Source organism: Serratia sp. HNCC26DJ244 (assembly GCF_057180565.1).
On record NZ_JBXUGO010000006.1, the window covers coordinates 1 to 115,343 of the forward strand.

97 protein-coding genes, 1 tRNA gene, 1 rRNA gene, 5 pseudogenes and 1 riboswitch (1 of these 105 running past the window's edge) are annotated in these 115,343 nt (G+C 48.4%); of the genes and pseudogenes, 63 read left to right on the forward strand and 41 right to left on the reverse strand.

What is annotated here, in order from left to right:
- Window positions 1-10 precede the first annotated feature (10 nt).
- The 8 genes from AC2A06_RS06720 (at window position 11) to AC2A06_RS06755 (ending at window position 11,588) form a co-directional block, all read left to right on the forward strand.
- Window positions 11-86, forward strand: a tRNA-Thr gene (locus AC2A06_RS06720).
- Between the two features lie 46 nt (window positions 87-132).
- Window positions 133-248: ribosomal RNA gene (gene rrf / locus AC2A06_RS06725) — 5S ribosomal RNA — on the forward strand.
- A gap of 211 nt (window positions 249-459) precedes the next feature.
- A complete protein-coding gene (metA, locus tag AC2A06_RS06730) occupies window positions 460-1,389 on the forward strand; it encodes a homoserine O-acetyltransferase MetA (RefSeq protein ID WP_023490328.1) in 930 nt (309 codons plus the stop codon).
- A gap of 404 nt (window positions 1,390-1,793) precedes the next feature.
- The gene (gene aceB, locus AC2A06_RS06735; RefSeq protein WP_484379791.1) at window positions 1,794-3,392 is read left to right on the forward strand and encodes a malate synthase A; all 1,599 of its coding nucleotides are present in this window, start codon (window positions 1,794-1,796) and stop codon (window positions 3,390-3,392) included.
- Window positions 3,393-3,589: 197 nt separating this feature from the next.
- Window positions 3,590-4,897, forward strand: a complete 1,308-nt coding sequence (gene aceA, locus AC2A06_RS06740) for an isocitrate lyase (RefSeq protein ID WP_484379792.1) — start codon at window positions 3,590-3,592, stop codon at window positions 4,895-4,897.
- Between the two features lie 128 nt (window positions 4,898-5,025).
- A complete protein-coding gene (gene aceK, locus AC2A06_RS06745) occupies window positions 5,026-6,795 on the forward strand; it encodes a bifunctional isocitrate dehydrogenase kinase/phosphatase (RefSeq protein ID WP_484379793.1) in 1,770 nt (589 codons plus the stop codon).
- A gap of 358 nt (window positions 6,796-7,153) precedes the next feature.
- Window positions 7,154-10,837, forward strand: a complete 3,684-nt coding sequence (metH, locus tag AC2A06_RS06750; protein WP_484379794.1) for a methionine synthase — start codon at window positions 7,154-7,156, stop codon at window positions 10,835-10,837.
- A 154-nt stretch (window positions 10,838-10,991) separates the two neighbouring features.
- Window positions 10,992-11,588, forward strand: coding sequence for a glycerol-3-phosphate responsive antiterminator (locus AC2A06_RS06755; protein ID WP_473196626.1), 597 nt, complete (start codon window positions 10,992-10,994; stop codon window positions 11,586-11,588).
- Between the two features lie 93 nt (window positions 11,589-11,681).
- Here the strand turns inward: AC2A06_RS06755 and AC2A06_RS06760 are convergent, their stop codons facing one another.
- Window positions 11,682-13,130, reverse strand: coding sequence for an FGGY-family carbohydrate kinase (locus tag AC2A06_RS06760; RefSeq protein ID WP_484379795.1), 1,449 nt, complete (start codon window positions 13,128-13,130; stop codon window positions 11,682-11,684).
- 54 nt (window positions 13,131-13,184) lie between these two features.
- The gene (locus tag AC2A06_RS06765; RefSeq protein ID WP_484379796.1) at window positions 13,185-13,787 is read right to left on the reverse strand and encodes an MFS transporter; all 603 of its coding nucleotides are present in this window, start codon (window positions 13,785-13,787) and stop codon (window positions 13,185-13,187) included.
- Between the two features lie 588 nt (window positions 13,788-14,375).
- On the opposite strand from AC2A06_RS06765, the gene AC2A06_RS06770 reads away from it, so the two are divergent.
- Genes AC2A06_RS06770 through AC2A06_RS06790 form a run of 5 tightly spaced genes read left to right on the forward strand, consistent with a single transcriptional unit; the run spans window position 14,376 to window position 19,822 of the window.
- Entirely contained in the window at window positions 14,376-15,161 is a 786-nt protein-coding gene (locus AC2A06_RS06770; protein ID WP_023492864.1) for an SDR family oxidoreductase, read from the forward strand.
- Between the two features lie 59 nt (window positions 15,162-15,220).
- Window positions 15,221-16,675: an FAD-binding oxidoreductase gene (locus AC2A06_RS06775; RefSeq protein WP_023490204.1), complete on the forward strand. Its 1,455-nt coding sequence runs from the start codon at window positions 15,221-15,223 to the stop codon at window positions 16,673-16,675.
- A 54-nt stretch (window positions 16,676-16,729) separates the two neighbouring features.
- Window positions 16,730-18,064, forward strand: coding sequence for an MFS transporter (locus AC2A06_RS06780; RefSeq protein ID WP_484379797.1), 1,335 nt, complete (start codon window positions 16,730-16,732; stop codon window positions 18,062-18,064).
- 16 nt (window positions 18,065-18,080) lie between these two features.
- Window positions 18,081-18,887 (forward strand): electron transfer flavoprotein subunit beta/FixA family protein, encoded by an 807-nt coding sequence (locus tag AC2A06_RS06785; protein WP_484379798.1) that lies wholly within the window; start codon window positions 18,081-18,083, stop codon window positions 18,885-18,887.
- Window positions 18,884-19,822: an electron transfer flavoprotein subunit alpha/FixB family protein gene (locus AC2A06_RS06790; RefSeq protein ID WP_484379799.1), complete on the forward strand. Its 939-nt coding sequence runs from the start codon at window positions 18,884-18,886 to the stop codon at window positions 19,820-19,822. The genes AC2A06_RS06785 and AC2A06_RS06790 overlap by 4 nt, the downstream gene beginning before the upstream one ends.
- On the opposite strand, the gene AC2A06_RS06795 is transcribed toward AC2A06_RS06790, so the two are convergent.
- From AC2A06_RS06795 to AC2A06_RS06815, 5 genes are all read right to left on the reverse strand, one after another.
- The gene (locus tag AC2A06_RS06795; protein WP_484379800.1) at window positions 19,819-20,106 is read right to left on the reverse strand and encodes a ferredoxin family protein; all 288 of its coding nucleotides are present in this window, start codon (window positions 20,104-20,106) and stop codon (window positions 19,819-19,821) included. The genes AC2A06_RS06790 and AC2A06_RS06795 overlap by 4 nt on opposite strands.
- Complete coding sequence (locus AC2A06_RS06800) at window positions 20,103-21,356, reverse strand: FAD-dependent oxidoreductase (protein ID WP_484379801.1); 1,254 nt, start codon at window positions 21,354-21,356, stop codon at window positions 20,103-20,105. Before AC2A06_RS06800 ends, AC2A06_RS06795 begins: the two co-directional genes overlap by 4 nt.
- Before the next feature lie 148 nt (window positions 21,357-21,504).
- Window positions 21,505-22,425, reverse strand: a complete 921-nt coding sequence (gene panS, locus AC2A06_RS06805) for a ketopantoate/pantoate/pantothenate transporter PanS (RefSeq protein WP_023490210.1) — start codon at window positions 22,423-22,425, stop codon at window positions 21,505-21,507.
- A 178-nt stretch (window positions 22,426-22,603) separates the two neighbouring features.
- A complete protein-coding gene (gene lysC / locus AC2A06_RS06810) occupies window positions 22,604-23,971 on the reverse strand; it encodes a lysine-sensitive aspartokinase 3 (RefSeq protein WP_484379802.1) in 1,368 nt (455 codons plus the stop codon).
- Between the two features lie 358 nt (window positions 23,972-24,329).
- A riboswitch (Lysine riboswitch) is annotated at window positions 24,330-24,442 on the reverse strand.
- 486 nt (window positions 24,443-24,928) lie between these two features.
- Window positions 24,929-25,525 carry a hypothetical protein gene (locus AC2A06_RS06815; RefSeq protein ID WP_484379803.1) on the reverse strand — a complete coding sequence of 199 codons (597 nt, stop codon included), beginning with the start codon at window positions 25,523-25,525 and terminating at the stop codon, window positions 24,929-24,931.
- Between the two features lie 611 nt (window positions 25,526-26,136).
- Here AC2A06_RS06815 and pgi point away from each other — a divergent pair.
- The 6 genes from pgi to AC2A06_RS06845 all read left to right on the forward strand — a co-directional run bounded on the left by pgi (window position 26,137) and on the right by AC2A06_RS06845 (window position 32,487).
- Window positions 26,137-27,783, forward strand: a complete 1,647-nt coding sequence (gene pgi, locus AC2A06_RS06820; protein WP_484379804.1) for a glucose-6-phosphate isomerase — start codon at window positions 26,137-26,139, stop codon at window positions 27,781-27,783.
- A 215-nt stretch (window positions 27,784-27,998) separates the two neighbouring features.
- Window positions 27,999-28,289 (forward strand): hypothetical protein, encoded by a 291-nt coding sequence (locus AC2A06_RS06825; protein ID WP_484379805.1) that lies wholly within the window; start codon window positions 27,999-28,001, stop codon window positions 28,287-28,289.
- Window positions 28,290-28,538: 249 nt separating this feature from the next.
- Entirely contained in the window at window positions 28,539-28,754 is a 216-nt protein-coding gene (locus AC2A06_RS06830; protein ID WP_484379806.1) for a hypothetical protein, read from the forward strand.
- Window positions 28,755-28,953: 199 nt separating this feature from the next.
- Window positions 28,954-29,658 carry a YjbF family lipoprotein gene (locus AC2A06_RS06835; protein ID WP_051791117.1) on the forward strand — a complete coding sequence of 235 codons (705 nt, stop codon included), beginning with the start codon at window positions 28,954-28,956 and terminating at the stop codon, window positions 29,656-29,658.
- On the forward strand, window positions 29,642-30,397 hold the full coding sequence (locus AC2A06_RS06840) for a capsule biosynthesis GfcC D2 domain-containing protein (RefSeq protein ID WP_473196638.1): 756 nt from the start codon (window positions 29,642-29,644) through the stop codon (window positions 30,395-30,397). The genes AC2A06_RS06835 and AC2A06_RS06840 overlap by 17 nt, the downstream gene beginning before the upstream one ends.
- Window positions 30,397-32,487 carry a YjbH domain-containing protein gene (locus AC2A06_RS06845; protein WP_484379807.1) on the forward strand — a complete coding sequence of 697 codons (2,091 nt, stop codon included), beginning with the start codon at window positions 30,397-30,399 and terminating at the stop codon, window positions 32,485-32,487. Before AC2A06_RS06840 ends, AC2A06_RS06845 begins: the two co-directional genes overlap by 1 nt.
- Window positions 32,488-33,084: 597 nt before the next feature.
- On the opposite strand, the gene malG is transcribed toward AC2A06_RS06845, so the two are convergent.
- The 3 genes from malG to malE all read right to left on the reverse strand — a co-directional run bounded on the left by malG (window position 33,085) and on the right by malE (window position 36,873).
- Window positions 33,085-33,975, reverse strand: a complete 891-nt coding sequence (malG, locus tag AC2A06_RS06850) for a maltose ABC transporter permease MalG (protein WP_023491084.1) — start codon at window positions 33,973-33,975, stop codon at window positions 33,085-33,087.
- 12 nt (window positions 33,976-33,987) lie between these two features.
- Window positions 33,988-35,565 (reverse strand): maltose ABC transporter permease MalF, encoded by a 1,578-nt coding sequence (malF, locus tag AC2A06_RS06855; protein WP_037384207.1) that lies wholly within the window; start codon window positions 35,563-35,565, stop codon window positions 33,988-33,990.
- A gap of 111 nt (window positions 35,566-35,676) precedes the next feature.
- Window positions 35,677-36,873, reverse strand: coding sequence for a maltose/maltodextrin ABC transporter substrate-binding protein MalE (malE, locus tag AC2A06_RS06860; protein ID WP_484379808.1), 1,197 nt, complete (start codon window positions 36,871-36,873; stop codon window positions 35,677-35,679).
- A 367-nt stretch (window positions 36,874-37,240) separates the two neighbouring features.
- Between malE and AC2A06_RS06865 the strand changes: the two genes are divergently transcribed.
- The 6 genes from AC2A06_RS06865 to ubiA all read left to right on the forward strand — a co-directional run bounded on the left by AC2A06_RS06865 (window position 37,241) and on the right by ubiA (window position 42,806).
- On the forward strand, window positions 37,241-37,405 hold the full coding sequence (locus AC2A06_RS06865) for a hypothetical protein (RefSeq protein ID WP_473196640.1): 165 nt from the start codon (window positions 37,241-37,243) through the stop codon (window positions 37,403-37,405).
- A gap of 3 nt (window positions 37,406-37,408) precedes the next feature.
- On the forward strand, window positions 37,409-38,524 hold the full coding sequence (gene malK / locus AC2A06_RS06870; RefSeq protein ID WP_484379809.1) for a maltose/maltodextrin ABC transporter ATP-binding protein MalK: 1,116 nt from the start codon (window positions 37,409-37,411) through the stop codon (window positions 38,522-38,524).
- Between the two features lie 177 nt (window positions 38,525-38,701).
- Window positions 38,702-40,000 carry a maltoporin gene (locus AC2A06_RS06875; RefSeq protein ID WP_473196642.1) on the forward strand — a complete coding sequence of 433 codons (1,299 nt, stop codon included), beginning with the start codon at window positions 38,702-38,704 and terminating at the stop codon, window positions 39,998-40,000.
- Between the two features lie 123 nt (window positions 40,001-40,123).
- Window positions 40,124-41,041, forward strand: coding sequence for a maltose operon protein MalM (gene malM, locus AC2A06_RS06880; protein WP_484379810.1), 918 nt, complete (start codon window positions 40,124-40,126; stop codon window positions 41,039-41,041).
- A gap of 348 nt (window positions 41,042-41,389) precedes the next feature.
- Window positions 41,390-41,911 (forward strand): chorismate lyase, encoded by a 522-nt coding sequence (gene ubiC, locus AC2A06_RS06885; protein ID WP_484379811.1) that lies wholly within the window; start codon window positions 41,390-41,392, stop codon window positions 41,909-41,911.
- A gap of 16 nt (window positions 41,912-41,927) precedes the next feature.
- Entirely contained in the window at window positions 41,928-42,806 is an 879-nt protein-coding gene (gene ubiA / locus AC2A06_RS06890; RefSeq protein WP_484379903.1) for a 4-hydroxybenzoate octaprenyltransferase, read from the forward strand.
- A gap of 58 nt (window positions 42,807-42,864) precedes the next feature.
- On the opposite strand, the gene plsB is transcribed toward ubiA, so the two are convergent.
- Window positions 42,865-45,336, reverse strand: a complete 2,472-nt coding sequence (gene plsB / locus AC2A06_RS06895; RefSeq protein ID WP_484379812.1) for a glycerol-3-phosphate 1-O-acyltransferase PlsB — start codon at window positions 45,334-45,336, stop codon at window positions 42,865-42,867.
- Between the two features lie 102 nt (window positions 45,337-45,438).
- On the opposite strand from plsB, the gene AC2A06_RS06900 reads away from it, so the two are divergent.
- From AC2A06_RS06900 to dinF, 3 genes are all read left to right on the forward strand, one after another.
- Complete coding sequence (locus AC2A06_RS06900; RefSeq protein WP_484379813.1) at window positions 45,439-45,807, forward strand: diacylglycerol kinase; 369 nt, start codon at window positions 45,439-45,441, stop codon at window positions 45,805-45,807.
- A gap of 128 nt (window positions 45,808-45,935) precedes the next feature.
- Window positions 45,936-46,544: a transcriptional repressor LexA gene (gene lexA, locus AC2A06_RS06905; RefSeq protein WP_023490521.1), complete on the forward strand. Its 609-nt coding sequence runs from the start codon at window positions 45,936-45,938 to the stop codon at window positions 46,542-46,544.
- 108 nt (window positions 46,545-46,652) lie between these two features.
- Window positions 46,653-48,002, forward strand: a complete 1,350-nt coding sequence (gene dinF, locus AC2A06_RS06910) for an MATE family efflux transporter DinF (protein WP_473196647.1) — start codon at window positions 46,653-46,655, stop codon at window positions 48,000-48,002.
- Window positions 48,003-48,043: 41 nt separating this feature from the next.
- Here dinF and zur read toward each other — a convergent pair whose 3' ends face one another.
- Together zur and AC2A06_RS06920 are read right to left on the reverse strand one after the other, a co-directional pair.
- Complete coding sequence (zur, locus tag AC2A06_RS06915) at window positions 48,044-48,553, reverse strand: zinc uptake transcriptional repressor Zur (protein ID WP_473197936.1); 510 nt, start codon at window positions 48,551-48,553, stop codon at window positions 48,044-48,046.
- A gap of 274 nt (window positions 48,554-48,827) precedes the next feature.
- The gene (locus AC2A06_RS06920) at window positions 48,828-49,112 is read right to left on the reverse strand and encodes a DUF5339 domain-containing protein (RefSeq protein WP_023490524.1); all 285 of its coding nucleotides are present in this window, start codon (window positions 49,110-49,112) and stop codon (window positions 48,828-48,830) included.
- Between the two features lie 353 nt (window positions 49,113-49,465).
- Here AC2A06_RS06920 and AC2A06_RS06925 point away from each other — a divergent pair, with 353 nt between their 5' ends.
- The 4 genes from AC2A06_RS06925 to pspG all read left to right on the forward strand — a co-directional run bounded on the left by AC2A06_RS06925 (window position 49,466) and on the right by pspG (window position 52,417).
- A complete protein-coding gene (locus tag AC2A06_RS06925) occupies window positions 49,466-50,107 on the forward strand; it encodes a glutathione S-transferase family protein (protein ID WP_473196648.1) in 642 nt (213 codons plus the stop codon).
- 178 nt (window positions 50,108-50,285) lie between these two features.
- Entirely contained in the window at window positions 50,286-50,666 is a 381-nt protein-coding gene (locus AC2A06_RS06930; RefSeq protein WP_484379814.1) for a hypothetical protein, read from the forward strand.
- Between the two features lie 223 nt (window positions 50,667-50,889).
- Window positions 50,890-51,921 (forward strand): tRNA dihydrouridine(20/20a) synthase DusA, encoded by a 1,032-nt coding sequence (dusA, locus tag AC2A06_RS06935; protein WP_072011650.1) that lies wholly within the window; start codon window positions 50,890-50,892, stop codon window positions 51,919-51,921.
- Between the two features lie 277 nt (window positions 51,922-52,198).
- Window positions 52,199-52,417 carry an envelope stress response protein PspG gene (gene pspG / locus AC2A06_RS06940; RefSeq protein ID WP_023490528.1) on the forward strand — a complete coding sequence of 73 codons (219 nt, stop codon included), beginning with the start codon at window positions 52,199-52,201 and terminating at the stop codon, window positions 52,415-52,417.
- A gap of 166 nt (window positions 52,418-52,583) precedes the next feature.
- On the opposite strand, the gene AC2A06_RS06945 is transcribed toward pspG, so the two are convergent.
- Window positions 52,584-53,573 carry a quinone oxidoreductase gene (locus AC2A06_RS06945; protein WP_473196650.1) on the reverse strand — a complete coding sequence of 330 codons (990 nt, stop codon included), beginning with the start codon at window positions 53,571-53,573 and terminating at the stop codon, window positions 52,584-52,586.
- Between the two features lie 200 nt (window positions 53,574-53,773).
- Between AC2A06_RS06945 and dnaB the strand changes: the two genes are divergently transcribed.
- On the forward strand, window positions 53,774-55,186 hold the full coding sequence (gene dnaB, locus AC2A06_RS06950) for a replicative DNA helicase (protein ID WP_037384198.1): 1,413 nt from the start codon (window positions 53,774-53,776) through the stop codon (window positions 55,184-55,186).
- A gap of 17 nt (window positions 55,187-55,203) precedes the next feature.
- Window positions 55,204-56,283 (forward strand): alanine racemase, encoded by a 1,080-nt coding sequence (gene alr / locus AC2A06_RS06955; protein WP_484379815.1) that lies wholly within the window; start codon window positions 55,204-55,206, stop codon window positions 56,281-56,283.
- Between the two features lie 42 nt (window positions 56,284-56,325).
- On the opposite strand, the gene AC2A06_RS06960 is transcribed toward alr, so the two are convergent.
- Window positions 56,326-57,093 (reverse strand): transporter substrate-binding domain-containing protein, encoded by a 768-nt coding sequence (locus AC2A06_RS06960; RefSeq protein ID WP_473196652.1) that lies wholly within the window; start codon window positions 57,091-57,093, stop codon window positions 56,326-56,328.
- A 314-nt stretch (window positions 57,094-57,407) separates the two neighbouring features.
- On the opposite strand from AC2A06_RS06960, the gene AC2A06_RS06965 reads away from it, so the two are divergent.
- From AC2A06_RS06965 to AC2A06_RS06975, 3 genes are all read left to right on the forward strand, one after another.
- Window positions 57,408-57,875: an Lrp/AsnC family transcriptional regulator gene (locus AC2A06_RS06965; RefSeq protein WP_023490533.1), complete on the forward strand. Its 468-nt coding sequence runs from the start codon at window positions 57,408-57,410 to the stop codon at window positions 57,873-57,875.
- An 83-nt stretch (window positions 57,876-57,958) separates the two neighbouring features.
- Entirely contained in the window at window positions 57,959-59,152 is a 1,194-nt protein-coding gene (locus AC2A06_RS06970; RefSeq protein ID WP_484379816.1) for an amino acid aminotransferase, read from the forward strand.
- 33 nt (window positions 59,153-59,185) lie between these two features.
- Window positions 59,186-59,548, forward strand: coding sequence for an MmcQ/YjbR family DNA-binding protein (locus tag AC2A06_RS06975; RefSeq protein ID WP_473196654.1), 363 nt, complete (start codon window positions 59,186-59,188; stop codon window positions 59,546-59,548).
- 72 nt (window positions 59,549-59,620) lie between these two features.
- Here the strand turns inward: AC2A06_RS06975 and uvrA are convergent, their stop codons facing one another.
- Window positions 59,621-62,452 carry an excinuclease ABC subunit UvrA gene (gene uvrA, locus AC2A06_RS06980; protein WP_473196655.1) on the reverse strand — a complete coding sequence of 944 codons (2,832 nt, stop codon included), beginning with the start codon at window positions 62,450-62,452 and terminating at the stop codon, window positions 59,621-59,623.
- A 287-nt stretch (window positions 62,453-62,739) separates the two neighbouring features.
- Here uvrA and ssb1 point away from each other — a divergent pair, with 287 nt between their 5' ends.
- From ssb1 to AC2A06_RS07025, 9 genes are all read left to right on the forward strand, one after another.
- Window positions 62,740-63,276 carry a single-stranded DNA-binding protein SSB1 gene (ssb1, locus tag AC2A06_RS06985; protein WP_473196656.1) on the forward strand — a complete coding sequence of 179 codons (537 nt, stop codon included), beginning with the start codon at window positions 62,740-62,742 and terminating at the stop codon, window positions 63,274-63,276.
- 157 nt (window positions 63,277-63,433) lie between these two features.
- Window positions 63,434-64,681 carry a tyrosine-type recombinase/integrase gene (locus tag AC2A06_RS06990; protein WP_484379817.1) on the forward strand — a complete coding sequence of 416 codons (1,248 nt, stop codon included), beginning with the start codon at window positions 63,434-63,436 and terminating at the stop codon, window positions 64,679-64,681.
- Entirely contained in the window at window positions 64,668-66,230 is a 1,563-nt protein-coding gene (locus AC2A06_RS06995) for a site-specific integrase (RefSeq protein ID WP_484379818.1), read from the forward strand. The genes AC2A06_RS06990 and AC2A06_RS06995 overlap by 14 nt, the downstream gene beginning before the upstream one ends.
- Window positions 66,223-68,256, forward strand: coding sequence for an integrase (locus tag AC2A06_RS07000; RefSeq protein ID WP_484379819.1), 2,034 nt, complete (start codon window positions 66,223-66,225; stop codon window positions 68,254-68,256). Before AC2A06_RS06995 ends, AC2A06_RS07000 begins: the two co-directional genes overlap by 8 nt.
- Window positions 68,243-68,668, forward strand: a complete 426-nt coding sequence (locus tag AC2A06_RS07005; RefSeq protein WP_484379820.1) for a hypothetical protein — start codon at window positions 68,243-68,245, stop codon at window positions 68,666-68,668. The genes AC2A06_RS07000 and AC2A06_RS07005 overlap by 14 nt, the downstream gene beginning before the upstream one ends.
- Before the next feature lie 154 nt (window positions 68,669-68,822).
- On the forward strand, window positions 68,823-71,456 hold the full coding sequence (locus tag AC2A06_RS07010; protein WP_484379821.1) for an SMEK domain-containing protein: 2,634 nt from the start codon (window positions 68,823-68,825) through the stop codon (window positions 71,454-71,456).
- A gap of 14 nt (window positions 71,457-71,470) precedes the next feature.
- The gene (locus AC2A06_RS07015; protein WP_484379822.1) at window positions 71,471-71,848 is read left to right on the forward strand and encodes a hypothetical protein; all 378 of its coding nucleotides are present in this window, start codon (window positions 71,471-71,473) and stop codon (window positions 71,846-71,848) included.
- Entirely contained in the window at window positions 71,832-72,233 is a 402-nt protein-coding gene (locus AC2A06_RS07020) for a hypothetical protein (RefSeq protein WP_484379823.1), read from the forward strand. Before AC2A06_RS07015 ends, AC2A06_RS07020 begins: the two co-directional genes overlap by 17 nt.
- 3 nt (window positions 72,234-72,236) lie before the next feature.
- Entirely contained in the window at window positions 72,237-73,271 is a 1,035-nt protein-coding gene (locus AC2A06_RS07025; protein WP_484379824.1) for a radical SAM protein, read from the forward strand.
- Window positions 73,272-73,711: 440 nt separating this feature from the next.
- Here the strand turns inward: AC2A06_RS07025 and AC2A06_RS07030 are convergent, their stop codons facing one another.
- Window positions 73,712-73,981, reverse strand: a complete 270-nt coding sequence (locus AC2A06_RS07030) for a hypothetical protein (protein ID WP_484379825.1) — start codon at window positions 73,979-73,981, stop codon at window positions 73,712-73,714.
- Between the two features lie 169 nt (window positions 73,982-74,150).
- Between AC2A06_RS07030 and AC2A06_RS07035 the strand changes: the two genes are divergently transcribed.
- Window positions 74,151-74,789, forward strand: coding sequence for a DUF6710 family protein (locus AC2A06_RS07035; RefSeq protein WP_484379826.1), 639 nt, complete (start codon window positions 74,151-74,153; stop codon window positions 74,787-74,789).
- 59 nt (window positions 74,790-74,848) lie between these two features.
- Here the strand turns inward: AC2A06_RS07035 and AC2A06_RS07040 are convergent.
- The 6 genes and pseudogenes from AC2A06_RS07040 to AC2A06_RS07065 form a co-directional block, all read right to left on the reverse strand.
- A pseudogene (locus AC2A06_RS07040) lies at window positions 74,849-74,920 on the reverse strand (integrase core domain-containing protein); the annotation flags it as partial.
- Between the two features lie 491 nt (window positions 74,921-75,411).
- Entirely contained in the window at window positions 75,412-75,708 is a 297-nt protein-coding gene (locus AC2A06_RS07045) for a hypothetical protein (protein ID WP_484379827.1), read from the reverse strand.
- A 156-nt stretch (window positions 75,709-75,864) separates the two neighbouring features.
- Window positions 75,865-76,860, reverse strand: coding sequence for a DUF4435 domain-containing protein (locus AC2A06_RS07050; RefSeq protein WP_484379828.1), 996 nt, complete (start codon window positions 76,858-76,860; stop codon window positions 75,865-75,867).
- Complete coding sequence (locus AC2A06_RS07055) at window positions 76,860-77,885, reverse strand: AAA family ATPase (protein WP_484379829.1); 1,026 nt, start codon at window positions 77,883-77,885, stop codon at window positions 76,860-76,862. Before AC2A06_RS07055 ends, AC2A06_RS07050 begins: the two co-directional genes overlap by 1 nt.
- A gap of 185 nt (window positions 77,886-78,070) precedes the next feature.
- Window positions 78,071-78,199 carry a hypothetical protein gene (locus tag AC2A06_RS07060; protein ID WP_484379830.1) on the reverse strand — a complete coding sequence of 43 codons (129 nt, stop codon included), beginning with the start codon at window positions 78,197-78,199 and terminating at the stop codon, window positions 78,071-78,073.
- Between the two features lie 332 nt (window positions 78,200-78,531).
- Entirely contained in the window at window positions 78,532-78,852 is a 321-nt protein-coding gene (locus tag AC2A06_RS07065; protein WP_484379831.1) for a helix-turn-helix domain-containing protein, read from the reverse strand.
- An 85-nt stretch (window positions 78,853-78,937) separates the two neighbouring features.
- Here AC2A06_RS07065 and AC2A06_RS07070 point away from each other — a divergent pair, with 85 nt between their 5' ends.
- Window positions 78,938-79,408, forward strand: a complete 471-nt coding sequence (locus AC2A06_RS07070; protein WP_484379832.1) for a hypothetical protein — start codon at window positions 78,938-78,940, stop codon at window positions 79,406-79,408.
- A gap of 152 nt (window positions 79,409-79,560) precedes the next feature.
- Here the strand turns inward: AC2A06_RS07070 and AC2A06_RS07075 are convergent.
- Window positions 79,561-79,878, reverse strand: a pseudogene (locus AC2A06_RS07075) (Tn7-like element transposition protein TnsE); the annotation flags it as partial.
- A gap of 751 nt (window positions 79,879-80,629) precedes the next feature.
- On the opposite strand from AC2A06_RS07075, the gene AC2A06_RS07080 reads away from it, so the two are divergent.
- The 3 genes from AC2A06_RS07080 (at window position 80,630) to AC2A06_RS07090 (ending at window position 83,067) form a co-directional block, all read left to right on the forward strand.
- Window positions 80,630-80,914 (forward strand): type II toxin-antitoxin system TacA family antitoxin, encoded by a 285-nt coding sequence (locus tag AC2A06_RS07080; RefSeq protein WP_484379833.1) that lies wholly within the window; start codon window positions 80,630-80,632, stop codon window positions 80,912-80,914.
- Window positions 80,905-81,387 (forward strand): GNAT family N-acetyltransferase, encoded by a 483-nt coding sequence (locus AC2A06_RS07085; RefSeq protein WP_484379834.1) that lies wholly within the window; start codon window positions 80,905-80,907, stop codon window positions 81,385-81,387. The genes AC2A06_RS07080 and AC2A06_RS07085 overlap by 10 nt, the downstream gene beginning before the upstream one ends.
- Window positions 81,388-81,705: 318 nt before the next feature.
- Window positions 81,706-83,067 (forward strand): NCS2 family permease, encoded by a 1,362-nt coding sequence (locus AC2A06_RS07090; protein ID WP_023491484.1) that lies wholly within the window; start codon window positions 81,706-81,708, stop codon window positions 83,065-83,067.
- Window positions 83,068-83,146: 79 nt separating this feature from the next.
- Here AC2A06_RS07090 and AC2A06_RS07095 read toward each other — a convergent pair whose 3' ends face one another.
- Both AC2A06_RS07095 and AC2A06_RS07100 read right to left on the reverse strand, forming a co-directional pair.
- A complete protein-coding gene (locus tag AC2A06_RS07095) occupies window positions 83,147-84,895 on the reverse strand; it encodes a SulP family inorganic anion transporter (protein WP_484379835.1) in 1,749 nt (582 codons plus the stop codon).
- Between the two features lie 280 nt (window positions 84,896-85,175).
- A pseudogene (locus AC2A06_RS07100) lies at window positions 85,176-85,387 on the reverse strand (type II toxin-antitoxin system prevent-host-death family antitoxin); the annotation flags it as partial.
- A gap of 26 nt (window positions 85,388-85,413) precedes the next feature.
- On the opposite strand from AC2A06_RS07100, the gene AC2A06_RS07105 reads away from it, so the two are divergent.
- On the forward strand, window positions 85,414-86,391 hold the full coding sequence (locus tag AC2A06_RS07105) for a calcium/sodium antiporter (RefSeq protein ID WP_484379836.1): 978 nt from the start codon (window positions 85,414-85,416) through the stop codon (window positions 86,389-86,391).
- Window positions 86,392-86,881: 490 nt separating this feature from the next.
- The gene (locus AC2A06_RS07110) at window positions 86,882-88,057 is read left to right on the forward strand and encodes an acyltransferase family protein (protein ID WP_473196663.1); all 1,176 of its coding nucleotides are present in this window, start codon (window positions 86,882-86,884) and stop codon (window positions 88,055-88,057) included.
- 240 nt (window positions 88,058-88,297) lie between these two features.
- Here the strand turns inward: AC2A06_RS07110 and AC2A06_RS07115 are convergent.
- Window positions 88,298-88,664, reverse strand: a pseudogene (locus tag AC2A06_RS07115) (LysR substrate-binding domain-containing protein); the annotation flags it as partial.
- A 2-nt stretch (window positions 88,665-88,666) separates the two neighbouring features.
- Here AC2A06_RS07115 and AC2A06_RS07120 point away from each other — a divergent pair.
- Window positions 88,667-88,965 (forward strand): annotated as a pseudogene (locus AC2A06_RS07120) (LrgB family protein); the annotation flags it as partial.
- A 31-nt stretch (window positions 88,966-88,996) separates the two neighbouring features.
- Here the strand turns inward: AC2A06_RS07120 and AC2A06_RS07125 are convergent.
- The 13 genes from AC2A06_RS07125 to acuI all read right to left on the reverse strand — a co-directional run bounded on the left by AC2A06_RS07125 (window position 88,997) and on the right by acuI (window position 100,845).
- Window positions 88,997-89,689, reverse strand: a complete 693-nt coding sequence (locus AC2A06_RS07125; protein ID WP_484379837.1) for a CTP synthase C-terminal region-related (seleno)protein — start codon at window positions 89,687-89,689, stop codon at window positions 88,997-88,999.
- A gap of 200 nt (window positions 89,690-89,889) precedes the next feature.
- Window positions 89,890-90,186: a DNA-binding transcriptional regulator Fis gene (fis, locus tag AC2A06_RS07130; protein ID WP_023491481.1), complete on the reverse strand. Its 297-nt coding sequence runs from the start codon at window positions 90,184-90,186 to the stop codon at window positions 89,890-89,892.
- Between the two features lie 7 nt (window positions 90,187-90,193).
- Window positions 90,194-91,171, reverse strand: coding sequence for a tRNA dihydrouridine synthase DusB (gene dusB / locus AC2A06_RS07135; RefSeq protein WP_037384187.1), 978 nt, complete (start codon window positions 91,169-91,171; stop codon window positions 90,194-90,196).
- A gap of 336 nt (window positions 91,172-91,507) precedes the next feature.
- Entirely contained in the window at window positions 91,508-92,245 is a 738-nt protein-coding gene (locus AC2A06_RS07140; protein WP_484379838.1) for a carbonic anhydrase, read from the reverse strand.
- A 191-nt stretch (window positions 92,246-92,436) separates the two neighbouring features.
- Complete coding sequence (gene prmA / locus AC2A06_RS07145; RefSeq protein ID WP_484379839.1) at window positions 92,437-93,318, reverse strand: 50S ribosomal protein L11 methyltransferase; 882 nt, start codon at window positions 93,316-93,318, stop codon at window positions 92,437-92,439.
- Between the two features lie 12 nt (window positions 93,319-93,330).
- Window positions 93,331-94,776 (reverse strand): sodium/pantothenate symporter, encoded by a 1,446-nt coding sequence (gene panF / locus AC2A06_RS07150; protein ID WP_473196667.1) that lies wholly within the window; start codon window positions 94,774-94,776, stop codon window positions 93,331-93,333.
- Complete coding sequence (locus tag AC2A06_RS07155; protein ID WP_023491476.1) at window positions 94,766-95,008, reverse strand: YhdT family protein; 243 nt, start codon at window positions 95,006-95,008, stop codon at window positions 94,766-94,768. The genes panF and AC2A06_RS07155 overlap by 11 nt, the downstream gene beginning before the upstream one ends.
- A 338-nt stretch (window positions 95,009-95,346) precedes the next feature.
- A complete protein-coding gene (gene accC, locus AC2A06_RS07160; RefSeq protein ID WP_484379840.1) occupies window positions 95,347-96,690 on the reverse strand; it encodes an acetyl-CoA carboxylase biotin carboxylase subunit in 1,344 nt (447 codons plus the stop codon).
- 11 nt (window positions 96,691-96,701) lie between these two features.
- Window positions 96,702-97,160 carry an acetyl-CoA carboxylase biotin carboxyl carrier protein gene (gene accB / locus AC2A06_RS07165; RefSeq protein WP_023491473.1) on the reverse strand — a complete coding sequence of 153 codons (459 nt, stop codon included), beginning with the start codon at window positions 97,158-97,160 and terminating at the stop codon, window positions 96,702-96,704.
- Window positions 97,161-97,315: 155 nt separating this feature from the next.
- Window positions 97,316-97,768 (reverse strand): type II 3-dehydroquinate dehydratase, encoded by a 453-nt coding sequence (gene aroQ / locus AC2A06_RS07170; protein ID WP_023491472.1) that lies wholly within the window; start codon window positions 97,766-97,768, stop codon window positions 97,316-97,318.
- A 277-nt stretch (window positions 97,769-98,045) separates the two neighbouring features.
- Window positions 98,046-98,654, reverse strand: coding sequence for a protein-methionine-sulfoxide reductase heme-binding subunit MsrQ (gene msrQ, locus AC2A06_RS07175; protein ID WP_484379841.1), 609 nt, complete (start codon window positions 98,652-98,654; stop codon window positions 98,046-98,048).
- A complete protein-coding gene (gene msrP, locus AC2A06_RS07180; RefSeq protein ID WP_484379842.1) occupies window positions 98,655-99,656 on the reverse strand; it encodes a protein-methionine-sulfoxide reductase catalytic subunit MsrP in 1,002 nt (333 codons plus the stop codon).
- A 211-nt stretch (window positions 99,657-99,867) separates the two neighbouring features.
- Window positions 99,868-100,845 carry an acrylyl-CoA reductase (NADPH) gene (gene acuI, locus AC2A06_RS07185; protein ID WP_484379843.1) on the reverse strand — a complete coding sequence of 326 codons (978 nt, stop codon included), beginning with the start codon at window positions 100,843-100,845 and terminating at the stop codon, window positions 99,868-99,870.
- 257 nt (window positions 100,846-101,102) lie between these two features.
- On the opposite strand from acuI, the gene csrD reads away from it, so the two are divergent.
- The 9 genes from csrD to tldD all read left to right on the forward strand — a co-directional run bounded on the left by csrD (window position 101,103) and on the right by tldD (window position 114,420).
- A complete protein-coding gene (gene csrD, locus AC2A06_RS07190; protein WP_484379844.1) occupies window positions 101,103-103,073 on the forward strand; it encodes an RNase E specificity factor CsrD in 1,971 nt (656 codons plus the stop codon).
- Window positions 103,074-103,400: 327 nt separating this feature from the next.
- A complete protein-coding gene (mreB, locus tag AC2A06_RS07195) occupies window positions 103,401-104,444 on the forward strand; it encodes a rod shape-determining protein MreB (protein WP_023490121.1) in 1,044 nt (347 codons plus the stop codon).
- A 90-nt stretch (window positions 104,445-104,534) separates the two neighbouring features.
- Window positions 104,535-105,545: a rod shape-determining protein MreC gene (gene mreC, locus AC2A06_RS07200; RefSeq protein WP_023490120.1), complete on the forward strand. Its 1,011-nt coding sequence runs from the start codon at window positions 104,535-104,537 to the stop codon at window positions 105,543-105,545.
- On the forward strand, window positions 105,542-106,030 hold the full coding sequence (gene mreD / locus AC2A06_RS07205; RefSeq protein ID WP_023490119.1) for a rod shape-determining protein MreD: 489 nt from the start codon (window positions 105,542-105,544) through the stop codon (window positions 106,028-106,030). The genes mreC and mreD overlap by 4 nt, the downstream gene beginning before the upstream one ends.
- Window positions 106,031-106,040: 10 nt before the next feature.
- A complete protein-coding gene (locus AC2A06_RS07210) occupies window positions 106,041-106,625 on the forward strand; it encodes a Maf family protein (RefSeq protein WP_484379845.1) in 585 nt (194 codons plus the stop codon).
- Window positions 106,626-106,724: 99 nt separating this feature from the next.
- Window positions 106,725-108,194 (forward strand): ribonuclease G, encoded by a 1,470-nt coding sequence (gene rng, locus AC2A06_RS07215; RefSeq protein ID WP_023490117.1) that lies wholly within the window; start codon window positions 106,725-106,727, stop codon window positions 108,192-108,194.
- A gap of 100 nt (window positions 108,195-108,294) precedes the next feature.
- Complete coding sequence (yhdP, locus tag AC2A06_RS07220; protein ID WP_484379846.1) at window positions 108,295-112,110, forward strand: AsmA2 domain-containing protein YhdP; 3,816 nt, start codon at window positions 108,295-108,297, stop codon at window positions 112,108-112,110.
- Entirely contained in the window at window positions 112,107-112,967 is an 861-nt protein-coding gene (gene nit1 / locus AC2A06_RS07225; protein ID WP_484379847.1) for a deaminated glutathione amidase, read from the forward strand. The genes yhdP and nit1 overlap by 4 nt, the downstream gene beginning before the upstream one ends.
- A gap of 7 nt (window positions 112,968-112,974) precedes the next feature.
- Entirely contained in the window at window positions 112,975-114,420 is a 1,446-nt protein-coding gene (tldD, locus tag AC2A06_RS07230; RefSeq protein WP_484379848.1) for a metalloprotease TldD, read from the forward strand.
- Between the two features lie 96 nt (window positions 114,421-114,516).
- On the opposite strand, the gene AC2A06_RS07235 is transcribed toward tldD, so the two are convergent.
- On the reverse strand, window positions 114,517-115,343 hold the 3' portion of the coding sequence (locus AC2A06_RS07235) for an APC family permease (protein ID WP_023490113.1). 517 nt of this gene lie beyond the right edge of the window; only the last 827 of its 1,344 coding nucleotides appear in the window; its start codon lies beyond the right edge, outside the window — the gene reads right to left on this strand; the stop codon is at window positions 114,517-114,519.

Sequence of the window (115,343 nt, forward strand, 5' to 3'; positions counted from 1 at the left end):
CAATTTGTGTGCTGATATGGCTCAGTTGGTAGAGCGCACCCTTGGTAAGGGTGAGGTCCCCAGTTCGACTCTGGGTATCAGCACCACTTTATTAGTAAAGTTAGTTCGGCAAACAAGAATTAAAAGAATTTGCTTGGCGGCAATAGCGCGGTGGTACCACCTGATCCCATGCCGAACTCAGAAGTGAAACGCCGTAGCGCCGATGGTAGTGTGGGGTCTCCCCATGTGAGAGTAGGACACTGCCAAGCATCAAATAAAGCCAAGAACCCCGTGCGTAAGCATGGGGTTTTTTGCTTTATTGGTTATAGCTTTTCTACCCGAGCATGGGGATGTGATCCCGTCTCTGGTGATGAAACATTTTCACCTTTCTGTTGAACACTCGACATGATGCAGAAAAAACGCTATCTTCAGGCATCTAGAAGTCTAAACGTATAAACGGATGTGCCTGGAGATTAAGCAATGCCGATTCGTGTTCCTGATGAACTACCTGCAGTTAATTTTTTGCGTAATGAGAATGTGTTTGTGATGACATCTTCTCGTGCAAGAACACAGGAAATCAGGCCACTCAAGGTATTAATCCTTAATTTGATGCCAAAAAAGATTGAAACGGAAAATCAGTTTCTGCGTTTACTCTCTAATTCCCCATTACAAATCGATATTCAACTGCTGCGCATTGATAGCCGCGAATCGAAGAATACGCCGGCAGAGCATTTAAATAATTTTTACTGTAATTTTGAAGATATTCAGGAAGATAACTTTGATGGATTGATCGTTACAGGCGCGCCTTTAGGGTTAGTGGATTTCTGTGATGTTGCCTATTGGCCACAGATTGCGCGTATTATTGCCTGGGCTAAGGATCACGTCACTTCTACGCTTTTCGTCTGTTGGGCAGTACAAGCAGCATTGAACATTCTCTACGGTATTCCGAAGCTAACGCGAGAAGTTAAGCTTTCTGGTGTTTATCAGCACCAAACGCTGCAACCGCATGCCTTATTGACCCGGGGATTTGATCAGACTTTTCTAGCCCCGCATTCACGTTACGCTGATTTCCCTACCCATATTATCCGCCAGTATACTGATCTGGATATTCTGGCTGAGTCAGAGCTCGCTGGTGCCTATCTGTTTGCAAGCCCCGATAAGCGCCTGGCATTTGTTACCGGGCACCCAGAATATGATCCATTAACGCTGGCAGACGAGTATTTGCGAGATCTCAATGCTGGCCTCAACCCAGTAGTACCATGGAACTATTTTCCTGAAGATAACCCGCAACTGCCCCCAATCGCCTCATGGCGTAGCCATGGTCATTTACTGTTTTGCAACTGGTTGAACTATTGCGTCTACCAGATCACACCGTTTGATCTGCGTCACATGAATCCTACCCTTGAGTAATCCTGTTCTCTGCTATATCCGCTATCATTAACGTTGCAGGAGGGGACTCCTGCGCTTGCCTACCTTGTTCTACTCCGTTCATCAATACGAATATTCTTAACAAAAATTATTAAAAAACAATTTGATAAGTAGTATTTGTCGATAAAACTATCGATGTCTATAGATGTTACGCAAGATGGGTAATTTAATCATTTAATAACAAATGATTAATAAAATTCCTAACAAAAAGATGAAAACAGTTTTGTTTTTTTAACATTATTGGTTATTCTTGACATGTTTAGCATGATATCTAACCAATAAAAGACCCTTCTTTCACCTTAAATTGCTGCTATTTCCGACAACATTAACTTCGCCAACTTCACCAGCCCAGTAGTGATGGGTGTCATGAAGGTAAGGAAAATATAATGACGCAACAGATGGTAGGTTCAGAGTTAACTTTTACCCAGCCCTTCAAGACAGCAGAACAACAAATATTAACCGATGAAGCCGTTGAATTTTTGGCTGAGCTCGTGAGGAAATTTACTCCCCAACGTAACCCATTGTTGGCTGCGCGCGCCAGTTGGCAGGAAAAGATTGATCAGGGAGAGCTGCCCGATTTTATGCCAGACATGAGTGCTCATGGTGATGGCGACTGGAAAATCCGCGGTGTCCCCAGTGATTTGCTTGATCGCCGAGTAGAAATTACTGGCCCCGTTGAGCGTAAAATGGTGATCAATGCCCTGAACGCCAACGTCAAAGTATTTATGGCCGACTTTGAAGATTCTCTAGCTCCAAGCTGGGAAAAAATCATTGATGGGCAAATCAATTTGCGTGATGCCGTGAATGGCACCATCTCCTATACCAATGAAAACGGTAAACGTTACCAACTCAAACCCAACCCAGCGGTACTTATTGCCCGTGTGCGTGGCTTACATTTGCCAGAGAAACATGTGTTGTGGCAGGGGGAGGCTATTCCGGGGGGGATATTCGATTTTGCTCTCTATTTCTTCCATAACTATCGTCAGCTATTAGCCAAAGGGAGTGGCCCCTATTTCTACCTGCCGAAAACCCAGACCTGGCAAGAGGCTGCTTGGTGGAGTGACATTTTCTGTTTTACTGAAGATCGTTTCAAGTTACCACGCGGCACCATCAAGGCCACGGTGTTGATCGAAACCCTGCCTGCGGTATTTCAAATGGATGAGATCTTGTATCACTTACGTGACCATATCGTCGGGCTAAATTGCGGCCGTTGGGATTATATATTTAGCTATATAAAAACATTGAAGAATCATGGTGATCGCGTATTGCCCGATCGGCAGTCCGTTACCATGAACAAACCTTTCCTCAGTGCTTATTCACGTTTGCTGATTAAGACCTGCCATAAACGCGGCGCTTTTGCGATGGGGGGGATGGCAGCGTTTATCCCCAGTAAAGACCCAGCACAAAATGAAGTGATCTTAAGTAAAGTCCGAGCAGATAAAGAACTGGAAGCCAACAATGGCCATGATGGCACCTGGGTGGCTCATCCCGGGTTGTCCGATACGGTGATGGAGGTCTTTAACCGTATCCTGGGCGAACGTCAGAATCAATTGGACGTGCTGCGTGAAAATGATGCCCCGATTACCGCCGCTGAATTATTGCAACCTTGTGATGGTGAACGTACTGAAGCGGGGATGCGCGCCAATATTCGTGTCGCGGTGCAATATATTGAAGCCTGGATCTCCGGTAATGGTTGTGTACCGATTTATGGTTTGATGGAAGATGCGGCGACCGCCGAGATCTCTCGGACTTCTATCTGGCAGTGGATCCACCACCAGAAGAGTCTCAGCAATGGTCAACAGGTGACTAAGGCACTGTTCCGCCAAATGCTGGAAGAAGAGATGTTAGTTGTCCGTCAGGAAGTGGGTGAAGCACGTTATAGCGCCGGTCGTTTTGAAGAGGCGGCCCGCTTAATGGAACGAATTACGACACAAGATGAATTGATCGATTTCTTGACGCTACCCGGTTACGAATTACTGGCCTGAAACCGGTCATTCGGTCTGCCATTTTGGAGAGGGTTGAGTGCGATGTTCTCCAGTACTCAACCCTGCAAACTGATGCTGCTGATAATGCCGGCTCATTCAAGTCACCATTGAAAGGGGGGAAGTGAAGTTCCAATAGCTTGAATGGTGACCGGTAAATTGCTTTGTTGAACCCCACCGCACAATTAGAGGATGAACCTATGACGCTTTCTCGTACCCAACAGATTCAACAACTGGAACAGGAATGGAAATCGGCACGCTGGGAAGGCATTACTCGCCCTTATAGCGCGGAAGATGTGGTTAATCTGCGCGGTTCGGTTAATCCGGTCTATACCTTGGCGCAAAACGGCGCGGCTAAGCTCTGGGAGCTGTTACATGGCAAATCCCGTAAAGGGTACGTCAATAGCCTGGGGGCGTTGACCGGTGGTCAGGCGTTACAACAGGCAAAAGCCGGCGTGGAAGCGGTTTATCTGTCTGGCTGGCAAGTAGCGGCAGATGCTAATACCGCTTCTGCCATGTACCCGGATCAATCTCTGTATCCGGTGGATTCTGTTCCGGCAGTGGTTGAGCGTATCAATAATACTTTCCGCCGTGCTGATCAGATCCAGTGGTCGAATAAAATCGAGCCAGGTAGCCAAGGCTATATCGATTATTTCCTGCCGATTGTAGCGGATGCGGAAGCTGGGTTTGGTGGGGTACTGAATGCCTTTGAGTTAATGAAGGCGATGATTGAGGCCGGGGCGGCAGGCGTACACTTTGAAGACCAACTGGCAGCCGTGAAGAAGTGTGGTCATATGGGTGGCAAAGTGCTGGTTCCGACACAGGAAGCGGTGCAAAAGCTGGTTGCAGCACGTTTGGCGGCTGATGTTCTCGGTGTACCCACACTGTTAATTGCTCGTACTGATGCTGATGCCGCAGATTTGCTGACTTCAGATTGCGATCCCTATGACCGCGCCTTTGTCTCCGGTCAGCGTACTGCGGAAGGTTTCTTCCGGACTCACGCCGGGATTGAGCAGGCTATCAGCCGTGGTTTGGCTTATTCCCCTTATGCTGATCTGGTGTGGTGTGAAACCTCAACGCCGGACCTGGTTGCTGCCAAACGTTTTGCTGATGCTATTCATGCCAAATTCCCAGGCAAATTGTTGGCGTACAACTGTTCGCCATCCTTTAACTGGCAGAAAAATCTCGACGACCAGACGATTGCCCGCTTCCAGGATGAGTTGTCAGCGATGGGGTATAAGTATCAGTTTATTACGCTGGCTGGTATTCACAGCATGTGGTTCAACATGTTCGATTTGGCACATGCCTACGCACAGGGTGAAGGCATGAAACACTATGTCGAGAAGGTGCAACAGCCAGAGTTTGCGGCAGTGGCGCGTGGCTATACGTTTGCTTCACATCAGCAGGAAGTCGGGACAGGCTACTTCGACAAAGTGACCACCATTATTCAAGGCGGGGCTTCTTCGGTGACGGCGTTGACCGGTTCTACTGAGGAGCAACAGTTCTAATTTATCTGACGGTTTATGCCCAAAATAATTCGAGTTGCGGCGCTATTGGCTGCAACTTGAATGAATTTGGCTAGATCAACGGCCTGGTATCTCAGGCCCGGTTCCACGGGTTGATGGCAGAGGTCAAGATGGCAGCAAAACCGGAACGATTGATTGCACAGACCATCCTGCAGGGCTTTGATGCACAATATGGTCGCTTCCTTGAAGTCACTGCGGGAGCACAGCAGCGTTTTGAACAGGCTGACTGGCCCGCCATCCAACAGGCCATGAAGCAACGCATCCATCTTTATGATCACCATGTGGGTCTGGTGGTGGAGCAACTGCAATGCATGGTGAGCAAAAGTGATTACCAGCAGGATGTCGGTTTACTCCACCGGATCAAAGCCGTCTATACCGAGTTGTTGCCCGATTACCCACGTTTTGAGATTGCAGAGAGCTTTTTTAACTCGGTTTACTGCCGCTTGTTCAAACACCGGGATTTAACACCGGATAAACTGTTTATTTTCAGCTCACAGCCTGAAAGGCGTTTTCGCGATATCCCCAGGCCACTTGCCCGCGATTTTATTCCCAACGGCGATCTGCCCACCATGCTGCACAGTCTGCTGACTGACTTGCCGCTGCGCTTACCCTGGGAGGACTTGCCTCGGGATATTCACGCTATTACGCAATCGTTATTACAAACCTTCGATTCACCGCAATTGGCTGGGGCGACGTTTCAGGTAGCGAATGAACTCTTTTATCGCAATAAAGCGGCCTGGCTGGTGGGTAAGTTGCGATTGGCTGATGAGGTCTATCCATTTCTGTTACCTATTCATCATAGTGATTCTGGTGCGCTGTTTATTGACACCTGCCTGACCAGCAAAACGGAAGCCAGTATCGTATTTGGCTTTGCTCGCTCCTACTTTATGGTTTATGCCCCGTTGCCAGCGGCGATGGTTGAGTGGTTACGGGAAATTCTGCCGGGCAAAACCACCGCTGAACTGTATATGGCGATTGGCTGCCAGAAGCATGGCAAAACGGAATGCTACCGTGAATATCTGACGTTTATGGCACAGTCTCAGGAGCCGTTTATTATTGCTCCTGGGGTGAAAGGCATGGTGATGCTGGTGTTTACATTGCCCACCTTTGATCGGGTATTCAAGGTGATCAAAGACCAATTTGCACCACAGAAAGAGGTGACACAAGCGCGTGTCCGCGACTGCTACCAATTGGTTAAGGAGCATGATCGTGTCGGTCGTATGGCCGATACACAGGAATATGAAAATTTTGTGGTCGATAAGTGCCGTATCAGCCCAGAATTGTTGGCGGAGTTACAGCGTGAGGTGCCAGAAAAACTGCAAGATCTGGGTGATCGTTTTGTGATTAACCATTTATATATGGAACGCAAGATGATGCCCCTGAACCTCTATCTAGAGCAGGCCAACGAGCAGCAGATGCATGATGCCATCGAAGAGTACGGCAATGCCATCAAACAACTGGCAGCGGCCAATATCTTCCCCGGGGATATGCTGTTCAAGAACTTTGGTGTGACGCGTCATGGACGGGTGGTGTTTTATGACTATGACGAAATTTGTTACATGACCGAGGTGAATTTCCGTGATATCCCCCCACCACGCTACCCGGAAGATGAGCTGGCGAGTGAACCCTGGTATAGCATCGCCCCAAACGATGTTTTCCCTGAAGAGTTCCGCTATTTCCTCTGTGGTGACCCAGGTATTCGCCAAGTGTTTGAGGAGCTGCATAGTGATCTGTTCACTGCGGATTACTGGCGTAGGCTGCAGCAACGTATCAGGGAAGGCCATGTTGAAGATGTGTTTGCCTATCGTAAAAAGCGGCGATTCAGCCAGCGGTTACCTGCCGATAAAGTAGGAAAACCGCTAACAGGTGGGATTACTTAGAGGGATGTGAGGGGCATAGTTAAAATAATTCGGGTGACTAGACAAAACCCTATGCGTTTTGACCGTTGTTCGCAAAGGGGGCTCAGGAAGAGCAGAGTATCAGGGCGGAGCTAACACCACCGCCTCTTGAAGTATGAAATTTTATGCCTCAGCTGCAATCTTCTTATTCCCTTATTTGTCCAGTTGACTAACCAACCTGAAAAACTCTCAATATCTGTTGGCATCTTTGCCAACAAAACCTGTGCTAGGATGTCAGACCCTTCATTTTTAAGCTGTAATGGGGCAAACCCTGCCTTTGCAGTTTGATTGATGAAGGGAATAAATAGTTGGGTGAATCACCGGGTATCAAGGGGCTACAGTGATAAATCGAGTGGAACAACTGCGTGAGCAGTTAGCACAGCGCATTTTAGTGTTGGATGGCGGTATGGGGACCATGATCCAGAGTTATCGGCTGGAAGAGCAGGATTATCGTGGCGAGCGTTTTATTGACTGGCAATCGGATTTGAAAGGCAATAACGATCTGCTGGTGTTAACCAAACCGCAATTGATTGCGGCGATTCACCATGATTATCTGGCCGCCGGGGCTGACATCCTGGAAACCAATACCTTCAATGCCACCAGTATTGCCATGGCGGACTACCACATGGCGTCACTGTCTGCCGAGATTAACTATCAAGCGGCGTTGTTGGCCCGTGCTTGTGCCGATGAATGGAGTGCACGTACCCCGGAGAAGCCGCGCTATGTTGCCGGTGTATTGGGGCCGACCAATCGCACTGCCTCTATTTCACCCGATGTGAATGACCCGGCATATCGCAATGTTTCTTTTGATCAACTGGTAGCGGCTTATCGTGAGTCAACCCGCGCACTGGTGGAAGGGGGCGTCGATCTGATCATGATCGAAACCATCTTCGATACCCTGAATGCGAAAGCGGCGGCCTTTGCGGTAGAAACCGAGCTTGAAGCATTGGGGGTGACTTTACCCATCATGATTTCCGGCACTATCACCGATGCTTCTGGCCGCACCCTTTCCGGCCAGACGACGGAGGCGTTCTATAATTCGCTACGTCATGTCCGCCCATTGAGCTTTGGTCTTAACTGTGCACTCGGCCCCGATGAACTGCGCCAGTATGTGGCGGAGTTGGCGCGTATCTGCGAAAGCTATGTGACAGCCCATCCAAACGCGGGTTTACCCAATGCTTTTGGCGAATACGACCTTGATCCTGACGCCATGGCTCAGCAGGTTGGTGAATGGGCTCAGTCCGGTTTTTTGAATATGATCGGTGGTTGTTGCGGCACCACGCCTGCGCATATCGCGGCGATGGTAAAAGCGGTGGAAAATGTGCCACCACGGCAACTGCCTGTATTACCGGTGGCTTGCCGTTTGTCTGGGCTGGAACCGCTGAATATTGATGCTAACTCGCTGTTTGTTAATGTGGGGGAACGGACCAATGTGACCGGTTCAGCACGTTTCAAACGCTTGATTAAAGAAGAGAAATACAACGAGGCACTGGATGTGGCGCGCCAGCAGGTGGAAAGCGGCGCTCAGATCATCGATATCAACATGGATGAAGGGATGCTCGATGCTGAAATGGCGATGCAGCGCTTCCTTAACCTGATTGCCGGCGAACCTGATATCGCTCGGGTGCCGATTATGATCGACTCTTCCAAATGGAGTGTGATCGAAAAAGGCCTGAAATGTATTCAGGGCAAAGGGATTGTTAACTCGATCTCAATGAAAGAAGGTGAGGATGCCTTTATCCAGCACGCCAAGTTGGTGCGTCGCTATGGGGCAGCGGTGGTGGTGATGGCGTTTGACGAAGTCGGTCAAGCGGATACCCGTGAACGCAAGTTCGAGATTTGCCGCCGCGCTTACCAGATCCTGACCGAGCGTGTGGGCTTCCCGCCGGAAGATATTATTTTTGACCCCAATATTTTTGCTGTCGCCACCGGGATTGAAGAGCATAACAATTATGCCGTCGATTTTATTGAAGCCTGTGCCGACATTAAAACCCATCTGCCCCACGCGATGATCTCTGGTGGTGTCTCCAACGTCTCATTCTCTTTCCGTGGCAATGATCCGGTGCGTGAGGCGATCCACGCGGTGTTCTTGTACCACGCCATCCGTAATGGCATGGATATGGGGATTGTTAACGCAGGTCAGTTGGCGATTTACGACGATCTGAGTGCAGAACTGCGCGACGCAGTAGAAGATGTGGTGCTTAACCGTCGGCAAGATGGCACTGAACGTTTACTGAATCTGGCAGAAAAATACCGTGGTGGAAAAGACCAGGAAGTCGCCATACAGCAGGCGGAATGGCGTGGCTGGCCGGTGGGTAAAAGGCTGGAGTACTCCTTGGTCAAGGGAATCACTGAATTTATTGAATCAGACACGGAAGAGGCACGTCAGCAAGCAGATCGTCCGATTGAGGTGATCGAAGGGCCACTGATGGCTGGGATGAACGTGGTGGGCGATCTGTTTGGTGAGGGGAAAATGTTCCTGCCGCAGGTGGTTAAATCTGCCCGTGTGATGAAACAAGCGGTGGCATACCTTGAGCCTTATATTGAGGCCAGCAAACAGAAGGGGACCACAGCGGGGAAAATCCTGCTGGCAACCGTGAAGGGGGATGTCCACGACATTGGCAAGAACATCGTTGGTGTGGTGCTGCAATGCAACAACTACGAAATTATCGACCTGGGTGTGATGGTGCCAACGGACAAAATCCTGAAAACTGCCCGAGAACAACAGGTGGATATTATTGGCCTGTCCGGCCTGATTACTCCCTCGTTGGATGAGATGGTCAATGTGGCGAAAGAGATGGAACGCCAGGGTTTTACCTTGCCATTGCTGATTGGCGGGGCTACCACCTCTAAAGCCCACACCGCGGTGAAGATCGAAAAAAACTACAGTGGGCCGACAACTTATGTGCAGAATGCTTCACGTACCGTTGGGGTGGTAGCGGCGTTGCTGTCGGATAATCAGCGTGAGGAGTTTGTTGCCCGTACGCGTAAAGAGTATGAAACGGTTCGTATCCAGCATGGGCGTAAAAAATCGCATACGCCACCGGTCAGCCTACAACACGCGCGCGATAACGCCATGGTGCTCGATTGGCAAAGTTACCAGCCACCGGTACCCAATCAATTGGGTGTATTCCCTGTAGAAGCGGATATTCATACGTTACGTGATTATATTGATTGGACGCCATTCTTTATGACCTGGTCACTGGCCGGTAAATATCCGCGTATTTTGCAAGATGATGTTGTCGGGGAGGAGGCCAAGCGCTTATATCAGGATGCCAACCAACTACTGGATAGCCTGGCGGCTCAAGGCAGCCTCAATCCGCGAGGTGTTTTTGGCCTGTTCCCTGCTAACCGCGTGGGTGATGATGTGGAAGTCTACCGTGATGAAAGTCGTGAAGAGGTGCTGGTGGTCAGCCGTCATCTACGTCAGCAAACGGAGAAAACCGATTTCCCGAACTACTGTCTGGCGGATTTTGTTGCGCCGAAAAGTAGCGGTAAGGCTGACTATATCGGTGCCTTTGCCGTGACGGGGGGGCTAGAGGAAGATGATCTGGCCGCGGCCTATGAGGCTCAACATGATGACTATAACAAAATTATGGTAAAAGCCTTGGCTGATCGTTTGGCAGAAGCCTTTGCTGAGTATTTGCATCAGCAAGTGCGTAAACTGCATTGGGGCTTTGCGGCGGATGAAAATTTAACAAACGAAGAGTTAATTCGTGAGAACTATCAAGGTATCCGCCCAGCGCCGGGTTATCCTGCTTGCCCGGAACACACCGAAAAGGCAGCGATCTGGCAACTGCTGGATGTGGATCATCATGCGGGTATGAAGTTAACTGAATCCTTTGCCATGTGGCCAGGGGCAGCGGTTTCCGGCTGGTATTTCAGCCATCCGCAGAGCAAATATTTTGCGGTGGCACAAATTCAGCGTGACCAAGTGGAAGACTATGCGCAGCGTAAAGGAATGTCGCTCAGTGAGGTTGAACGCTGGTTAGCCCCGAATTTGGGTTATGATACGGATAACTGATTTACCTTGTCCTGCAACTTGAATCAGTTTGGGGTTTTACCCGGCATCATTCAAGCTGCAGGCTTGTTGAGCGTATGATTATTGCTTTTCCCGCAAGATAGGGAAGCCTGTAACGCAGATGCTAAAGCAGATTTTATCCAAGGGAACGCCTACTGTGTCTATTGTTGAGCTGTTAACGCTGCACCCAGTGATTGCAGCGGTAAAAGATAATGAAAGTCTGCAGATTGCGGTGAAGTCGGACTGCCAGATTATCTCGGTACTGTACGGCAATATCTGTAATATTGGCCGTATCGTGCAGCAGATTAAAGAGGCTGGTAAATATGCTTTTGTGCATGTCGATTTGCTGGAAGGGAGTTCCAATAAGGAGATAGTGATCAATTTCCTGAAAATTGTCACTGCCGCGGATGGCATTATCAGTACCAAAGCGTCGATGGTGAAAGCGGCGCGTCAGCACGGTTTTTATACCATTCATCGGCTCTTTATCATGGACTCCATCTCTTTCCACAATATCGATAAACAGGTGGCGCAATCGACGCCGGATTGCATTGAGATCCTGCCGGGCTGTATGCCCAAGGTGTTGGGATGGGTGGCCGAGAAAGTTGATTTGCCGATTATTGCCGGTGGTCTGGTCTGTGATGAAGATGATGCACGAACGGCATTAACTGCCGGGGCGATTGCGGTCGCGACGACCAATCATGATGTGTGGAAACTGAAGCTACCCCTGTCATCCCGTAAGCCTTCAGGTTGCTGATTGTTTATTTGAAATCTGCTTATTTAAAACCTTCTTATTTGAACATTGGGTTAGGGCGCAGCCCGATAGTGCGCCCTAACGTTCAATTATCTGTTAATCCACTAATGGACTCAGTGCCTGCAGCAAGGGATCCAGATGTTTGTTCACTTGCTGATACACCTGCTGATTCAACTGATTGTAGAATTGGTGGTTATCCCTGTTCGGTTCAAAGCTGTCCCCCATGCGTACCAATTTCTCGGCCGCTTGTTGATAGTCATCGAAAACATTTACCGCCATCCCGGCGTTGATAGCGCAACCCACAGCGGCTGACCCTTTCATGATATTCCGGCAGGTGTGAACGCCAAACACATCGGCAAAAATCTGCATAAACAGATCACTGTTGGCACCACCGCCAGAAATAATCAGGCGTTTGAATGGTATTTTCAGTTCTTGTGCCATCTTATCCATGTGATTTTTCATGGTAAAGGCAATACCTTCCAGCATGGAACGGTACATATGGGCGCGGGTATGACGGCCATCAAAACCAATCATGGCACCCTTGCGGAATTCCGCTTCTGATGGTGGAGCCCAGTCATGTACGGTGATTAAGCCTTCACAACCTGCGGGAACCCGTTCTGCTTCGTGGTTTAACAACTCCTCAATACTGGTCCCGGCATCATGAGCATCCGACAGAGCGGCGGCGCCAAACTGATCGCGGAACCAACTGATGGTCCACATGCCACGCCGTACACCCATACACTCATACAGATAACGGCCAGGGATTGATGCCTGGAACGGCCAGAAGTTCTGTGCGTCTTTCACGTTGGCGTGGCCGTGTACCATGGCACCAACATAGGTACCCAGGGAGATCAGCGCGACCCCTTCCTCTAATGATCCGGCACCAAGCGCTTCGACCGCTTTATCATGGGCGGTAGCAACCACCGGAATACCCGCAGGGATACCCAGCTGTTGTGCTACTTGTTCCGTAACATAACCGAGTACTTCACCGGGCTTCACGACATCCAGCACCTGGTCACGGGCCAGATTACAGCTTTGCCAGACGGCAGGGTCGGTGCTCCAGTCCAGCGTATCATTATCCATCGGCCACCAACCAATGTAGTTGGCACAGGTATCTTTGAACTCCCCGGTCAGGCGATGGGTAATATAACCCGAAGTGGTGGTCACATAGCGCACGCCCTGATAAGCATCAATATATTCATAAGGTTTGTTCAGGCGCTTATCCATCCAGTTAATCACCGGATAGGCCAGTTCACCGTTTTCTTTCAGCAATACGCGGCAACAGCGGACGATACAGATCCCCATCGCCAGAATATCTTGCAGCTTGCCGCCCCGTTCCCCAAAACGCTGCATGGCACGGCGGAATGCCACCTTGAGCGAGTCCCACAAGTCGTCATCTGGGTGCTCCGCTAACAGGGGAGCGGGGATATCCATCTTGCGTAGTTGCTGCTTTCCTTCACAGATGACATTGCCATCCAGATCAAAAATAACCACTTTCGCACTCTGGGTGCCTACGTCTACACCCATTAGGTACTGGCTTTTCATGTTACAACTCCTTGATATTCTTTGATGCATGAAGTTAGGAGTTAGCTGCGTGAATCACCCATTGTGGGGATCACGGGGTGGCTGACTGCCTGCAACTTGAGGTGACCGGTATAGATAAAACGACTCGGTCACGGGTTGTTCCACGGTATTTTTGTTATCGACGCTCTTAATGTTGTTAAACAGCAGGAAGGTAAACACCACCACCAGACAGGTGGCACTCAATCCCATCAACCACATATTGTGATAGGCCTCTGCGGCAGGCAGCGTGTCTTGCCAATGGCCGATGACCGGGTAAACAAACACATCGGGCAGGAAGCCGATAACCGAGCAGATACCCACGGTGGTACCAACAATGTATTTCGGTGTTCTGGCTTCGCCGATACAGGCGAAGTACAACCCGCGTGAGGCATAACAGGTAAAGGTCATCATTTTTCGATGGGAGAATTTATCGGCAATCACCCCGCTAGGGGCATAGAGAATAATCGCGGTGATACCAAAGGTACTCATGATGAGACCCATTTCGTTACTGGAGAACCCCATAAATTTAGCCATGGGGATTTGATAAATATAACGCAAGTAGGCCAGACCGAAACTTACGCCACCGCTGATACTTATTATTGCCAGCGTTAACCAACGGTGTGAATTAGATTTTTCCATCGTAAAGTTCCGCGTCAATATACCCTGATTTTTGTCATTGATACGCTTCATACTGCATGTTGACATTCACTGGGTAAATCTAATTAAACAAAAAAAGAGAAAAGCAAGCTCCCCGCCAAGCAGGAAGTTACTTTTCTCTTCGTCTCTTTCAGTAACTGCCGACATAAATAACACATTGGCATTCCATTCATCTGTGAGAATTATCACAAAACAACAGGAGACCAATTTATTTAAATCTGACTGCGCAGTAATCCACCCGATTAATCTGATGAGAATCAGTGGTTATACCCATTATCCACCAAGGTTTATGATAAAGTGGATGTCATCATGGCTATTATCTATTTATCTAATGATTTTTGTTTTTTTTATCGACGTATCACTCAAAAAATTTAGGGTATCTTGTTGCTTAATATGAGTAATGTTAGCAATAAAATGAAATTGTGATTAGTGTCACGGAATAATAGTGATGGGGTGTGTTACTTTTTTCTCAGTTACTAGAGACGATGAGAAAAGTAACTTCTCTGCCCAGTGCAGGGGAGCTTGCTTTTCTCTTTTTTTTGCGTTTTTTTCGGACCAAGGGGCAACATCATGTCATTAAACGCCTTAAATCAGTTCTCATTAGATTTCTTTTCATTGAAAGGTAAAACCGCCATTGTCACTGGCGGCAACAGTGGTTTGGGGCAGGCATTTGCCATGGCATTAGCCAAGGCGGGGGCCAATTTGTTTATACCCAGCTTTATCATGGATAAAGGCGAAACCCGTGAACTCATTGAACAGCAAGGTGTTAAGGTTGAGTTTATGCAGGTGGATATCACGGAAAAAGGCGCCCCTGCCCGAGTGATCGCCAAATGCCTGGAAACCTTCGGTACTGTGGATATTCTAGTGAATAACGCAGGTATCTGTAAGTTGAATAAAGTATTGGATTTTGGCCGAGAAGATTGGGATCCAATGATTGATATTAACCTGACTGCCGCATTTGAATTAAGTTATGAAGCAGCAAAAGTGATGATCCCAAGAAAACAAGGGAAAATAATTAATATCTGCTCACTGTTCTCTTACTTGGGGGGGCAGTGGTCACCCGCCTATTCGGCGACCAAACATGCGCTGGCCGGTTTCACCAAGGCCTATTGTGATGAATTAGGTCAATATAATATTCAAGTGAATGGCATTGCACCTGGGTATTATGCGACCGATATTACAGCGGAAACCCGTAAAAACCCTGAAACCAATAAACGTGTACTTGATCATATTCCAGCCAATCGTTGGGGGGAAACGCAGGACCTGATGGGGGCAATGGTATTTTTAGCCAGTCGTGCTTCAGATTATGTTAATGGTCATTTGTTGGTTGTCGATGGTGGTTACTTGGTACGTTAATTTAAGGGTGGTTCTTATTTAATTGGGTGTTTATATTCTTAATTTAGGAAGGGTTAATTATGTCTCTATCTCGCGAAGAAATTGTTGTCCAGTTGAAAGAAATTGTTGGTCCGGATCGCGTTATTACGGATGAAAAGGTACTGCAGAAAAATAGCGTGGACCGTTTCCGGAAATATGCCGATATTCACGGTGTATTTACCCAGCCACTGCCTGCTGCCGTGGTTAAATTGGCCAATACCCAGCAAGTATCCGATGTACTGGCGTTTATGAATAAACACGGTATCAACGGCATACCTCGTACCGGTTCTTCGGCTACCGAAGGTGGGCTGGAAACCGTGGTGAAAGACACGGTAGTGCTGGATGGCTCAGCGATGAATAAGGTTATCAATCTTGATATCCGTAATATGCAGGCCACCGCGCAGTGTGGTGTTCCATTAGAAGTGCTGGAAAATCAATTACGTGCTCAGGGTTACACCACCGGTCACTCCCCGCAGTCCAAGCCATTAGCTCAGATGGGTGGGCTGGTTGCGACCCGCAGTATTGGTCAGTTCTCCACGCTGTATGGGGCAATTGAAGATATGGTGGTTGGGCTGGAAGCAGTGTTCCCGAATGGCACCATTACCCGGATTAAAAATGTGCCACGGCGTGCGGCGGGGCCCGATATTCGCCATGTGATTATCGGTAACGAAGGTGCGCTGTGCTTTATCACCGAAGTCACGGTGAAAATCTTCAAATATATGCCAGAAAATAACCTGTTCTACGGTTACGTCCTCGACAATATGCAGACCGGTTTCAATATATTACGTGAAGTGATGGTAGAAGGTTATCGCCCTTCCATTGCTCGCCTGTATGACGCTGAAGATGGTACCCAGCACTTTACCCATTTTGCTGATGGTAAATGTGTTCTGATCTTTATGGCAGAAGGGGCAAAAGGTATTGCGCAGGCCACCGGGGCGGGCATTGAAGAGATCGTCAAACGCTATCCTGAGTGCAAAAAAGTCGACAGCAAGCTAATCGAAACCTGGTTTAACAACCTGAATTGGGGGCCGGATAAAGTGGCTGCAGAACGCGTGCAGATCATGAAGACCAATAACATGGGCTTCACCACCGAGGTCTCTGGTGATTGGGGCAGCATTAACACTATTTATGAAAATGTGCTCCGCCGTATTCGTGAAGAGTTTCCGCATGCGGACGATATCACTATGTTGGGGGGCCACTCATCACACAGTTATATCAACGGTACCAATATGTACTTTGTGTATGACTACAACGTGGTGGACTGCAAGCCGGAAGAAGAGATCGACAAGTACCATAATCCATTGAATAAAATCATAGTGGAGGAGACTATCAAGTTGGGCGGTTCGATGGTGCATCACCATGGCATCGGTAAACACCGTGTGCACTGGACCAAGGATGAACACGGTAGTGCTTACTACATCCTCAAGGCACTGAAAGAGGTGTACGACCCTAATGGTATTATGAATACCGGTACTATCTATCCCATTGAAAAATAAAAATCCTTTTAGGGCCCGGTTCGCCGGGCCTCTCGCGCTCGAATAGGGGGAACGATGACACCACGGCCACCTCAACAAGTGCGTATGGATGATATTCCGCTTAACGCTTTTCATTGCAAAATAGCGGGGCTGACTTTTGGTGCTCACCTTACGGATGGTTATGTGCTGGGCGTGATTGGCTTCGCGCTGGCCCAACTTAAACCGCAGATGGGTTTAACGCCGTTTTGGGAAGGTATGATTGGCAGTTCGGCACTGATAGGTCTGTTTCTGGGAAGCCTGATATTAGGCTGGATCTCTGATCATATTGGCCGCCAGAAGATTTTCACCTTTAGCTTTGTCATTATCACCTTGGCTTCAGTGATGCAGTTTTTTGCCTCCACGCCGGAACAGCTGTTCTGGTTACGAGTCTTGGTCGGGGTGGGGCTGGGAGGGGATTACGCCGTGGGGCATACTATGCTGGCGGAATTTGCTCCGCGTAAACAGCGCGGCATCTTGCTGGGGTCATTTAGTGTGATCTGGACGCTAGGTTATGTCGCTGCTGGCTTTGTCAGCCATTTTTTGATTGAGCCGGGGCCAGATGCCTGGCGTTGGTTATTGGCCTCAAGTGCGATTCCCGCTTTATTAATCATGCTGTTACGCATTGGCACACCAGAATCCCCCCGCTGGTTGATGCGCAAGGGGCGGATAACGCAAGCTCACCAAGTGGTGCTCCGCTGTTTTGGCCCACATGTGATACTAAATGATGAAATTCCAGTAGAGACGGCACGCCATATCCACACGCTATTTTCGCCACGCTACTGGCGGCGTACGGCGTTTAACAGCCTGTTCTTCGTCTGCCTGGTTATCCCTTACTTTGCCATTTATACCTTCTTACCGTCGATCCTCACCCTGTTAGGGCAGAGCCATAATTTCGCTACCGACCTGCTACTGAATGGTCTGCTAATGGTGGGGGCATTGCTGGGGATCGCTCTCACCCAATGGCTACCACGTCGCGGCTTCCTGATTGGTTCGTTTTGGCTCCTGGCATTGAGCCTCGGGGTATTGGCGTTTATGCCGCAGGGGCAGAGTGCCATGTTACTGCTGTTTGCTTTGTTTACCTTGACCATTTCGGCCGTCAGTAACCTGGTTGGCGTGTTCCCGGCGGAAAGCTTCCCGACGGATATCCGTTCACTGGGCGTCGGTTTTGCTACCTCAATGAGTCGCCTTGGCTCAGCGATTGGCACCGCGTTATTGCCGATGTCGATGCTCTCATTAGGGTTACAGGGCACCATGTTGATCCTGACTGGGATATTGGTACTCGGGGCGGTGGTATCAATATTGTGGGCACCGGAAACCAAAGATATGACCTTGGTGGGAGCCTCTTCGGTCAAAACGTTAAATGCTCACTGAACAACAGGAGAAGCGGATGAACCTGCTGTTGGCAATTAATATTGCCCCTGACCTTGGCATGTTGCCCCCTCATGACTGGCTGCCTGATGAACAGTTACAGATCGACACGCGTTTTATCCGGCGGCTGTTGAGTGGCTATGACGAATGTGCTGCCGAAATGGTGTTGATGCTGCGTGACGCAATGGCGCTCAATTTGAGCGTCTTGACGATAGCCGACGCCACCGTCGACCCGGTGCTGAAACAACTGTTGGCGCTGGAATATCAGCAAGCTGTACGTATTACTCCCCCGGCAGAGTGGGATCTACGCTTCAATTCCATGGCGGTGGCGGCACTGATTGCCGCTTATCAGCAACAGATTGCTACGCAGTCGGTGATTGTCATGGGGAAGCAAAGCATAGAAGGCCAAAATGGCCAAACACCGCTGTTATTGGCTGAGCACCTCAACTGGCCTTGTATCACTGGTGTTTGTCATTTGGCTCCGGCAACTGAGGCTGGCGCGTTACAGGTTACCCGGCAAACCGCCTATGGCATGGAAGTGATGACGGTGATGCCACCGATGGTGTTGGTGGTCGGTAATGCGCAGCAGGCCAGCGCATTACGTGTGCCGACACTGAAGCAGAAGCTGGCGGCGGCTAAACGGCAGGTTTCTCGCTTAACACCAGGCGAACTGGGGATAACCGCATTACCAACAAGTCATGTGCAGCTATGCCGTTTAACACCGATAGAACATCGGCGTGCCGGGGTGGTGATTGAGGGGGATAGTGTTGCGCAGAAGGTACAACGCTTGTGCCAGGAGTATCTCACTGCCCGGTGGTCATTATGATTAAAATCGCCATTCTGTTAGATGCAGACGCGCCTGATTTTTATCAGCAAGCGGCGCAAATCAATCAGTTTCTGCAATTGAGCGAACTGTCCTCCTCACCCGTAGCATTGTGGTTATTTAGCCATACGGCACCACAGAGTTTACCGTGCCTGACAGGGGAGGTGACAGAGGTGCGTTGGGTCATGGCACCGCGACAGGTGGAAGCACGGTTAATGGTGCTGGAACAGATGCAACAGGCGTTCACCGCCCAATTATTGCTGTTTGCCGGTGATGAGGGGGAGGAACTGGCAACCCGTTTGGCTTACCGAACTACGGGGGCGGCATGTGGCAATATCGAGCAAGCACAAATTACTGACACTGAATGTCGGGTAATGAAAGCGGTTTATAACAACCATCTTGCTGCTGAATTGGCGATGATGCAGCAACCCTGGTGCCTGAGCGTGGCTCGTGGTGCTAACGTCAGTATCGGGAGCGTGCCAGCCCCAATATTGGCTGAACAGTTTCATCCTACGGGCATCTGTGATGCATCATGGCTATTGGCATCCAGTGATTCCCCAGCTCCGGAAGTTTCACCGCTTAACCAGGCTCGTTATGTCCTGGCGATCGGCGAGGGGGTGGGTAATGCTCAGAATGTGCTTTATTTACAGCAGTTGGCGACGCGTTTGGGGGCTGAATTGGCGGCTAGCCGACCGGTGGTGATGAATGCCTGGTGCGAAATGGATCGCTTGCTGGGTATGTCGGGTGCCATTATCGCCCCAGAAGTCTGCATTGCCGCAGGGGTATCCGGTGCACCGGCATTTGCCATGGGTATTCGCCACAGCAAGTTGATCGTGGCGATTAATCAGGATCCGCAGGCGGCGATTTTCGCCCAAGCTGATGTGGGGATTGTTGCCGACATGAATGCGGTGTTGGAGGAATTGGCCAAGCAGCTTTAACCGAAGCGGAACTCGATGCCTTTACCGTCAGTTGGATAGCGCCAATGGGCGAAGGTCTCTGCACCCCCCAGCAGGCGGCAGGTTCCACACTCCAGACAACCCTGCACGTCGAAATACAAGCTACCGTCCGCTTGGAGCTGGTACAACCCAGCCGGGCAGGCGATCACTAACTGCCGCAAGATGTCACCCTGTTGCGCATCCGCCAGAACAATATGCGGATTTGCATTATCTACCTGATAGTAGTTATGGTGATAGTAGTTATGGCTTAAGTCAGGCTTATTCATAAACTGCGTATCCCATTAACGGTATCTTTCAGTAATTGCCTCAGGCCGATACGGCGTGCATGACGCCACAATAACTTGTGCAACGGTGTTGGGGCATGGCCATTGACTTGAAACATCTCTTGCAGCACATCGGCAGCCAATTGAGGATAGCGGTTGAACCAGTGGGGGGAGCGTAGCATCAGTTCCGGCAGGCGGCGATATTGCCGAATTAATGCCCAAAGCGCACTTTGCTGTAACCGCTGCGGGTAATGCTGGAGGGCTTGCCGGGCAATCAATGTCTCTGCGGCGGCTTGTGCTGATAGCATAGCCAGATCCATACCACGCACAGTATGACCGGTGTTGATACATAAGCGAGCGGCATCACCCACCACCAGGTAGCCCGGGCCACACAGGGGCGGGATGCTGTCCAGGCCCCCTTCGGGGATCAAGTGAGCACTGTATTCGCACAGTTCGCTATTTTTCAACAAGGGGCGCATGACTGGGTGTTGTTTGAACTGCTGCAGCATGTGCGGCAAAGCGATACGGCTGTTACTCAGGCTGGACAGATTACATACCACCCCCAGAGAGAGCGTGTCGCGGTTGGTATACAGAAAGCCGCCACCCACTTTGCCCTGCGTCGGCTGACCGGCGAATAACCAGGCACAACCTTGGTCATCTTCCAGCGTAAACCGTTCTTCCAACTGGGCACGGGGTAATGCCCGTACCTCTTTCACCCCAATAGCTAGGGTGCTGGTGGCGGGTTTGGCTTGTAGCCCTGCCTGTTCACTGAGTAGGGTATTGGCCCCTTCCGCCAGGATCACCGTATTGGCATAAAGTGCCTCACCTGCGGCCATCACGCCCACCACCTGGCCTTGTTGCACAATCAGTTGATCAACCAGGGTACCGGTCAGGCATTGTGCGCCTGCCGCTTGTGCTTGCTCCATCAACCAAGGGTCAAAGCGGGCGCGTAATACACTGTAAGAACAAGGTAAATTATGGTGATAATCCAGCGTTACTGCGCTATCCCCATTCAGCAGGGACAGTTTTTCTTGGGTGATGCAGCGTTCTAATGGTGCAGTGGCAATAAAGTCAGGTAGCATCTGCGCTAACGCATAGGTATACAACCGGCCACCGCTGACGTTTTTACTGCCAGCTTGAGTGCCACGTTCCAGCAACAGGGTATTAATGCCTGCGCGTGCCAGCCACAGGGCGGTGGTGCAACCAGCAATGCCACCACCAACGATAATGACATCAAAATCAGGATGTTCCATGGATGTGCTTTCTCCAGAACAGGGGCACCATTGAGGATAACATTAACCCTCTGACGTTCATTGATTCTGCACAGTTTTTACGCGGTTGCCTGACGGCCAGATGGGTTAAGGCTGCTGCTGACCGCGGCAGCCTGAGGTTACCGAATGACTAATCTTTCTTCTTGATGGGGCGACCTGACCAGTAGCCTGCCAGTAGTGAACCGGAAAGATTGTGCCATACCGAGAAGAGAGCACCAGGCAGTGCTGCCAGTGGAGAGAAATATATCTTGCCCAAGGTTGCCGCCAAGCCGGAGTTTTGCATTCCCACTTCAATGGCCAGTGTACGGCAGGTAGATTCGTCGAATCCGAACAATTTCCCACCCCAATAACCACTCAATAGCCCGATGCCGTTATGCAGGATCACCGCGATAATCACCACCATCCCTACAGAAGCGATATGGCTTTGGCTACCCGCTACAACGGCGCTGATGATAGCTACAATGCAGACCATCGATAAAGCCGGGAGGTAGGGTTCAACACGTTTGACGATCTTGCCGCAAGTATGGTGAATAATCAGCCCCAATCCGATTGGGATCACCACAATTTGCAGGATACTCAACAGCATTCCCATAATATCGACAGTGATGGCGGCATCCACATACAAGCGTGTCAGCAATGGGGTGGCAAAGACACCCACCAGGGTGGACACCGCCGAAATGGTGACAGAAAGGGCAACATCACCTTTGGACAGATAGATCATCACATTGGAGGCGGTACCACTGGCGACGCTACCCACCAGCACCATGCCCGCAGAGAGGTCTGGCGGCATCTGGAACAGCATGGCCAGCAGCCAGGCGGCTAGCGGCATAATCAGATAGTGCAGGAAGATCCCCGCCGCCACCGGGCCAGGGCGAGAGAGTACACGTTTGAAATCATCCAGACGCAAAGTGACCCCCATGGCAAACATGATCAACATCAGCAACGGGCTGATATAGGGGCTGATACCGGTAAAGGTTGTCGGGGAGTAGTAGGCGGCAATCGAAAGCAGTACCGCCCAGAGTGGGAATAGGCGAGTGATCTTGGTTAGCATGGTTGGGATTGTCCTTAATATTTAGCGAGGGATTAACAGCCTATACCTATCGCCTTTCTAGCTGCAAGGGGCAGCGTATCGCGCTATTCAAGTGGCAGGAAGCGCTGGCTAAATACCCTGCGTTTTCTTGCCACTCGAATGAGTGAGACTATAAGACCGGGTATCAACCCGCAGTTTGTTACTCGAATAAATTATGATGCAGCGTGCGGACCACCTGTTCAGCATCGTTACCCGGTACCAGGAAACAGAGGTTAAAGCTGCTGGCGCCATAGCAGATCATACGGATATTGAACGGCTCCAGTACACCGAATACCTCTTTACCCACGCCACAGGCTTGGGAAAGCTTGTTGCCGATCAAGGCAACCAGTGCCAGATCCTCTTCGACTTCCACCCGGCACAGCGAGGAAAGCTCAGTGAGCAAAGAGGTGGTCAACAGGCTGCCGCCGGTGGTGGTGGAACCGGTGGTATCCATGGTTAAAGCCACACTCACTTCTGAGGTGGTGATCAGGTCGACCGAGATTTTGTGACGGGCCAGAATATTGAACACTTCCGCCAGGAACCCACGGGCGTGCAGCATATTCAGACTGTGAAGTGTCAGTAGCGTCTGCTTACGGCGTAATGCCAACGCACGAAACAGCGGCGGGTTTTCCGTGGTATTACAGACCAGAGTACCACCGGCTGCGGGATCTTTGCTCGAGCCGACAAATACCGGAATATCGCTGCGTACCGCAGGGAGCAAAGTGGCTGGATGTAATATTTTTGCCCCGAAGGTGGCCATTTCCGCTGCTTCTTCAAAGGTGATTTTATCGATGCGTTTGGCTGCGGGGACCACACGAGGATCCGTGGTGTAGATGCCGGGGACATCGGTCCAGATATCCACCCGAGCAACATTTAATGCTTCACCCAACAAGGCTGCCGTGTAGTCACTGCCGCCACGGCCTAAGGTAGTGGTTCTGCCTTTGGCTTCGCTGCCGATAAAACCTTGGGTGACCACCAGCGCTTGTTGCAGACGCGGTCTTAACTGGGTTTGTACCAATTCGGTCAGTGCAGTGCTATCGGGGGCCGCGCGACCAAAATTGTCATCGGTACGCATCACTTTACGCACATCAAACCATTCAGCCTGGGCCTTGCGGTTGCGCAGAATTTCAACAAATAACAGGGTGGACATCAATTCGCCGTGACTGACCAATTCATCGGTCAGTGCCGGGGAGGTTGCCAGCGCAGCGGCTTCTGACAGCATGGTAATGTTTTCCAGCATGTTATCAATTTCACTGCGGATCACCGCTGGGTTTTCGAGACGCTCAAGAATGGCGTACTGAATACGGCGGATTTCATCGAGTTTGCTGATACGCTTTTCGGTGTCACAGCCTTCCGCCAGTGCCACCAGCAGATTGGTAATTCCAGCTGAGGCGGAAAGCACGACCAAACGCACATCAGGATTGGCCAATACCAGGTCGGCACTGCGATTCATGGCGTCGAAATCAGCCACACTGGTACCGCCGAATTTTGCTACGACAGTTGCATTTTGCGAAACAGGTTGATTCATTTAAAACCTCGTGTCAGGGATGCCATTTCATACCCAGGTTCCTGAATGGGTATTGCTGGCAACTTATTTCCATAGCCTTGGCACAAGGTAAGAGCGGTAAACAGGGAGCAGGCGTAGAGGTAAAAACTACGATACACCCAGAAGCGCTCCACCTTGCTGACCACTTGATTAAGGTGGCCCACGGTGACAACTCAGGGGATTCAGCCCCTGTAGCCGACGTGATGGTTGCCGTTATACCCATCGCCAATGACGCTACAGGGGTGTTGGCTGCGCTTGTTTACCCTAGTTACATAGTTATCTATGCTCCTAGGGATTCACTCTCTTGCCGCCTACCTGCATCTTCATTGAACTTGGGTAATGATCCGATAAACCTGGATATCATCACGCCTCGGCGTCGCTCCCCCTCCAGTGCCGTCATCGGATGATGGCTCCTCAGACACTTTACCTGGGCGACGCGCCTCTTCTGGCTTGCACACCGGGTGCGCAAGTAGGCTATTAGGAATAACGGGTTTATGCGCTGTTGTCAACGGGTAGAGGCAACCTGGTTGACTGCTATTTTGTGTTTAAAATCGAGCCGGGCCGGTAACGGCCCTGTTCAACCGAATGAAGCATACCGAAGATGACTTAATCACGATAAAATCATCGGCTGGTATCTCACTATTTACCATTATTAATCAATCTGCATCACGGCCATTTTTTATAGTGAGCGCAGTTTTAACCTGAAGTGTATTTCTCATTAAACTGTTTATTAAAAAAATCACAGTATTAAATTAACATGACCATTAAAAGCCCTTTGTCTGGCAACATAGAGAACCAATAAAAAACATATAAATTACTGCCCATAAAGTAATGGCGGTAACGATAGGCAGCCTGATAAAAATAATTATGAAATAGATAAAAAAACAACCACAGCAGCGTTGATAGTTATCTCTTCTGCTGTAGTTATCGGCACTTATGTTATGAGTCCTGATTATCGCTGGACTCATTTTTTTTCATATAGGTCGCAATCCAGACCTTTCTGGAGAAAAAATGCAATATATAAAACAGGAAAAGAAAGGTGCTCAATATCAACATCACCACGCCAACCAAATCGATCAAACTAAACTGCTCGCCTGGATCCATGGTGACTGTTCCCCCTGTCAAAATCATAAGGAATACCAGCAATAAGCAATTATGGGCTATCGTTATGACCCAGCCAAGGGCTGAATTTTGTTTATAAAAAAACATCAATCGTCGCCAAAGAGGCGTTCGCTTAAAAGCATTGATGGCGTCGTCCATCAGATTCGACTCTGCATCCATTCTTTGGAGCTCCGGATCAATTTCTCTGAACAATAAATTGATCTCAGCCTGGATGATGGATTTCACCATGGTCTCTTCGAGAGCCTCACAATTTTGTTGTAGCTCGATTATTTTTTTCAAAAAATCGGCACGGCTGATGAAGGCGCTCATCTTGTCTTTCTCGCGATTCGAAAACCTTGAGATTATGTAAATAATCAACGGCGTAAGGATCGTCGTTGTTGCAGGCAGAATTATTTTTAGAAGATCTGAGTCCAAAATTTGTCTCCTCAGGGTGAGCTGCCAAGAGGTCAGCAATATATTATTTCTCTGTCATAAAAAGCAAATATACCCGTTGTCCTTCAAGTTGCTCGGGTGTTAGCTGCTGTTACTCGTCTCATCCATGAGACTCGCCCCTCACGGGGCCGCCGCCAGCAGCGTTCAAATCCGCTCCATGTGGATTTGTCGTTCACCCGAATCACTTACTACTGTAAGCTCATTGGGATTCTCTCTATTGCTGCCTACAAGCAACTCAAATTATCTAGGGTATAAATGCCAACTGTCAGATAGATTGTTGCCGCGACAATCGATGCCTCGAGGCCAAAGCCTTCACCGGGAATAATACTCGGATCAGCCAAATGTCCCTTCAGATAGCTTGGTCCTTCAATGCTTGATGTGGCAACGCCAAAGGACCCACACTCTACAGTTGAACCAGTAATGCTTTGGTTCCGGTTAGTTCATATATCAAGGAATGTTGCAGAAAGGTAAGAACGTTAGTCATGGGGAATGGAGAGTGGCATTGATCGCAAGAAAAGAGATCATAATCCCTTGGGAACAGGCTACAATCGGTCAATAATTTCCTATTTATTCTCAAGCATAAGAGCGTTGCCATGAAAAATATCAATCCTAGTCAAACCGCTGCTTGGCAGACCCTGCAGCAACATTTTGAACAAATGAAAGATGTTCAGATCTGCGACCTGTTTGCTCAGGATAGTGAGCGTTTCGCCAAGTTCTCTGCCACCTTCAAGGATCAGATGCTGGTGGATTATTCCAAGAACCGCATCACCGCCGAAACCATGGAAAAACTGCAGGCACTGGCGCAAGAAACGGACCTGCAAGGGGCGATCAAGTCGATGTTTGCGGGTGAGAAAATCAACCGTACCGAGAATCGTGCCGTGTTGCACATTGCCTTGCGCAACCGTAGCAATACCCCAATTCTGGTGGATGGCAAAGATGTGATGCCAGAAGTGAATACAGTGCTGGCCAAAATGAAGCAGTTTTGTGCGCGGGTGATTGGCGGTGACTGGAAAGGTTATACCGGTAAGCCGATTACTGATGTGGTTAACATCGGTATTGGTGGGTCGGACCTTGGCCCTTATATGGTCACGGAGGCGCTGCGTCCGTATAAAAACCATCTGAATATGCATTTTGTTTCCAATGTGGATGGCACCCATATTGCCGAAACACTCAAACACCTTGACCCGGCAACCACGCTGTTCCTGGTGGCGTCAAAAACCTTCACCACCCAGGAAACCATGACCAACGCCCATAGTGCGCGTGACTGGTTCCTGAATAGTGCCGGTGATCAGCAGCATGTGGCTAAACACTTTGCGGCGCTGTCCACCAACGGTAAAGCGGTCGCAGAGTTTGGCATTGATACCAATAACATGTTCGAATTTTGGGACTGGGTCGGCGGACGTTATTCTCTATGGTCAGCGATCGGTTTACCTATCGCGTTATCTCTGGGTTTTGACCATTTTGAACAGTTGTTGACGGGTGCCCATGAAATGGACCAACACTTTGCCCAAACCCCCGCAGAGAAAAATCTGCCGGTGTTGTTGGCACTGATTGGTATCTGGTACAACAACTTCTTTGGTGCGGAAACCGAAGCGATCCTGCCTTATGACCAGTATATGCACCGTTTTGCGGCCTATTTCCAACAGGGCAATATGGAGTCGAACGGTAAATATGTTGACCGTAACGGTAACCCGGTCAGCTACCAGACTGGCCCGATTATTTGGGGGGAGCCTGGCACCAATGGTCAGCATGCTTTCTACCAGTTGATCCATCAGGGTACCAAACTGGTTCCTTGTGACTTTATCGCTCCGGCCATCAGCCATAATCCATTAAGTGATCACCACGCTAAATTGTTGTCTAACTTCTTTGCTCAAACCGAAGCACTGGCGTTTGGTAAGTCTCTGGAAGTGGTTGAGGCAGAATTTGCCGCTCAGGGTAAAACGCCGGAAGAGGTCAAGCATGTTGCACCATTCAAGGTCTTTGAAGGTAATCGCCCCACCAACTCCCTGCTGCTGCGTGAGATCACGCCATTCAGCCTGGGTAGTCTGATTGCTTTATATGAGCACAAGATCTTCACCCAAGGCATCATCCTCAACATCTTTACCTTTGACCAATGGGGTGTGGAGTTGGGTAAACAACTGGCTAATCGTATTCTGCCTGAACTGGCAGGGAACGAAGCGGTTGTCAGCCACGATAGTTCCACCAATGGCCTGATCAACCGTTTTAAAGCGTGGCGTTGATCATGATGTAGCCCCAGGTTCAATGAAGTTGCAGGAACAGCGCTTTTACAGGTCTGCAGGGTGAGCCTCAGGGAAGAGGCCACTACTTGTAGCCAATGGTGCTACAACTTAATTGGTGACGAGTCTATGACTCCGTGCGAAAAAGTAACCGATATGCATAGGTATTTACACAAGTTGTACGTATTTTGCTGTACGACGGACAGCATAAAAGGGGAGTGCAAGTCGCGCGCGGCCTGGCCACGAGGTTGATTGGCCTAGTGTCAATCAGGGGGAAGCAGGGGTTTCTGTTTGTCGGTGAAGCGCAGGTTGCTCAGCAACGAAAATCGGAAGCGCACACGACGGCCGAGCTGCCAAAGGCGCGGCTGGTTGGGTTATACCTGTTTATGCAAATGCAGGAGGTGATGAGCACCTACACGGCGGATGAGCTCAAAGAGCTAACCTGGATTGTTAGCCTATTTTTTGACCAATCCGTGTGGATGCCTATGCTTATTAGCCTATCTTGGTAGAAAAAATATTCTCAATTACTCTACTTTTTTCTTGATTTCCTGGCGATATTTGATTTTATTGTCTATTTTTCTATAGAAAACTTGCGTCTATCAGCTATACCCTTTTCCTTTTAAGCTGTAGGATATTAATTGTGCGATTCATTGATGAGTTTTACTTCGTCATGATTGTTACAAGTTCTAAGGGATACTGTAAGTTTAAGAAAGTGTTGTTCAATCACTTGATTTATTACTTACTATAAGAGGTTATTTATGAAAAAGATTTTCTGTTCGGCATTAGTCGCACTTACTTTGCTCGGGGCTTCTAATTCTTGGGGGGCTCCTTTTATTGTCCTCGGGGCGAAGGGTAAGGCGGTTGCTGTTGGGACCGGTGTGGTTGCCGTCGTGGTAGCAGCTGAGCTAGTTGCATTGCATGACGATGATGAAAATGAGGGTTCGTCTACTTCTACTACTACCAGAACTCAATAAATCGTAAAAGAATAACCGCCTATCGCCACAGTACCTGTTGTGGCAGATAGTCAGTTGAGTCCTAGGGGTTGGTTAATATCATGGTTTGCTTGGAGTAATCTTCAGAGAGTGATTTCAATTTTTCTGATGGTACTTTTTTAAAGAGCAGCCCCTAAAATCAGTCAATATATCTGCCGGTGCTTCGGGTACCAGTGGAATAGTGCGGTTATTCTTTTTTTATCTACGTGCTGAGATTGCTCAATTGCGCTATTTATCTTTTTTAATCATACCCCTATTCCTATCCCTTCAGGGCTGTTCGTCAGCTCAAAAAGACGTTAATGATACTATTTATCATTTATTGTTTGAGTCGTCAGATGTTGAATTAACTGACCAAGAAATTCAAAACCTCACCACCCCCAGTGCTTATGTCCGTATTGATAATGAACTCCAGATTGTGATGGTACTAGGAGCGTTCGAAAACGGTGAAGAGAAATGGGTGAGTCAGGATCGTACACTGATGGTGTTAAGACACGGGCGGGTGGTGAAAACGCTAGGGTGGAAGGATAATTTACTCAGCGTGTCAAATTTGGATCTGGACCCTTTGGCTGACCCACAGCGATTGGTGGATGGTGCTCGCTGGTCATATCTGCTCACTTGGACTGAAGAAAATCAGGTTCGTTCTGGTCATGCTGAGTCCATATTTCATCGATTAGAAGATAAACCTCTTGTCATTGGCGGTAAGCGCCAGCATTACCATTTCATTGAAGAAACGGTACGTATTGATGATTTGGGGAAAAGTTGGGTGAACCGTTTTTGGCTGGATCCGCAAACGGGCATGGTTGTGAAATCAGAGCAGTTTATGGGTGCGGATTATTTCCCGATTGAAATTACAATACTGAAGCAGAGGCATGATGAAAAAATTTAATCTGCTTTTGGGGATTATGGTCCTCTTGTTGAACTCTGCTTATGCAGAAAGTCGGATAACCATTTTTTATCCTGACAAGGAGTCTGTGGTTCTCAAAAATGTGCTCACGCTAGATGGCTTGGTGGTCGATAACCCAGCACTGAAAGGTAACATTTGGTGGCCAGGAGCAGTGATCGCAGAACAAAATGCGACTCAACGGCAACAACAAAAACAACAACAACTGTTGGCTCGTTTGGCGGCTCTGAGCTCAGTTCTGCGGCAGAGGAATGATACTTCCTTAGCGGCAACAGTGGACAGTGTGCGTTCACAACTTGCTGAGCTTAGCGTTGTTGGCCGCCAGTTGGTTCCACTCGATCCTGATGTGATTCGGCTTAATCCAGAGTTTGATCGCCGCTTGTCGGGAGACTATCAGCTTTACATTGTCGCAGAGCCGCACAACGTAAGGTTATTCGGCGCATTGGCTCCGCATGGTAAACGTGATTTTTTACCAGGAAAAGAGGTCAGTGAGTATTTGGCAGGTTTTCAGCTTCTTGACGGCGCTGAACGTAATATCGCCTGGATTATCACTCCTCAGGGTGAGGTGCAGTCTGTCCCCATTGCGTACTGGAACCAGCGACATCATGAATTGACGCCAGGCAGTCTGTTATTTTTAGGGATTGCTGTTTCCGCATTGCCTGACGATTTTACAGACATCAACGAACAAGTCATTTCGTTATTGACGCACCGGATCCCAGACTGATGAAAAAACGTTACTTACTTAGCTTGGTTGCGCTCTCTGTCACGAACGTGTGTCAGGCGGCTTCATATCCAGCCCCTTTGGGGCCCTCTCAGACGGATTTCGGTGGTGCTGGTTTGTTGCAAACCCCAACTGCGCGCATGGCAAAAGAGGGGGAATTCAGTTTTAACTACCGTGATAATGACCAATACCGCTTTTATTCGATTTCCATTCAACCGATGCCTTGGTTAGAAACCACCCTTCGTTACACCGATGTACGTACACGCAAATACAGTAATGATCCTTCGTTCAGTGGCGACCAAACCTATAAAGACAAGTCTTTTGATGTGAAATTACGTTTATGGGAAGAGGGATATTGGTTACCCGAGGTGGCTGTTGGCGTACGTGATATTGGGGGCACTGGGTTGTTTGATGGTGAATACCTAGTAGGCAGTAAAGGCTGGGGACCGCTGGATTTTACTTTGGGTGTGGGATGGGGCTATTTGGGTAACAGTGGTAATATCCGTAATCCCTTCTGTGATGCTAGCGACCGTTTTTGTACGCGTAACGATGTGCATACGACGAATGGGGGAACAGTCGACCTCGGTGAGTCTTTCCGCGGGCCTGCTGCGATTTTTGGCGGTGTGGAATATCAAACCCCTTGGCAACCACTACGCCTAAAGTTGGAATATGAAGGCAACGATTATCAGGGCGATTTTGCCGGTAGGCTCAGACAGGACAGTAAATTCAATTTTGGCGCAGTTTATCGCATTACAGACTGGGCTGATGTGAATATCAGTTACGAACGTGGTAATACCTTTATGGCTGGGTTTACCTTACGTACTAACTTTAATGAATTAAAACCTACGCACCTTGATCAGCCAAAACCAGACTATCAACCTCAACCTCAAGGCAGGGAGTTGCAACTGGATGTGGTGTCGAACCAGCTAACTGAACTTGAAGATAATGCCGGTTTTTCATCACCGAATATTCAGTTAAAAGACCATACGCTGTATATGACAGGGACGCAGTCCAAATATCGTTACAGCGAAGATGGGGTTGAGCGTGCCAATATTATTCTGATGAATCACCTGCCAGAAGGTGTTGATACGCTGGCGGTGACTGAGACCCGGTATAATTTACCCCAAGTAACAACTAAGACAGATGTGAACAGTTTACGTGCACAGTTGGAAGGTTATCCACTGGGGTACGAACAAACCTTGCAACAAAAACGTATTGAGCCGTTAGTACCGGAAAATACTGAGCAAGGCTATCGTATTGATGACGAAAGGCTAAGTTTTGGTCTTTCTCCGACGTTAACTCAATCGATAGGCGGTGCAGAATCATTCTATCTGTACCAGATTGGGGTGACGGGTAGTGCCAGTTGGTGGGCGACAGACCATCTATTAACCAGTGGCAGCGTGTTTGCTAACTTGGCGAATAACTACGGCAGATTCAACTACACGGAACCGCCTTCTGATTCCCTACTACCGCGAGTTCGTACTCATATTCGCGAGTACGTTCAAAACGATGTGTACCTTAACGATCTCCAAGCCAATTATTTCCAGTTCTTTGGGGAGGGGGTCTATGGTCAGGTTTATGGCGGCTATTTGGAAAGTATGTTCGGTGGTGTCGGTGCGGAAATATTATATCGCCCACTTGATACGGATTGGGCAGTAGCGGTTAATGCCAACTGGGTGAAACAGCGTGATTGGGACGATATGATGCGTTTCACTGATTATGATGTTGTTACTGGGCATGTCACCGGTTACTGGAAACCTCCTTTTGCAGATGATGTATTGGTGTCGGTGAGCGTGGGCCAGTATCTGGCGAAAGATAAAGGTGTCACCCTCGATCTGGCTAAACGTTTTGATAGCGGTATTGTGGCTGGCGTTTATGCAACGTTCACTGACGCTACACGGGAAGAATATGGTGAAGGTTCATTTACCAAGGGCTTCTACATTTCTGTCCCGTTGGAGTTGATGACGACGTCACCTTCCCGCAACCGTGCAAAGGTTGGGTGGACTCCGCTTACTCGCGATGGTGGGCAGATGTTGAATCGGAAATATTCATTGTATGGTCTGACATCCGATCGGGATGTTCGCTTCCGCTAACTACGGTTTACTTGCCAAACTGGGGGATTGTTTAATCCCCCAATCTCTATGCTTGTCACTAATGAACTTGAGCATTTACCCGTGACCCTTTAAAGGCATCAGATAACCCCTGTCTATGCTCAGCACACACTTTAGCTCCTCCCTTGGTAAGGAGGCAGAGAGGTGGGGGAACAGTGCAATACTCTTTCCCTAATAATAGGCGTGGTCCTGCAACTCATTGGGCTTGGGTACAATGCGATGAGGATGAATGGGCATACTCGGGTATTTCAGCCTCAACAAGTGTTTTAGGCAACTTGAATTATTTGGGGGAGTTCAGTTTGAAATGGCTAACATAAAAATGGCGGCCCAGCGCTGGCCGCCCAAGACACAGGTATGGATCAGATATACCCGCCATACTTCAAATTGCTTAGCTGCTGGCTACATCCGCTCGTACCAGTCACATAAAAGATGATGTGACTGAGGACTTTCGTCTTTGCTACCCACAAGCTACAAGCAAATCGAATTACTTTTGGTATAACCGCAAAGTACAACAAACGAATTACAGTAGACACAAAACACAATAACTATCAGGCTTGGCTTAGCCAAGCCCGTCAGTTATTACCCTTTCACCCCCCCAGCTGTCAGGCCACCCACCAACCAGCGCTGAGCTAACAGGAATACCGCAGTAATAGGAATGGCTGATAACACCGCCGCCGCCGCGAAGTCGCCCCACAGGTAGTTTTGTGGGTTCAGATATTGCTGCATACCTACCGCTAAGGTGTAACTATCCACATCGCGCAACAGTAACGAGGCAACCGGCACTTCGGTTATCGCCGCGATAAACGACAGAATAAACACCACCGCCAGAATCGGCACCGAAAGCGGTAGCAACACTAAGCGAAACGCTTGCCATGGTGTGGCGCCATCCAATGAGGCTGCCTCTTCCAATGAACCATCAATGGTTTCGAAGTAGCCTTTAATGGTCCAAACGTGGAGTGCAATACCCCCCATATAAGCAAAAATCACCCCGCCATGGGTATTGAGGCCGATAAAGGGCAGATATTGCCCCAAGCGATCAAACAGAGCATATAACGCCACCAGCGACAGAACAGCCGGGAACATCTGAAAAATCAGCATACTTTTTAGCAGCGTACTCTTACCGCGAAAACGCATACGAGCAAAGGCATAGGCGCAGGTTGTCGAGAGCGACACAATACCTATGGCGGTAATGACGGCGATTTTCACCGAGTTCCATAGCCACAGCAGCACCGGGAACGGCGGTGGGGTGACGCTGCCATCGGCCTGGGTGACACTCATGCCCAATGCCAGCCGCCAGTGATCCCAAGAGATTTGATCCGGGATCAGGCTGCCCGTTGCATAGTTACCAGAGCGTAGTGATATCGCTATCACCATCAGCAACGGGAACATGATCAAAGCAATAAAACTTAACATCAGAAGATGGGTGATCCACAGGCGTACACGCTGGGATTTGGGTTGTACCATGGCCATGATTATTCTCCCTTAGTCAAAGTTCATTTTGCTGGCTTTCAAGTTCAGCAGCGCCAGAGCACCCACTAACAGGAAGATCAGTGTGGCGATGGCTGCCGCCAGACCGAAGTCCTGTCCTCCTCCTCCTTCAAATGCGATACGGTAGGTGTAACTTACCAGCAGGTCGGTATAACCAGCAGGTGTTGTGGTGCCGATCATATCTGGCCCGCCACGGGTCAACAGTTGTATCAGTACAAAGTTATTAAAGTTGAAGGCAAAACTAGCAATCATCAGTGGTGTCAATGGCTTGATCAACAATGGCAGTGTGATGCGGAAAAAGTTCTGCATGGGAGTGGCACCATCCATCGCCGAGGCCTCGTAGAGGTCATCGGGGATCGCTTTTAATAACCCCATACATAAGATCATCATATAGGGGTAACCCAGCCAGGTATTGACGATCAGAATCATGCTTTTAGCGGTAAAGGGATCGGTAAACCAGGAAGGTTTGATGCCAAACAGTGCATTGAGCATCAAGTTGATTTCACCGAAGCTCTGGTTAAACAACCCCTTAAAAATCAAAATAGAAATAAATGAGGGTACCGCATAGGGCAGGATCAGTAATACTCGATAGGCAGCTTTGCCTTTCAGCGCTTCCCACTGCACCACGCAGGCTAACACCATGCCAACAGCAACGGTAAAGATGACCGTCATTACCGAGAAAATAATGGTCCAGACAAAGATCGAGACAAACGGTTTCTGGATCCCTTCATCGTTGAGAACGCGTAGGAAATTTTTCCAACCGATGGTGACGGTATAACCAGGGCTGAGGGTGGCACTGGCCCACTGCCCATCGGCGTCGATGGCCTGATAGAAGCCAATTTCCGAGTTAGGTCGATATTGAATCTGGGTTTGATTATCCGTCAGTGTCTCGCCATCTTTGCCCAAGGTATACAGCGGGCTGGTCGCCGAGAACTGGCGTAGCGAACTCATGCGTAATTCGCCACCATCCGGTAGAGAGGCGACAATCTGGCTGAGTGTTTCGCGGTTTTGGGTAATAATGCGTAATGTCGCGCGCTCACCTGCAGGTTGCTCGTTTTCTACGGTCAGCTTGAGCGTTTGCGGTTGATTGCCACCGAGAGTGAAGGGGTCGGAAATCAGCCGCTGTTCACTATCAGGTGCCGTGAGGCGCAGTCGCCACTGTTGATCAGCCGCAGGGTAGAGCTCAAAACCAAAGGTTTTACCGGTTTGGAATTGGCGCTGTAGCAATACCGATTGTGCACGCTCAAAGGTTAACTGGTTGCTACTGCTGTAGTTGGTAAACGCGATGGCGATGGTACAGATGAGCGGGAATAGGACGAACAACCCCATACCAGCGACACCCGGATAGACGTAACGCCAGGCATAGGCTCGGCGATTGGCAAAGACATAGAGCCCAGAACTGATCAATACCAGCGTCAGAATAGCGAATAGGTATTCCCCCTGCGCATACATCAACACAATCAGATAACAGGTCAGTAGACTGAAAAGGCCAACAAATAGCCATTTCAGACTTTCACTCTGCCACCACTTCGATTTTTTTCGCGCGGGCGAGCCAGCGTGAGCGAATTGCATAGGGCGTTCCTTGTCAGGGAGATGACTAGATAACTAGATAACGACGGGGTACCGCTGGCACCCCACACAGCAAGGCAACGGCGGGCACCATGGCCCGCGGCTGCCAGAGTCTTACTTGATGATACGGGTGCGAGCGTCTTCCAGTGCGGCTTTCACTGTCTGGCGCCCAGTAATGGCGTTGATAACGGCGCTACGCATCGCATACCAGAAGGTGCTCATCTGTGGGATGTTTGGCATGATTTCGCCGTTTTGCGCGTTCTGCATGGTTGCTGCGATCCTTGGGTCTTTTGCTAATTGCTCCTGGAAGGATTTCAGTGCTACAGCACCCAGCGGTTTGTCTTTGTTAACATTAGCCAGACCTTCATCGGTCAACAGATAGTTTTCCAAAAACTCGGTAGCCAACTCTTTGTTTGGACTAGCGCTGTTAATGCCTGCGGTCAGCACACCGGTGAATGGCTTAGATGGCTTACCTTGGAAGCTTGGTAACAGAGTGACGCCATAATTGATTTTACTCTGCTCAATGTTGTTCCAGGCCCAAGGTCCATTAATGGTCATGGCGGTCTGGCCTTTGTTGAAGGCGGCTTCGGCGATGGAGTAATCAGTGTCGGCGTTGATGTGCTTATTCTTCACCAGATCGACGATAAACTGTAAACCGGCCTGTGAGCCGGCATTAGCGACGCCCACATCTTTAATATCGAATTTGCCATCGGCAAATTTGAAGGCATAGCCGCCATTGGCAGAGATAATTGGCCAAGTGAAGTAGGGTTCTTGCAGATTCCACATGATGGCGCTCTTGCCTTTGGTGCGTAGATCTTTGTCCAAGGCCGGGATCTCTTCCCAGGTTTTCGGGGCTTCTTTGATCAGGTCTTTGTTATAGATTAACGACAGCGCTTCAACTGCAATGGGATAACCAATCAGCTTGCCGTTAAAACGAACTGCATCCCAAGTGAACGGATAGATCTTGTCTTGGAAATCTTTGGACGGGTGTACCTCTGCCAATAAACCTGACTGCGCATAGCCACCAAAACGGTCATGAGCCCAGAAGATAATGTCTGGACCGTCACCGGTTGCGGCAACCTGCGGGAATTTCTCTTCCAGTTTGTCCGGGTGCTCAATGGTGACTTTGATGCCGGTATCTTTCTCAAACTTTTTACCCACCTCGGCCAAGCCGTTATAACCTTTATCGCCGTTGATCCAGATAACCAGTTTGCCTTCTTCGATCTTGGCAAACGCAGAGGCGGAGAGCACCAGAGTGGTTAAGGCCGAAAGGGTCAGTGTACGTAACGTTGTTGTCATGGTTGAGTTCATAGTCCAATCCTTTTGTGAGCAATACGATTGCAATGTGCAATTAAGGAGAGCGGTTTGGTGCTTATAGTGAGACACAATGCGACAACTCCTCATCCTCCCCCCTTCTACGCCCTTGGCTTACGTAGTGTGATCCCGCTAGCAAAGTCGCGGGTTCTGTGGTGACCAGCACAAAAAGTAGCGATGATTTTTGCTACGCAGATCACATAGTGTTCGGGTGTCGTCCACTTAAGTTATACAATGTGTTTTTCTCATCCTCCTATCTCCTCCCCCATGAAAAATTCTGTTACGGATGATTACCCTTTCTTGTTGTTAGCTCACTATCAGCAACATTAATTTTTTCCGTCTAGTGCAGCAGGAAGCTGGATTTATGTCGTTAATGCATATCGTTACCCACCTCATGTTGTACCGGCACCCAGCGGCTAGTTTCCGTGCCGGAAGGGATGATGCTGTTGGTGATGTACAAGACATGATGGCGGTACTGCCTTTATCTATTACCCATCAGGATCAATGTACTGCGAAAGCAGGGGAGTAACGCATGGCTAGCGTCACACTGAGCAGCGTTTATAAAGCCTTTGGCGAGGCTGTAATTTCCAAAGATGTCAATTTGACGATTAATGACGGTGAGTTTGTCGTGTTTGTTGGGCCATCTGGCTGTGGCAAATCGACCTTGCTACGTATGATCGCCGGGCTTGAAGATATTAGCTCAGGAGACTTGTTTATCGGCGAAAAGCGCATGAACGATGTGCCCCCTGCCGAACGTGGTATCGGCATGGTGTTTCAGTCTTATGCGCTGTACCCCCATCTGTCGGTGGCGGATAACATGTCATTTGGCCTGAAGTTGGCCGGGACCAAGAAAGCGGAAATCACGCAGCGGGTTAATCAGGTTTCCGAAGTGTTGCAATTAGCCCATTTACTGGAGCGTCGTCCAAAGGCTCTTTCTGGCGGACAACGTCAGCGGGTGGCGATTGGCCGAACCTTGGTGGCAGAGCCCGATGTGTTCCTGCTGGATGAACCGTTGTCCAACCTGGATGCCGCATTGCGCGTACAGATGCGCATTGAGATTTCCCGCCTGCATAAACGCCTAGAGCGCACCATGATTTATGTCACCCATGATCAGGTAGAGGCCATGACGCTGGCGGACAAAATTGTGGTGCTGGATGCCGGGCGTGTGGCCCAGATTGGCAAACCACTAGAACTGTATCACTACCCGGCTAACCGTTTTGTTGCAGGCTTTATTGGCTCACCGAAAATGAATTTCCTGCCCGTGAAAGTCACTGCAGTTGAACACAATAACGTGCAGGTTGAACTGCCGATGCCCAATCGTCAACAGGTGTGGATACCCGTTGAATCCGAAGGCGTTGAAGTAGGGGCCAACCTGTCATTAGGCATCCGTCCTGAACATCTGTTACCAAGCTCAGAATCTGCCTGTACCCTGATGGGCGAGGTGCAGGTTGTCGAGCAGTTGGGTAACGAAACCCAGATTCATATTCAAATTCCAGAAATCCGTCAGAACCTGGTGTACCGCCAGAATGACGTCGTATTGGTGGAGGAGGGGGCAACATTTGTAATTGGGTTGCCACTTTATCGCTGCCATCTGTTCCGTGAAGACGGCACTGCGTGTCGACGCCTGTATCAAGAGCTGGGCGTTTAGCCTCGGGGATGTAATCAAGGTCATTCAAATTGCAGGTAGGCGGCAATGAAGTGAAGCCCTGGCAGCATAGCTAACGATGTGACTGGGGTGAACGACAACCGCTAATACCGCAGCAGTTTGAATGGCGACGGGGATGGGACACAGATGCCGACAGGCAATAATAACAGGAGAACAATAATGACTACTCTGCGCAAACTTCCTCTGGCACTGGCTGTCGCCACCGGAATTTTATCCACTCAGGCGATGGCGGTGGATTTCCACGGTTACGCACGTTCTGGTATCGGTTGGACCGGTAGTGGTGGTACGCAACAGTGTTTCCAGGCAACTGGTGCACAAAGTAAGTACCGTCTTGGTAACGAATGTGAGACCTATGCGGAATTAAAGCTGGGTCAGGAATTGTGGAAAGACGGCGATAAGAGTTTTTATCTGGATTCAAACGTCGCTTATAGCGTTGATCAAGCCAATGATTGGGAATCCACTAACCCTGCTTTCCGTGAGATCAATGTCCAAGGCAAAAACCTGATTGCCGCACTGCCTGGCGCCAACATTTGGGCCGGTAAGCGTTTTTATCAGCGCCACGATGTCCATATGATCGACTTCTACTACTGGGATATTTCGGGCCCGGGTGCAGGTCTGGAAAATGTTGATCTCGGTTTTGGTAAGTTGTCGTTTGCGGTGACGCGTAATACTGAAGCGGGTGGGTCAGCCGCTTTTGGTAACAGCACCACACAATGGTATATCAATGACAGCGGTAACATCGCTTCGCGCCAAGTGGATAATCGGGCTGATGTATATAACGATGTCTACGATGTGCGCTTGGCTGGGCTGGAGACCAACCCAGGCGGTACCTTGGAGCTTGGTTTTGACTATGGTAATGCCAGCACCAGAGACGGTGTTGACTTGCAACCAGGCGCGTCGAAGAACGGTGTGATGACAACGGCTCAGCATACACAGAGTATGTTCGGTGGCTTTAACAAGTTTGTGGTGCAATACGCGACAGACTCGATGACTTCATGGAATACCGGCCACAGCCAAGGTGGCAATGTCAATAACGACGGCCATATGCTGCGTGTGTTGGACCATGGTGCCGTTAAGATGGGTGAAGATTGGGAAATGATGTATGTGGCCATGTACCAGAACATTAATCTGGACAACAACAATGGCACGACATGGTATAGCGTCGGTGTACGTCCGATGTACAAATGGACCCCAATCATGAGTACCTTGTTTGAAGCGGGCTATGACAACGTTAAGTCGCAGAGAACAGATGATCGCAATGGTCAGTATAAGTTGACCTTAGCCCAACAGTGGCAGGCCGGGGACAGCATTTGGTCGCGTCCCGCATTGCGCGTATTTGCGACCTATGCCAACTGGAATGAGAAGTGGGGCTATGACAATGGCGTAGCCACTTATGATGGCGGCCGTGGCACAGATAATGAAGTCACCTTTGGTGCGCAATTCGAAGCCTGGTGGTAATCGGTTAAACAGCCGCTCTGAAGGGCGGCTGTCTCCAGTGTCATTAAGTCTGTTTAGCTGATATGGCTATTCTTGCCAGTTGCCTGTCAGCTTCTTTGTCTCTTTTTTGAAAGGGCCATAATAATGAAAAAGAAGATACTCGCTTTTTATCTGTCACTGTTTTTCAGTTCTACTTTTCCAGTCGTGACACAAGCTGCCGTGTTTAATGCATCGGCTGATGTGTCTGTTGCTCCGGCTATTTCCCAAGATGCTCTGCAAAAGTTACCTTGGCATCCGATTGTGCCGCCCGCGAGTGAAACTTTTAAGATTACTGCAGCAAACCCACAGATTAACCAAGGGGATATACAAGGTTCGGTTGCTGCATTTACATTGCCTGCTGACCGTGGTTCTCTTGAGATTACGCTGAGTAGTTTGGTTAATGATCGCAGCGTTTTTGCACCTAGCGTTTTGGTCTTGGATGAGCAAATGCGCCCTGCGGCTTTTTATCCCAGCAGTTATTTTCCGTATGAACGTGCTGGTGTGATGTCGGGCGACCGCTTGGAGGGCACCATAAAGTTGACCCCTTCTTTGGGGCAGAAGCAAATTTACCTGTTGGTATACACCACTCGTCAGGATTTAGCCGCCACGACGAAACTTCTTGACCCGGCCAAGGCTTATGCCATGGGGGTAGGTAATGCGGTGCCTGATATTCCAGACCCAATTGCTCAACATGGCACCACTGGAGAACTGCATCTGAAGGTCCGCTCTGAGCAAAATATGGGGAGCGTCATGATAGGGCTGCCGGTGACCAGTTCTAACGCCCCTGCACCCGTGGTTGTGGGTTCTAATACCCCAACGGCTGCCACCACATTGGCCCCGGTAACCAAAGCACCCGCGGAGCCTATTCTTAACGATACCGAAGCCTATTTCAATAATGGTATCAAGCAGGCGGTTAAGGCAGGGGATATCGATAAGGCACTGAAACTGATGAATGAAGCCGAAAAATTAGGCTCAACCACAGCACGTAAAACGTTTATCAGTAGTGTGAAAGGCAAGGGGTAATACCCGACACTGCCGATGTTGGCTTGATGATTGGTGTGCCCTGGCACACCTTTTTTCGTTATTACGCCCCGGATTTCTTATCATCCTGTTGCGGTGCTTTTCCCCTACCGATTTTCGCCTCCCCGACAACAGGCCATTGCGACGAGGCACTCTCTTGGAGATATCTCACATTGCGAGTAGGCAAGTGATAGCGCTCTTCCAGCGAATCGGCCTGTTGATTTCAAATTTCTGCGTTACAATGGCAACTTATGCCTGAATTCCTGTCACTTGAATGACAACGGGAATATTAGCGATACTTATCATCTAAAGCGCTGCCACCTAATGCAGTTTCTGGCATGGAGTATAATCATGTTTGGCACAAGGGACTCTATCTTGCCCGCGATTGAGTGGCTGCCTGAGTCCTCTTCAATACCTGCCGCGGTTAATGACTGGTTGATGGAACTAGGATCCATGACACGCCGTTTTGAACGTCACTGCACGCGCGTGCAGGTTGAACCACAGCGTGAATGTTTTGTTACTGCTGACCAATTGGCGGAAGAGAAAACACATTTACCCTGTAGTGAGCGTTACTGGTTACGTGAAATCCTATTGTTGGGTGACAACCAGCCCTGGCTTCTGGGCCGAACGCTGATCCCGCAAGAGACTCTGACTGGGCCGGACCAGGCTTTGGTTGATTTGGGGACGTTGCCACTGGGGCGTTATCTGTTCAACAGCCCTAACCTGACCCGTGATTATATCCATATTGGGCAGTATCAGGAGCTGTGGGCTCGGCGTTCCCGTCTGTGTTTGGCGGGAAAACCGTTGCTGCTGACGGAGCTTTTTTTACCCGCATCACCATTGTATGCAGTGGAACAGGGTGCACCAGCATAATAAGGGGAGATGAGTGTTGGAAGTGAGTGTGATTCAAAACAAATGGCAAGCTTATTGCCATCTGATGCGCATCGATAAACCTATCGGCGCGTTATTACTGTTGTGGCCTACGCTTTGGGCGCTGTGGCTGGCTGGGGAGGGTGTTCCTCAATGGCCGATATTGCTGGTTTTTGTCTCTGGTGTCTTTTTGATGCGTGCTGCTGGTTGTGTGGTGAATGATTATGCGGATCGTGCGTTTGATGGCCATGTGAAACGTACTGCAGGGCGTCCGCTGCCCAGTGGGCGAGTCAGTGAAAAGGAGGCCAAAATTCTGTTTGTCTCCCTGGTGTTGGTCTCTTTTTTGCTGGTACTGACACTCAATGCCATGACCATCTGGTTATCGCTGGCCGCGTTGGCTTTGGCTTGGGTTTACCCATTTATGAAGCGGGTGACCAGTTTACCGCAAGTGGTGCTCGGTGCGGCGTTTGGCTGGTCAATTCCGATGGCCTATGCGGCAGTGAGCGAAGCGTTGCCATTGGTCTGCTGGTTGCTGTTTTTGGCCAATATTTGCTGGACGGTGGCTTACGATACCTTGTATGCCATGGTTGATCGGGATGATGATTTAAAAATAGGTATCAAATCCACGGCAATACTGTTTGGTCGCCATGACAAGTTGATTATTGGTCTGCTGCAGTTCGCCACGCTGCTACTGATGCTGTGGGTCGGTTATTTGATGCAGTTGAACGGGGTTTTTTACTGGTCGCTGTTATTGGCCGGGGTGCTATTTATTTATCAACAACAACAGATAGCTAACCGTAACCGCGAGGCGTGCTTCCGGGCGTTTCTGAATAACAATTATGTTGGTTTGGTGTTGTTTATCGGTATTGTGTTCAATTATATCGGTGTCGTGGTTTAATAAATTTGCCCACCTGATGCAGGCAGAAAGGCATCCATGGGATGCCTTTCTGCGCTGATTACTCTTCTTTTAGCGCTGCTTCTTGCTCTTCTGGTGCCATTAGCGTGTTGGTCTCTTCTAGCATACTGACGCTTTCGATGGTCAACTTGATTTCTGGAGTAATCAAATCGCTCAGTATGGTGTAGACCTCCAGTGTATGCTCACGAATAGCATCGCCACTATCATTGATATAGCCCTCTTCACGTAATGTGGCCACTAACGTGGAGAATACGGCTTTATCGAAGAACTCCGGCGCATTGATACCATGCAGAACCGATAGACGCTGGGCCATAATGCGGCTCTCTTTTTCCAACGCGCCCCGGTTGATACTCGGGTTGGCGCTAAGGAGTGACATGGTGATGGCATAACGTTGCAGGGTTTCACGGACACCGGCAGCTAACAGTTGCAATGGACGGATTCGAGCAGGGTTGAGTACCAGTTCCTCGCCTTTATCACAAATCAATTGCTGACGCGTCAACTCATCAATCAGTGGTTGCAGTACCTCTGACAGTTGATCTTTGTCGTAACGCAGGAACAGTTCCGCCTTTAACATCGGGTAGATCAGACTCACCTGGCGTAACAGTTCAACACGCGATACTCGACGGTGATGCATCACAATAGTCGCAATCAGGGAAGGCAGCACTAACATATGATGAATGTTATTGCGGTAGTAGGTCATCAGTACCGCCTGCTCACGCGGCAGAATAATAATGTCGCCAATATTGTCCTGCTCTACTTCAAACTTGCTCATGCTTAAAGCGTGGTCCAGCAGTTGCTCAGGAGTTTGAGCAGGGGCGGTGGCATCGGGTGCATAAGGCGCATTACGCATCAATTGCAGATAGCACTCCAACTGTTCAAGCAACTGTTCACGGGCTAACGAACGTTGGCGAGAAGCCAGTAACGCTGTGCAGCACAGGTTCATGGCGTTGGCCGCAGCGGCATTGTTGATCCTTACCATAATTTCGCTAGCCAGACCGTTTACCACCGGCGTCAGCCAGACTGGGCGCTGCGATTCTATCGGATCGATGGATTCACGCCATTGAGGCGCCTGTTGATTGAGATAGGAGGTCAATGGAATGGGTTCGCCAAAGTTTACATACCCTTGGCCTAGATTGCGTAACTTACGCAGCCCACGAAGCATCTGCAGCAGGCCCTCTTTTTCTTTGGTGGCACCACGCAGTTCTTTGGCGTAGGTACCCACCTCCATCACATGCTCATAACCGATATAAACCGGGACCAGGGTAATTGGGCGGGTACCCCCCCGTAACATGGCTTGAATTGTCATGGATAAAGTGCCGGTTTTCGGCTCCAGTAACCGGCCAGTACGAGAACGCCCACCCTCAACAAAATATTCTACCGAATAGCCACGGGTGAATAGTTCACCAAGGTATTCACGGAAAACCGTAGAATAAAGTTTGTTACCTTTAAAGGTACGACGGATAAAGAATGCCCCCAAACGGCGGAAAATCGGCCCGGCAGGCCAGAAATTGAGGTTAATCCCTGCGGCGATATGCGGGGGAACCAGCCCTTGGTGGTAGAGCACATAGGAAAGCAAGAGGTAATCCATATGGCTGCGGTGGCAGGGTACATAGACTATCTCATGACCATCTTGTGCCAATTGCCTAACTCGTTCGGCCTTAGTGACATTAATACCCTGATAGAGGCGGTTCCAGGTCCAACTCAGGACGCGATCAGAGAGACGTACCGCTTCATAAGAGAAATTAGCCGCGATCTCTTCCATTAAGGAAATAGCGTTCTGTTGGGCTTTTTCGTAAGAGATCTTCTTGCTGCGAGCTTCATCTTCTACTGCTTTCTCAATGGCCTTGGAGGCCAGCAGCTTATTGAACAGATCCTGACGAACAGGCAGACTAGGCCCAACGGCGGCCAGGAGTTGGCGAGAGAAATGCATCCGCGCTACGCGCGCCAGTTTTTGTGCAATGGTTTTATCTGTACCATGTTCGGTTGCCATACGGCGTAAAGAAACGGTGTTGGAGAAGCGGACAAAGCTATCGCGGCCCAACCAGAGTATGGCGAAGAATTTTTGCACACCGTTTAGCAGGCGCAGGTGGGGGGCTCCCTGCCCTTCACGCCCAGGGGAACGACCAAACATCACTGACACCGGTAACATTTGGATATCAAGATCTGGATTACTGCGGTGAAGATCCAGATAATCATGGAACAGTTTTACCGACTCTTCTTTCGGTGTGTAGTAGCGAAAGACGCGTGGCCCTTCATGGATAAACACATGGCTGGGCAACACGGAGCCATCGATTTCAAGTGGCTCAAGGGGGTCGGGCAGATCCTGCGCCAGACATTGGGTACGCAGAGTGAGTAAATCTGCCTTGGAATTATAAGGCAAAACATACAAAATCGGCCTAGACGGATCCAACCCTAACTCCGAAATGGGGTCTGAAGGGATGATTTTACTTTTTACCAAAAATTTAAGTGGTAAATTCAATAGGTTATAATAAATTTTACGCCAACCTGACATAACGACCTGAAGCCTCTTGTTAGCAATTGCGCTGAAAGCATACCAGAAACCGTGTAACAGGTCTGTGGTATTGAAACGATGACCTACCTTGTGAGATGAAACATGGCAAATCAAATTACTGGCATGACACGTATTATTAAAGCTGTTGGCTATTCATATAAAGGATTAATTGCAGCCTGGCGCAATGAGGCTGCTTTCCGCCAGGAACTGGTGGTGGCCGTGGTGGCTATCGTACTGGCGATATGGCTTGATGTGGGGGCGATAGCGCGCATTTTATTGATCGGCTCCCTGGTGCTGGTGGTGATTATTGAAATTATCAACAGTGCGATTGAAGCGATCGTTGATCGGGTGGGAACTGAATATCATGAGCTTTCCGGGCGATCGAAAGACATGGCTTCAGCCGCGGTCTTTCTGACGATTATGTTGGCGCTGTTTGTCTGGATCTCGGTGCTCTGGGATCACTTTGCCTGACGAGTAAACCGATGTCATGGGGTGCGATCAATCTCGCTAATCCCTGATTTTTATTTATGAATTGATTCCCAATCCTGGTTTACCTGTATATACTCACAGCATGACTGTATAAACAAACAGGGGGCGGAATGAAAGCACTAACTACCAGACAGCAAGAGGTCTATGATCTGATTCGCGATCATATTTCACAAACGGGCATGCCACCAACACGTGCCGAGATCGCAATGCGCCTGGGGTTTCGCTCACCAAATGCGGCAGAAGAGCACCTGAAAGCTCTGGCCCGCAAAGGTGTTATTGAAGTGGTTTCCGGGGCTTCTCGCGGTATCCGCTTGCTGATGGAAGAGGAAGAAGGGTTACCCTTGGTTGGCCGGGTGGCGGCGGGCGAACCCTTGTTAGCTCAGCAACATATTGAAGGGCACTATAAAGTTGACCCGGGCTTATTTCACCCTAGTGCGGATTTCCTGTTGCGCGTCAGTGGGATGTCTATGCGCGATATCGGTATTTTGGATGGCGATCTGCTGGCGGTGCATAAAACTCAGGATGTGCGTAACGGCCAGGTGGTGGTGGCTCGTATTGAAGATGAAGTGACAGTAAAGCGCCTGAAGAAACAGGGTAATATTGTTGAGTTATTGCCAGAAAACAGTGAGTTTCAGCCAATAGTGGTGGATTTGAAGCATCAGAATTTCACGATTGAAGGCTTGGCGGTGGGCGTGATCCGCAACGGTGACTGGCTCTGACACCTCTTTTTTGTCATGTTATCTAATCAAATAGGTATATCGCCTCAATAGCGGGGCGATATTCTGTCCATGTCAACAACTCTACTTCTGCCGTCGGAATAGATCGCAATGCGTTTACTCGCTACCTTCACCAGCCCTGCTGACAAAATACTGTGGCGTCTGGCATTGCCAATGATCTTTTCCAATATCACGGTTCCTCTGCTTGGTTTGGTGGATACAGCGGTTATCGGCCATCTTGATAGCGCAATTTATCTTGGTGGGGTAGCGGTTGGTGCAATGGCGACCAATTTCCTGTTTATGTTGTTACTATTTTTGCGCATGAGTACCACCGGGTTAACGGCGCAGGCGTTAGGGGCAGGGGACCCACAGCGCTTGGCGCGTACTTTTATGCAGCCGTTGCTGTTAGCGCTGTTGATTGGCTTAACCATAGTGTTACTCCGTGGCCCACTGATCTCGCTGGCATTACATATTGTCGGTGGTGATCAAGCGGTATTAGTACAGGCTAGACGGTTTCTGGAGATCCGCTGGCTGAGTGCCCCGGCAGCACTGGCGAATATGGTATTGCTCGGCTGGTTGCTCGGTGTTCAATATGTGCGTGCGCCGGTGGTGATGCTGATAGCGGGTAATCTGCTGAATATCGTGTTGGATATCGTGCTGGTGATCGGCTTGGGTTGGGGTGTCTCGGGGGCTGCCACGGCAACGGTGCTGGCGGAGTATGCCACACTGCTGTTGGGGTTATGGCTTGCTTGGCGGGTATTATGTTCACGTGGCATCTCATTAGCGATGTTGCGGCATGCCTGGCGCGGTAACTTACGTCGCTTGTTGGCACTTAACCGCGATATCATGCTGCGCTCACTCCTGCTGCAATTGTGTTTCTCTTCGTTAACGATTTTTGCGGCGCGCATGGGGAGTGATGTGGTGGCCGTCAATGCGATATTGATGAGTTTGTTAACATTTACCGCCTATGCTTTGGATGGCTTTGCTTATGCCGTTGAGGTCCATTCCGGTTACGCCTATGGCGCAAGGGACGACCGTCAATTGCATGCGATATGGTATGCCGCTTGTCGCCAGGCAGGTATGCTGGCACTGGGCTTTGCCACGGTTTATCTGTTTACCGGGCCTTATATTGTCGCGGCTTTAACCTCATTACCGCTGTTGCGTACCTTGGCCGGTCACTATCTTCTCTGGCAAGTCGTGCTGCCTGTGGTGGGAGTCTGGTGTTATTTACTGGATGGTATGTTTATTGGTGCCACCCGTGGCACTGAAATGCGCAACAGCATGGTGGTGGCAGCAGCGGGTTATGGGCTGACTTTATTTACACTGCCACTATTAGGTAATCATGCGCTATGGCTGGCTTTGGCTGTATTCCTGGCATTACGTGGTGTTGCGCTGGGGTGGATATGGCACCGTCATCAGGTGCGTGGTACCTGGTTTTCACTCCCTGCCAAGGGTGAATAAGGTCACCTGTTTTACTGCGGTTTGAAAGGAGTGTGAACTCTCTATTTTTTCTTTATCACTATGCTGTGATCATGCTGGCAACTGTGTTTGTGGTTACAGGCTTCTATTTCAACACAGGCGGAGCATAACCCATGTGCTTCAACCACACTGTGGCGTAAGACAAAACCTGATTCCAGGGCGAGTTTCTGTAGTGTTTCTTCCACACCCTCTGTCGTCCGTTCAGTGACTTGCCTGCAGCGATCGCAGATAAATAGCGCTGAGGTGTGCATCGGCTGTTCGAAGTGATGGCACAGTACGTAGCTGTTAGCAGATTCTATGCGGTGAATAAACCCTTGCTCCAGTAAGAAATCCAGTGCTCGATAGACGGTGGGCGGTTTGGCCTGAGGTTCTGCGATACGTAACAGATCCAGTAGATCGTAAGCACTGATGGCTCCGGGTTGTTCAGTCATCAGACGTAACACTTCCAGCCGTTGTGGGGTCAGCCTTACATTGCGCTGCTGACAGAGTTGTTCAGCCTGCGCGAGTAGCTTTTCCTGATTGGTTGAGTTCATCGCCAATATCCCGGTAGGTGAATAGGCGCTGATTTTATCATATTCATCGGCAATCGCCGAGAGGTGCCTAGGGGAATAACAAGTATCATGACGCGTTTGCCGGACTAACATAGCGGTTAGCGCACTTGGTTGGTTAACTGGCAATGATTAATAGCTAAGATTATTAGAACCCATCATGATGAAATGATGATTAACAGAGCGGTAACTTCAGTGGTAACGGGGAGGGATTGATTTCCGCACCGAAGATAGGCACGGAAACAATATTGATGCGGGATTATTTGATGCCCATTGAAGTTTTCATTTGAGCCATCATATCAAGACCTTGCTTGCAAGCTGGATCTTGTTGTTCTGTAGGCATGGCAGAGATCTGTTGCTTGGCCTGTTCCATCTGGGTTTTTAATGCTTCCATTTGCTGTTTTGCCGCGTCATTGGTTTCAGACGCTTTGGCAATTAACGCATCAACTTCCTCAACATATTTTTTACATGTATCGGTCATTTCACCAGCAAAAACGGAAGAGGACATAGCTAACAGGCTGCACGCAAGAATTAATTTTTTCATCAGTAACAATCCAATTATTAATATTTCATCCTAACCATCCCAATGATGGTGAAATAATTATCTAAAAAAGTTGTTCATAAAACAAGCAGATGCCAGGATTATTATTTTGCAATATGTACTCATCAGATATTTTTATTTTTCTGATAACGCAGATAGGGAAAAATTCAATTAATTAGCATCTCTTTCAGTATGGCTTTAGTGGTATTTATTATTTTTACTTATGAATTCGTGTTGTTTACATTATCCGTCAAGTTACATTCCTGTTGGTACGCACCGAACACTACTGCCAGTTTCTGACACTCGGGCAACAGATACTGCCCATGTTAATCACCGCAACCTAAGGACGCTTTAAAATGAATGATGGCAAAATTACCCTCTATACCCACCCTATGTCTCGCGGCCGCACAGTGCGCTGGTTACTGGAAGAGTGCGGTGCCAGTTACGATACCGTAATACTTGATTATGGCACCAGCATGAAAAGCGCCGAGTATCTGGCGATTAACCCCATGGGCAAGGTGCCTGCGCTGACCCACGGTGATGCGGTGGTGACTGAAGCCGCGGCCATCTGCACCTATTTGGCGGATCTGTTCCCGGAAAAACAATTGGCCCCTGCGCCCGGTAGTCCGGAGAGAGCGGCATACTATCGCTGGCTATTTTTTGTTGCTGGTCCGCTGGAAGCGGCATTTATGGGCAAGTTGCTTGATCAGTTAGCGCCAGCAGACAAAGCAGTTATGGTGGGGTATGGCAGCTATGAATTAACCATGAACACCTTGGAGTCTGCTATCAAACAGGGGCGGCCTTACTTGTGCGGTGAGCAGTTCAGCGCGGTAGACGCCTATCTGGCGGCCTGTCTTGATTGGGGCATGTATTCCGGTGGCATTGAAAAACGCCCAGTCTTTGAGCGTTACATAGAACCTATCCTGCAACGCCCAGCTTATCTACGCGCCAAGGCAATGGATGATGCGCTACTGGCCGAACACCCATTCCCGGGCTAACGCCGATATTGCCCGCTAACCTGTTACCATGCCCGAACTGACGATGTTCGTCATTCGGGCTAATTATTGTCACCGCGGTGAGAACTACGTACTTGTCTGAAGTACTTGCCGCCTGCAAACAACTCCCTCATGATGCAATCATTGATTTTGTTTGATGGATTGTTAATCTGAGACGACAATGGCTAAAAAAACTCCTGAACAGAAAGCGGAAGAAGAACGTCGTTACATCGCTGCTATTGGTGCGGCCAATGCAACGGAGCTTGAACCCTTTCTAACTGACCCCAATCAATCTATACGAGCTGTGGCTGCTAGTAATCCGGACGCGGATGCAGAGATTTTGGATCGTTTTGCGGACGATAAATTTTGGGGGGTGCGTATCGAAGTGATACATAATGCTAACGTCAGCCAGTCAACATTGTTTCGGCTATTGGAGCCTAATTTACGTAAGCGTGGGGTCGTGCATCATGCTTCGCGTAAAAAGTTGGAAGAGCGCGGTGTAGTATTTGGTGATGATGGGATGCCAGAAAAAACGGATATAGGCACTCTCTTTTCAGAGTAAACAACACAACCTGGGGTTGTTTGTCGTTTAACGTGGGTATTGATGGAATCACCAGTTTCTCTGTTTCCTTGTTATCCACACTATTGCCATACCGCATGCGCCCTCTGCGCGCTGGCATTTCACTATGCTATAGTAGGCCCTATTTCATTCTCTTCCGCCGGTCCTGATTGGTAAGTGGCCTGTCAGGGGGCGAGAATGCCAAAACACAGCAAAAAGCTTAAACATGCATCAAGATAAACAAGCACCAAACGCGTTTCAATCTAGCGTGATAGCTGAAAAATCAGCTCAATTTCCCTCTCACCGTTTCTCCATCGCGCCAATGCTCGATTGGACTGACCGCCATTGCCGTTACTTCCACCGTCTGTTGACTCAGCAAACTTTGCTGTACACCGAAATGGTGACCACCGGTGCGATTATCCACGGTAAAGGGGATTATCTGGCTTACAACCAGGAGGAGCATCCTGTTGCGTTGCAACTAGGCGGCAGTGATCCCAGCGCTTTGGCGCATTGTGCCAAACTGGCACAACAGCGTGGCTATGATGAGATCAATCTTAACGTGGGTTGCCCATCAGATCGGGTGCAGAATGGGATGTTTGGTGCCTGTTTGATGGGGCAGGCTGACTTGGTGGCTGACTGTGTTAAGGCAATGCGCGATGCAGTTTCGATCCCGGTGACGGTAAAGACCCGTATTGGTATTGATGAACAGGATAGTTATGAGTTCTTGTGCCACTTTATTTCTACGGTGGCGGGGCGCGGCGAGTGCGAGACGTTCACTATTCACGCCCGTAAAGCCTGGCTTTCCGGCCTGAGCCCGAAAGAAAACCGTGAAGTTCCCCCACTGGATTATCCCCGCGTCTATCAGTTGAAGCGTGATTTCCCGGCACTGAGCATTGCGATTAATGGTGGGGTAAAAACCCTGGAAGAAGCCAAACAGCATCTGCAACATCTGGATGGCGTGATGATGGGGCGCGAGGCGTATCAAAACCCTTCGATTTTGGCCGCTGTCGACCGTGAAATATTCGGTTCCCAGAGTGAAGTGAAGGATAGTATTGCGATTGTTGAAGCACTCTACCCCTATATTGAGCGTGAACTGGCGAACGGGACTTATCTGGGCCATATTACCCGCCATATTCTCGGCCTGTTCCAAGGGGTGCCCGGAGCCAGGCAGTGGCGTCGTCACCTGAGTGAAAATGCCCATAAACCGGGTGCAGATGTCAACACTGTTGAACAGGCATTAGCCTTGGTGCGTCGCTAGCGGGTGGGGAGTCGGTATCAAATAACGTCTAATTCGCCAATATTTTTAACCAAAAGTTGGTTTTTTTGACCATAAGCCAATCCTAATTCATTTAATTTGACCCGCTGTTTTTATCTGGCAACCTGTAGATGGCGGGTATTACCGCCATAGCATGTGACTTTCGGCAAGTTGGCCTGTTTCTTGCTTAGTTAATAACAATATTAATAACAATGCTAATAGCAATATATTTGTTAATAACCATACAAACAGCACAACCTGATTTCCTGAGGAGCAACCTATGCTGGAACTATTTTTTCTAATTGGCTTTGTGGTCATGCTGGTGGTGACAGGTGTTTCATTGTTAGGCGTGATTCTTGCCCTGTTTGTGGCGATGGCTTTTATGCTGCTGGGGGGGATGGTTGCCATGGTGATTAAACTGTTGCCGTGGCTGATCCTGGCGGTGATTGTGGTATGGATATATCGTGCAATAAAGAAACCTCAGCCGCGCGGTTATTAATACTTTCCATATCATCAAAACCGTCTATTGCGCCAAGCGCCTGACCACTTTTGCTGTAAAGGTTCGTCATGCGTCAGTGCATCACGGGGCAGAGTTCGATATCTGCCCTTGGTGATGATGGGTTGCTGACGATTTGCCGGTAATTGACCAGACTAACCTTGCCGCATTAAAGCCCGGGAATTAACAGACTGGACCCACTGGTTTTGCGGCTTTCCAACACTTGGTGTGCCCGCTGGGTATCAGCTAGCGCGAATTTCTGCTCTGGTTTCACGTCAACTTTGATCACCCCGCTACCAATCAACGAGAACAACTCGTTACTGGCAAACTGTAATTCCTGGCGGTTGGTAATGTAGCCATTGAGCGATGGCCGAGTGACATACAGTGAACCTTTCTGATTAAGCAAACCGAGATTGACGCCAGTCACTGGCCCGGATGCATTGCCGAAACTCACCATCAACCCACGGCGTTTCAGGCTGTTGAGGGAAGCTTCCCAAGTATTCTTGCCTACAGAGTCATAGACGACATTGACCTTCTCGCCATGGGTCAACTCTGCAACGCGTTCAGCGATATCTTCCTGATGATAATTGATGGTTGCCCAGGCTCCCGCATGTTTTGCCAGTTCGGCTTTTTCGTCGGAACCGACACTGCCGATCAGTTTGGCGCCTAATGCCTTGGCCCATTGGCAGGCGATTAACCCAACGCCACCCGCCGCGGCATGGAATAGAAAGATTTCCCCAGGTTTAATTTCATAGGTTTGACGTAACAGATAATGCACCGTTAACCCTTTGAGAAAACAGGCGGCACCTTGCTCAAAACTCAGGTTATCGGGCAGGATCACTACTTTTTCCAGTGGAACGTTGTGAATTTCGCTGTAGGCACCCAGCGATGATTGGGCATAAACCACCCGATCGCCGGGTTTGACGGCACTCACCCCCGGTCCCACTTTTAGCACCACACCTGCAGCTTCGGTACCTAGCCCACTGGGTAAGTGTGCCGGAGGATAGAGACCGCTACGGATATAAGTATCAATATAGTTGATACCAATGGCTTTGTTCTCAATCTGAACTTCGCCAGCAACGGGATCGACAGGTGTAAAATCAACTAACTGCAACACTTCCGGGCCACCGATGGTGGAAAACTCAATGCGCTTTGCCATGTTGTTACCTCGATTAATCCTCTGATTTTGTTCTATGCACGTCTTGCAGGTGATGCGCCTTAATTGTTTAATTCACCGTGGTGCCGTGAGTATGTCATTAAGGATATAGCCATAGGTGATGGCGCAAGAATCGTGGATAAAAATCACGTATACTCTCGCATCAGGATCCATTATTGGCAACGGGATAAAAAATAGCTTTCATGGCAGGTAAAAAACCCCCTTTTAAGACCAACACCAACGAACCCAGAGATCGCCAGATGGAAGGGCTGAAGATGCCGCCACATTCGTTGGAGGCTGAGCAGTCCGTATTGGGTGGGTTGATGCTGGATAATGAGCGCTGGGATAACGTCGCCGAGCGGGTCGTTGCCAATGATTTCTTTAGCCGCCCACACAGGTTGATCTTTACCGAGATGCAGCGTCTGCTGGAGATGGGGCGGCCCATCGATCTGATTACGCTGTCCGAATCATTAGAACAGAAAGGCGATCTGGATTCAGTAGGGGGCTTTGCCTACCTGGCTGAATTGTCGAAAAACACCCCTAGTGCGGCGAACATCGGTGCTTACGCGGATATTGTGCGTGAGCGTGCGGTAGTGCGTGAAATGATCTCCGTCGCCAATGAAATTGCCGATGCTGGTTACGATCCCCAGGGGCGTAGCAGTGAAGATCTACTCGACCTGGCGGAATCCCGCGTCTTCCAGATTGCTGAAAATCGTGCCAGCAAAGATGAAGGGCCAAAAGGTATCGAGCGTATTTTGGAAGATACGGTTGCCCGCATCGAACAGCTCTACCAACGCCCTCATGATGGCGTTACCGGGGTGTCCACCGGTTATGGTGACCTGGATAAGAAAACCGCCGGCCTGCAGAAGTCGGATCTGATTATTGTGGCTGCCCGTCCTTCGATGGGGAAAACCACTTTTGCCATGAACCTGTGTGAAAATGCGGCCATGATGCAGGATAAACCGGTGCTGATCTTCAGCCTGGAGATGCCTGGTAACCAGATTATGATGCGTATGCTGGCTTCTTTGTCGCGGGTGGATCAGACGCGTATTCGTACCGGTCAGTTGGATGATGAGGATTGGGCACGTATCTCCAGCACCATGGGGATCTTACTGGAGAAGCGCAATATGTATATTGACGACTCCTCTGGCCTGACCCCCACCGAAGTGCGCTCTCGTGCACGGCGTATTTTCCGTGAACATGACGGGCTTAGCCTGATCATGATCGACTATTTGCAGTTGATGCGTGTACCTTCACTGTCTGACAACCGTACGCTGGAAATTGCAGAAATCTCCCGCTCACTGAAAGCGTTGGCGAAAGAGTTGCAGGTACCTGTGGTGGCGCTGTCGCAGTTGAACCGTAGTCTGGAACAACGTGCGGATAAGCGCCCAGTTAACTCTGATCTGCGTGAGTCGGGTTCTATCGAGCAGGATGCCGACCTGATTATGTTCATCTACCGTGATGAGGTTTATCACGAAAACAGCGACCTGAAAGGGGTGGCAGAAATTATTTTGGGTAAGCAGCGTAATGGGCCTATCGGTTCGGTGCGTCTTACCTTTAACGGACAGTGGTCGCGCTTCGATAATTATGCGGGGCCGCAATATGATGATGAGTAATCAGCTAAGGAACTGAAATGAAAGCGGCAACCGCTGTAATCGACCGCCGTGCTCTGCGACATAATATGCAGCAGGTGCGTCGTCTGGCACCACAAAGTCGCTTGGTTGCTGTTGTCAAAGCAAACGCTTATGGGCACGGTCTGCTGGAAACGGCCCACACGTTGCAGGATGCTGATTGTTATGGTGTGGCGCGCATTGATGAAGCCCTGATGCTGCGAGCGGGGGGGATAGTGAAGCCGATCCTGCTGCTGGAAGGCTTTTTTTGTGCCAGCGACCTGCCGATGCTGGTGGTGAACAATATCGAAACGGCGGTGCACAGCATTGAACAACTGGAAGCACTGGAGCAGTGTGAACTGGCTCAGCCGGTACGGGTATGGATGAAGCTGGATACGGGCATGCACCGCTTAGGGGTGCGTCCGGAGCAAGCCGAGGCGTTTTATCAGCGGTTGAGTGCTTGCCACAATGTGGTGCATCCGGTGAATATCATGAGTCACTTCAGCCGCGCCGATGAACCGCAGGCGGGGGTGACTGAACAGCAAATCGCCAGTTTTAACGCGTTTGTTGACGCTAAACCGGGGCAAAAATCCATCTCTGCTTCCGGCGGGATCTTACTGTGGCCGCAGGCTCACCATGATTGGGTGCGTCCGGGTATTATTCTGTATGGCGTTTCTCCACTGGAGACACAGGATGCCAGTTGCTTTGGCTTGCAACCGGCGATGACGCTGAAGTCGAGTTTGATTGCGGTGCGTGAACATAAAGCCGGTGAACCGGTAGGCTATGGTGGCACCTGGGTAAGTCCGCGCGATACGCGCCTGGCGGTGGTGGCCATGGGCTATGGCGATGGTTATCCGCGTAGCGCGCCTTCAGGTACGCCAGTATGGGTTAATGGGCGCGAGGTGCCGATCGTTGGCCGGGTCTCCATGGATATGATCTCGGTCGATCTGGGGCCAGATGCCAGCGATAAAGTAGGCGATGAAGCGGTATTTTGGGGCAATGAACTGCCGGTTGAGCGGGTTGCGGCTTGCAGCGGTGTCAGTGCCTATGAGTTGATCACCAAACTGACTCAGCGTGTGGCAATAGAATATCTTGGCGAGTGAGTCATTGCCCGCCGCTAATAAAGCGGCGGGGATAACCGCAGGTTATTTATTAACGGCCAGCCAGTTATCGATAATTTTCTGATACTCCCCGGTGGCTTTGCTCAGGTGTAGCCACTGGTCAACATACAACTTCCAGCTCATATCATCACGTGGCAGCATGTATGCCTTCTCTCCATATTGCATTGGTTTGTCTGGATCGACAGCGCAGAGTTGCGGATAGCGTTTCTGCTGATACAACGCTTCGGAAGCGTCGGTGATCATCACATCGGCTTTATGGTCCACCAACTGTTGGAAGATGCCCATATTGTCGTGGGAAAGTGTCAGCTTGGCATCAGGCAGATAGGCGTGGACAAAGGCTTCGTTGGTGCCCCCAGCGGGTTCGATCAATCGCACGGTTGGCTGATTAATTTGGGCGATAGTGCGGTATTTTTTTACATCGCTACAGCGTACCAGCGGGATCTTGCCATCTGTCCCGAGCTGTTCAGCGAAGAACGCCTGTTGTTGGCGTTTCAGCGTTACCGAAATGCCCCCCATGGCGATATCACATTTCCCCGATACAAAGTCTGGCATCAGAGTTTTCCAGGTGGTTTTTACCCATTGCACCTTGGCACCCAAGCTGTTGGCTAACGACTCCGCCATCGCGATATCAATACCTTCATAGCTGCCATCCTCTTTCAGGAAGGTATAAGGTTTGTAGTCACCAGTGGTGCAGACCGTCAGAACTTTTTGCTGCAATACCTTGTCAAGATTGGATTGCGCACTGGCTCCGCCAGCAGCAAGCAGTAAGAGTAAACAGAGTCTTTTCTTCATATCATATCCTTGTGGAGCCCATCCTCTTTCAAACTGCCATCTGCCTAGGTACTCCGGCACTTGATGGCGGTGGGGCGCTGCAAACGCAGCCGACAGCTTAAAATCATAGGGCGAATACATTCGTGGTTTTATGCGCTACTTAGCCGTCAATTGTTGTTGGTTTGCGTGATTTACCCATTTTTTATGCCATAGCGGAGTTGAGATACTGACTTTACTGCTAAGTAACTCGCAACATGGCAATGGAGCTGGTTTCAAGGCCAAAAAAACTGATAGGCTGTAACGTCAATATTTATTAACACACTTTACAGGTGGCTATGTACAACATTGATGATTTCGATATGAAAATCCTGACTTTGTTACAGGCTAATGGCCGTCTGACAAACCAGGAGTTGAGTGATTTAGTCGGGCTTTCCGCCTCCCAGTGTTCGCGGCGGCGTATCAGCCTGGAGCAGGCCGAACTGATCAAGGGCTACCATGCCCGGCTGGCACCAGAAGCTGTCGGCCTGGGATTAGTCGGCATGATAGAGGTCAGCCTGATCACCCATAGCCAGGAACAGATAGACAGTTTTCATCAAATGTTGGGGGAAGTTGAGGCGATTGTTGATGCTTACAAGATTGCCGGTGATGCCGATTATTTGCTAAAAGTAGCTGTGGCTGACTTGCCTGCATTGAGCGGCTTTATCAGCCAGACGCTTTCCCGCCACAAGAGTGTGGCCCATATAAAAACAGCGGTGGTACTTGAGCGGATCAAGGAAGGCGGTTTACTTCCAGTCGTGAGATAAACAGCTCGGAAAATTTACCCCCCAATGTAATCAGGCTGAACTTTATTGAACGGCCAACTAACCCAAATCAGGAGAACCAACCCGTGTTCCAGAATGTTGATGCTTATGCCGGTGACCCGATCTTGTCGCTGATGGAAAAATTTAAAAAAGATCCCCGTGCGCACAAGGTGAACCTGAGTATCGGTCTTTATTATAACGAGCAGGGCATCATCCCGCAGATGAAGGCGGTTGCTGAGGCGGAAGCCCAGTTAAACAGCGTTGAGCAGGGGGCATCTGTTTATTTACCCATGGAAGGTCTGCAACCTTACCGCAGCGCAATCCAGCAGTTACTATTCGGTGCTGAGCATCCCATGCTGCAACAAGGGCGTATCGCCACCATCCAAACCGTAGGCGGCTCAGGTGCATTAAAGGTGGGGGCCGACTTCCTGAAAAAGTATTTCCCGGACTCGCAGGTTTGGGTAAGCGACCCGACTTGGGAAAACCACGTAGCCATTTTTGCTGGTGCGGGTTTTGAGGTGAATACTTACCCCTATTTCGACAGCGAAAACCTGACTGTGAAGTTTACGGCGATGCTGAATGCCCTGAAGCAACTGCCTGCCAAGAGCATTGCACTGCTACACCCTTGTTGCCACAACCCGACGGGATCAGACCTCACGGCACAGCAGTGGGACCAAGTGGTTGATGTGATTAAAGAACGCGAATTAATTCCGTTCCTCGATATCGCCTATCAAGGGTTCGGTGGTGGTATGGATCAGGATGCTTATGCTATCCGCGCGATTGCCGCCGCAGGTTTGCCATGCCTGGTGAGTAACTCGTTCTCGAAAATCTTCTCCCTTTACGGTGAGCGGGTAGGGGGGCTTTCTGTGGTGTGTGAAAGCAGTGAGGCCGCTGAACGTGTGCTGGGGCAACTGAAAGCGGCGGTGCGCCGTAACTACTCCAGCCCGCCGAATTTTGGTGCACAAGTGGTGGCAAAAGTGCTCAATGATCCGCAATTGAACAGCGAGTGGCTGGCAGAAGTGGAGTCTATGCGCCAGCGTATTTTAGAAATGCGTAAAGTGTTGGTCACTACGCTCAAGAGCGCGTTGCCACAACGTAATTTTGATTACCTGCTGGAGCAGCGTGGCATGTTCAGTTACACCGGCTTTAGCGCGGCACAGGTTGAACGCTTGCGTGAAGAGTTTGGTGTCTACTTGATCCACAGTGGCCGCATGTGTGTGGCAGGGCTGAATCATAATAACGTTCGTCAGGTGGCGGAGGCCTTTGCTGCGGTGCAGTAAAGGCGGCCCGGGCTGTTATCAAAGGAGATCACCTTGAACAAACAGCAATTGCTGGATTACTGCCTGACTAAACCGGGCAGTGAACAGGATTATCAGAGCGACTGGCAGGCCGATCGGGTCAGAGTCGCGGAGAAAATGTTTGCTCTTATTGGTGAAGCCTATGGGCGGCCCGTGATCTCATTAAAGTGCGACATAGAGCTGGCGGAACAGCTGCGTGAGCAACATGCTGAAATTATTCCTGGTTACTACTTAAATAAAGCGCATTGGAACAGTATCTACCTGGATAGCGCTTTGCCAGACTCACAGTTTTACCAACTGATTGATATGTCATATCAACTGGTGGTGGCGGGGTTATCGAAGAAGAAGCGCCAGGAACTGGGAATCTGTATATCCTGAATAATTCGCTTTGTATTTAAGTATTACGGGTATAACGAAAACCGCTCCTGCTTGATACAGGAGCGGTGACCATCACTTTTTATTCAGTATCGGCTTCAGGAAGCGCGCCGTATGGGATGCTTTGCAGTTCGCCACGGTTTCTGGCGTGCCAGCAACCAGAATTTCACCGCCGCCGCTGCCACCTTCCGGGCCCAGATCGACAATCCAGTCTGCGGTTTTAATCACATCCAGATTATGCTCAATCACCGCGATGGTATTGCCTTGATCGCGTAACTGATGCAGCACCGCCAGTAACTGCTGGATATCAGCAAAATGCAGGCCAGTGGTCGGTTCATCAAGGATGTATAGTGTCTGCCCGGTACCGCGTTTTGACAATTCACGCGCCAGTTTCACCCGTTGGGCTTCACCACCAGACAGAGTAGTGGCCGACTGACCCAAGCGGATATAGGACAGGCCCACTTCCATCAGTGTTTGCAGCTTACGTGCCAGTGCTGGCACCGCATCGAAGAAATCGCGTGCTTCTTCAATGGTCATTTCCAGCACTTCGTGGATATTCTTGCCTTTGTATTTCACTTCCAAGGTTTCGCGGTTATAGCGCTTACCTTTACATTGGTCACAAGGAACATAGATGTCCGGCAGAAAATGCATTTCTACCTTGATCACCCCATCCCCCTGGCAAGCTTCACAGCGACCACCTTTAACGTTAAAACTGAAGCGGCCCGGCGTATAGCCACGGGTGCGTGATTCCGGCACACCGGCAAACAGTTCACGTACTGGCGTAAAGATACCGGTGTAAGTGGCTGGGTTAGAACGCGGTGTCCGGCCAATGGGGCTCTGGTCGATATCAATCACTTTATCGAAATGTTCCAACCCGCTGACTTCACGATAAGGGGCGGGTTCGGCAATCACCGCGCCATTGAGCTGGCGTTGGGCAATAGGGAACAGCGTATCGTTAATCAGCGTGGATTTCCCTGAGCCGGAAACCCCGGTAATGCAGGTAAACAGCCCAACCGGCAGGGTTAGCGTCACATCTTTCAGGTTATTGCCGCGAGCACCGGTCAGCTTTAACACTTTGCTAGGGTCGGCAGGTACCCGTTGTGCTGGGATGGCGATTTCACGTTTGCCACTCAGGAACTGGCCAGTTAATGAATCCGCTTGTGCCATGATATCGTCAACGCTGCCCTGAGCGACCACCTGCCCGCCGTGCACACCGGCACCGGGGCCGATATCGATCACATGGTCTGCCGCACGGATGGCATCTTCATCGTGTTCTACCACGATCACCGTGTTACCCAAATTACGCAGATGAATCAAGGTTTCCAATAGGCGTTCATTATCACGTTGGTGCAGGCCAATGGAGGGCTCATCTAACACATACATTACGCCCACCAGACCCGCACCAATTTGGCTGGCCAGACGGATACGTTGCGCCTCGCCACCGGACAAGGTTTCTGCAGAACGTGACAGCGACAGATAATTCAAGCCAACGTTAACCAGGAACTTCAGGCGATCGCCAATTTCCTTCAATACTTTTTCGGCGATCTGGGCGCGTTGGCCACTCAGCTTCATATTCTGGAAGAAGGTCATGGCATGGCCGATGCTGAGATCGGAAATCTCTGGCAAGGTAGTATCTTCCACAAACACATTACGTGCTTCTTCACGTAGGCGTGTACCGTGGCAGGTAACACAAGGGCGATTGCTGATAAATTTGGCCAGCTCTTCGCGCACCGCACTGGATTCGGTTTCTTTGTAGCGCCGTTCCATATTGTGCAGCACACCTTCAAACGGATGGCGGCGCACAGTGGTATCACCGCGATCATTGATATATTTGAATTCAATGGTTTCTTTGCCAGAACCATTCAGTACCGCTTGCTGAACCTGGCGACTCAGGCTGTTGAATGGGGCTTCCACATCAAAATCATAATGATCCGCCAGTGAGCGTAGCATCTGGAAATAGTAGAAATTGCGGCGATCCCATCCGCGAATCGCCCCACCCGCCAGTGAAAGTTCCGGATTATGCACCACACGTTCAGGGTCGAAGAACTGTTGCACCCCAAGCCCATCACAAGTGGGGCAAGCCCCTGCCGGGTTGTTAAATGAAAACAGACGGGGTTCCAGTTCACTCATGCTGTAGCCGCAAATTGGGCAAGCAAAATTAGCGGAAAACAGCAACTCTTCGGCTTGTTCATCATCCATATCGGCAACTACTGCCGTACCGCCAGAGAGCTCCAAGGTCGTCTCAAAGGATTCAGCCAGACGTTGTGCTAAATCGTCACGGACCTTGAAACGGTCCACCACCACTTCAATGGTGTGCTTTTTTTGCAATTCCAGCTTGGGTGGATCAGAAAGGTCGCACACCTCACCGTCAATACGCGCCCGGATATAACCTTGGGCCGCCAGGTTTTCCAATGTTTTGGTATGCTCACCTTTACGATCTTTCACTATCGGTGCCAGCAACATCAGGCGTTTGCCTTCTGGCTGGCTGAGCACGTTATCCACCATTTGGCTAACGGTTTGTGCCGCCAGCGGAACCTGATGCTGTGGGCAGCGCGGCTCACCAACGCGGGCAAATAGCAGGCGCAGATAGTCGTGAATTTCGGTGATGGTGCCGACGGTAGAACGCGGATTATGTGAAGTGGACTTCTGTTCGATGGAAATCGCGGGCGAAAGCCCTTCAATATGATCGACATCCGGCTTTTCCATCAGCGACAGGAATTGGCGTGCATACGCAGAGAGTGATTCAACATAACGCCGTTGCCCTTCGGCATACAGGGTATCAAAGGCCAGTGATGACTTGCCCGAACCAGACAGGCCGGTAATGACGATCAGCTTGTCACGCGGGATAATCAGATTGATATTTTTGAGATTATGAGTACGAGCACCACGAACTTCGATATTGTCCATTTACACTTCCCGGCTTGATAATACACCGCACCCGATCAGGTTTTTTTGCCCGCTATTTTGTGGTTCAGGGAGCCAAAAAAACGGCACGGCCAGTACGAAACGCATAATTATGGCATAAAAAAGCCTGAATGAATATCCAGTATGTGAATGCAATAAAGTTGGTTACAGAGACAATAATGGAACATACTTCGCAGGTATAATCTAAGCATATGGCATGCTACAATTTGTAGCTTAGACTTAGCAAAACGTGGTTTAGAGCCACTTAATGACTCATCAGGAGATTCAACATGGCCAGCAGAGGCGTAAACAAAGTAATTCTGGTCGGGCATCTGGGCCAAGACCCTGAGGTTCGTTACATGCCTAATGGTGGCGCAGTGGCCAACATCACTTTGGCGACCTCTGAAAGCTGGCGTGACAAAACCACTGGCGAGCAGAAAGAGAAAACCGAATGGCACCGTGTGGTGTTGTTTGGCAAGCTGGCTGAAGTAGCGGGTGAATATCTGCGTAAAGGTTCTCAGGTTTATATCGAAGGTGCCCTGCAAACCCGTAAATGGACCGATCAGGCAGGTGTAGAAAAGTACACTACTGAAATTGTGGTCAATGTGGGTGGCACCATGCAAATGCTCGGTGGCCGCCAAGGTGGTGGTGCCGCACCTGCGGGTGGGCAGCAGCAGGGGAGTTGGGGGCAGCCTCAGCAACCACAAGGCAGCAACCAGTTCAGCGGTGGTCAGTCCGCTCCGGCTCCGGCGCGCCCTGCACCAAGCAGCCCGCCAGCCACCAGCAATGAACCGCCGATGGACTTTGACGACGATATTCCGTTCTAGAGTTAACTTGTGAGTTATTTGTAGAGAATTCATACACAACCCCCTGTTAATTCAGGGGTTTTTGTTTCTATCGTCGGAAAAAGTGTCTTGTATAAATTGGTGATTTTTCACATAAAGTGTACCTTGTAATTGTGTAATGTTTATGGGGTGTGAGTGCATGGAAAAGAACTACAGAGTTACAATATTTGTCATGGATAGTGGCGAGCGCTATTGCATGGTAGTGGATCGTGCTTCTGGGCTTCCCATGTATTACCCCACTCTGTTTCTAACAACTCAAATCCGCAATAGAGAGGATGCTTTTTCAACGATGTTGGCGGCGGCTAGCAACCTAGTTATGTTGTTACGCTTTGTAGAGAGTCGCGACATTGACCTTGAGCAGCGGTTTTTGACCAAAGACTTCTTGAAGCCACATGAGCTGGATGATCTGCGAGATTTTGCTCAGTGCAAACAAAGAAAGGGGCCATTAACTGTGTCCTCTACCTCTTGGTTGGCAGATGCGATGACCGATATCGTTGATAACGGGACACAGCATTCCCGGCTAACAACGTTTGCCAACTATTTACACTGGTATGCAATGCATATCTTAAAGACGACAGAACTGGAAGTTGTCGAAAAGATCAATGCTATGGCGGCGCAGATAAAGATGCGCCGACCATCTAAAAAGCGCAGAAACCACGACTTACAAGACAGGTCATTGAGTGATGTTCAATTGGACGCGCTATTTGAAGTCATCCAGCCTAGATCAGAGTTAAACCCTTTCTCAATAGATGTGCAGCGCCGCAATCGGCTGATGATCTTGCTTCTGTTTTATCTTGGCATCCGAGGTGGTGAATTATTAAATATAAGAATACAGGACATAGATTTTAGCGCTAACAGGATCCGTATCGTTAGGAGAGCAGATGAACAAGCTGACTCTAGAACCAATGAGCCTAATGCTAAAACTAGAGAACGGCTCTTACCGTTGGCTGAATCCTTAGCTCAAGAACTGCATAGTTATATCCTTCAAGATCGCCGGAAAGTCAGAAATGCGAAGAAAAATGACTATCTGTTTGTAACTTACAAGAGTGGACCAACTCTGGGAAATCCTATCTCCAAAGGGGGATATCATAAAATTTTTTCCGTAGTCAGGTCTATATCACCGCAATTGTATGCAGCGACAGGACATTCGCTCCGTCACACTTGGAATCGCAAGTTTTCAGAAAAAATGGATGCCATGAATGAGCAAGTCAGCGAGGAGCGCCAAGAGCAACTTCGTTCGTACTTAATGGGCTGGAGAGATGGCTCGGGAACCGCAGCGACTTACAACAAGCGTTTCATTCGGCAAAAAGGTTTTGAGGCTGCTTTGGCATTACAAGCAGGTAACGGCACTAGCTTGCCAGAGGACTTCAAGGATGACCATGAATAACCTCTTACTTGGGTTAGTACCAGAACGAATCCGTGCCAGGGCCAATGGCTACTCTTTTCTGTTGTATGACACATCGTGGACATTGGATAGAAATATCACTATTAATCTTGCTGATATTCACCATTACTTGTCAGATGGGACGCTAGATGGCTGCCTGCGCACACTGGCGTTTTATGCATCCAATCGTTCTTCTTCTCATACAAAAAATATTCTTGAACGGTTTCAGCACATGCTGCGTGAGACTGACGCGAGAGAAATTACTGATACGGTATTGATTAATTATCGGTCGATGCTGTCGCCTGCAACAGAATGGTATCTAGCAACCATCCGTGGCTTTCTTCGATCCTGGCACGAACTGGGCTATCCCGGCATCAGTAAGGAAGTGAACCGCTTGCTAGATGGCTGGACGCTAAAGGGTAATCGTAGGGGGGATGCGGTTAAGCGCATGGATCCTCAAGAGGGGCCACTGATGGATAATGAGCTGACAGCGTTTAACGAGGCGGCTGTTCGGGCTTATGAAAAGAGCTTAATTACTATAGCTGAGTTGGCTATGGCACTTGGCACCAGTCATACAGGACGTCGTCCCATTCAGATCTCGCTGCTTCGTGTGGTCGATGTCCTTTGTGGTAAAAATGAAAAGGGAGAGCCCTTCTATGTGTTGAATGTGCCGCGAGCCAAGCAGCGCAGCAGCTCTTTCCGAATAAACTTCAAGCCATTTGCAATATCACTGGAACTATGGGCAATCCTGAGTGCTCAGGCAAGAAATGCGATTGCGCAGGTTGAAAATCGTTTGGGGTTTGAATTGCAGGAAGATGACCGGCAGCAAATCCCTCTTTTTCCTGATCTTGATGTGTTAGATGCCGTCCAATCTCCTTATGAATTCCGCCAGCTGCTTGCTACCGACAAACTCCACATACCCGCAGCAGAGATAACCGGGACACTCCAGTACATCGTCGAAAAGTCCGATATCCGGTCGGAACGAACCGGTGAGCTATTGCATATCAATGCTCGTCGTTTTCGTTATACCACGGGCACACGAGCTGCCCGGGAAGGCTTTGGCGAGTTGGTGATTGCGGAGCTGCTTGACCATACGGACACCCGAAACGCAGGCGTTTACATCAAGAATATCCCCGAACATGTGAAAAAGCTTGATGAGGCGGTTGGCTTCCAATTGGCACCATACGCGCAGGCCTTTGTCGGGGTACTTGTCGATTCAGAGAGGGACGCGCATCGAGGTAACGACCCTACCAGTCGTATTCGGACCGAGATGGGGCAGGGCATTGGTACTTGTGGAGAACATGGCTTTTGTGGTGCCAATGTTCCTATTCCTTGCTACACCTGCATGCATTTCCAGCCTTGGCTGGATGGCCCACATGAGGATGTCTATAAGGGACTGCTCAACGAGCGTGAACGGGTGAAAGAGATAACTGGCGACATACAGATTGCTGCTGTACTTGATCGCAGCATTATCGCGGTGGCAGATGTGATCATGTGTTGTGCCAAACGTCGTGAAGAGTTTAGTCAGCAGGGAGCAATAACCAATGGCTGAGATTTTCCAGTTTAAGCCAAAGGCTACGCTGACAGCAGCAGAAAACCTTGAAGCATTCATAGCAAAGTGCCGAGATCAATTGACTGTATTCGGCTCCGATCTAAATTGGGAAGATCCTGTTTGGCCAAACATAACTGTGTTTGCCAAGTTAGGCATTACTACGCGAAAACCCATGCAGGAAGAGGTACAAGACCCCGCGTTCATTGATTTCGCCAAAGCCTATTTCCGTTATCAGCAGGGGCATCGTTCCACGGGGACAAAGAATGAAAGTAAAGCCCTCCGAGCGGTTGAGATGGCTTTGCTTCAAGTCAATGGGAACGCGAATATTGATGGCCTGTCGATTTCAGTACTGGATGAAGCAGCTGAATTGGCAAGGCAGCACTACTCCGATGGCTCAGCATATCATTGTGGCCGAGAGATTGAGCGGCTGGCTAAGTTTGTTGTTGAAAACCAGCTTGTATCAAGTGCTGTGCAAAATTGGGTCAATCCCATTAGGCGTGCAGAGGACAAGAACAAAACAGGTAGAGAGGCGAAAAAAAATAGGGAAGAGAAACTACCAAGTGATATCGCCCTCAATGCGCTTGCGGAAATTTTTGCCAACGATCCAATTGACGGAAGAGACATATTCACAACATCAGTGTTTGCCATGCTGATGTCAGCTCCCTCGCGTATTTCTGAGGTGTTGGCACTTCCTGCGGATTGTGAGGTGTTCGAAACGGATCGCGAAGATATAGAACGCTATGGCTGGCGTTTCTTTGCAGGTAAAGGCTATGAGGGAGACATTAAATGGATACCCACAGTAATGGTCGGCGTCGCTAAAACAGCCGTCGCCAGAACTAAAATGTTATCTGAGAATGCTCGACAACTGGCCAAGTGGATTGAGATACATCCGGATAGATTTTACCGCCATGCTAACTGTCCTGATGTCGCTGATGATGAGCCTTTGACGATGGAGCAGTCATGTATGGCTCTCGGTCTTGTCTGTGAATCCAAAAAACAATGCCGTTCTTCTCTTTATAATCGACGGTTGGCCCAAAAAGATGGTGTGCACACACTAAAAAGCCTGTGGCAGCACGCTATGGCGCGTTTGCCTGATGACTTTCCGTGGTTTGATAAAGACAAGGGGATTAAGTACAGCAATGCCTTGTTTGCACTGAATGTAAATCAGTTCCACGAGAACCGCGGATGTATACCGATTGAATTGCATAAACCAACCAATAACTTCTTCAATAATGATCTGACGCCTCGAGAGGCTTTGGATGGAAAACATGCCAGCATCTTTGATCGCCATGGTTACCGTGCTGAAAACGGAAAACGGGTTAAACTAACCTCGCATCAGGCACGGCACCTGCTCAACACCATAGCCCAGCGTGGTGGACTCTCAAACTTGGAAATTGCCAAGTGGTCAGGGCGGGCCGATGTGAAACAGAATCGAACTTACAACCACATGACCGAATACGAGCTGGTTGCTATGGCTGAACGCCTAGACCCCACCAAAGCGCTATTTGGGCCTGTTGGCGAGGTGGCAAAGCATCTTCCCGTGACTATGCAGGAATTCAATACATTAGAGCATGCCTCAGTCCATGTGACGGAGTATGGCTATTGTGTGCATGACTACACCATGAGCCCCTGTGAGAAGTTCAGAGATTGCATTAATTGTACTGAACAGGTTTGTATCAAAGGCGAGGATACAGAAATATTGGATCGAATTAAGAAACGTTTGGTGAAGTCGGAACAGCTGTTTTTGCTTGCTGACGTGTCTGTGGAAAGCGGTGAGATGGGGGCTGATCGCTGGTATCAGTACCACAAGAAAACGATCACCCGGCTTCGGGAGCTAGTAGCTGTTTTAGAAAACCCAGATATTGAAAATGGCGCCCAGATTAAGCTTTGGGGCAATGATTTTAGTCAGCTTCGCCGTGTTGCCGAAAAGAAGTCCATTGAAGCTATTGAGCAAAGAGGCAAAGAAAGTGAAGAAGCCGTAATGTTAGACAATTTGACAATATTATTAGGGGGTGGTTTTGGCTAAGCATCTGGATAATAGAGATATTAATGCCATCGTGAACCTAATTCGAGGATGGCAGGAACCAAAACTGTCTTGGTCAGCAATCTGTGAGGCGGCAGAGCCATTGGTAGGAAAGTTGCCGTCAAGACAGTCACTTTATGCACATGAGGCAATTGTGACTGCCTATCAAACGAAGAAAGAGGCGCTTAAAGGCCGAGGTTCCAAAAATCCTCGTCCAGCTAGTTTGAACATTGCAGCCGCTAGGATTGTGAATCTTGAAAGTGAAATCGAAGAGCTTAAAGAAGAGAATCGGAGGTACAAACAGCAGTTTGTGATCTGGCAATACAATGCATACAAACATGGAATGAAAGAGCATCAACTTAATGTGCCACTACCCAAAATAGATCGAGAGAGAACAGATGGAGAAATTCGTTAAAAATCAAATATATAATTGACAGCTAAGATCGTTAAAATTTAAGTTCGTGACCTAAAGCTAAACGACTAATGGGTGAATTACCTTCCTTTAATATAGAATGATCACGGCTGTTTATGACGATTAAATGTTACACCTTAATTTAGTTGAGATAAATATGAATCAGCAAGAGCTGTTAACAAGAATTAACTCACTGTTAGGGCGGTTTGCATCCGAGGTTAAGATTTCAAATGCAACCGGAATGTTCGACATTAACATAATAGCGGAAAATTTTCTCATTCCTATATTATCAGTAGCTTTGAAGTGTCCTGGGCTAAAAAACCAAAACCGTGTGAAAATGAACTTTCCAGCTGTAGACTTGGGCTGTGATAAAAGTAGGACATCTATTCAAATAACTGCCGATCCATCTAGTCAAAAAATATGTATGACACTTAAAAAATTTCAGGAACATAATTTACACACACAATTTGATAACCTTTATATCTATGTAATCACGGAGAGGCAGAAGACATATAAATCACAAGCTCTTGATGCTGAAACTAAAGCTTTATCTATTAATTTCAATGCAGTGGAACATATTATAGATTATAATGATTTGGCTAAAATAATAAGTTTATTAAGTAATGAAAAACTGGGTTTTATTAGGGAACATCTTGAGTCTGCATTTGACAAAGTTGATTCAAATCTTAGATTTAGAAAGAGTTTAACCGAATTCATAAACGTAAGTCAGAAGAAAATTGAAGATGAAAAGAAATCCAGAAAATATATTCCATCTATATTTATGGAGACTTCTGAGGTCAAGGATTGCGTTAGATACTTTGCGAATCCAATGTTTTTTTATAGAAAAATTGATGATGATTTGCAGCGTATCAGTCTTAAACACTTTAACACTATCCTTGGTATGGCTAAAGTAGAACCGTTAAAAATTAACATGAGTGATGCGGCATGCTTACCAGAGCCAAAGAATATTATAGATCTAACTGATAGATTTTTAAAGCAGAAAGAGATTATTGAGAAATTTAAGGAAATTGTAGTTCCTTTCTCTTGGAAAAGGGATGAGAAAAATAGATATACGCCAAAATCTGATTTGGAAAACTACTGGAAAGTCTTTAAATTTAATGTTGAATCAAATGGTAGCGGTGTTTATAGCTATTTAGAAAATGCGCTTGAAAAAATAAAAATTTCCATAGCTAAGATATTTTTGATTACAGGTATGGCTGGGCAAGGAAAAACTAATTTTGTTTGTGATTTAGTCGAAAATCAATTTCGGTTATTTGAGGTTCCAACAATATTTATACCGGCAAGACTGCTGAATAATTACGCAGGTCCTAATAGGATTATTTCTTATATAACGAACAACAGATACTGTCCAAACTTGAAAAGTGTGCATGAACTTTTCGAGCTCCTAAATAATGTTTCAACCGAATCAGGAAAGCCATTTGTTATTACTTTAGATGGAATAAATGAGGTCAGTGATCTTCAGGGATTTGTTGATGAATTGAAAGTATTCCTTGAGGCATTATGTCAATATGATTTTGTAAAGATTATTATTACGTGCAGGAATGAGTTCTTCGAGCATAAATTTTCAGAGGTATTTGATATTCAGTTTTCTGATTACCTTTATCGAATAAAAAATCTTAGAAATGAAATGTCAGATTATAATAAGTCAAAACTTTTGGATGATTACTTTAAACATTTCAATATAAAGGCTAGATTGTCAAAAGAGTCAAAGGAGTTTCTGAAAAATGACTTAATCTTGTTGAGATTATTCTGTGAGATACATGAAAAACAAGACATAGGCTATGTCTCAGGAATATATAAAGGTGAATTGTTCGAGAAATACTTAATGATGAAGATTGATCATTTTCCAACTGATCAAAAGTCAACAGCTATATGTACTTTAAGAAAAATTTGTCGCACCATGTTTGAATGCGTAGACTTTTCTTTGGTATCTAGTTCAGGATTTAATGTTGCTGAGCGACAAGTGATAGATAAACTAGTGGGCGAAGATATTATCTTAAGAAGAGAGGTTCCACCATCTGGATTGGCGACGCTAGGTATTGAGAATATTTCATTTACCTATGATGAAATGAGAGATTTTCTCCTAGCCTACTTCATAGTGGTCGATACAGATCAAGATGGTCCAGATATGAGCATAATTTATCGAATGAGTGAATGGCCAATCTATGAAGGCCTATTCCGTTATACCTATATTTTGGCTCGTAAACACGATAACCAAAGTGTTTTGTCAATATGTGAGAGTTTTGATGAATTTAATTATCACTACGTAAATAACCTGCCACTTTTGTCATCAGCGATACAGTCGGATAAAGATGTTCAACGTGTGAAAAGTATATTGCAAAATAGTTCCAGTAGAAGAGAAATACAAGCTGTTGCTTGGTTTCTTTTCAAAAAAAGAAATGATACTGAGCTTCTTAATTTAGGAGTTCTAAATGAGCACTTAGGTAACTTGAGTGACTCTGAGTCAGAGCGTTTTTTAAACTTTATGTATTGTGATAGCCAAGGATATAGAGGCAGGGGCTGGAGAGATAATCTTAGTAAGCAAGTTGGAGGATTGAAAGATCTTAGTGATGAGGAAAAACTATCACTTGAACCGTTGATATTGACATTTATTTTATATTTATTACCTTATGTATATTGGAATCAAAGAGAGTATACTTTTAATTTATTTAATAAATATAAGAAAAAGCCTAATTTTGTTGTGGCCATTGATTTTTGTCGAAAGGCCAACTCTGATAACGTTCGAACATGTTTAAGTGAACTCGAATAGGGAGTGGAAGATCTGTGAAAGATGAAGTTAAGATTATTATTGCTACCTCATGGGAGCCAAACATAGAAGAATTCCTGTCGTCTTTGGGAATATCGGAGGGTGGTCTCGGAGGACAGCTTTTTTCCTCGGTCTATGACGCATTTTTCGAATCTTCAATTAACGTGAAAGAAGAGTATGAGCGATTTTACTCTGTTGAGTATGGATGTTTATCGGATTACGTAGAGATTCGATATGGAAAAAATCTGAGCAATGATGACTTGGAGGCCGAGAGAATATTTGCTGTGACTTGGCTACCACAAGTAGTTGACGATGCATATGAAGAAAACAAGTTGGAAGTTGTAATGGATAGTCTTGTAAGACTAAATAAGGTGCATAATGAAAATAAAACTTGATTTTGTATCCAATAGTTCATCGACCTCATTTGTATATATCTCGGACAGTGAGTTTACTCTTGATAAATTTCTTGAGTCGGTCGGAGTGGATAAGGATGGCCCCGTGGGGGAACTGTTTTGTGAGATGTATTTTGAACTCAATGATGCGATTATAAATTGCGGTAAATTAATAGAAACAGTAGAAGAAGCAAACGCTTTATTAGGCTCTTATGAGTTTACTCCAGCAGTTATAGATAAGATGAAAGATGGCATCGAAAATGGGAGAACCGTCATTACCTCATCTTTGAGTAGTGAAGGCCAGTTTGCTGAGTCTTTACTTTGTATGGCTGTTTTTGAAATTGATTCTGAACACTTCTACATCAATGCTTATAATAATTACTGGTGATTTATGCTTAAGATAAATCGGTTTAAAAATCTTGGCTATACATCTATTTTTAACAGTCTTACAGGTTTCTTCGCTCGTATTCCTGATAGGGGAAAGAGAGAGCCATTCTGGTCTCCCCATGGACCGGAGTTAATGGATATATCTATAACGAATTGGTGTGACAAGGGATGTGCATTTTGCTACAAGTCATCGACAAATCGCGGCGGTCATATGAGCCTAAGTGATTATAAGATGGTTGTAGATCAAGCTGCTGATATGGGCACTTTTCAGGTTGCTTTGGGAGGGGGAAATCCAAATCAGCATCCAGATTTCATAGAAGTACTAGAGTATACGAGACTAAAAGGAATTGTTCCTAACTATACAACGAATGGACGTGGACTGAGTGATAAAATAATTGATGCTACAAAAAAGTACTGTGGAGCAGTGGCTGTTTCTGCATACCCACCGTATGATGAAACTGAACAGAGTTTGTATAAGCTGATTAGCATGGGAGTTAAAGTTAATTTACACTTTATCTTAGATGCTCACAGCATTGATACGGCAATAAGCTGGCTAAAGGAACCTCCGGAATTTTTGAGAGGTATCAATGCAGTTATATTTCTTAATTATAAGCCTTCAGGAAGAAAGATTTTTGAAGGTAGGATGTTGAGAAACAGTGAAAGACTCGATGAATTCTATAAGTTAGCTACATCAGCAGAGAGAAAAATAAAGGTCGGATTTGATGCTTGCTGTGTTAGTGGAGTATTTGCGAGAACAGATGCTAGTCCAGTGATGGTTGATGCGTGTGACGCAGCAAGATTTTCAATGTATGTGGCTGAAGACTTGAAAGTATACCCATGCTCATTTCAAAGTGGGCTAGCATCTGGTGATCTATTGAATGATGATACATCACTAATAGACATATGGACGAAATCCAAAAACATGCAATCTTTTCGTGATTACTTTAATTCAAATCGTTGTGGAGGGTGTAGTCATAGATCTAACTGTATGAATGGTTGTCCTATTTTTGACCAAATAGTAATTTGTGGGAAACGATAATCTATAACTTTGGAAACTGCTCGTCACCTTGATTTAATATTCATATTAATCTATGTAAATATTAATTCGACAATCATAGTTTAAAGCGAAGACCGCCATCCGGCGGTTCTTTCATTATTTGCCCAGGTGTTCGATAAAATCTCCCGTAGACTATTTATTTTTTACATTGAGAAGTGCGTTAGTCATTTATGAAAATTTTTTTGGATAAAATACCTATCTGTTCCTCTAATTAACGTTATCATTTTTCTCTGTGAAGAGCTATTAGTTTTACTGTGGTTTATGCATCGTGTGTAGAATTAACACGGATTAAACTATCTGCCACTTTCTTTTTTAAGAAACTTACATTGAATGTTTTTTCTGAACCTCTTTTATATTCGTGAAAATAATTTTTATTTCTTCTTTGGAGTCTTTTATAAGAGATTTATTTATCTTTTATCATTCTAAAGAAGAATATAGTTTACACGAAATTGCTCATTAAGGATACCGTTGATGATTGCCGTGATTTTTTCTCTGTCATCAATAAATAATTCAATGTCTCTTATTTCTAACGTACCAACAATATGAGATCTTATGTGGGGAGATGTTTTGATTTCTGTAGGGTTTGGTGTCTTTTTCTTTGAAGCAAACTCTATGGCCAAGTCTGAATTGGTTATTTTTTCTTGATTATTAATGTCGCGGCGATTATATTTTAAAGGGCGGTAAATTTGCAATAACGCTGGCTTTACGTTCTGAATAAATATATTTCACTTGTCATTCCATCTCCCTCAGGCCCTATGTTTAGAAGGTAGATGACTATCGCTGGGTAAGATCATCTTGCTACAGTTCAGGAGTTAACTTAGAGTTCATTTATTACTACACATCAAAATGATTTGGAGCGGTATGTTCTGGAGAAGAAGCAGAGCTGGAACCAGTGATGGTAAAGCAAAGTTTGAACATCTACTTATGACAGCAAACAGATTACCTCAATCGGCGCTTCCTGACTTATTGCGGGCTATTGTGCTGCCCACACAGTGTGATTTCTTGTTGGCTGTCGCAGAAGAAGGTACGGATGCAAGACCTGATCTCGATGAGGGATGGTTTTTCTTCAAAGATATTTCTTTGTTGTTGGACATAGAGCAGATGCGTCAAGTTGAGAAGGATAAAAATGAGTATCCGCTTTCGTTGGCAATAGATATGTTGCTGCCTTGGCCTTGGAGTATGAATCGGTACCTAGATAACTTATCTACTATAGGAGGCCGTAAGGGCAACCCCTGGAAGCAAGATTTTAGTAATCACTACATAACGGTTTGGTTGCCATGGAAGATTGGTTTTATTAAGGGAGGGAATCACTCGATCACGGCAGGTATCTTGGCTGGTGAGGGAAGTATCATACCCAATCATGTATATGATATGTCTTATCTTTTTGAACATGTCAGTACAGATGGTATTTATTGGTTTGTGGATGAGCAAAAGAAAGAGCGGGTCAGGTCATGGCGGCATGCGGCATTTTTTGAGATTGGCCGTCTTCTTACTGAGTAAAGTGAAATAACGAATGCATAATTTTTTAATGCAGGACTAAATAACATAATAGTTACTCTATGCGGTTGTTCCTCGTTATATTCTGTACGCCAGTTTTCTGTTAACTCTCACACTTCTGAAAGAGTTCGGAACTGATGATCAGACGTAACAGACGAGAATTCAGCCACCGATTTCTGACTCGAAGTGGCTCAGTGAGTACTCGGTCAGCATTACACTGTAGCCGCTGTTGCTACCGCGTTAATGTTGGTAAGTGTCTTTAAAATACTCCCGCTGCTCCTTGTATAGGCCCTTTTGTTGGAGTACATATAAAAAAGCCCAATTTGAACTGGGGCATTTGGTGTTACTTTGCCGTTTGTTAGGCAGCAAAAGTAACAGGTGATCTTCCTTCCTTGCAACTCCAGTATAGTGAGATGCGCCATATATTTCAAATCGTTGCTATGCCAAAAAACTGGATTACCATTAGCGCCGGTCGTGGTTCTCAGGCTATTGAGCACGTCGCTGAAATACTGCGTGTTTGTACTGCTGTTTTAATTTTTTCATATACCCTCCAAGTTTGCATTACCTAGAAGGGATCCTCTGCAAGGTAGTACATATTTTTTCCCCCAGTTTGAACATTACAAACCTACTCGTAGTCGCAGTCCGGGCTACCCCATTCCTTTCCTACGGGACCACCTAAAGCGCCTTGTAATTTTCTCTGTTTACACCAGGCAACTGCAATTTCATCAAACACGTCAGCCGAGATTTCAGCTATAAGTTTCCCGAATGCTTTTCCGTCTGCATTGGTTGCATAGTCGACTCTGAAATAAATCGGGTTTGATATCTCAATGAGCGCAGGATTATCATTGTTATTCTCAAGCGTCATTTCCTGATATAAACCAATTCCTTGCTCACTCTGATAAACCCATCCTTTATTGCTCATTGTTGATGCTCCGGTAGTATACGTTGAATCAGTGTAACACTGATTCATGTCCCTCTAACAATCTGCTATTGTATAGGTCAAGTATTCAATGTGTTGATTACTTGACCCATTAACGGTATGTTTTTATGGTGTGTTCACTGGATGGTGGAGTTGTTATCAGCTATCCAACACGGCCTGAAATTTATCACGAATTTGAGTATAGATAGCAAGCTCAGTGTAGTCTTGGCGAGAAAAAAACAGAGTATCCAAATTTCTGTACTTATAAAAATTCTTTATCTCGTTTATTTTTGTCTGTTGAGTTGATTTTTGTGTTTCGTTTGCATACGTCGATTTTACATGCTCAGTTTCTCTAAATTTCGTTAAATTTATTATCTTTTTAAGCATGGGTTTTATTATTCTATCTTGAAGGCTATGCCCATCAACAAAAAGATATGCCGTTCCTTCATTGATATTCTTATCGCGAAGACTTTCAACGAAGTGAGTATATTCTTCGTGGTCATCGATTTGTTCGGAATATGTATCGATATACTGTTTAACCTTGGTCTCAAATTGACTGATAACAGTCTGGTTGATGGTTAAATCATCTTTGAGTAAGCAGCTTTCTGCGGGAAGTTTCACTGCTTCGATGAAGAGGCCATCGATGTGTTGTTGCCAGTCCTGGTTATGTAAAAAGGCAAAAAGGCATAACGCAGGATAAGTTATGCTGGAGTAAACACTCAATGCAACATGGATCTGTGAAGGCAATTGAGCATGGTAATAAAGCGTCTCACATAATCCCTTTATCGCGTCATGACAGCATTCATAACTCTCTCTAGAGTATGCAAAGGTATGCAAAACAAAACAATTCTGATTTAGGGCTACAGCGTTGGCATGCCGTTCAGGGCATATATAGTCAAAATCACTGTCTACACCCACGAGCAAAGACTTGTGTAAGTCCGGGTACATTTTTTCAAGCGTTCGTTTTCCGTTCGCGTTTTCCTTTGAAGCCGGTTTAACAACATAGCGATCTTTGGCTTGGTGTTGTACGATGCATCGCCAAAAGGATATATCGGAGGGATTCTCTACATAAAGCAAGCCTTGTGCAATGCCGTTTTGGAGAGTGGTACTAGCATGAATATAATTTCCCGAGGTTAAATAGGTAGAAAATTCCATCACGCGCTCTCCCCATCTGTGGTGATGTCTTTCATTTCGACATAAGCATCCATATACCCATTCATGATAATGGCAGGACTATGAGTCACTACCACGATTTGACAGTGGGGGTTTATTAATTTGATGCAGTCGAGAATATTCTCCTGCCAGTGTAAATGCAAAGAAATTTCGGGTTCATCCATTAAGAGAAACGTTGGGGCATTTCTTGTGTTGGCGACTTTTGCCAAGATGTACATCAGTTGGCGTTCACCGGAAGACAAGTTTTGTAGCTTAAGCTGACGTTTGACCCCTTTTGTTTCTTCTACATAAAACTTCGAATCAATTTTAATTCTTTTGTGATTATCCAGGTACATTTTATTCATTTCTTTCATGAATAACTTGGTAAATTTACCTGAAGGGGCTTTTTCGAGTTCTTTAATCTCATTTTCAATTTCAAAATCAAGAAAGTTACGCTCTTTACCGTCACTGCCTATGATTTTTTGTTGGGAGTTGGCACTCATGTTGATCGTTGAAATATAACTTACTTTGGCATGTTGGTTTATGAAGTTATTAATTACCTCACTAAGTATAATTCCGCTTGGTGTATAACGGTAAGGCGGTTGCGGGTATGGTTTGAGTGCTTCTAATTTGCTTTCTATATAATATTTATTTTTTAAGATATCATTAGCAATATGAAGAGCTTTGTTTTTAATGTGTTGAATTGAATTGCTGTTATCATCAAGATAACTACTTTCTATTAAAAAATCTGAGTTCATCTTGTTAAACTCAAACTCACTTGATATGTAATTACTTATACTCTTGTCGTATTTTATTAATCCCTCATTGCTAAAGGTTAATTCAGCGGTAGAACACAGACGCAGTTCGTCACAGCGCTCCTGACTCAACAGCGCATTCAGAATTTTAAGAACCGTTGTTTTCCCTAGACCATTCTTTCCAACGATCACGGTCACAGGTTTAAACTCAAGTTCTATATTTTTATACCCGAATAATTGCGTTATTTTTAGTGATTTTAATGTTGGGTGCATAATTCATTCTCTCTCAGGGGGTAGTCTTTATTGTATGCGATCGGCCGTGCGCTTGATAGTGATGTGTGTTTTTGCAACGGAACACGGGATCGTTGCAAAGACACGATTGTGCTTTCCGCTCTGTGCTTTTCTCGGAAGGTGCTCTGGCTGGCCAGGAACTGCGTTTCCGTTCTCCCCTCAGCTCATCAAGCAAATGCCGTAATCATCTTGAAGAAATTTTCTTGGTTGAACTCAATACGCTGAGCAGGGGCATTACCTAAGCTACCAGAGACAATCACCCATCCTGGCAGTTTGCTTATTCCATCTTTTTCCATCTTTCCAGTGGAAATTGAATTTAGATGTACCTAGTGGTCGGCTTGGGTTATGAATGATCACTTCAAGACTCCCTGTCACTCCTCAGTGTAGTGGTCTCTCACGATCCCGACTTCGTTGCAAGGGTTGGGATTGGTAAAGAATTAAATTTTTCAGAGTAACGACAAGGTGGTTGACCTGGATGCCCAAGTGGCAGGGGAGGAAAGTGGCGTGACGGAAATTTCGGTGGTTTCGGCTTACAACCCTTACCTAGCTCAGGTCAGTGCTCTACCCTGCAAAGTAGTAAGTCCCATTGGCGTGGACTTACTACAATGTGTCCCACCAGAAAAAATGTTCACTCACCCCGCAACCTCTCCAATAACACCAACTTTTCCTCTTCCCCAAGCTTTTCAAAAAGACACACCAGCTCCGCGCTTAACTCATCATCACAGAAGAAATAGCTTAAAGGCACATTCAGTACCTTTGCCATATTGCGCAGCATATCAATATCGGGAACATGACGGCCTTTTTCATAATGGTTCATACGACTGCTGGCAGAACCTTCATCCATGCCGGCTTTCACACCCAGCTCCTTCTGGGATAAACCTGCTTTTTTACGCGCTTGCTTAAGGCGCTCTGGGATGGGATTTTTCTGCAATGTTTTTTCATCATTCAAATTCTCACATGCTTAGATTGTCTAAGTTTCTCCTAGTTCTGTATACTTAGCAATCCTATGTTTTAGAATTGGAACAGAGCAGTAGATGCACCAGGGAACCTTATGCAAAACCAGTGAAAAATTTCGCCGTGTTTTAGCTGAAATAAAGTGTAATTACATAAAAAGAAAAGAGTTAATCAACATCGCGATATCAGTCAACCAGCTTTCTGAACAGCAAGCCTGCGGCCTGATTAATAGAAATATCTACCTTTTGAAAATACAAGGGTTAGTGACATCCAGTGGGGGTCGAAATCATAGGGGCTACAAATTTGCTGAATGCCTCTTACGTGATACTCGTATTTGTTTACCAACACCTTGCCATTATGATCTGCTAGCAGAGAAAAAGGCGTTAGAAAAAGAGGTTCTGATGACAGAATACGAAATGCAGGCCTATAATGAGTTGTTGCAAAAAATACCCAATGAAAAGCATAAAATCAACAGGTTACATAAAGATGCTGCTGAAAAATTGTATCAGCTAAATGGCAAACTACGTGCAGTTAATCAGATCATTTCCTGATGAAACGAATGCCAGTGGGCTGGCATTCGCTTCGTACCCATTACTCTGATAATGCCATATACACCCGTTCTGCCCAGCGATTAATGGCTTCCTCAGCAAAAGCCGATTGGCCATCAAGGGACGTTTTAGGATGAGATAGGCGGCGATAGCCTTCACCACAAATCAGTGATAGGCCATGATAATGATCTTTCGACCAAGAGCCGCTCAAGCTCTTTTAAGATGACCTCCCAAGGGAGAGATAACGGTAGCAAAGGTTTAATTAACAGCATCGAGAGCCTGAGGCTGTCGTCTGAGGTGTCGACCTCAATCAAGGCATAGTTTTTACCGTTTTTTCTCACCACATGAAACGAAAGACATCGCGGGTTGCCATTGGCCAACAAATGTCGCTTTAGTGCAGGTAATTTACGTAATTTTGAGGTCACATGCTGGCAATCAGGCATAGCAACCAATAGCTTTACCATCTCATCAAAAGATTTGAATTTATCGGTGTAGAGATGGGCTCATCACTGGTATCGTCAATGCTATCGAAGTCAGCTGAAGGTAAACTACCTAAAATGGTGCTTTCATCGGTGCTTACGATTTTGGCCTCAGTGCTTGAAGTTTGAAAAACATCTTCAACAAACTGATCGCTTCCTGTTCTTTCTTTTTATTATCAATTTATTGTGTTTGGAAAGAGCAAGCAAAGTTCAATTCAATTGACTTGAATTCATTCTTTTGAAGTCATCGCACTGTGGGTGGGTAATAACGATCTAAACAAGACAAAATCGTCGTTAACTGATTAAGCAGACAAATCATTTTCTTCAGTCGTGAGCTAGTTAAAACACCTTCAGCTAACCAGTACCAACAGAATAACTAATAAGGCCACTACTCAAAGTGAGCACCGGATGCTTACCTTACGGGAGAGCATCGCCTTAAAGAATGTAAAGTTTCATTTGCTTTATTAGATATTTTTTAACAAAAAACATTACAAAAATAAATAAAAAATCAGATATATCATTGATATTTAAATAATTGATTATATTTAATATTATATCAGATAAATCTAACCGCTGTAAAAAATGTCATAGCGTTTTTTGTAACGTTTTAATTTGTAAGCCCCGTGATACGGGGTTTTTTTATAGCGCAAGCAGAACTGAATGACATGGCGATTACTGTATAGCAATCTGTTACCTTTTTAGCTATTATCCTTGTATAGCATTTTGTTACCATAAGGAGGGTGCTATGCAGCGTTTCGTTCGTAAACCCACTCGTGACAAGCAAATTAACGTCCGGGCTACCGAAGAAGAGCGTGCCGTCATCGACTATGCTGCCAGTCTGATCAATAAGAACCGCACCGACTTTATTATTGAGAAGGCGGTTCATGAGGCTCAGAACATCATCCTGGATCAGCGTGTCTTCGTTCTTGATGATGCTCGCTATCAGGCATTTATTGAACAGCTCGAAGCGCCAGTGCAAAACGTCGAAGGGCGCAAACGCTTAATGGATCTGAAGCCTGAATGGAAATAATCATTACTGCGCCGGAACTGCTGACAGAAGAGCATATTCTCCAGCCGTTCGATTGCGGAAATGAGGTGTTGAGTGACTGGTTGCGTCGTCGAGCCATGAAAAACCAGGGCCAAAATGCCTCTCGTACTTTCGTTATCTGTCTGGACGGCACAAAGCGCGTGGTGGGTTATTATTCCCTGGCAACCGGCTCAGTCTGCCACGTTGATTTAGGTCGTAACCTGCGCCAGAACATGCCCGATCCTATTCCCATCGTCCTTCTGGGGCGTCTGGCTGTGGATGTCTGTACTCAGGGGCATCATTTTGGCAAATGGCTGCTTAATGATGCCGTGCGGCGAGTGTCTAATTTGGCAGACCAAGTGGGTATTAAAGCCATCATGGTGCATGCAATAGATGATCAAGCAAGAGCATTCTATGAGTACTTCGGTTTTGTACCATCTCCTATCACGCCGAATACACTCTTCTACAAGATTTGAGATTGCTTCAACTGCGCGGCGACAATGATCAGGGATAACCGCCTTAAGTTCAGCTGTAATGAGTTCCCCCTATTGCAGTTGCTTTATTCACCGACACTGCAATTCACCGTGCTGCCGCTACCATGGTGACAACGATAAGCATCCCGTCTTCGGCTATGCTTGATCTCATACCTTCTACATAAATTGTCGCGATCTTGGGTTGATTAGACACTATCTAAGGTTGGATAATCGTTTGCCTTAAAAGTACCTCTTGATAACCGCCGCCGTTTTAATGGCGACGGGTAGAGAGGTGGACAATAAAACACAGGGGATAACAACATGTCGAATTCTCAAGCGAATAACGCCGGGAAACCAAAGGGCGTGCTTGACGGATATTTTCAGCTTTCAGCACGTGGTACCAACGTGCGTCAAGAGGTGGTCGCAGGCCTGACCACCTTCTTGGCAATGGTTTATTCAGTAATCGTGGTCCCCAGTATGCTCGGTAAAGCCGGTTTTCCACCAACGGCCGTGTTTGTGGCGACCTGTCTGGTTGCAGGGCTGGGTTCATTGCTGATGGGGTTGTGGGCTAATTTGCCAATGGCGATTGGTTGTGCGATTTCATTGACCGCATTCACCGCCTTTAGCTTGGTCTTGGGTCAGCAGATCTCCATTCCTGTCGCGTTGGGGGCGGTATTTTTGATGGGGGTATTGTTTACCTTTATCTCGGTAACGGGTATCCGCACCTGGATTTTGCGTAATTTACCCATGGGGGTGGCTCACGGTACAGGGATTGGTATCGGGCTGTTCTTGTTGTTGATCGCTGCTAACGGTGTCGGTCTGGTGGTGAAGAACCCACTGGATGGTTTGCCAGTGACATTAGGGGCTTTCACCTCGTTTCCGGTGGTGATGACATTAGTGGGTTTGGCGGTTATTTTTGGCTTGGAAAAATTGCGCGTGCCAGGCGGGATCCTGCTGGTGATCGTGGTTATCTCGGTTGTTGGCCTGATTTTCGACCCGGCAGTGACATATCAGGGGCTGTTCGCTATGCCAAGTTTGGCAGATGCTGATGGCAATTCACTGATTTTTAGCCTGGATATCAAAGGGGCTTTGCAACCGATAGTATTGCCAAGCGTGTTGGCGTTGGTGATGACGGCGGTGTTTGATGCCACTGGGACTATCCGAGCGGTAGCTGGGCAGGCTAATCTGTTGGATAAAGATGGCCAGATTATCAACGGGGGTAAAGCATTAACTACTGACTCCCTGAGCAGCATTTTTTCCGGGTTGGTGGGTGCTTCACCCGCAGCGGTTTATATCGAATCTGCTGCAGGTACTGCCGCTGGCGGTAAAACTGGTTTGACGGCAACCGTGGTTGGGTTGTTGTTCTTGTTGATCCTGTTCTTGTCGCCACTCTCTTACCTGGTTCCGGTCTATGCCACAGCACCCGCATTGATGTATGTGGGGTTGTTGATGTTGAGTAACGTCACCAAACTGGATTTCAACGACTTTGTTGATGCGATGTCGGGTCTGTTGTGTGCAGTATTTATTGTGCTGACCTGTAATATCGTTACCGGCATTATGCTGGGCTTCAGCTCGCTGGTGATTGGCCGTATATTCTCAGGTGAGTGGCGTAAACTGAATATTGGTACTGTATTGATTGCCATCGCATTGGTGGCGTTTTATGCGGGTGGTTGGGCGATTTAAACCTGGTTTGCAGCAGGGCCGTTGTTCGGCCCTGTTGTTCTTTCTTCTCTACTGATATTTCCTCTGCCAGGGCGTGATATTACTCGCTAGCCACTGGTATCGGTGCGCTGGTTGTTGGGTGATGACCCCCTTTCGCTTTGTACTCTTTACTTTGAATCAGGCGCAATGCCAGATACAGATCGGGAACTAGAATCAGGTCCTGCTCTTTATTGTCAGAGTGTTTTATGCGGAACCAACGTGTCAGCTCGGTACGTCGGCCTGCCAGCACCAGAGTTATACCGCGCAATTTAAGTTCCCGTTTTAACTCATCGATAGCGGCGAGTACGCTGATATCTGGATGGGTGAAGCTGGCTACGGCGTCAATCACCACCCAACGGGATTGGAAAGGCGTGCCGTCCACCAGATTGGTGACTCGCCGTTTAAAGTAGGCCACATTAAAATAGGTCAGTGGCGAGTTAAAACGGTACATGATGACGCCATCCACCGGTTTAATACCATTATTGTTACCAATGGAATGGATCATTCCGTCATTATTGACCCCGAGCAACTGCTCGGTAGGGCGGAAAACGGTTTTTAAAAACTGTAATAACCCCAATAGAACAGCAAGACCAATACCGGGGATAATCCCCATCAGCAGTACGCTGATGAAGGTAAACAGGGCCAGATAAAACGCCGGACGGTTGCGTTTACGTAGCCGAGTAATGCTGCGCATATCCAGCAACGACCAGGAGGCGTAAATCAGTATCACGCCCAGCACTGCTGTGGGGATAAACTGTAAAGGTTGGCGACAGAATATCACCACTAAGCCGATTGCCAGTGCAGCAATGATGGAGACCAATTGGCTTTTGCCACCATTGGCATCATTCACAGCGGTACGGGAGTTTGCCCCGCTGATGGCGAACCCTTGTGATAGCCCGGAGACGATATTAACTAACCCCAACGCACGGAACTCACTGTCGGCATCAACCTCGTACCCGTTTTTGGCGGCGAAACTGCGTGCGGTGAGCATCATACTGACAAAGCTGACTACCGCCAGGTTTAACGCCGGTAGCACCAGTTCACGCAGTAAACCTGGTTTAAAGTCAGGCCAGGTTACCATGGGCAATCCACCACCGCTAAAGCCTGCTGATACAGTTTCCACCCCAAAGCGTGGCAAATTAACCAGCCAGGTCAGCCCGGTGGTCAGGATGACGGCGAATAACGGAGCTGGCCAATTAGGCCGGGCGCGGTGTACCCCCAGCAGGATCAACAGTGTCAGTAGCGAGACACCGATGGTGGGCCAGTGACTGTTGAGTAAATTGTTTGGTAGAGCGTAAATGCGCTCAATCAGTTCACTGGATGGCGCGGGGAACCCAAATATTTTACTGATTTGATTTACAATAATTGTTAGTGCTACGCCATTTAGTAGCCCATGCAATATCGGGTGTGACAAAAGGTCGGCAATAGCACCCAGCTTGAAACGGCTGGCGATAAGGCACCAGGTGCCCATCATCAAGGTCATAATGATGGTTAATTGCCAATGGAGTTCGCTATTGCCTGCCGCCAGGGGGGTGACGACGGCGGCAATGACTGCACAGGTTGCCGCATCAGGCCCGACGATCAATTGCCGTGATGAACCGAATATGGCGTAGGCAATCATCGGTAGAATACAGGAGTAAAGCCCAACGATGGCGCCGACACCGGCTAATTCGGCGTAGGCAATCGCTACCGGCAACGCCACGGCGGCAACAGAAAGGCCTGCTTGAATATCAGGTTTTAGCCAAGTGCGCTCATAAGCGAACAGGTTCACTAGCCCGGGGGCTACTTTTTGCAGAGATTTCCACCGCATAGATGCTCTATCTGACATAGTTAATAATGTTTTTCTCAGGCTGTTGACTCCACAGACGGACTATACCTGAGGGGCAATCAGCCGATTTTTAATCAAGTCCTGGTGAATATTTATCAAAATTATCACCAGTATAGCAGAGGTTTCGTCGTGTCATTACGGCATTGGGCCATGCACAAAGGGCAGCGTTGGGGCCATATTTTACTTTGGTGGTGGCCAGTAGTCGCGGTAGCAAGCAACCCAGGCTTGAGCACAGTGGGGAAGATAGTTGCCATGGCACCATATCAATAATTTCACTTTCTACACCTCACCACTTTTGAGACTCTCGATGGAATCCATCAATCTGCGAGCATTCTTGGGTGAACGCAGTAAATAAGCCTTTTCTTCCAGCGAGTTGTACTCTTCCAGTGACATCAACACACAAGATTCGCCATGCTGACGGGTGATCAACACCGGTGCTCTATCTTCAATCCGATCAAATTTCTCGCTTAACATTCTATAATTAGGTGTACCTAAAACTCGTGGATAAAAATATGCTACTAGCGACGTTTGCCATCATGGTTGGTTTTGCAGTGCTGGTTTGGAGTGCTGACAAATTTGTCGAAGGTGCAGCCGCCAGTGCCAGCTATGCGGGCATGCCACCGTTATTGATTGGTATGATCGTTGTGGGATTTGGTACATCGGCTCCCGAGATGGTGGTATCAGCCATGGCTGCAATGGAAGGTAATCCTGCTCTTGCTCTTGGTAATGCACTTGGCTCAAATATTGCCAATATTACCTTGATATTGGGTATTACAGCGATTATCGCCCCTATCGCGGTTCATTCGAACATAATTCGTAAAGAGTTGCCCATTCTCTTGCTAGTCACAGCAGTGGTGGGAGCTATGTTATGGAACCAACAAATAGGCGTTGCGGAAGCGTGGGGACTGATCGGCGGGTTTGTATTGCTGATAGGTTGGTCAATCTGGTGCGCATTTCGTTCAAAAGGTGACCCTTTAGAACAAGAAATCGAGCAAGAGATCTCAACAAATGTGACAACGCTCAAGGCGGCTATTTTTTGGCTGATCTTGGGTTTAGCACTATTAATCGTCAGTTCCAGAATTCTGGTTTGGGGTGCGGTTGAAATTGCCCAGCAACTCGGTGTCAGTGATCTGCTGATTGGATTAACTATTGTCGCTTTTGGAACGTCTCTTCCTGAGTTGGCAACATCAATTGTGGCTGCTCGGAAAGGTGAACATGACATCGTAGTCGGGAATATCGTTGGCTCCAATATGTTTAATTCATTAGCGGTCATTGGGATCGCAGGCACCATTGAACCAATTACCAATATTGGTGCTGAAGTTTTCTGGCGTGATTGGACATCAATGCTATTTGCCACTGCGCTCTTGATGTTAATAGTGCGTTCTGGTAAATCACAAAGCATCAAGCGTGGCGAAGGTGTCTTGCTTTTACTGTGTTATCTTGGCTACAACACTTATCTGCTCTACGGAGCACTGTAAATCCTACCAGACATAGGTTTTTTGATCGTCAGTCTATTTGACAGGTAGCATCAAACCCGTTTCCTTCTCGCCTTAGGGCATCTAGCAAGAAAGCCCTTACATATCCCTGGGTGAATCATTAATTTAACTAATCATTTTTGGCTTTTTTTTTCTGAACTGTGATAAGAATAACATCAAGCAATTCTGTTTACAGGTACACATAGACCTAAAATGATTCGAGTTGCTTGTAGATGGCAAACACCAGAGTCCACAGGAGCATAGCCCGCTATGTGATATGGACCAGTCTGCTGGGATACATCGGTCAGGAAGCGATTTGAAGGCCGCTTAGCGGTAGCCCGTAGAGAAAATCACAGGGGTGTAATTTCGAGTATATTCAGTGTCATTAAAGCGAAAAGTGAAAGTATTCCAATAAGTTCAACTTGTTTTGGATGAGTTTGATTACGGTTCAATGCAGCATATATCCCCTTTTTTATCAGGACGATTCCATATAATGTCAAATAACTCCCATTCTCATCAGCGTCTGCTCTCTCTGGATGTTTTACGAGGCATGACAATCGCAGGTATGATCTTGGTCAATAATCCCGGTTCTTGGAGCTATGTTTATACTCCTCTCAACCATGCCCCCTGGAATGGATTGACACCAACCGATCTGGTTTTCCCTTTCTTCATGTTTATTATGGGGATATCGACATATATTTCCCTGCAAAAAAGCCAGTTTTCCCTCGATTCATCTAATATAGTGAAAATTCTGACCCGTACCTTGGTTATTTTTATGATAGGGCTGTTGATTGCCTGGTTCGCACTTTTTCTCAGAACCTCATACAAGCTAACTATTGAAGGGATCGGGTTCTGGCAACGTATGGGGCCATCACTGTGGAATTTTGAACACATCCGCATTTTAGGTGTGATGCAACGATTGGCTATCTGTTACGCCGTGACGGCAATGATCGCGCTCCTGGTTAATCACAAGTACATCCCGCATATTATTGTCACCCTGTTGCTGGGATATTTTGCTATTTTGTTCGCAGGGAATGGGTTCGAACAAAGTGAGCAGAATATTGTTTCGCGGCTCGACCAAGCGGTGCTTGGCGTTAATCACATGTACAAAGATGCCGGGCTAGCGATTGATCCTGAAGGGCTGCTAAGTACGCTTCCGGCCATCGCTCATGTTCTGTTGGGTTTTTACTGCGGTAAAATTCTTTCACAAGTCCAGGATATTCGGCAGAAGGTTCAAACACTGTTTATTATTGGTACCACTCTGACTTTCATCGGTTTTTTACTCAGCTATGGTTGTCCGATTAATAAAAAAATTTGGTCGCCTACTTTTGTCTTGGTGACTTGTGGTTTGGCGGCCTCTTTACTCGCATTATTGATGTGGATTATTGATATCCAGGGTAAGACCACTTGGAGTCGCCCATTTGAGTCGTTTGGCATCAATCCGTTATTTATTTACGTCAATGCGGCTTTTCTTTCTTTACTGTTAAACACCATTCCGTTTGGCCACTATGACTCGTTGAGCACCATTCATCTGTTTGTCTACGAAGGGATGTTAAGACCGGTATTAGGTGACTATCTGAGTTCATTAGCTTATGCTTTGTTATTTCTTGGCATCAACGGAGCCATAAGTTCGGTACTGTATCGCCGCCAAATCTATATCAAAATATAATCTTGCGATAGGTCTGAGCCTGTCCGTCATGAACAGGCTCAGACATGCATGACAGGATCATCGGTACTTTCATTGCCTGTGATTATCTGTCAGCTTATTGATATGGAAAATGCTTATGACATTTTTCAATCCGCTGTTTGTAGCAGTAATTCATAGACTGAAAGACTTATGTAGCCATTACTGGAGGGTGACCGCTCCAGACGGATTTATCTGTCATCCTAGTCACCAAGTTGGCTATGCTCCTAGGGCTTCCATCGTCGCCAAGAAATCCCACTGACCACTGCGTACAACAATATCAGGTTCGAAATCCGCCGGTTGGAACGCCGTCATCAACATTTTATACAGCGCGAAATCTTCGTTATAAATCAGAATCGGCCACTTAGCCAATTCGCTGATATTGATACAGGTTCGGTTGTGCCAGTGCCTAGATTTTGGCACTACCATACAAGTAGGGACAGGAAGATTAATGACGGATCTGCGCTGGTGGGCAAGATGGTCAGCGCCAGATCCAATTCACCGGACAGGACGGCTTGTTCAACTGACTGGCCCCTAGTTCACAGATCTCCCGTTGGATAGTCTGGCGAAATTGCCTGATTAAATCGGTAATTTATCATTTGCCGCCATTGGCTTTCTCTTAGCGCGGGGGGGCTCACAGCGGTGTTGGTGGCGCTGTTTGTGGTGATTACCGGAGTGTTTGGTATGGTTGTGAAGGACATTCTATTTTTGCGCCTGAGTGTGCGCAGTGGCCTGGCTAAAGGGGCCGGTCTGGGGGCGTCGTCTCATGGTGCCGGAACCGCCAGAGCCTATGAAATGGGCCAGCAAGAAGGCGTGGTATCCAGTTTAGTGATGATGTTGGCGGGGATTATCACCGTTATTGCGGCACCACTATTGGTCACCTTATGTGGTGAGGCGATAGGGGGCAGAATCCCCCCAAAAGATTTAGCGAGTAGCCTGGATCAGGGAGACAACCAAGGGAGATAACTCACCGCGTAGCGCCGCTCGCTCCGATTGGAACAGGGTGGCAGCATAAAAACGGTGCCCCGGTAGCTCTATGGAACGAACATCCCCTTGAGGATCATGACCACTGATGATCAACGGATGCTTTTCCAGGTCAGCAACAAACTCAGGGTTAACACCAAAGTTGCAGTGATAACCTTCGTGGACTTCCTGCTTACCATAAGCGTTAGCGATTATCGTGTCAGGCTGGAGCAGAATAGTACCGCTCTTTTCCACCAGTGAACAACTCAACGGTGCGATCACCAAACGACCACCGTTATCGGTTTCTGCATGTCCGGCATCATGCCAACCCATCGCATTACGCGCATACTCAATCACCGCATACTGAAATCCGCCACATGACCCGAGAAAGGGGATGTCTTGCTCGCGGGCATAGCGGATGCTCATAAAAACCCCGTCATCATGGTGATAGGGGCTGCCGGGTACCACCCAGATAGCATCATAATCCTGCAAGACTGCGGTATTGTTCAGCATTTCTGTGGGGATCCATTGGGCTTGAATATCAATATCAAGGTGGGAAGCAGTAAGTTGGATGGCGATGGGGATCGCCTGATGGGCAACAATAGTGGGTTGGTAATCACCAATCAGTGCGAGACGAACTTGAGATTTGCTCATTTCCTTTTTCCTACGCAGGTAAAAAAGGATGTTACAGCACTGTTAATTGTTAGTCTGCATCTTTTTTAGCAACAGAGCACAAAATGTGTTGAGGAATGCAATGTCTGCCCAAGTTCACGCAAATCACCGTTATAACAAACAAAAAGGCGCTTCACCCGATAAGGAAAAGCGCCTTTTATCAATAGGTTAACTGACTAGTATCAGTTCATACCATATTTTTTCAATTTCTTACGCAGTGTACCGCGGTTGATACCCATCATCAGGGCTGCACGAGTCTGGTTGCCACGGGTGTATTGCATCACCATGTCCAATAGTGGCTGCTCCACTTCAGCCAGTACCAGCTCATATAACTCATTAACATCTTGACCATTTAATTGAGCAAAATAGTTCTTCAGTGCTTGCTTAACCGAGTCACGCAGAGGCTTTTGAGTCACTTGATCCTGTGAATTTACAGTTGAAACGGTCAGTACGTCAGAATTTACGCGTTGTTCGAACATAGTTCTGTCAGCTCTTTGTTACGCTAAGATTTTCGAAATATGCCTCCAACGCCTCCAGCTGTTCGCTGGCATCCTCAATGGCGTTGAATGTGCGCCGAAACTGGTCATTCGGGGCATGCTCCTGTAAGTACCAAGAGACGTGCTTTCGAGCAATTCGGAATCCCTTGCCTTGGCCATAAAAGCCGTGCAATTCCCGAATATGCTCTAACAACAAGTGCTTCACGTTGCCAAGTGGCATCGGTGGCAGCAACTCCCCTGTGTCCAGATAATGCTGGATTTCCCGGAAGATCCAAGGTCTCCCCTGAGCAGCACGGCCTATCATCAGGGCATCAGCCCCAGTGTAGTCGAGTACTGCTCTGGCTTTATGCGGGTCAGTAATGTCACCATTCGCGATAATCGGAATGGTGACACGCTGCTTAACTGCTCGAATGCTGTCATACTCCGCGCTGCCGTTAAACAGACAGGCACGGGTGCGGCCATGAATAGTCAGGGCCTGTATGCCACAATCCTCGGCCAGTTGGGCAATCTCTACACAGTTACGGTGTTCTGGCTCCCAGCCAGTACGAATCTTCAGTGTTACCGGCACATCCACCGCGCTAACCACCGCGAGGAGGATCTGTTTAACCCGTTCCGGGTACTGCAGTAATGCAGAGCCGGCAAGTTTACGGTTCACTTTCTTGGCTGGGCACCCCATATTGATGTCGATGATTTGGGCACCGCTGGCCACATTAATGCGCGCCGCCGCCGCCATATCATCAGGATCACATCCAGCTATCTGTACCGAGCGGATCCCGGGTTCATCACTATGTACCATACGCAAACGCGACTTATCTGTACGCCACACCTCTGGATTGGAGGAGAGCATTTCAGATACCGTCATCCCAGCCCCCATTGCATGACACAAGGTTCTGAATGGGCGATCTGTGATACCGGCCATCGGAGCCGCAATCAGGCAATTTGTTAACTGGTGGTGTCCAATGCGCATTGACAAAGAATAACCATACTGTGTCTGCAAGGGCGCGTATATTACGCATTTTTTCGCCGAGATGAAAGGCCAAACTTTGACCAATTTACTGCAATTTATTAATAAAAATGCGCAACACAGTGAACGATGGGAATATTGTTTTTATTTAACAATGAATTACGTATTTTTGTTTGTTTTTTGCACAATAAAATATTCTCCACTCAACAAGATATTATCTTGGCATCCAGTAACGAGGCCCCAAGTTTATACAAGTTGCAGGGATGTTAGCAGCGTGGGTACATGTGGCCCATCCTTGGGCCCTGCCTGAGCAAAGGCAGTGATAATCTCAGTCTACTATCAATCGACGATAACACGGCCATTCAGTGGTTGTACCGGGCGATTGTTGGCATGGTGGACCACGCCACGGAACTGACTGATTTGCTCGGCAGAAGCGCTTACAGGCTGTTCCAGCACCAACCAACTAACACCTTCAGAACAAGGTGGCGTGGTCAGCGAACCACTGAAGCGATAGAATTTAAAGGTTTTAGGCAATAGAGCCTTGAGATCGACAGGTTTGTTTAACACTGCAGGTTGGTCAACCGCCGTTGGCATTTGTTGCCAGGCTTGTGCCAACTGTGGATTGGCTTTTCCTTCTTGGAACATCACTGCTAATACAGCCAGTGCGCCTGCTTTATTTTTGTAAACAAAGTGACCTTCCAGCGGGTACTGCTTGCCATCGATTTCATTTTCGCTTGGTGCGTGGAAATGGAATTGCTGCAGCGTGAAGGTGTCGTTATCTAAACGTAACGTGTTCCCTTCACTGACATTGATTTGAATGGTATGGCCATTATTGACGATTTGCTGTTTACCTGACCGAAAAGCCAGTTCAAGCTTACCGTGATGAGTTTTCAATGCACCTTGAATATTGACTGGGGATTGATTCTTACCAGTTTCACACAGTGAAAAATCTGGCGAGAGTTTACCCCAATGAGCGGGGTCTTCCTGCCCTTCATAACTCCAATGTGCATGCTGCTCTGCGGCACAAATTGAGAAACTGGCCGCCAATAGGGCCGCTAACAATACTTTTCCTTTCATTGCGTTATCCTTTCTAACGAAAATGTTGATTACTCTGGTCAGATAGCCTCGGTGGGGCCGCTATCATTATGTCGTGAGGAAGAATACGCTTAGCTTGCTTAATAATAAATTGGCTGTTTGTCCTAAAATAGGGCAAAACCATCGTAATTAATTAAAATTACGATGGTTTATTTTGATAGAAATAAGTGTAACTATTTGCGTTTGCCGGTAATCCGGCACCACTCTTCACGCTCACTCACCGGATCAAGCTTGAATTGCTGTTGGTAGGCTTGTGCCACACTGTCCGCTTGAGTCGCCAGCACACCAGAGAGCCCAAGGTAGCCGTTCGGTTTCACCAGTTCGCTAATAATGGGGGCCAATTCGCGCAGTGGGCCTGCCAGAATGTTGGCGACGACGACATCAGCCTGTAGATTGCTGGGCTGCTGTTGGGGTAAATAGAGCTCTAAACGCTCGGAGACGCCATTACGCTGGGCATTATCGCGACTGGCTTGAATCGCTTGGGGGTCGATATCAATGCCAATGGCGCGCGCGGCACCCAGTTTTAGTGCCGCAATTGCCAGGATGCCAGAACCGCAACCGAAGTCGATAACGGTTTTCCCGTTCAGGTCCAGGCCATCTAACCACTGCAGGCACAGTGCCGTCGTGGGGTGGGTACCGGTACCGAATGCCAGCCCAGGGTCGAGCATCACATTCACCGCATTAGGGTCAGGGACTTCGCGCCAACTGGGGCAAATCCACAAGCGTTCACCGAAGCGCATCGGGTGGAAGTTATCCATCCATTCGCGCTCCCAATCTTTGTCTTCCAATTGCTCGATTTTGTGCAGGAAACCGCTGCCCAACAACGGGTGCTGTTCGAGCATCGCCACCACTTCACTCATATCGGTTGCTGCATCAAACAGACCGATGACATCAGTATCTCCCCACAGCAGGGTTTCACCGGGTAAAGGCTCAAATACCGGGTTATCGTGGGTGTCCTGAAAGGTTACGGATACGGCACCGCTTTCAACCAGCGCATCGCTCAGGTCTTCTGCCTGGCTGCCGCTGGTGTTTAGTTTTAGTTGGATCCAAGGCATAACAATCTCTCTTTAAGAGGGTAAGGATGACGCCATCTGGCGCTTTTCGCCGTAGGCGTTACCGAGATAAAACGCCAACAGGCTCAGCAGCAGCGAAGGCACAATAGGGTGTAGCCCGGCCAGTTGCAGCTTGAAGCTGGCTAATAGCGTATAGCATAACGCACCAACGACCATTGAGCTAAGTGCTCCCTGTGCATTAGCCCGCTCCCAGTACAATCCCAATACCAGTGGCCACAGGAATACCGCTTCTAGCCCACCAAAGGCCAACAGGTTGAGCCAGATGATCATTTCTGGCGGTCGCCAGGCCGCCAGCAGCACCAGTAATCCCAGGACTAAGGTGGTAACACTGGAGAAGCGCTTGATCCTGGTCTCATTTTGCATCTGCTGTGGGCGGATCCCTAGATAGAGATCTTTGATAATCGTGGCGGATGATTGCAATAACTGCGCATTGATGGTCGACATGATGGCGGCCATCGGTGCCGCCAGGAAGATGCCAGCGGCGTAAGGAGGGAGCACCGTGATCATCAGTTTGGGGATCACCTGGTCAGGGATGGTCAGATCGGGAAGGACGGCACGCCCTAGCGCCCCCGCCAGATGCATACCCAACATCAGCACCGCCACCACGATAGTGCCGAGGATCATGCCACGGTGCACGGCTTTACTGTCGCGATAAGAAATGCAACGCACGGCGGTGTGTGGTAAGCCAATAACCCCGAAGCACACTAGGATCCAGAATGAAGCCATAAACGGCAGACTGAGGATCTGCTCAGCCCCTTGTGGGGTGACCAACGCCGGATCGATCTGTTGCAGTTTATCTACTGCACTGTGCAAACCCCCAGCGGCATGGATCACGGCAACCAGTAGCAAGATGGTGCCTAACAGCATCACTAGCCCTTGCATGGCGTCGTTGAGCACACTGGCACGGAAACCGCCCAGCGAGGTGTACAGCGCAATACTGACGCCAAAAATCAACAAGCCGGTATCGTAAGGAATACCCGCCGCAGTTTCCAACAGGCGCGCACCACCAATAAACTGTACGGTCATGGCCCCCAAGAAAGCGACCAGCAGGCTTAGGCTGGCCAGCCATACCAACAGACGACTTTGATAGCGGGCAAACAGCATATCGTTCAGTGTGATGGCCTGGTAACGCCTTGCCAGAATAGCAAACTTTTTACCGAGTACGCCGAGTGAAAGCCACACCGCAGGGAGCTGGATCATCGCCAGCAACACCCAGCCCAGACCGTATTTATAGGCAGCACCGGGTCCACCGATAAACGAACTGGCGCTGATATAGGTGGCGGTCAATGTCATTGCCAGAACAAAGCCCCCCATCGAGCGGCTGCCGAGAAAATACTCACTGAGGAAGTTACCTTTCTGGCGGCGATGATAGGCATAAAACGATAAGCCAAATACCAGTAACAGATAGGCGATTAGCGGCACAATGACTTCAATCTGCACGGTTATCCTCCAGCGAGATATCGCGGAAGATGCCACGTACCATCAGCCAACACAGGCCGATAAACAGCAGTGGCAATAACAGACAAGCCATCTCGAACCAGTGCGGTAGACCGGTGATGCCAATGGCGTTGTCTGGCAGGTAAGCCGCCAGCGACCAGGCCAGCAGATAAAGTAGTGTCAAGCCCAGGGCCCAGCGTGCTTCACGGTGAGCTTGAACAAAGCGGGGTTCCATCCTTGCCTCCAAGGGTTTACGGTTACTCGTCATTCTTCAAGTTGCTTGGGTGTTGGCTACATCTGCTCGCACCAGTCACATAGTTATCTATGCTCCTGGTGACTCTCAGACTTGCTGCCTACAAGCAACCCGAATTATTTTGAGTATATGGGTTGGCAAAGGAGGGGATTTTACGACAAGGGGCGCTTTTGCCAAGCTGTAATCTTATCAAGAGCGATAAAAAAACCGGTTAATGGTGGGCTGATTGAAGGGAAAACCGGGGGCATAGCGACAAATAAAAAAACACCACCTCAAATTTGAGACGGTGTTTTTAATGGTTGGCTAACGGATTAGCCGATTTATTGCAGTCCGAGCTTCTTCTCCAGATAGTGGATGTTGGTGCCACCATGCTGGAAGTTTTCGTCACTCATGATCTTTTGCTGCAGTTCCACATTGGTCTTGATGCCATCAATGATCAACTCAGCCAGGGCATTTTTCATCCGGGCAATAGCGACATCTCGGCTCTCACCGTAGGTGATCAGTTTGCCGATCATTGAGTCATAGTACGGCGGTACAGTATAACCGGCGTAAATATGAGATTCCCAACGAACGCCAAAACCACCAGGGGCGTGGAAACGGGTAATTTTACCTGGGCTTGGCAGGAAGGTATTCGGGTCTTCGGCATTGATACGACACTCTATCGCATGGCCATGAACCTTCACTTCTTTCTGCTTGATCGAAAGCGGCTGACCGGCAGCGATACGCAGTTGCTCTTTGATCAGGTCAACGCCAGTGATCATCTCAGTCACCGGGTGTTCCACCTGAATACGGGTGTTCATTTCAATAAAATAGAACTCGCCGTTTTCATACAGGAACTCAAAGGTACCTGCACCACGGTAACCGATCTCCACACAGGCTTTTGCACAGCGCTCACCGATGTAACGGCGTAGTTCCGGGGTGATCCCGGGTGCTGGTGCTTCTTCGACCACTTTCTGGTGGCGGCGTTGCATAGAGCAGTCACGTTCAGCCAGATAGATAGCATTGCCCTGGCCGTCAGCCAATATCTGAATTTCGATATGGCGTGGGTTTTCCAGGTATTTTTCCATATAAACCATGTCGTTATTGAAAGCCGCTTTGGCCTCCGCTTTCGTCATGGAAATGGACTGCTCGAGATCTTTTTCACTGCGCACAACGCGCATACCACGACCACCACCACCACCAGAGGCTTTGATGATCACCGGGTAACCAATACGCTTGGCGAAGGCGCGGTTTTTATCCATGTCCTCCGTCAGTGGGCCGTCAGAGCCGGGTACGCATGGAACACCTGATTTTTTCATCGCATTGATGGCGGAAACTTTATCCCCCATCAAACGGATGGTTTCAGCGCGAGGGCCGATGAAAATAAAGCCCGAGCGCTCAACTTGTTCAGCGAAGTCGGCATTTTCAGACAGAAAACCATAGCCTGGGTGGATAGCCACCGCACCGGTAATTTCAGCAGCCGAGATGATTGCTGGAATATTCAGATAGCTTTTGACCGATGGAGCCGGGCCAATACAGACGGTTTCATCCGCCAGCAGGACATGTTTTAGATCGCGATCTGCACTTGAGTGAATGGCAACGGTTTTGATGCCAAGCTCTTTACAAGCACGCAGAATACGAAGCGCAATCTCGCCACGGTTGGCGATAACAATTTTATCAAGCATGGTGCGCCTCGTTATTCGATGACGACCAATGGCTCGTCATATTCAACCGGCTGGCCGTTTTCTACCAGGATAGCTTTGACCACACCGGATTTATCCGCTTCGATCTGGTTCATCATTTTCATTGCTTCAACGATGCACAGTGTATCCCCGGCGTTGACAGTCTGACCGACTTCTACAAACGCTTTGGCATCAGGGCTAGGCGTACGGTAGAACGTGCCGACCATTGGGGAACGAACGATATGACCACTCATGGCTGCTGGTGCTGCAGGCGTTTCTGCGGCAGCAGGTGCACTGATGGTGGCCGGGGCAGGTTGAGGGGCTGGCATGGCGTACTGTTGCATTGTCGGGAAAGCCTGCACAGGTGCAGCACGGCTAATGCGAACTGACTCTTCGCCTTCAGAAATTTCCAGTTCAGAAATGCCTGATTCTTCAACCAGCTCGATCAGTTTCTTGATTTTACGAATATCCATGAGTGTGATTCCGTACTCTTTTGGTGTCTACCCGTGCTTCTTCAAGCGGTAGCTGGCAACGTCCTTCACGCCTCTCCCTTACCGGATTGACCCGGTTACAGAAAATGGGCTCTGTTGCTGCCTACCTACCCTTTGAATCGACTTGGGTATAACAATTAATGGGTTTTTAACAAACGGTTAACCGCTGCCTGTAACGCAAACGTATAGCCCTCGGCACCGAGACCGCAAATCACCCCTACCGCGATATCGGACAGGTAAGAGTGATGACGGAATGGCTCGCGGGCATGCACATTGGACAGATGGATCTCGATAAACGGGATCTGCACCGCCAACAGTGCATCACGCAGCGCTACGCTGGTATGCGTGAACGCCGCTGGGTTAATCAAAATAAAATCAGTATTACCCTGTGCCTGATGAATGCGATCAATTAATGCAAACTCGGCATTGGATTGCAGATGACCCAAGGTGATATCTAAAGCGAGTGCCTGGTTTTCCAACCCATTAACGATCTCTGTCAGTGTCGTGCTGCCGTACTTTTCCGGCTCACGCGTCCCCAGCAGATTCAGATTGGGGCCGTTTAGAAGCAAAATGTGAAACTTATCCGCCATTGTGCTGGTATCTCCGGCAATAAAACCATCATCGTAAAAAATAACCTGATGTCACCCATTTGTCACCTGTTACCGGGGGTTTTTATGCCAACGGCAGGGACAAGGTCAGGCATTATAATGATATCGTAGCAATTCGCAGCTAAATAGTGGTCTTATCAGCGAAGATATTCAACCCTAAATCAGCAAACAATGCATACTGCTACTGGATTATGAGGGGTAGAACACAGAAAAGTTCCGTATTTTAGCGGGGGATTGGGGCAAATAATCTTGTCGTTCTCTATGACTTAGGGCGCCACCATAAACGAAATTTCTTATAGCGCAACGCCAATAACAGTAGTGCCAATGTGGCATAGATCACCGGTGGTGGTGAGACGGTTTTCACCGACCATAAGTAATGAATGGGAGCGAGAATCGCCACCAGATAAACCAGGTTGTGCAGTTTTTGCCATTTCCCCGCTAATTGGCGTTGTGCCCATAATGTTGAGGTGGCGGCCAGCGCGAGCAGGATTAGCCAGCAGATCATCCCCAGCGTCAGATAGGGGCGGGTGACTAACTCATGCCCTAACAGGTTGATATTACTTAGCCCCAACTCCAGTGTCGAATAGCTCACCAGATGCAGGGTTGCCCAGGCAAAACACCACAAACCCAGCAGCCGGCGGGTACGCATTAACAACGGTTGCCGGGTGTAGCGGGCGAGTGGGGTCACCAGTAGCGTGGCCAGCAGCAATTTTAACGCCATCCTGCCAGTAAAGTGCTGAATGTCTTTGGCTGGATCAGCGCTTAACCCACCGTGCATCACTGCCAGAACCAGCCAAAGGAATGGCAGTACGGCCGCCAACGTGATCAGCACCTTGAGCCCGGTAATCTGTTTGGCGGTTAAACGCATTTAGAAATTCTCCCGTAAATCGAGACCGCGATAGAGCGAAGCTACCTGGTCTGCATAGCCATTAAACAGTAACGTGGGTTGGCGTTGTACATCCAGAACGCCTCCAGCACCAATAAAACGTTCGGTTGCTTGTGACCAGCGCGGGTGGTCGACATGGGGATTCACATTGGCGTAAAAGCCATATTCATCGGGAGCAGACAGATTCCAAGTGGTGGGCGGCTGTTCACGTGTCAGGCTGATTTGCACAATGGACTTGATGCCTTTAAAGCCATACTTCCAGGGCGTAACCAGGCGCAGCGGGGCCCCATTTTGTGGTGGCAGCATCTTGCCATAAACGCCGACGGCTAACAGGGTAAGAGGATGCATCGCTTCATCAAGGCGTAAACCTTCAACATAGGGATACTGCAGGCCACCACCGATAAAACGATCTTTCTGACTGGGCATCTGCTCTGGGTCATACAGGGTCTGAAAGGCGACATAGCGGGCGTGACTGTTGGGTTCGGCCAGCTTGAGTAGCTTACCCAGTTCAAAACCGATCCAAGGTATTACCATCGACCAGGCTTCGACGCAGCGCATACGGTAAATACGCTGTTCCAAGGGAAAACGCTTGATCAGGTCATCAATATCCAGCGTGATGGGTTTACCCACTTCGCCATCGATCTTCACCTGCCAGTTGTCAGTTTTCAGCGAGCCAGCATTGGCCGCGGGATCGGCTTTATCCAGACCGAATTCATAGAAGTTATTGTAACCAGACACTTTGTCTTCCGGTGTCAGGGCCAGTTTGGCTTGCCAGACTTCAGGGGTGCTGAACGTCAGGGGTTTTCCCGGTGGCGCTTTAGGTCGATCGTTGCCTTTGAACCAAGATAATAAGTCGGCCCGACTCGGGGTGGGTAACGCCAGTGAGGCGGCGCTGAGCCCTAACGCCTGGAGTATTTTTCGCCGTTGATAAAATACACTTTCCGGCGTGACGTCGGCTTCGGTCAGTTTTCGTGGTTGTTTCATGTTTGGTTTCATTTTTGGTTTCCCTCCTGTCTTGTCCCGCAATTTATGGCTAAGTATAAAATCAAGCGGGGAAAGCAGGCGTGTCAGAAGCATAATGATTATATAAACATTATGTGAAGATTGGCTGTTTGCCTAAGAACTTGGTGCTTATACCCCTTGTCATGCAAGCTGCAGCTTGTATGACAAGGGGGTGTAGACCGACTCGCAGCTGTCAGCGGACCTTTACCAAGGTACGGCCTGTCACCTGGTTATTGATCAAGGCGGCCGCGGTAGCAGGGACATCTTCCAGTTGAATTTCCTGAGTTGCCTGTTGGTAGAAACTCTCCGGCAGGAGGGTGGCTAGGCGTTCCCAGGCCATTTGGCGGCGATGTAACGGGGTTTGTACCGAATCCACCCCTTGCAGACGAACATTTCGCAGAATAAAGGGCATCACGGTGGTTGGCAGTTGGTAGCCCCCCGCTAGCCCACAGGCAGCAACGGTGCCGTTATAATTCATCTGTGCCAATACGCGAGCCAGTAATTTGTCGCCAACCGTATCAATGGCTCCCGCCCAGAGCTGTTTCTCCAATGGACGTGGTAATTCAAGATAGTCGCTGCGTGGCAAAACGGTTTTGGCCCCCAGTGAGTGTAAATAGTCGGTATTGCTGCTGCGGCCACTGATCGCGGTGACGTTATAGCCCAGGGCAGCCAGCAGGGCGACGGCGATACTCCCTACGCCACCACTGGCTCCGGTGACCAGAACATCACTATTGTTGGGGGTAACTCCCCCCTCTTCCAGCGCCATCACGCATAACATGGCGGTCAGACCCGCAGTGCCGAGGATCATCGCCTGGCGTTCACTCAGCCCTGATGGCAGTAGTGATAGCCATTCGGCGCAGACACGGGCCTGTTCTGCCAAGCCCCCCCAGTGATTTTCACCGACACCCCAGCCAGTGAGGATAACCTGCTGACCCGGTTTAAAACGTGGGTCTGTACTGCTGTGAACCTTTCCGGCAAAGTCGATACCCGGCACCATGGGAAAATGACGAATAACCTTTCCTTTGCCGGTAATGGCTAGCGCATCTTTATAGTTAAGGCTTGACCAGTTGATATCGACCAGCACCTCACCCTCTGGTAATTGAGCGCTGTCTATCTCTGTCACTTGCGCCAGGACTTGATTGTCTCGTTGTTCCAATAACAATGCACGCATGTCATTATTCCCCTTGTTTTTTATTCTCTATACTTAAAGTTACTGTAGGTGATAAGGGGCAGCAATGCCTTTGAGCAAGATCCGGCTTTTTACATTCAGGTTGATTGAAAGGGTCGGTAGGTAATCACGGGTGAGCAAAAAAAATAGTTTGCACAATTTTATTTGTTCGATTGGCGCAGGTAGTCAGCAACTCTTCATCTTGAAGGGTGGCGAGAAAAGCTGACTCTTTATTTAATCATCACGGGCAAGGTACAAGGATGAGATTCACCACCAAACTCTCTGCATTAATTACTCTGCTGGTGGTATTGGCGATGTTTTTAGTGTTGATTGGGTGTTCATACAGTTTCTTCTCTATCACGCAAGAACGTATGGAACGTCGCTTTGAAGCCTTGGCAACGTCTTTTGATCAGGCTATGTTGCTCGGCCAGATATCAGACTTGAACATCTGGGTACCGCAAGTGATGAAGCCGCTAGGGATAGCAACAATCGAAGTGGATAGCGAAAAAAATCCCCTAGCAACAATCGAAGTGGATAGCGAAAATCACCCCCTTTTATCTTACAACGTACCTATGCCAACAACGCCATGGGGAACACTGATGGGCTATCGGCAAATTTCGTTGGAGTTGATGCATCATCCTGGTACCCAGTTGAAGATCACCTATCGTGATCCATTCGCGGTGAACGTATTCTCATTGCAATCCACCGGTGCGGTAACCCTGTCTATTATTGTCATGCTGATGATCCTGATGCTCAGTTTGCGCTGGTTACGTGAACAGGCAGAGGGTGAAGAGCGCCTTGAGCATCGAGCGCGACGCATTCTTAACGGTGAGCGGGAAGATGTATTGAAGGGCGATGTGCGCGAATGGCCCGCCAGTGTGAGTGGTGCACTAGACCGCCTACTAGCGGATTTGGCGGAAGCACGCGAGGAACGCAGCCGGGTTGATACCCTGATCCGCGCTTTTGCCGCACAAGATGCCAAGACGGGTCTGAATAACCGTTTGTTTTTTGATAATCAGCTCACGACGCTGTTGGAGGAGGAAGGGGCTCACGGGATTGTGATGATAGTGCGCTTGCCTGATTTCGATACCTTGCGTGAAGCTCATGGCAGCGCCGCAGTACAGGAGTTGATGTACTTGTTGGTGAACCTGCTTTCTACTTTTATCATGCGCTACCCTGCTGCACTGCTGGCCCGCTATTTTCACAGTGACTTTGCTGTTTTATTGCCGCATCGCACGCTAAAAGAGGCGGATGTGATCGCCGCCCAATTGATTAATGCTATCGATAGTTTACCACCAACGATGCAGATCGTTGATCGTGAAGCCTTCTTACATATTGGTATTGTCGCTTACCGTAGTGGGCAAACCACAGAGCAGATTATCGATCAGGCAGAACAGGCCAGCCGAAATGCCGTACTGCAAGGAGAGAATGGTTGGTATGTTTATGATAGTGATGTGCCTGAGAAAGGGCGTGGTAATGTTAAATGGCGCACTTTGCTCGAACAGGTACTGGCCCGTGGCGGGCCGCGTCTTTATTTGCAACCGGCGATCACCATCCAGGGAGATGTGCATCACCGTAAGGTGATGAGCCGTATCTATGATGGTACACAGGAGTTACTGCCTGCGGAGTATCTACCGCTGATCGAGCAGTTTGGCTTGGCAGAGAGTTATGACCGCCAGCATGTTAGTCGCATCATTCCGTTATTGGCGTTATGGCCGGAAGAGGATCTGGCATTTCCCCTGTGTGTTAGCTCATTATTGCAGCGTAGTTTTCAACGTTGTTTGCGCGATATGCTGTTACAGTGTGAAAAAAGTTACCGTAGGCGAATTCTGATTGAACTTGCTGAGGCAGATGTGTGTCAACATATCGACCGTTTGCGTCAGGTGTTACGATTGATTACGGGCTTGGGTTGTCGCTTGATTATTTCTCAGGCTGGATTAACGCTGGTCAGTATCTCTTATATCAAGTCGTTACCGGTGGAGATTGTTAAACTTCACCCAGGGTTGGTGAGGAGTATTGATCGGCGTGATGAGAACCAACTCTTTGTGCAGAGTTTGGCTGGGGCTTGTGAAGGTACTCAGACTAAGGTTTTTGCTGTGGGGGTTCGTTCGCGTAATGAGTGGCAGACGTTGAAAGCCTGTGGAGTTCACGGTGGACAGGGTGATTTTTTTGCTCTGGCGGAACCTATCGACGTGAGTTGTAAAAAATATTCACGTCATTATCGTGTTTAACCTGATGATCGGGTAAAAATTAACGTAGAATAGAGACTCTTTTCCCGTGAGTGTCAGTGGTTGCTTTTTTTACCGTTGGTTATCAGGAGAAATGTGAGATTTTATGCGCTGTGTTACCCCGTTGGGTACGTTTATCGGGTGGGGAGCTGGGCCTGTGTTGTTGGGTTTCAGTACTCGTTTGCTTTTCGTACATGCAGTCATAGGTCAGTAATGCAGACTATTTTTCACCGAAGTAGAACATTTTTGCGCCTTGTCGCTGCTTCGAGTGGTTGGTAAAGTAGGCGGATCTTATTTTCCGCCCTCAGATTGCAGGATTATCCTTTCGTTATGTTTAAGAAATTTCGTGGCATGTTTTCTAATGACTTGTCCATCGACTTGGGTACCGCCAATACCCTGATTTATGTTAAAGGACAAGGCATTGTATTGAATGAACCCTCTGTCGTGGCGATACGCCAGGATCGTGCAGGTTCACCCAAGAGCGTTGCAGCCGTAGGTCATGAAGCCAAGCAGATGCTGGGGCGTACCCCTGGTAATATCGCGGCTATCCGCCCGATGAAAGACGGTGTTATTGCCGACTTCTTCGTGACGGAAAAAATGTTGCAGCATTTTATTAAACAGGTTCATAGCAACAGTTTTATGCGCCCAAGCCCACGTGTGCTGGTTTGTGTACCGGTTGGTGCCACTCAGGTTGAACGTCGGGCAATCCGTGAGTCTGCTCAAGGCGCCGGTGCACGGGAAGTATTCCTGATTGAAGAACCCATGGCTGCTGCTATCGGTGCTGGCTTGCCTGTCTCTGAAGCGACTGGCTCCATGGTGGTGGATATTGGTGGTGGTACTACCGAAGTGGCGGTGATCTCGCTCAATGGCGTGGTGTATTCCTCTTCCGTGCGTATCGGCGGTGACCGTTTTGATGAGGCCATCATTAATTATGTGCGCCGCAACTACGGCTCATTGATCGGTGAAGCAACGGCAGAACGCATCAAGCACAGCATCGGTTCGGCTTACCCTGATGATGAAGTGCGTGAGATTGAGGTGCGTGGCCGTAACTTGGCAGAAGGTGTGCCGCGTGGCTTTACGATGAATTCCAATGAAATTCTTGAAGCACTGCAAGAGCCGCTGACGGGGATCGTCAGTGCAGTCATGGTTGCACTGGAGCAGTGTCCGCCAGAATTGGCGTCTGACATTTCTGAGCGTGGTATGGTGCTGACCGGTGGTGGTGCATTGTTGCGTAATCTGGATCGTTTGCTGATGGAAGAGACCGGCATTCCGGTTGTGGTGGCAGAAGATCCATTGACTTGCGTGGCTCGCGGTGGTGGCAAGGCGTTGGAAATGATCGACATGCATGGCGGCGATTTGTTCAGCGAAGAATAGCTTGCAGCCCAGAGTGGAGGGAGTGTAACAGATGGCGTTAACGGCATCTGGTGCTCTCCTCTATCTGTTGTCGAGGAACGCGCATAATTTATGAAGCCAATTTTTAGCAGGGGACCTTCCCTGCAGTTACGCCTTTTTCTGGCAGTGATCGTGGCTCTAGTCCTGATCGTTGCTGACCGCCGACTCGGTACCTTCGGTAAAATACGTAATTACATGGATACCGCTGTCAGCCCTTTTTATTTTTTGGCCAATGGGCCGCGTAAGCTTTTGGACAGCATGTCTGAAACGTTGGCTACTCGCCAACAGTTGGAACTGGAAAATCGTGCTCTACGGCAGGAACTGTTACTGAAAAACAGCGATACCCTTCTTCTTGGTCAATTCACACAGGAAAATGCTCGTTTGCGTGAACTATTAGGTTCTCCTTTACGTCAGGATGAACAAAAAATGGTCGCGCAGGTGATATCTACTGACACTGATCCTTATACCGACCAAGTGGTGATCGACAAAGGTTCCGACAACGGGGTGTATGTCGGTCAGCCGGTTATCAGCGATAAAGGCGTGGTTGGGCAGGTGGTAGCCGTGGCGAAAATGACCAGTCGTGTCCTGCTGATTTGTGATGCTTCCCATGCTCTACCGATCCAGGTGTTGCGTAACGATATCCGCGTTATTGCTGCGGGTAGCGGTTGTACGGATGACTTGCAACTGGAACATTTACCGAGTAATACCGATATCCGTGTCGGCGATGTTTTGGTGACTTCCGGTTTAGGTGGTCGTTTCCCCGAGGGGTATCCGGTCGCGGTGGTTTCTTCGGTGAAGGTGGATAATGAACGTGCTTATACCGTGATTCAGGCTCGACCTACGGCAGGCTTACAACGTTTGCGTTATTTATTGTTGCTGTGGGGGGCAGATCGTAATGGTGTGATGCCATTAGCGCCCGACGAAGTACATCGTGTTGCCAATGACCGTTTAATGCAAATGATGCCGCATGTATTACCCCCAGCGGATGCCATGGGGCCGCCGGCACCGCCGCCAGCGGCCGAAACCACGCAGCCCCAAAGTGTTCCTTCCAGCACGCCCACGGGCGCTGGAGCGCCTAGATGAACAGTTATCGCAGCCATGGGCGCTGGATAATCTGGCTGTCGTTTTTAATCGCATTAGTGCTGCAAATCATGCCATGGCCGGAGCAGATTTATATGTTCCGCCCCTCTTGGTTATTGCTGATCCTGACTTATTGGGTGATGGCTTTACCACATCGGGTTAATGTGGGGACGGGGTTTATTCTCGGGTTTATCATGGACCTGATCCTGGGGTCAACGCTCGGAGTGCGTGCGTTGGCGCTCGGGGTCATTGCCTACCTGGTAGCATTCAAATGTCAATTGTTCCGCAATATGGCCCTGTGGCAACAAGCGCTGGTGGTGGTGCTGTTATCATTGGCCATGGATGTGATTGTCTTCTGGGCTGAGTTTATGGTGATCAACGTTTCTTTCCGCCCGGAGATATTCTGGAGCAGTGTCGTCAATGGTGTGTTGTGGCCATGGCTATTCTTGCTGATGCGCAAGATTCGCCGTCAGTTTGCCGTACAATGAGGTGATATTGATGTCGTCGCTTTATCTTGCTTCCGCTTCACCGCGTCGGCGTGAGTTACTGACTCTGCTTGGCATTTCGTTTGACGTTATTTTGACGCATACGCAAGAGCAACGTCAGGAGAGTGAAACAGCGGAAAATTATGTTTGCCGTCTGGCGCAAGATAAGGCCCGTGCCGGTGTGCTTCTGGTACCACCAGATCGGCCTGTGTTGGGGGCGGATACCATTGTGGTGCTGGATGGCGAGATACTGGAAAAACCTCAGGATGAGCAACATGCGGCGCAAATGCTGGCGGCATTATCAGGTAGGCAACATCAGGTGATGACGGCAGTGGCGATTGCTGACCAGCGGGACGTGCTGTGCCAACGGGTGGTGACTGAGGTGACATTCCGCACTTTGTTGCCGCAAGATATTCGCGACTATATCGCCACCGGTGAGCCGATGGATAAAGCGGGCGCCTATGGAATCCAAGGAAAGGGCGGGTGTTTCGTCAGAACGATAACCGGGAGTTATCACGCAGTGGTGGGCTTACCCTTGGTGGAGACACAGGAACTGTTCAATCATTTTATTGCATTACAAAAAGCAAGGGCCGGTTGATGGTATTGCATCCCCATAGTTGTTCACACTGTATAAAGTTGGCGATGGTGAAGAATCAAAGGTTAATGGCAACCCATACCCAGGCTCCGAGGAGAGAACATGACAGCTGAGTTACTGGTTAATATCACACCGGCTGAAACGCGGGTTGCCTATATTGATGGCGGTATTCTGCAAGAGATCCATATTGAGCGCGAAGCTAAGCGCGGTATCGTGGGTAATATCTACAAAGGGCGCGTCAGCCGGGTATTGCCCGGTATGCAGGCGGCTTTTGTCGATATTGGCCTGGATAAGGCAGCATTCTTGCATGCTTCCGATATCATGCCGCACACCGAGTGTGTCGCGGGTGATGAACAAAAGAATTTCAATGTACGTGATATTGCCGAATTGGTTCGCCAAGGGCAGGATCTGATGGTTCAGGTGGTGAAAGATCCGCTGGGTACTAAAGGGGCTCGGCTGACAACGGATATTACCTTGCCTTCACGTTATCTGGTTTTTATGCCCGGAGCCGCCCATGTGGGCGTTTCTCAGCGGATTGAAAGTGAGGCCGAACGTGAACGACTCAAGGCGGCGGTAGCGGGATATTGCGACGATTTAGGTGGTTTTATCATCCGCACTGCGGCTGAAGGCGTGGGTGAAGAGGAGTTGGCACAGGATGCGGCTTTTCTCAAGCGTCTGTGGACCAAGGTGATGGAGCGCAAAAAGCGTAACCAGACCAAGTGCAAACTGTATGGTGAGTTAGCGCTGGCACACCGCATTCTGCGTGATTTTGCCGGAGCGGCGCTGGATCGGATCCGTATCGATTCGCGGTTGACCCATGATCAACTGGTGGAGTTCACCAGCGAGTATATTCCGGATATTAGCCACAAACTTGAACTATATGCCGGTAGCCAACCGATTTTCGATTTGTACGATGTGGAAAACGAAATTCAACGGGCGCTGGAACGCAAGGTTGAGTTGAAGTCCGGTGGTTATTTGATTATTGATCAAACTGAAGCAATGACCACCGTGGATATCAACACGGGGGCTTTTGTTGGTCACCGTAATCTTGATGAAACCATCTTTAATACCAATATTGAAGCCACTCAGGCGATTGCCAGGCAGTTACGGTTACGTAATCTGGGCGGCATTATCATTATCGATTTTATTGATATGAGTAATGAAGAGCATCGTCGCCGGGTATTGCATTCTCTAGAACAGGCATTGAGTAAAGATCGGGTAAAAACCACAATCAACGGTTTCTCTCAGCTAGGATTAGTAGAGATGACGCGTAAACGGACGCGTGAAAGCATCGAACATGTGCTGTGCAACGATTGTCCTACCTGTCATGGGCGAGGAACGGTGAAAACGGTAGAAACCGTCTGTTATGAGATCATGCGTGAAATTGTGCGTGTTCACCATGCTTACGATTCTGATCGTTTCCTGGTCTATGCGTCAGCCGCCGTGGGTGATGCATTAAAAGGTGAAGAGTCTCATGCTTTGGCGGAGGTCGAAATCTTTGTGGGTAAACAGGTTAAGGTACAGATCGAACCGTTGTACAGCCAGGAACAGTTTGATGTTGTGATGATGTAGCGGGTTGGTTGTGCTGAAACACCTACCTGGTAGGGGCAGTAGACTGACTCGCTGGTGCAGAGAATTCACGTTGCCAGTCAACGGAAACAAGGAGAAGTGCGTGAGGCGACTGCCCGGGATCCTGTTAGCCACAGGCACCATTTTAATTGTTGTGGTGGCATTGCTGATCAGCGGGTTGCGTTTGGTGCTGCCTGAGCTGGACCGCTATCGCCCGCAATTGCTGGAAAAAGTGCAGGCCATCTCTGGGGTGCCGGTTGAAGCAGACTTTGTTCAAGGCAGTTGGGAAACCTTTGGGCCGACACTGGAAGTCCGCAATATCCACCTGACGCTCCCGCAAAGTTCCCTGCAGATAGCCCGGGTGACGTTGGCGTTAGATGTGTGGCAGTCTTTGTTGCACTGGCGTTGGCGTTTCCGCGATCTGACTTTCTATCAGCTACAACTCGATCTGAACACCCAGCTCACCACTAGTGATGAGAACAGCAATGGGCTCCAGCCGGGCAGAGTCACCGATCTGTTTCTCTATCAGTTGGACCATTTTGTTCTGCGTGACAGCCGGATCTCGTTTCTGGCACCCTCTGGCTCGCCAGTTCAATTCCATATCCCGCAACTCACTTGGCTAAATAATCATAACCGCCACCGCGCAGAGGGGCAGCTTAGCCTGTCGACGCTCAATGGTCAGCATGGTGAGCTACAGCTGCGCCTGGACCTGCGTGATGAGGAAGGCTTACTCAATACCGGCACTATTTATCTGCAGGCCGATGATATTGACATGAAACCCTGGTTTAGTCGCTGGTTGAAAACGAACACCGGTCTGGAAAGTGCCAACTTCAGCCTTGCCGCTTGGTTACATCTCAAGTCGGGTCAAATTCGCAGTGGTGATGCTTTACTCAAGCAGGGGACCGCCAGTTGGTTGGCAGGCAGTGATCGCCACCATTTAGCGGTGGATAATCTGGCGTTGATGCTCAGTAACCAAGACAGTGGCTGGCAGTTGCATGTGCCGGAACTGAAGCTGAAAACCGATGGCCAGGCTTGGCCTCCGGGGGCTTTTACCGCCCTATGGCTGCCAGAACGTCGCCAACCCATCGGATCAAATCAGCAGGAAGAGCTGCGTATCCGAGCCAGCAATATTCAGTTGGAACGCCTTGAAGGGTTGCTTCCGGCTTTCTCATTCCTCAGCCCAACGTTGATGTCATACTGGCAACACCTGCAACCACAAGGCAAGTTACCGGCGTTGGCACTGGATATTCCGCTGCAGCAGCCAGAAAAAATCCGTTTTCAGGCCTGGTGGCAGGATCTGAATTGGCAGCCTTGGCAAGGTTTACCGGGGGGAGACCACTTTTCTGGTGAATTACAGGGGAGCACGGAACATGCCCGCCTGACCTTAGCGTTAAACAATAGCACACTACCCTATGGCGATATGTTTCGTGCGCCATTGTTGATAAGCCGTGCGCGGGGCTCATTAACTTGGCAGCACAGTGACCAGGGCTGGGAACTGGCGGGGCAGGGGTTGGATGTGCAAGCCAAATCGCTGTGGGCTAATGGTGATTTCAGTTACCAGCAACCGGTGAACGGGGAACCCTGGCTGGCGATTCTCGCGGGGATCCGTCTGTATGATGGCGCTGATGCCTGGCGCTATTTCCCCGAACCCTTGATGGGTAAACATCTGGTGGACTACCTGAGCGCAGCTATTCAAGGGGGGCAGGTAGACAATGCTTCACTGATCTATGCCGGTAATCCACAAAACTTTCCCTATAGGCAAAACGAGGGCCATTTCCAGGTATCTGTCCCGTTGCGCCATGCTACTTTCCAGTTTCAGCCGGGTTGGCCAGCGTTGCATGATCTGGCTATTGATCTTGATTTCTCCAACCAGGGTTTGTGGATGCAGGCTCCGAAGACGCTGTTGGGTAATGTCGTGGGTAGCAATATCTCTGCGGTGATCTCTGATTACCTGATGCAACGGCTAGTTATTGATGCCGAAGTCGCGGGTACAGGGCAGGCTATCCATGACTATTTCCTACAGACGCCATTGGATGATTCAGTTGGAGCTGCTCTGGATGAATTGCAGGTAGGGGGGAATGTCAGTGGGCGCTTACATCTTGATATTCCACTTAATGGTGAGCAGGTGATTGCTAAAGGTGAAGTGACGCTCAATAACAACGCGTTATTGATTAACCCCCTAGGCAGTCAGTTAGAACAAGTCAGTGGTAAATTCCGTTTCAATAACGGTAACCTGGAGAGTGATACCCTGGCTGCTAATTGGTTCGGGCAACCGCTGGCGGTCAACTTTACTACTGAGGACGGGGCTCACAACTATAAAGTTAACGTTGCTATGAAAGGTAACTGGCAACTGGCCAAGCTTGAGGGGCTATCCCCTGAGCTGGCTAAATCGCTCGCCGGCAATGCCGGTTGGCAAGGGAAGGTGGCGATTAATCTGCCTCACCAAACAGGTCAGCCCAGTTATAATATTGATGTTAATGCCGACCTGAAAAAAGTAAGTAGTCACTTACCTGCTCCACTGAGTAAAGCAGCCGGCGAAGCATTACCGGTTAGTATTAATGTTAATGGTGGCCTGAACGGGTTTATGCTCAAAGGGAATGTTGGTAAGCAGAATCATTTTAATAGTGAGTGGTTACTGTCAAAACAACAGGTGAACTTGACGCGCGCAGTGTGGGACGACAATACGACGGTGACGCCCGCCTTACCCAAGGATAAATCGTTAGTCCTTAATTTGCCGACAGTGGATGGTGAACCATGGTTAGCGTTAATGGCTCCGGCAAAAAAACAGCGCAGTGGCTCAGACAACATGGGGAGTTTTAATTTCCCGGCCATGCTGATACTCAATACCAGCCAATTACAGTTGGGTGGACAACTGTGGCGTGATATCCACCTCGCGGTGGAACAGCAACTGGCGGGTGTGATGGTAGTTGCTAAAGGCAAAGAGCTGGATGGCCGCTTGTCGATACCGGACAATGGCCCATGGCGTGCGGATTTCGCTTATCTTTATTATAACCCGCAGTTTTCCAATGATAACAACGGTACTGGCCCGAGTAACCTATTTGCCACCTCTGAGAAGATCTCGTTCCGCGGGTTGCCCTCTTTGATATTGCGCTGTAAATCCTGCTGGTTTATGGGGCAGAACCTGGGGATGGTAGAAGCTGATATTAAGCATCTGGATGACAAATTAGTATTGGAGCATGGCGTGGTGGATACCGGCTATGGTCGGATGAACGTCACAGGTTTGTGGAAACAGAGTAGCCAGGAGGAGCGAACTGCGCTGAAAGGTAAACTACAGGGCAGTAAAATTGATCAGACCGTCGGTTTCTTTGGCATAACCATTCCATTGAAGAATGCGCCTTACAATATTGATTTTGATCTGAATTGGCGTGGGCAACCCTGGAAGCCGCAGTTCAATACATTAAACGGCATGCTGGACATTGACTTGGGTAAAGGCCAGAGTGATGTTATTGAGACGGGGCGGGCTGGGCAGTTATTGCGTCTGGTCAGCTTTGATGCTTTGTTACGCAAATTGCAGTTCGATTTTAGCGATATCTTTGGTAGCGGGTTTTACTTTGACTCAATACGCGGCACGGCCAGTGTGAAAAATGGCATAATGCATACGGATAACTTGTTGATTGATGGCCTGTCCGCTGATATTGGCATGAGTGGGCATATTGATCTGGTCAATCGGCAGATTGCCATGCAAGCAGTGATTGCCCCAGAAATTTCTGCGACAGTGGGCGTGGCGACGGCCTTTGTGATTAACCCGATTGTTGGGGTCGCGGTATTTGCTGCTTCGAAAGTGTTGGGCCCCTTGTGGAGCAAGATTTCGTTTATTCGTTATGACATTACCGGTAGCCTCGATCAACCCAATATTAATGAGGTGTTACGGAAGCCAAGGGAGGAGAAGGCACAATGAAAAATACCAATGTTGCGTTGCTACAACTGTGTAGTGGTGAACAGGTACGAGATAACCTGGCCCAGATAGAGCAGCAGATTAAGCAACTCGGTACTGGGGTTAAACTGGTTATGACACCAGAGAATGCCTTACTGTTTGCCAACACCGCTGCTTATCGTGAGCATGCAGAACAGCAAGGGGATGGACCATTGCAGCAGGCCGTGCGTGAAATGGCCCGCCGTTATCGGGTGTGGTTGTTGGTAGGGTCGATGCCGCTAATTAGCCGCGAAGACTCACAGCGTATTACCGCCAGTAGCTTGCTGTTTGATGACCAAGGTGAAATCCGTGGTCGTTACGACAAAATGCACATGTTTGATGTGGATATTAACGATGTGCATGCACATTACCGTGAATCTGACGCCTATCAGCATGGTCACCAATTGACGGTGGTTGACACCCCGGTGGGTCGTTTGGGTATGACAATCTGCTATGATCTGCGTTTCCCCGGTCTGTTTCAGGCATTGCGGGCACAAGGGGCTGAGTTAATCTCGGTGCCTGCGGCATTTACCCGGGTGACTGGTGAGGCGCATTGGGAGATCTTGCTGCGTGCCCGTGCTATCGAGAACCAGTGTGTGATCCTGGCACCAGCTCAGGTTGGCCGCCACGGTACCACGCGCCGTACCTGGGGACATACCATGGCAGTCGATGGTTGGGGCAATGTGTTGGCAGAAAACGCCGATGGGGTCTGTGCGCTGAAGGTGCGTGTGGATCGCAGTAAGTTACAAACAATACGCAGCCAGATGCCCGTAATGCAACACAATAGATTCCAGCCAACGCTGATTGCACCGGCTGAATCCCTTTCCGCCAATAAAGAGTGAAAAAACTATGAGCCTGACGTTTGTCAGTGAGCAGTTACTCGCTATGAATAAGCTGAGTCATCAAGACCTTTTCTCCGCATTGGGGCAACTGGCTGAACGCCGCCTTGATTACGCCGACCTCTATTTCCAATCCAGCTATCATGAAGCTTGGGGAATTGAAGATGGCATTATCAAAGAGGGCTCATACCATATAGATCAAGGTGTTGGTGTGCGAGCGGTGAGCGGTGAAAAGACCGGTTTTGCCTATGCCGACCAGTTAACGTTGAATGCGTTAAACCAAAGTGTTCAGGCGGCACGCAGCATTGTGCGTGACAGTGGCAACGGTAAAGTGCATACCCTGGGTGAAATCAGCCATCAGGCGCTGTATCCACTGCTTGATCCGCTACAAAGCCTGCCGCGTGAAGAGAAAATTGCCCTGCTGCATCGGGTGGATAAAGTGGCACGCGCGCAAGATAAACGGGTGCAGGAAGTTACGGCCAGTATTACCGGTGTTTATGAACAAGTGCTGGTGGCAGCAACCGATGGCACTTTGGCTGCGGACGTTCGGCCATTGGTGCGCTTTTCCGTTAGTGTGCTGGTGGAAGAGGATGGCAAGCGCGAACGTGGCTCCAGTGGCGGCGGTGGTCGTTTTGGTTATGACTATTTTCTGCAAAGCGTTGAGGGTGAAATCCGTGTTGACGCTTATGCCAAAGAAGCGGTGCGTATGGCCTTGCTCAACCTCTCCGCCGTGGCCGCTCCTGCTGGTACCATGCCGGTGGTTTTGGGGGCAGGTTGGCCTGGCGTGCTGTTGCATGAAGCTGTCGGGCATGGTTTGGAAGGTGATTTCAACCGCCGTGGTACTTCGGTATTCAGTGGGCAGATGGGCAAGCAGGTGGCTTCTGAACTCTGTACCGTGGTGGATGACGGCACGATTCAGGGGCGTCGAGGGTCGTTGTCTATTGATGATGAAGGGGTACCAGGTCAGTACAATGTGTTGATCGAAAACGGTATTCTTAAAGGTTATATGCAGGACAAACTCAATGCGCGTTTGATGGGAGTGGCCCCGACGGGTAATGGTCGCCGTGAGTCTTATGCCCATTTACCGATGCCGCGCATGACCAATACCTATCTGTTGGCGGGGAAATCTACACCGGAAGAGATTATCGCCAGCGTCGATTATGGCTTATATGCGCCAAACTTTGGTGGAGGTCAGGTGGATATTACCTCTGGCAAGTTTGTGTTCTCCACGTCAGAGGCTTATTTGATCGAAAAGGGTCGCATTACCACCCCGGTGAAAGGGGCTACGCTGATTGGTGCGGGTATTGAGGCGATGCAACAGATTTCGATGGTAGGTAACGATTTGGCGCTGGATCAAGGCGTGGGTGTTTGCGGTAAAGAGGGGCAAAGTATACCGGTTGGCGTTGGGCAACCGACGTTGAAGCTTGATTCTTTAACCGTTGGTGGCACTGCGTAATAATCACCGGGCCTCGACACTACATGTCGAGGCCCGATGCAAGTACCGTTCAAAAACGTATTACCGCTTTGCCCGGCAATTTATCGTTATAGCGGGTTAATCTTCCAAATTTAGCACGGCTTTTCTCTTCAGAACCACCCGCAGCACAAAGTAGTAGACGATGCCCAAGCCCAGCCATTTCAGACCGAGGATTTTCGCTTCCATATCCATTTCATACAGCACAAAGCCGATGATGAGCAGACCAACGAACGGGAACAACAGGTGCTTCACCCACGCAGTGGATTTCTGACGGATAATGTAGTGGTTAATCACTGATAGGTGCAGCAGCATAAAGCCCATCAAAGCCCCGAAGTTAACCAGACGACTCAGGTTATCGATCCTGCCATCAAAATAGATCCCAGAAGCGAGAGAGATCACCGCAACCAGCAGCGTACTGACATAAGGGGTTTTAAACCGGGGGTGTACTTTTGCCAGGATCTGCGGCAATTGACGGTCACGTCCCATGGCAAATAGAATGCGTGAGATCGCCGCCTGTGCCACTAACGCATTGGCGATCCCCCAAGAGATTGCTGTTGCCCAGATAGTGGCCTGTTTTAGCCAGGTTCCCCCCGCCAGATTGGCGGTGTCATAGAACGCGGTATCCAGATTGGTGAAGCTTTTACCTGCAGCCAAGTCTGCCGCGATCCAGGTTTGCAGGATAAATAGTGTCCCTACCAGCAGCAAGGCATACAGGGAGGCTTTGCCTACAGCATCGGCGCCACCTTTACTCTCTTCAGATAATGTCGAAATACCATCAAAACCCAGGAAGGAGAGCACCGCAATGGAGACTGCCCCCATAACCAGCGGCAGGCTGAATTTTTCGGCATTATAGAGTGGGTTTAGCGTCAGCCCACCTGCCCCTTCGCCGGAATAGAGTGCAATTA

Coding starts and splice junctions, on each gene's coding strand:
- AC2A06_RS06830 (WP_484379806.1), top strand. CDS start 28,539: ATGAAAAAGATTTTCTGTTCGGCATTAGTCGCACTTACTTTGCTCGGG.
- uvrA (WP_473196655.1), bottom strand. CDS start 62,452: ATGGACAATATCGAAGTTCGTGGTGCTCGTACTCATAATCTCAAAAAT.
- acuI (WP_484379843.1), bottom strand. CDS start 100,845: ATGCGTGCATTGTTATTGGAACAACGAGACAATCAAGTCCTGGCGCAA.
- pgi (WP_484379804.1), top strand. CDS start 26,137: ATGAAAAATATCAATCCTAGTCAAACCGCTGCTTGGCAGACCCTGCAG.
- AC2A06_RS06765 (WP_484379796.1), bottom strand. CDS start 13,787: ATGGAAAAATCTAATTCACACCGTTGGTTAACGCTGGCAATAATAAGT.
- AC2A06_RS06775 (WP_023490204.1), top strand. CDS start 15,221: ATGTCTCTATCTCGCGAAGAAATTGTTGTCCAGTTGAAAGAAATTGTT.
- dnaB (WP_037384198.1), top strand. CDS start 53,774: ATGGCAGGTAAAAAACCCCCTTTTAAGACCAACACCAACGAACCCAGA.
- AC2A06_RS06840 (WP_473196638.1), top strand. CDS start 29,642: ATGATGAAAAAATTTAATCTGCTTTTGGGGATTATGGTCCTCTTGTTG.
- AC2A06_RS07090 (WP_023491484.1), top strand. CDS start 81,706: ATGTCGAATTCTCAAGCGAATAACGCCGGGAAACCAAAGGGCGTGCTT.
- msrQ (WP_484379841.1), bottom strand. CDS start 98,654: ATGCGTTTAACCGCCAAACAGATTACCGGGCTCAAGGTGCTGATCACG.
- AC2A06_RS06770 (WP_023492864.1), top strand. CDS start 14,376: ATGTCATTAAACGCCTTAAATCAGTTCTCATTAGATTTCTTTTCATTG.
- pspG (WP_023490528.1), top strand. CDS start 52,199: ATGCTGGAACTATTTTTTCTAATTGGCTTTGTGGTCATGCTGGTGGTG.
- prmA (WP_484379839.1), bottom strand. CDS start 93,318: ATGCCTTGGATCCAACTAAAACTAAACACCAGCGGCAGCCAGGCAGAA.
- aroQ (WP_023491472.1), bottom strand. CDS start 97,768: ATGGCGGATAAGTTTCACATTTTGCTTCTAAACGGCCCCAATCTGAAT.
- malM (WP_484379810.1), top strand. CDS start 40,124: ATGAAAAAGAAGATACTCGCTTTTTATCTGTCACTGTTTTTCAGTTCT.
- accB (WP_023491473.1), bottom strand. CDS start 97,160: ATGGATATTCGTAAAATCAAGAAACTGATCGAGCTGGTTGAAGAATCA.
- malF (WP_037384207.1), bottom strand. CDS start 35,565: ATGCAATTCGCTCACGCTGGCTCGCCCGCGCGAAAAAAATCGAAGTGG.
- AC2A06_RS07070 (WP_484379832.1), top strand. CDS start 78,938: ATGCACCAGGGAACCTTATGCAAAACCAGTGAAAAATTTCGCCGTGTT.
- malG (WP_023491084.1), bottom strand. CDS start 33,975: ATGGCCATGGTACAACCCAAATCCCAGCGTGTACGCCTGTGGATCACC.
- AC2A06_RS06945 (WP_473196650.1), bottom strand. CDS start 53,573: ATGGCAAAGCGCATTGAGTTTTCCACCATCGGTGGCCCGGAAGTGTTG.
- AC2A06_RS06920 (WP_023490524.1), bottom strand. CDS start 49,112: ATGAAAAAATTAATTCTTGCGTGCAGCCTGTTAGCTATGTCCTCTTCC.
- nit1 (WP_484379847.1), top strand. CDS start 112,107: ATGAAAAATACCAATGTTGCGTTGCTACAACTGTGTAGTGGTGAACAG.
- AC2A06_RS07085 (WP_484379834.1), top strand. CDS start 80,905: ATGGAAATAATCATTACTGCGCCGGAACTGCTGACAGAAGAGCATATT.
- panS (WP_023490210.1), bottom strand. CDS start 22,425: ATGCTAACCAAGATCACTCGCCTATTCCCACTCTGGGCGGTACTGCTT.
- AC2A06_RS07025 (WP_484379824.1), top strand. CDS start 72,237: ATGCTTAAGATAAATCGGTTTAAAAATCTTGGCTATACATCTATTTTT.
- AC2A06_RS07210 (WP_484379845.1), top strand. CDS start 106,041: ATGTCGTCGCTTTATCTTGCTTCCGCTTCACCGCGTCGGCGTGAGTTA.
- AC2A06_RS07020 (WP_484379823.1), top strand. CDS start 71,832: ATGAAAATAAAACTTGATTTTGTATCCAATAGTTCATCGACCTCATTT.
- AC2A06_RS06875 (WP_473196642.1), top strand. CDS start 38,702: ATGACTACTCTGCGCAAACTTCCTCTGGCACTGGCTGTCGCCACCGGA.
- AC2A06_RS07010 (WP_484379821.1), top strand. CDS start 68,823: ATGAATCAGCAAGAGCTGTTAACAAGAATTAACTCACTGTTAGGGCGG.
- tldD (WP_484379848.1), top strand. CDS start 112,975: ATGAGCCTGACGTTTGTCAGTGAGCAGTTACTCGCTATGAATAAGCTG.
- aceK (WP_484379793.1), top strand. CDS start 5,026: ATGGCAGCAAAACCGGAACGATTGATTGCACAGACCATCCTGCAGGGC.
- mreB (WP_023490121.1), top strand. CDS start 103,401: ATGTTTAAGAAATTTCGTGGCATGTTTTCTAATGACTTGTCCATCGAC.
- AC2A06_RS07055 (WP_484379829.1), bottom strand. CDS start 77,885: ATGCACCCAACATTAAAATCACTAAAAATAACGCAATTATTCGGGTAT.
- mreC (WP_023490120.1), top strand. CDS start 104,535: ATGAAGCCAATTTTTAGCAGGGGACCTTCCCTGCAGTTACGCCTTTTT.
- AC2A06_RS07140 (WP_484379838.1), bottom strand. CDS start 92,245: ATGAAAGGAAAAGTATTGTTAGCGGCCCTATTGGCGGCCAGTTTCTCA.
- AC2A06_RS06990 (WP_484379817.1), top strand. CDS start 63,434: ATGGAAAAGAACTACAGAGTTACAATATTTGTCATGGATAGTGGCGAG.
- AC2A06_RS06760 (WP_484379795.1), bottom strand. CDS start 13,130: ATGAAAAGCCAGTACCTAATGGGTGTAGACGTAGGCACCCAGAGTGCG.
- msrP (WP_484379842.1), bottom strand. CDS start 99,656: ATGAAACAACCACGAAAACTGACCGAAGCCGACGTCACGCCGGAAAGT.
- alr (WP_484379815.1), top strand. CDS start 55,204: ATGAAAGCGGCAACCGCTGTAATCGACCGCCGTGCTCTGCGACATAAT.
- AC2A06_RS06960 (WP_473196652.1), bottom strand. CDS start 57,093: ATGAAGAAAAGACTCTGTTTACTCTTACTGCTTGCTGCTGGCGGAGCC.
- AC2A06_RS07035 (WP_484379826.1), top strand. CDS start 74,151: ATGTTCTGGAGAAGAAGCAGAGCTGGAACCAGTGATGGTAAAGCAAAG.
- dusA (WP_072011650.1), top strand. CDS start 50,890: ATGCATCAAGATAAACAAGCACCAAACGCGTTTCAATCTAGCGTGATA.
- lysC (WP_484379802.1), bottom strand. CDS start 23,971: ATGAATCAACCTGTTTCGCAAAATGCAACTGTCGTAGCAAAATTCGGC.
- lexA (WP_023490521.1), top strand. CDS start 45,936: ATGAAAGCACTAACTACCAGACAGCAAGAGGTCTATGATCTGATTCGC.
- plsB (WP_484379812.1), bottom strand. CDS start 45,336: ATGTCAGGTTGGCGTAAAATTTATTATAACCTATTGAATTTACCACTT.
- mreD (WP_023490119.1), top strand. CDS start 105,542: ATGAACAGTTATCGCAGCCATGGGCGCTGGATAATCTGGCTGTCGTTT.
- fis (WP_023491481.1), bottom strand. CDS start 90,186: ATGTTCGAACAACGCGTAAATTCTGACGTACTGACCGTTTCAACTGTA.
- AC2A06_RS07045 (WP_484379827.1), bottom strand. CDS start 75,708: ATGAGCAATAAAGGATGGGTTTATCAGAGTGAGCAAGGAATTGGTTTA.
- dinF (WP_473196647.1), top strand. CDS start 46,653: ATGCGTTTACTCGCTACCTTCACCAGCCCTGCTGACAAAATACTGTGG.
- ssb1 (WP_473196656.1), top strand. CDS start 62,740: ATGGCCAGCAGAGGCGTAAACAAAGTAATTCTGGTCGGGCATCTGGGC.
- AC2A06_RS07000 (WP_484379819.1), top strand. CDS start 66,223: ATGGCTGAGATTTTCCAGTTTAAGCCAAAGGCTACGCTGACAGCAGCA.
- csrD (WP_484379844.1), top strand. CDS start 101,103: ATGAGATTCACCACCAAACTCTCTGCATTAATTACTCTGCTGGTGGTA.
- dusB (WP_037384187.1), bottom strand. CDS start 91,171: ATGCGCATTGGACACCACCAGTTAACAAATTGCCTGATTGCGGCTCCG.
- AC2A06_RS06965 (WP_023490533.1), top strand. CDS start 57,408: ATGTACAACATTGATGATTTCGATATGAAAATCCTGACTTTGTTACAG.
- AC2A06_RS06925 (WP_473196648.1), top strand. CDS start 49,466: ATGAATGATGGCAAAATTACCCTCTATACCCACCCTATGTCTCGCGGC.
- AC2A06_RS06930 (WP_484379814.1), top strand. CDS start 50,286: ATGGCTAAAAAAACTCCTGAACAGAAAGCGGAAGAAGAACGTCGTTAC.
- AC2A06_RS06780 (WP_484379797.1), top strand. CDS start 16,730: ATGACACCACGGCCACCTCAACAAGTGCGTATGGATGATATTCCGCTT.
- AC2A06_RS07125 (WP_484379837.1), bottom strand. CDS start 89,689: ATGAGCAAATCTCAAGTTCGTCTCGCACTGATTGGTGATTACCAACCC.
- AC2A06_RS06865 (WP_473196640.1), top strand. CDS start 37,241: ATGTCGTTAATGCATATCGTTACCCACCTCATGTTGTACCGGCACCCA.
- metA (WP_023490328.1), top strand. CDS start 460: ATGCCGATTCGTGTTCCTGATGAACTACCTGCAGTTAATTTTTTGCGT.
- AC2A06_RS07110 (WP_473196663.1), top strand. CDS start 86,882: ATGTCAAATAACTCCCATTCTCATCAGCGTCTGCTCTCTCTGGATGTT.
- AC2A06_RS06785 (WP_484379798.1), top strand. CDS start 18,081: ATGAACCTGCTGTTGGCAATTAATATTGCCCCTGACCTTGGCATGTTG.
- AC2A06_RS07060 (WP_484379830.1), bottom strand. CDS start 78,199: ATGGAAAAAGATGGAATAAGCAAACTGCCAGGATGGGTGATTGTCTCT.
- AC2A06_RS07050 (WP_484379828.1), bottom strand. CDS start 76,860: ATGGAATTTTCTACCTATTTAACCTCGGGAAATTATATTCATGCTAGT.
- zur (WP_473197936.1), bottom strand. CDS start 48,553: ATGAACTCAACCAATCAGGAAAAGCTACTCGCGCAGGCTGAACAACTC.
- rng (WP_023490117.1), top strand. CDS start 106,725: ATGACAGCTGAGTTACTGGTTAATATCACACCGGCTGAAACGCGGGTT.
- malE (WP_484379808.1), bottom strand. CDS start 36,873: ATGAACTCAACCATGACAACAACGTTACGTACACTGACCCTTTCGGCC.
- ubiC (WP_484379811.1), top strand. CDS start 41,390: ATGTTTGGCACAAGGGACTCTATCTTGCCCGCGATTGAGTGGCTGCCT.
- AC2A06_RS07080 (WP_484379833.1), top strand. CDS start 80,630: ATGCAGCGTTTCGTTCGTAAACCCACTCGTGACAAGCAAATTAACGTC.
- aceA (WP_484379792.1), top strand. CDS start 3,590: ATGACGCTTTCTCGTACCCAACAGATTCAACAACTGGAACAGGAATGG.
- AC2A06_RS06800 (WP_484379801.1), bottom strand. CDS start 21,356: ATGGAACATCCTGATTTTGATGTCATTATCGTTGGTGGTGGCATTGCT.
- AC2A06_RS06795 (WP_484379800.1), bottom strand. CDS start 20,106: ATGAATAAGCCTGACTTAAGCCATAACTACTATCACCATAACTACTAT.
- AC2A06_RS06790 (WP_484379799.1), top strand. CDS start 18,884: ATGATTAAAATCGCCATTCTGTTAGATGCAGACGCGCCTGATTTTTAT.
- accC (WP_484379840.1), bottom strand. CDS start 96,690: ATGCTTGATAAAATTGTTATCGCCAACCGTGGCGAGATTGCGCTTCGT.
- malK (WP_484379809.1), top strand. CDS start 37,409: ATGGCTAGCGTCACACTGAGCAGCGTTTATAAAGCCTTTGGCGAGGCT.
- AC2A06_RS06900 (WP_484379813.1), top strand. CDS start 45,439: ATGGCAAATCAAATTACTGGCATGACACGTATTATTAAAGCTGTTGGC.
- AC2A06_RS06845 (WP_484379807.1), top strand. CDS start 30,397: ATGAAAAAACGTTACTTACTTAGCTTGGTTGCGCTCTCTGTCACGAAC.
- AC2A06_RS07155 (WP_023491476.1), bottom strand. CDS start 95,008: ATGGAACCCCGCTTTGTTCAAGCTCACCGTGAAGCACGCTGGGCCCTG.
- AC2A06_RS06995 (WP_484379818.1), top strand. CDS start 64,668: ATGACCATGAATAACCTCTTACTTGGGTTAGTACCAGAACGAATCCGT.
- AC2A06_RS07095 (WP_484379835.1), bottom strand. CDS start 84,895: ATGCGGTGGAAATCTCTGCAAAAAGTAGCCCCCGGGCTAGTGAACCTG.
- aceB (WP_484379791.1), top strand. CDS start 1,794: ATGACGCAACAGATGGTAGGTTCAGAGTTAACTTTTACCCAGCCCTTC.